Annotated in this window: 108 protein-coding genes and 2 tRNA genes (2 of these 110 running past the window's edge); 56 read left to right on the top strand and 54 right to left on the bottom strand. The window is 64.5% G+C overall.

What is annotated here, in order from left to right; all coding sequences use genetic code 11:
• Positions 1 to 506, bottom strand: the start of a protein-coding gene (locus DQG18_RS02150; RefSeq protein ID WP_116652564.1) for a primosomal protein N'. 1,666 nt of this gene lie to the left of the window's left edge; the window shows 506 of its 2,172 coding nt (coding positions 1-506); it begins with the start codon at positions 504 to 506; its stop codon lies off the left edge, out of view.
• 325 nt (positions 507 to 831) lie between these two features.
• On the opposite strand from DQG18_RS02150, the gene DQG18_RS02145 reads away from it, so the two are divergent.
• From DQG18_RS02145 to DQG18_RS02135, 3 genes are read left to right on the top strand one after another with little or no spacing between them, the layout of a single operon-like run.
• Positions 832 to 1,761, top strand: coding sequence for a tyrosine recombinase XerC (locus tag DQG18_RS02145; protein ID WP_116652563.1), 930 nt, complete (start codon positions 832 to 834; stop codon positions 1,759 to 1,761).
• A 48-nt stretch (positions 1,762 to 1,809) separates the two neighbouring features.
• Positions 1,810 to 2,784, top strand: a complete 975-nt coding sequence (locus DQG18_RS02140) for a DMT family transporter (RefSeq protein ID WP_116652562.1) — start codon at positions 1,810 to 1,812, stop codon at positions 2,782 to 2,784.
• A 10-nt stretch (positions 2,785 to 2,794) separates the two neighbouring features.
• On the top strand, positions 2,795 to 4,186 hold the full coding sequence (locus DQG18_RS02135; protein ID WP_116652561.1) for a hypothetical protein: 1,392 nt from the start codon (positions 2,795 to 2,797) through the stop codon (positions 4,184 to 4,186).
• Between the two features lie 485 nt (positions 4,187 to 4,671).
• Here the strand turns inward: DQG18_RS02135 and lpdA are convergent, their stop codons facing one another.
• From lpdA to sdhC, 14 genes are all read right to left on the bottom strand, one after another.
• Complete coding sequence (gene lpdA, locus DQG18_RS02130; RefSeq protein ID WP_116652560.1) at positions 4,672 to 6,078, bottom strand: dihydrolipoyl dehydrogenase; 1,407 nt, start codon at positions 6,076 to 6,078, stop codon at positions 4,672 to 4,674.
• A 15-nt stretch (positions 6,079 to 6,093) separates the two neighbouring features.
• Positions 6,094 to 6,486, bottom strand: a complete 393-nt coding sequence (locus DQG18_RS02125) for an MAPEG family protein (protein ID WP_116652559.1) — start codon at positions 6,484 to 6,486, stop codon at positions 6,094 to 6,096.
• 11 nt (positions 6,487 to 6,497) lie between these two features.
• Positions 6,498 to 7,730 (bottom strand): 2-oxoglutarate dehydrogenase complex dihydrolipoyllysine-residue succinyltransferase, encoded by a 1,233-nt coding sequence (odhB, locus tag DQG18_RS02120; RefSeq protein WP_116652558.1) that lies wholly within the window; start codon positions 7,728 to 7,730, stop codon positions 6,498 to 6,500.
• A 78-nt stretch (positions 7,731 to 7,808) separates the two neighbouring features.
• Positions 7,809 to 10,799 carry a 2-oxoglutarate dehydrogenase E1 component gene (locus DQG18_RS02115; protein WP_116652557.1) on the bottom strand — a complete coding sequence of 997 codons (2,991 nt, stop codon included), beginning with the start codon at positions 10,797 to 10,799 and terminating at the stop codon, positions 7,809 to 7,811.
• Between the two features lie 121 nt (positions 10,800 to 10,920).
• Positions 10,921 to 11,826, bottom strand: a complete 906-nt coding sequence (sucD, locus tag DQG18_RS02110) for a succinate--CoA ligase subunit alpha (RefSeq protein ID WP_116652556.1) — start codon at positions 11,824 to 11,826, stop codon at positions 10,921 to 10,923.
• Between the two features lie 46 nt (positions 11,827 to 11,872).
• The gene (sucC, locus tag DQG18_RS02105) at positions 11,873 to 13,069 is read right to left on the bottom strand and encodes an ADP-forming succinate--CoA ligase subunit beta (protein ID WP_116652555.1); all 1,197 of its coding nucleotides are present in this window, start codon (positions 13,067 to 13,069) and stop codon (positions 11,873 to 11,875) included.
• 96 nt (positions 13,070 to 13,165) lie between these two features.
• Complete coding sequence (gene mdh / locus DQG18_RS02100) at positions 13,166 to 14,128, bottom strand: malate dehydrogenase (protein ID WP_116652554.1); 963 nt, start codon at positions 14,126 to 14,128, stop codon at positions 13,166 to 13,168.
• Between the two features lie 46 nt (positions 14,129 to 14,174).
• Positions 14,175 to 15,380, bottom strand: coding sequence for a cell division protein ZapE (gene zapE, locus DQG18_RS02095; RefSeq protein WP_116652553.1), 1,206 nt, complete (start codon positions 15,378 to 15,380; stop codon positions 14,175 to 14,177).
• Positions 15,381 to 15,382: 2 nt separating this feature from the next.
• Positions 15,383 to 15,997, bottom strand: a complete 615-nt coding sequence (locus tag DQG18_RS02090) for an AprI/Inh family metalloprotease inhibitor (protein WP_116652552.1) — start codon at positions 15,995 to 15,997, stop codon at positions 15,383 to 15,385.
• 141 nt (positions 15,998 to 16,138) lie between these two features.
• On the bottom strand, positions 16,139 to 16,366 hold the full coding sequence (locus DQG18_RS02085) for a hypothetical protein (protein WP_157969964.1): 228 nt from the start codon (positions 16,364 to 16,366) through the stop codon (positions 16,139 to 16,141).
• 201 nt (positions 16,367 to 16,567) lie between these two features.
• Positions 16,568 to 17,353 (bottom strand): succinate dehydrogenase iron-sulfur subunit, encoded by a 786-nt coding sequence (locus DQG18_RS02080; RefSeq protein WP_116652550.1) that lies wholly within the window; start codon positions 17,351 to 17,353, stop codon positions 16,568 to 16,570.
• 14 nt (positions 17,354 to 17,367) lie between these two features.
• Entirely contained in the window at positions 17,368 to 19,167 is a 1,800-nt protein-coding gene (sdhA, locus tag DQG18_RS02075) for a succinate dehydrogenase flavoprotein subunit (protein ID WP_116652549.1), read from the bottom strand.
• Positions 19,168 to 19,173: 6 nt separating this feature from the next.
• Positions 19,174 to 19,521: a succinate dehydrogenase, hydrophobic membrane anchor protein gene (sdhD, locus tag DQG18_RS02070; RefSeq protein ID WP_116652548.1), complete on the bottom strand. Its 348-nt coding sequence runs from the start codon at positions 19,519 to 19,521 to the stop codon at positions 19,174 to 19,176.
• Positions 19,522 to 19,532: 11 nt separating this feature from the next.
• On the bottom strand, positions 19,533 to 19,916 hold the full coding sequence (gene sdhC / locus DQG18_RS02065) for a succinate dehydrogenase, cytochrome b556 subunit (RefSeq protein WP_116652547.1): 384 nt from the start codon (positions 19,914 to 19,916) through the stop codon (positions 19,533 to 19,535).
• A gap of 395 nt (positions 19,917 to 20,311) precedes the next feature.
• Here sdhC and DQG18_RS02060 point away from each other — a divergent pair, with 395 nt between their 5' ends.
• On the top strand, positions 20,312 to 20,725 hold the full coding sequence (locus DQG18_RS02060; RefSeq protein ID WP_116652546.1) for a VOC family protein: 414 nt from the start codon (positions 20,312 to 20,314) through the stop codon (positions 20,723 to 20,725).
• A 9-nt stretch (positions 20,726 to 20,734) separates the two neighbouring features.
• Here the strand turns inward: DQG18_RS02060 and DQG18_RS02055 are convergent, their stop codons facing one another.
• Positions 20,735 to 20,944 carry a DUF1737 domain-containing protein gene (locus DQG18_RS02055; RefSeq protein WP_116652794.1) on the bottom strand — a complete coding sequence of 70 codons (210 nt, stop codon included), beginning with the start codon at positions 20,942 to 20,944 and terminating at the stop codon, positions 20,735 to 20,737.
• 107 nt (positions 20,945 to 21,051) lie between these two features.
• Here DQG18_RS02055 and DQG18_RS02050 point away from each other — a divergent pair, with 107 nt between their 5' ends.
• Positions 21,052 to 21,693, top strand: coding sequence for a carbonic anhydrase (locus tag DQG18_RS02050; protein WP_116652545.1), 642 nt, complete (start codon positions 21,052 to 21,054; stop codon positions 21,691 to 21,693).
• Positions 21,694 to 21,699: 6 nt separating this feature from the next.
• Here DQG18_RS02050 and DQG18_RS02045 read toward each other — a convergent pair whose 3' ends face one another.
• The 4 genes from DQG18_RS02045 to DQG18_RS02030 form a co-directional block, all read right to left on the bottom strand.
• Positions 21,700 to 22,584: an EamA family transporter gene (locus tag DQG18_RS02045; RefSeq protein ID WP_116652544.1), complete on the bottom strand. Its 885-nt coding sequence runs from the start codon at positions 22,582 to 22,584 to the stop codon at positions 21,700 to 21,702.
• Positions 22,585 to 22,657: 73 nt separating this feature from the next.
• Entirely contained in the window at positions 22,658 to 22,966 is a 309-nt protein-coding gene (locus DQG18_RS02040; RefSeq protein WP_116652543.1) for a YciI family protein, read from the bottom strand.
• Entirely contained in the window at positions 22,966 to 24,009 is a 1,044-nt protein-coding gene (locus tag DQG18_RS02035; protein WP_116652542.1) for an aspartate-semialdehyde dehydrogenase, read from the bottom strand. The genes DQG18_RS02040 and DQG18_RS02035 overlap by 1 nt, the downstream gene beginning before the upstream one ends.
• A gap of 267 nt (positions 24,010 to 24,276) precedes the next feature.
• Positions 24,277 to 24,849, bottom strand: coding sequence for an acyloxyacyl hydrolase (locus DQG18_RS02030; RefSeq protein WP_157969962.1), 573 nt, complete (start codon positions 24,847 to 24,849; stop codon positions 24,277 to 24,279).
• A 164-nt stretch (positions 24,850 to 25,013) separates the two neighbouring features.
• Between DQG18_RS02030 and DQG18_RS02025 the strand changes: the two genes are divergently transcribed.
• Positions 25,014 to 26,006 (top strand): LLM class flavin-dependent oxidoreductase, encoded by a 993-nt coding sequence (locus DQG18_RS02025; RefSeq protein WP_116652540.1) that lies wholly within the window; start codon positions 25,014 to 25,016, stop codon positions 26,004 to 26,006.
• A gap of 439 nt (positions 26,007 to 26,445) precedes the next feature.
• Here the strand turns inward: DQG18_RS02025 and leuB are convergent, their stop codons facing one another.
• The 3 genes from leuB to leuD all read right to left on the bottom strand — a co-directional run bounded on the left by leuB (position 26,446) and on the right by leuD (position 29,740).
• Positions 26,446 to 27,543 (bottom strand): 3-isopropylmalate dehydrogenase, encoded by a 1,098-nt coding sequence (gene leuB, locus DQG18_RS02020; protein WP_116652539.1) that lies wholly within the window; start codon positions 27,541 to 27,543, stop codon positions 26,446 to 26,448.
• A gap of 48 nt (positions 27,544 to 27,591) precedes the next feature.
• A complete protein-coding gene (locus DQG18_RS02015) occupies positions 27,592 to 28,857 on the bottom strand; it encodes a Glu/Leu/Phe/Val family dehydrogenase (RefSeq protein ID WP_116652538.1) in 1,266 nt (421 codons plus the stop codon).
• Positions 28,858 to 29,134: 277 nt separating this feature from the next.
• Entirely contained in the window at positions 29,135 to 29,740 is a 606-nt protein-coding gene (leuD, locus tag DQG18_RS02010) for a 3-isopropylmalate dehydratase small subunit (protein WP_116652537.1), read from the bottom strand.
• Between the two features lie 166 nt (positions 29,741 to 29,906).
• Here leuD and deoD point away from each other — a divergent pair, with 166 nt between their 5' ends.
• Entirely contained in the window at positions 29,907 to 30,617 is a 711-nt protein-coding gene (deoD, locus tag DQG18_RS02005; protein ID WP_116652536.1) for a purine-nucleoside phosphorylase, read from the top strand.
• Between the two features lie 182 nt (positions 30,618 to 30,799).
• On the opposite strand, the gene purH is transcribed toward deoD, so the two are convergent.
• The 4 genes from purH to htpX all read right to left on the bottom strand — a co-directional run bounded on the left by purH (position 30,800) and on the right by htpX (position 36,581).
• Positions 30,800 to 32,392 carry a bifunctional phosphoribosylaminoimidazolecarboxamide formyltransferase/IMP cyclohydrolase gene (gene purH / locus DQG18_RS02000; protein WP_116652535.1) on the bottom strand — a complete coding sequence of 531 codons (1,593 nt, stop codon included), beginning with the start codon at positions 32,390 to 32,392 and terminating at the stop codon, positions 30,800 to 30,802.
• Positions 32,393 to 32,492: 100 nt separating this feature from the next.
• On the bottom strand, positions 32,493 to 34,064 hold the full coding sequence (locus DQG18_RS01995; RefSeq protein WP_198669628.1) for a heparinase II/III family protein: 1,572 nt from the start codon (positions 34,062 to 34,064) through the stop codon (positions 32,493 to 32,495).
• A 144-nt stretch (positions 34,065 to 34,208) separates the two neighbouring features.
• Entirely contained in the window at positions 34,209 to 35,603 is a 1,395-nt protein-coding gene (locus DQG18_RS01990; protein ID WP_116652533.1) for an RsmB/NOP family class I SAM-dependent RNA methyltransferase, read from the bottom strand.
• The gene (gene htpX, locus DQG18_RS01985; protein ID WP_116652793.1) at positions 35,604 to 36,581 is read right to left on the bottom strand and encodes a zinc metalloprotease HtpX; all 978 of its coding nucleotides are present in this window, start codon (positions 36,579 to 36,581) and stop codon (positions 35,604 to 35,606) included.
• Between the two features lie 115 nt (positions 36,582 to 36,696).
• Between htpX and DQG18_RS01980 the strand changes: the two genes are divergently transcribed.
• Positions 36,697 to 36,885, top strand: coding sequence for a DUF1674 domain-containing protein (locus tag DQG18_RS01980; protein ID WP_116652532.1), 189 nt, complete (start codon positions 36,697 to 36,699; stop codon positions 36,883 to 36,885).
• Positions 36,886 to 37,242: 357 nt separating this feature from the next.
• Here DQG18_RS01980 and DQG18_RS01975 read toward each other — a convergent pair whose 3' ends face one another.
• The 4 genes from DQG18_RS01975 to tsaD are packed head-to-tail and all read right to left on the bottom strand — an operon-like array spanning position 37,243 to position 40,157.
• The gene (locus tag DQG18_RS01975; protein WP_116652531.1) at positions 37,243 to 37,656 is read right to left on the bottom strand and encodes a DUF1761 domain-containing protein; all 414 of its coding nucleotides are present in this window, start codon (positions 37,654 to 37,656) and stop codon (positions 37,243 to 37,245) included.
• Positions 37,657 to 37,677: 21 nt separating this feature from the next.
• Positions 37,678 to 38,094, bottom strand: coding sequence for an EVE domain-containing protein (locus DQG18_RS01970; protein WP_116652792.1), 417 nt, complete (start codon positions 38,092 to 38,094; stop codon positions 37,678 to 37,680).
• A gap of 9 nt (positions 38,095 to 38,103) precedes the next feature.
• Positions 38,104 to 39,093, bottom strand: a complete 990-nt coding sequence (locus tag DQG18_RS01965; RefSeq protein ID WP_157969960.1) for an NAD(P)H-dependent glycerol-3-phosphate dehydrogenase — start codon at positions 39,091 to 39,093, stop codon at positions 38,104 to 38,106.
• Positions 39,093 to 40,157 (bottom strand): tRNA (adenosine(37)-N6)-threonylcarbamoyltransferase complex transferase subunit TsaD, encoded by a 1,065-nt coding sequence (gene tsaD / locus DQG18_RS15945; RefSeq protein WP_157969959.1) that lies wholly within the window; start codon positions 40,155 to 40,157, stop codon positions 39,093 to 39,095. The genes DQG18_RS01965 and tsaD overlap by 1 nt, the downstream gene beginning before the upstream one ends.
• Positions 40,158 to 40,280: 123 nt before the next feature.
• On the opposite strand from tsaD, the gene hemC reads away from it, so the two are divergent.
• The 5 genes from hemC (at position 40,281) to DQG18_RS01935 (ending at position 45,115) form a co-directional block, all read left to right on the top strand.
• On the top strand, positions 40,281 to 41,225 hold the full coding sequence (hemC, locus tag DQG18_RS01955) for a hydroxymethylbilane synthase (RefSeq protein ID WP_116652528.1): 945 nt from the start codon (positions 40,281 to 40,283) through the stop codon (positions 41,223 to 41,225).
• 218 nt (positions 41,226 to 41,443) lie between these two features.
• Complete coding sequence (locus DQG18_RS01950; protein WP_116652527.1) at positions 41,444 to 42,187, top strand: uroporphyrinogen-III synthase; 744 nt, start codon at positions 41,444 to 41,446, stop codon at positions 42,185 to 42,187.
• A gap of 36 nt (positions 42,188 to 42,223) precedes the next feature.
• Positions 42,224 to 43,465: a COG4223 family protein gene (locus tag DQG18_RS01945; protein ID WP_116652526.1), complete on the top strand. Its 1,242-nt coding sequence runs from the start codon at positions 42,224 to 42,226 to the stop codon at positions 43,463 to 43,465.
• A complete protein-coding gene (locus tag DQG18_RS01940) occupies positions 43,462 to 44,847 on the top strand; it encodes a heme biosynthesis protein HemY (RefSeq protein ID WP_116652525.1) in 1,386 nt (461 codons plus the stop codon). The genes DQG18_RS01945 and DQG18_RS01940 overlap by 4 nt, the downstream gene beginning before the upstream one ends.
• A gap of 192 nt (positions 44,848 to 45,039) precedes the next feature.
• Positions 45,040 to 45,115, top strand: a tRNA-Thr gene (locus DQG18_RS01935).
• 240 nt (positions 45,116 to 45,355) lie between these two features.
• Here the strand turns inward: DQG18_RS01935 and DQG18_RS01930 are convergent.
• Together DQG18_RS01930 and acnA are read right to left on the bottom strand one after the other, a co-directional pair.
• Complete coding sequence (locus DQG18_RS01930) at positions 45,356 to 45,697, bottom strand: hypothetical protein (RefSeq protein WP_116652524.1); 342 nt, start codon at positions 45,695 to 45,697, stop codon at positions 45,356 to 45,358.
• An 18-nt stretch (positions 45,698 to 45,715) separates the two neighbouring features.
• Complete coding sequence (gene acnA / locus DQG18_RS01925; RefSeq protein ID WP_116652523.1) at positions 45,716 to 48,490, bottom strand: aconitate hydratase AcnA; 2,775 nt, start codon at positions 48,488 to 48,490, stop codon at positions 45,716 to 45,718.
• Positions 48,491 to 48,745: 255 nt separating this feature from the next.
• Here acnA and ccmA point away from each other — a divergent pair, with 255 nt between their 5' ends.
• Genes ccmA through DQG18_RS01900 form a run of 5 tightly spaced genes read left to right on the top strand, consistent with a single transcriptional unit; the run spans position 48,746 to position 51,522 of the window.
• On the top strand, positions 48,746 to 49,369 hold the full coding sequence (ccmA, locus tag DQG18_RS01920; protein WP_116652522.1) for a heme ABC exporter ATP-binding protein CcmA: 624 nt from the start codon (positions 48,746 to 48,748) through the stop codon (positions 49,367 to 49,369).
• Entirely contained in the window at positions 49,366 to 50,028 is a 663-nt protein-coding gene (gene ccmB, locus DQG18_RS01915; protein ID WP_116652521.1) for a heme exporter protein CcmB, read from the top strand. Before ccmA ends, ccmB begins: the two co-directional genes overlap by 4 nt.
• Positions 50,025 to 50,810, top strand: a complete 786-nt coding sequence (locus DQG18_RS01910) for a heme ABC transporter permease (RefSeq protein WP_116652520.1) — start codon at positions 50,025 to 50,027, stop codon at positions 50,808 to 50,810. The genes ccmB and DQG18_RS01910 overlap by 4 nt, the downstream gene beginning before the upstream one ends.
• A complete protein-coding gene (ccmD, locus tag DQG18_RS01905) occupies positions 50,807 to 50,974 on the top strand; it encodes a heme exporter protein CcmD (RefSeq protein WP_116652519.1) in 168 nt (55 codons plus the stop codon). Before DQG18_RS01910 ends, ccmD begins: the two co-directional genes overlap by 4 nt.
• Positions 50,974 to 51,522, top strand: a complete 549-nt coding sequence (locus DQG18_RS01900) for a DsbE family thiol:disulfide interchange protein (RefSeq protein ID WP_116652518.1) — start codon at positions 50,974 to 50,976, stop codon at positions 51,520 to 51,522. Before ccmD ends, DQG18_RS01900 begins: the two co-directional genes overlap by 1 nt.
• 3 nt (positions 51,523 to 51,525) lie before the next feature.
• Here the strand turns inward: DQG18_RS01900 and DQG18_RS01895 are convergent, their stop codons facing one another.
• Genes DQG18_RS01895 through dapF form a run of 4 tightly spaced genes read right to left on the bottom strand, consistent with a single transcriptional unit; the run spans position 51,526 to position 55,504 of the window.
• On the bottom strand, positions 51,526 to 52,215 hold the full coding sequence (locus DQG18_RS01895; RefSeq protein ID WP_116652517.1) for a septation protein A: 690 nt from the start codon (positions 52,213 to 52,215) through the stop codon (positions 51,526 to 51,528).
• A gap of 3 nt (positions 52,216 to 52,218) precedes the next feature.
• Positions 52,219 to 53,379 carry a signal recognition particle-docking protein FtsY gene (gene ftsY, locus DQG18_RS01890; protein ID WP_116652516.1) on the bottom strand — a complete coding sequence of 387 codons (1,161 nt, stop codon included), beginning with the start codon at positions 53,377 to 53,379 and terminating at the stop codon, positions 52,219 to 52,221.
• Positions 53,376 to 54,638: a tRNA (N(6)-L-threonylcarbamoyladenosine(37)-C(2))-methylthiotransferase MtaB gene (mtaB, locus tag DQG18_RS01885; RefSeq protein WP_116652515.1), complete on the bottom strand. Its 1,263-nt coding sequence runs from the start codon at positions 54,636 to 54,638 to the stop codon at positions 53,376 to 53,378. Before mtaB ends, ftsY begins: the two co-directional genes overlap by 4 nt.
• On the bottom strand, positions 54,635 to 55,504 hold the full coding sequence (gene dapF / locus DQG18_RS01880; RefSeq protein WP_116652514.1) for a diaminopimelate epimerase: 870 nt from the start codon (positions 55,502 to 55,504) through the stop codon (positions 54,635 to 54,637). The genes mtaB and dapF overlap by 4 nt, the downstream gene beginning before the upstream one ends.
• Positions 55,505 to 55,689: 185 nt before the next feature.
• Between dapF and DQG18_RS01875 the strand changes: the two genes are divergently transcribed.
• The 10 genes from DQG18_RS01875 to DQG18_RS01830 all read left to right on the top strand — a co-directional run bounded on the left by DQG18_RS01875 (position 55,690) and on the right by DQG18_RS01830 (position 65,014).
• Positions 55,690 to 57,123, top strand: a complete 1,434-nt coding sequence (locus DQG18_RS01875; protein ID WP_198669627.1) for a methyl-accepting chemotaxis protein — start codon at positions 55,690 to 55,692, stop codon at positions 57,121 to 57,123.
• 257 nt (positions 57,124 to 57,380) lie between these two features.
• Positions 57,381 to 58,940: a signal recognition particle protein gene (ffh, locus tag DQG18_RS01870; protein ID WP_116652512.1), complete on the top strand. Its 1,560-nt coding sequence runs from the start codon at positions 57,381 to 57,383 to the stop codon at positions 58,938 to 58,940.
• 36 nt (positions 58,941 to 58,976) lie between these two features.
• Complete coding sequence (gene rpsP, locus DQG18_RS01865) at positions 58,977 to 59,396, top strand: 30S ribosomal protein S16 (protein ID WP_116652511.1); 420 nt, start codon at positions 58,977 to 58,979, stop codon at positions 59,394 to 59,396.
• 6 nt (positions 59,397 to 59,402) lie between these two features.
• The gene (gene rimM, locus DQG18_RS01860) at positions 59,403 to 59,963 is read left to right on the top strand and encodes a ribosome maturation factor RimM (protein ID WP_245958333.1); all 561 of its coding nucleotides are present in this window, start codon (positions 59,403 to 59,405) and stop codon (positions 59,961 to 59,963) included.
• 3 nt (positions 59,964 to 59,966) lie between these two features.
• Complete coding sequence (gene trmD, locus DQG18_RS01855; RefSeq protein ID WP_116652510.1) at positions 59,967 to 60,665, top strand: tRNA (guanosine(37)-N1)-methyltransferase TrmD; 699 nt, start codon at positions 59,967 to 59,969, stop codon at positions 60,663 to 60,665.
• A gap of 119 nt (positions 60,666 to 60,784) precedes the next feature.
• Positions 60,785 to 61,336 carry a 50S ribosomal protein L19 gene (gene rplS, locus DQG18_RS01850; protein WP_116652509.1) on the top strand — a complete coding sequence of 184 codons (552 nt, stop codon included), beginning with the start codon at positions 60,785 to 60,787 and terminating at the stop codon, positions 61,334 to 61,336.
• Between the two features lie 160 nt (positions 61,337 to 61,496).
• A complete protein-coding gene (locus DQG18_RS01845) occupies positions 61,497 to 61,883 on the top strand; it encodes a COG4315 family predicted lipoprotein (RefSeq protein WP_116652790.1) in 387 nt (128 codons plus the stop codon).
• Positions 61,884 to 62,040: 157 nt separating this feature from the next.
• Positions 62,041 to 63,465, top strand: coding sequence for a protein adenylyltransferase SelO family protein (locus DQG18_RS01840; protein WP_116652508.1), 1,425 nt, complete (start codon positions 62,041 to 62,043; stop codon positions 63,463 to 63,465).
• 57 nt (positions 63,466 to 63,522) lie between these two features.
• Positions 63,523 to 64,260, top strand: coding sequence for a DUF1223 domain-containing protein (locus tag DQG18_RS01835; protein WP_116652507.1), 738 nt, complete (start codon positions 63,523 to 63,525; stop codon positions 64,258 to 64,260).
• Positions 64,261 to 64,636: 376 nt separating this feature from the next.
• Positions 64,637 to 65,014, top strand: coding sequence for a DUF2794 domain-containing protein (locus DQG18_RS01830; RefSeq protein WP_425454204.1), 378 nt, complete (start codon positions 64,637 to 64,639; stop codon positions 65,012 to 65,014).
• 80 nt (positions 65,015 to 65,094) lie between these two features.
• Here DQG18_RS01830 and DQG18_RS01825 read toward each other — a convergent pair whose 3' ends face one another.
• Entirely contained in the window at positions 65,095 to 65,820 is a 726-nt protein-coding gene (locus DQG18_RS01825) for a Bax inhibitor-1/YccA family protein (protein WP_116652506.1), read from the bottom strand.
• Between the two features lie 221 nt (positions 65,821 to 66,041).
• Between DQG18_RS01825 and thpR the strand changes: the two genes are divergently transcribed.
• The 4 genes from thpR (at position 66,042) to rlmN (ending at position 69,288) form a co-directional block, all read left to right on the top strand.
• A complete protein-coding gene (gene thpR, locus DQG18_RS01820; RefSeq protein WP_116652505.1) occupies positions 66,042 to 66,581 on the top strand; it encodes an RNA 2',3'-cyclic phosphodiesterase in 540 nt (179 codons plus the stop codon).
• Positions 66,582 to 66,821: 240 nt separating this feature from the next.
• Positions 66,822 to 67,358: an invasion associated locus B family protein gene (locus tag DQG18_RS01815; RefSeq protein ID WP_157969958.1), complete on the top strand. Its 537-nt coding sequence runs from the start codon at positions 66,822 to 66,824 to the stop codon at positions 67,356 to 67,358.
• A 105-nt stretch (positions 67,359 to 67,463) separates the two neighbouring features.
• Positions 67,464 to 67,973 (top strand): invasion associated locus B family protein, encoded by a 510-nt coding sequence (locus DQG18_RS01810; RefSeq protein ID WP_116652503.1) that lies wholly within the window; start codon positions 67,464 to 67,466, stop codon positions 67,971 to 67,973.
• A gap of 115 nt (positions 67,974 to 68,088) precedes the next feature.
• Entirely contained in the window at positions 68,089 to 69,288 is a 1,200-nt protein-coding gene (gene rlmN / locus DQG18_RS01805) for a dual-specificity RNA methyltransferase RlmN (protein ID WP_116652502.1), read from the top strand.
• Here the strand turns inward: rlmN and DQG18_RS01800 are convergent.
• Both DQG18_RS01800 and DQG18_RS01795 read right to left on the bottom strand, forming a co-directional pair.
• Positions 69,285 to 69,479, bottom strand: coding sequence for a YqaE/Pmp3 family membrane protein (locus DQG18_RS01800; protein WP_116652501.1), 195 nt, complete (start codon positions 69,477 to 69,479; stop codon positions 69,285 to 69,287). The genes rlmN and DQG18_RS01800 overlap by 4 nt on opposite strands.
• Positions 69,480 to 69,568: 89 nt before the next feature.
• Positions 69,569 to 70,216: a LysE family translocator gene (locus tag DQG18_RS01795; RefSeq protein WP_198669626.1), complete on the bottom strand. Its 648-nt coding sequence runs from the start codon at positions 70,214 to 70,216 to the stop codon at positions 69,569 to 69,571.
• A 169-nt stretch (positions 70,217 to 70,385) separates the two neighbouring features.
• On the opposite strand from DQG18_RS01795, the gene DQG18_RS01790 reads away from it, so the two are divergent.
• The 7 genes from DQG18_RS01790 to DQG18_RS01760 all read left to right on the top strand — a co-directional run bounded on the left by DQG18_RS01790 (position 70,386) and on the right by DQG18_RS01760 (position 78,138).
• The gene (locus tag DQG18_RS01790; RefSeq protein WP_116652500.1) at positions 70,386 to 71,609 is read left to right on the top strand and encodes an argininosuccinate synthase; all 1,224 of its coding nucleotides are present in this window, start codon (positions 70,386 to 70,388) and stop codon (positions 71,607 to 71,609) included.
• A gap of 269 nt (positions 71,610 to 71,878) precedes the next feature.
• Positions 71,879 to 73,711 (top strand): translational GTPase TypA, encoded by a 1,833-nt coding sequence (typA, locus tag DQG18_RS01785; RefSeq protein ID WP_116652499.1) that lies wholly within the window; start codon positions 71,879 to 71,881, stop codon positions 73,709 to 73,711.
• A 60-nt stretch (positions 73,712 to 73,771) separates the two neighbouring features.
• Positions 73,772 to 74,077, top strand: coding sequence for an ATP-dependent Clp protease adaptor ClpS (locus DQG18_RS01780; protein WP_116652498.1), 306 nt, complete (start codon positions 73,772 to 73,774; stop codon positions 74,075 to 74,077).
• A 176-nt stretch (positions 74,078 to 74,253) separates the two neighbouring features.
• Positions 74,254 to 74,784, top strand: a complete 531-nt coding sequence (gene ppa / locus DQG18_RS01775; RefSeq protein WP_116652497.1) for an inorganic diphosphatase — start codon at positions 74,254 to 74,256, stop codon at positions 74,782 to 74,784.
• 113 nt (positions 74,785 to 74,897) lie between these two features.
• Complete coding sequence (leuC, locus tag DQG18_RS01770; protein WP_116652496.1) at positions 74,898 to 76,310, top strand: 3-isopropylmalate dehydratase large subunit; 1,413 nt, start codon at positions 74,898 to 74,900, stop codon at positions 76,308 to 76,310.
• Between the two features lie 3 nt (positions 76,311 to 76,313).
• Entirely contained in the window at positions 76,314 to 76,751 is a 438-nt protein-coding gene (locus DQG18_RS01765) for a metallopeptidase family protein (RefSeq protein WP_116652495.1), read from the top strand.
• Between the two features lie 229 nt (positions 76,752 to 76,980).
• Positions 76,981 to 78,138, top strand: a complete 1,158-nt coding sequence (locus tag DQG18_RS01760; protein WP_116652494.1) for a GGDEF domain-containing protein — start codon at positions 76,981 to 76,983, stop codon at positions 78,136 to 78,138.
• A 9-nt stretch (positions 78,139 to 78,147) separates the two neighbouring features.
• Here DQG18_RS01760 and DQG18_RS01755 read toward each other — a convergent pair whose 3' ends face one another.
• From DQG18_RS01755 to DQG18_RS01735, 5 genes are all read right to left on the bottom strand, one after another.
• Positions 78,148 to 82,911, bottom strand: coding sequence for an NAD-glutamate dehydrogenase (locus DQG18_RS01755; RefSeq protein WP_116652493.1), 4,764 nt, complete (start codon positions 82,909 to 82,911; stop codon positions 78,148 to 78,150).
• 183 nt (positions 82,912 to 83,094) lie between these two features.
• On the bottom strand, positions 83,095 to 85,230 hold the full coding sequence (locus DQG18_RS01750; protein WP_116652787.1) for a sodium-translocating pyrophosphatase: 2,136 nt from the start codon (positions 85,228 to 85,230) through the stop codon (positions 83,095 to 83,097).
• Positions 85,231 to 85,503: 273 nt separating this feature from the next.
• On the bottom strand, positions 85,504 to 85,848 hold the full coding sequence (locus DQG18_RS01745; RefSeq protein ID WP_116652492.1) for a DUF167 domain-containing protein: 345 nt from the start codon (positions 85,846 to 85,848) through the stop codon (positions 85,504 to 85,506).
• Positions 85,838 to 86,143, bottom strand: coding sequence for a YggT family protein (locus tag DQG18_RS01740; RefSeq protein WP_425454203.1), 306 nt, complete (start codon positions 86,141 to 86,143; stop codon positions 85,838 to 85,840). Before DQG18_RS01740 ends, DQG18_RS01745 begins: the two co-directional genes overlap by 11 nt.
• A gap of 469 nt (positions 86,144 to 86,612) precedes the next feature.
• Positions 86,613 to 87,083, bottom strand: coding sequence for a tellurite resistance TerB family protein (locus DQG18_RS01735; protein WP_116652491.1), 471 nt, complete (start codon positions 87,081 to 87,083; stop codon positions 86,613 to 86,615).
• 246 nt (positions 87,084 to 87,329) lie between these two features.
• Between DQG18_RS01735 and DQG18_RS01730 the strand changes: the two genes are divergently transcribed.
• Complete coding sequence (locus DQG18_RS01730; RefSeq protein ID WP_116652490.1) at positions 87,330 to 87,863, top strand: hypothetical protein; 534 nt, start codon at positions 87,330 to 87,332, stop codon at positions 87,861 to 87,863.
• Here DQG18_RS01730 and DQG18_RS01725 read toward each other — a convergent pair.
• A complete protein-coding gene (locus tag DQG18_RS01725; protein ID WP_116652489.1) occupies positions 87,860 to 88,159 on the bottom strand; it encodes a 4a-hydroxytetrahydrobiopterin dehydratase in 300 nt (99 codons plus the stop codon). The two genes, DQG18_RS01730 and DQG18_RS01725, sit on opposite strands and share 4 nt — an antisense overlap.
• A 321-nt stretch (positions 88,160 to 88,480) precedes the next feature.
• Between DQG18_RS01725 and DQG18_RS01720 the strand changes: the two genes are divergently transcribed.
• From DQG18_RS01720 to DQG18_RS01710, 3 genes are all read left to right on the top strand, one after another.
• Complete coding sequence (locus DQG18_RS01720; protein ID WP_198669625.1) at positions 88,481 to 90,763, top strand: putative bifunctional diguanylate cyclase/phosphodiesterase; 2,283 nt, start codon at positions 88,481 to 88,483, stop codon at positions 90,761 to 90,763.
• Positions 90,764 to 90,889: 126 nt separating this feature from the next.
• Positions 90,890 to 91,657, top strand: coding sequence for an N-acyl amino acid synthase FeeM domain-containing protein (locus tag DQG18_RS01715; protein WP_116652487.1), 768 nt, complete (start codon positions 90,890 to 90,892; stop codon positions 91,655 to 91,657).
• Positions 91,658 to 91,681: 24 nt separating this feature from the next.
• Complete coding sequence (locus DQG18_RS01710) at positions 91,682 to 93,043, top strand: cytochrome P450 (RefSeq protein WP_116652486.1); 1,362 nt, start codon at positions 91,682 to 91,684, stop codon at positions 93,041 to 93,043.
• On the opposite strand, the gene DQG18_RS01705 is transcribed toward DQG18_RS01710, so the two are convergent.
• Positions 93,040 to 93,906: an alpha/beta fold hydrolase gene (locus DQG18_RS01705; protein WP_157969957.1), complete on the bottom strand. Its 867-nt coding sequence runs from the start codon at positions 93,904 to 93,906 to the stop codon at positions 93,040 to 93,042. The genes DQG18_RS01710 and DQG18_RS01705 overlap by 4 nt on opposite strands.
• A 110-nt stretch (positions 93,907 to 94,016) precedes the next feature.
• On the opposite strand from DQG18_RS01705, the gene DQG18_RS01700 reads away from it, so the two are divergent.
• Positions 94,017 to 94,559, top strand: a complete 543-nt coding sequence (locus DQG18_RS01700; RefSeq protein ID WP_116652484.1) for a methyltransferase family protein — start codon at positions 94,017 to 94,019, stop codon at positions 94,557 to 94,559.
• A 16-nt stretch (positions 94,560 to 94,575) separates the two neighbouring features.
• Positions 94,576 to 94,725, top strand: a complete 150-nt coding sequence (locus tag DQG18_RS15940) for a hypothetical protein (protein WP_157969956.1) — start codon at positions 94,576 to 94,578, stop codon at positions 94,723 to 94,725.
• Between the two features lie 105 nt (positions 94,726 to 94,830).
• Here DQG18_RS15940 and DQG18_RS01695 read toward each other — a convergent pair.
• Positions 94,831 to 94,905 (bottom strand) — tRNA-Gly (locus tag DQG18_RS01695).
• Positions 94,906 to 95,106: 201 nt separating this feature from the next.
• Here DQG18_RS01695 and DQG18_RS01690 point away from each other — a divergent pair.
• From DQG18_RS01690 to DQG18_RS01680, 3 genes are read left to right on the top strand one after another with little or no spacing between them, the layout of a single operon-like run.
• Positions 95,107 to 96,039: a thioredoxin family protein gene (locus DQG18_RS01690; RefSeq protein ID WP_116652483.1), complete on the top strand. Its 933-nt coding sequence runs from the start codon at positions 95,107 to 95,109 to the stop codon at positions 96,037 to 96,039.
• A 14-nt stretch (positions 96,040 to 96,053) separates the two neighbouring features.
• The gene (locus DQG18_RS01685; RefSeq protein ID WP_198669624.1) at positions 96,054 to 96,713 is read left to right on the top strand and encodes an LON peptidase substrate-binding domain-containing protein; all 660 of its coding nucleotides are present in this window, start codon (positions 96,054 to 96,056) and stop codon (positions 96,711 to 96,713) included.
• Complete coding sequence (locus tag DQG18_RS01680) at positions 96,710 to 96,949, top strand: Trm112 family protein (RefSeq protein WP_116652482.1); 240 nt, start codon at positions 96,710 to 96,712, stop codon at positions 96,947 to 96,949. Before DQG18_RS01685 ends, DQG18_RS01680 begins: the two co-directional genes overlap by 4 nt.
• A 9-nt stretch (positions 96,950 to 96,958) precedes the next feature.
• On the opposite strand, the gene DQG18_RS01675 is transcribed toward DQG18_RS01680, so the two are convergent.
• Positions 96,959 to 98,167, bottom strand: a complete 1,209-nt coding sequence (locus DQG18_RS01675; protein WP_116652481.1) for an FAD-dependent monooxygenase — start codon at positions 98,165 to 98,167, stop codon at positions 96,959 to 96,961.
• 299 nt (positions 98,168 to 98,466) lie between these two features.
• Here DQG18_RS01675 and DQG18_RS01670 point away from each other — a divergent pair, with 299 nt between their 5' ends.
• The 5 genes from DQG18_RS01670 (at position 98,467) to DQG18_RS01650 (ending at position 104,764) form a co-directional block, all read left to right on the top strand.
• Positions 98,467 to 98,805, top strand: a complete 339-nt coding sequence (locus DQG18_RS01670; protein ID WP_116652784.1) for a P-II family nitrogen regulator — start codon at positions 98,467 to 98,469, stop codon at positions 98,803 to 98,805.
• Positions 98,806 to 98,832: 27 nt separating this feature from the next.
• Complete coding sequence (locus DQG18_RS01665; RefSeq protein ID WP_116652480.1) at positions 98,833 to 100,182, top strand: ammonium transporter family protein; 1,350 nt, start codon at positions 98,833 to 98,835, stop codon at positions 100,180 to 100,182.
• Between the two features lie 193 nt (positions 100,183 to 100,375).
• Positions 100,376 to 102,943, top strand: coding sequence for an FtsK/SpoIIIE family DNA translocase (locus DQG18_RS01660; protein WP_116652479.1), 2,568 nt, complete (start codon positions 100,376 to 100,378; stop codon positions 102,941 to 102,943).
• A 316-nt stretch (positions 102,944 to 103,259) separates the two neighbouring features.
• Positions 103,260 to 103,889 (top strand): LolA family protein, encoded by a 630-nt coding sequence (locus tag DQG18_RS01655; RefSeq protein ID WP_116652478.1) that lies wholly within the window; start codon positions 103,260 to 103,262, stop codon positions 103,887 to 103,889.
• Between the two features lie 74 nt (positions 103,890 to 103,963).
• Complete coding sequence (locus tag DQG18_RS01650) at positions 103,964 to 104,764, top strand: exodeoxyribonuclease III (RefSeq protein WP_116652477.1); 801 nt, start codon at positions 103,964 to 103,966, stop codon at positions 104,762 to 104,764.
• 139 nt (positions 104,765 to 104,903) lie between these two features.
• Here DQG18_RS01650 and DQG18_RS01645 read toward each other — a convergent pair whose 3' ends face one another.
• The 3 genes from DQG18_RS01645 to DQG18_RS01635 all read right to left on the bottom strand — a co-directional run bounded on the left by DQG18_RS01645 (position 104,904) and on the right by DQG18_RS01635 (position 107,092).
• A complete protein-coding gene (locus tag DQG18_RS01645) occupies positions 104,904 to 105,347 on the bottom strand; it encodes a cyclic nucleotide-binding domain-containing protein (protein WP_116652476.1) in 444 nt (147 codons plus the stop codon).
• A gap of 278 nt (positions 105,348 to 105,625) precedes the next feature.
• Positions 105,626 to 106,309, bottom strand: coding sequence for a response regulator transcription factor (locus DQG18_RS01640; RefSeq protein ID WP_116652475.1), 684 nt, complete (start codon positions 106,307 to 106,309; stop codon positions 105,626 to 105,628).
• A gap of 108 nt (positions 106,310 to 106,417) precedes the next feature.
• Positions 106,418 to 107,092 carry a YggS family pyridoxal phosphate-dependent enzyme gene (locus DQG18_RS01635; protein WP_116652474.1) on the bottom strand — a complete coding sequence of 225 codons (675 nt, stop codon included), beginning with the start codon at positions 107,090 to 107,092 and terminating at the stop codon, positions 106,418 to 106,420.
• Positions 107,093 to 107,181: 89 nt separating this feature from the next.
• Between DQG18_RS01635 and leuS the strand changes: the two genes are divergently transcribed.
• The 3 genes from leuS to holA are packed head-to-tail and all read left to right on the top strand — an operon-like array spanning position 107,182 to position 111,321.
• The gene (leuS, locus tag DQG18_RS01630; RefSeq protein ID WP_116652473.1) at positions 107,182 to 109,818 is read left to right on the top strand and encodes a leucine--tRNA ligase; all 2,637 of its coding nucleotides are present in this window, start codon (positions 107,182 to 107,184) and stop codon (positions 109,816 to 109,818) included.
• Positions 109,805 to 110,302: a hypothetical protein gene (locus DQG18_RS01625; protein WP_116652472.1), complete on the top strand. Its 498-nt coding sequence runs from the start codon at positions 109,805 to 109,807 to the stop codon at positions 110,300 to 110,302. Before leuS ends, DQG18_RS01625 begins: the two co-directional genes overlap by 14 nt.
• Entirely contained in the window at positions 110,299 to 111,321 is a 1,023-nt protein-coding gene (holA, locus tag DQG18_RS01620; RefSeq protein WP_116652471.1) for a DNA polymerase III subunit delta, read from the top strand. The genes DQG18_RS01625 and holA overlap by 4 nt, the downstream gene beginning before the upstream one ends.
• A 198-nt stretch (positions 111,322 to 111,519) precedes the next feature.
• On the opposite strand, the gene DQG18_RS01615 is transcribed toward holA, so the two are convergent.
• Together DQG18_RS01615 and DQG18_RS01610 are read right to left on the bottom strand one after the other, a co-directional pair.
• Entirely contained in the window at positions 111,520 to 112,392 is an 873-nt protein-coding gene (locus DQG18_RS01615; protein WP_116652783.1) for a ParB/RepB/Spo0J family partition protein, read from the bottom strand.
• Between the two features lie 11 nt (positions 112,393 to 112,403).
• On the bottom strand, positions 112,404 to 112,415 hold the final stretch of the coding sequence (locus DQG18_RS01610) for a ParA family protein (RefSeq protein ID WP_116652470.1). 789 nt of this gene lie beyond the right edge of the window; 12 of the gene's 801 nt are visible here — the last part of the coding sequence; its start codon lies beyond the right edge, outside the window; its stop codon occupies positions 112,404 to 112,406.

The raw sequence follows: 112,415 nt of genomic DNA, 5'->3' as shown, positions 1-112,415 counted from the left end.
AGGGCGCCAGCCTTGACCAGCCCGTCGACCACCGACGGCGAGACCCCCGAGGCGCCCACCAGCGCCGTCCTCGCCCATGGCCGGTCCTCGCCCTCGAACATGTCGAGCACCCGCGCCCGCGCAGCCGTCAGCCTTTCGGGCACGTGCCCGGTGCGCCGCAACGCAATTACCGGCCGCGGCGGATCGAGCGCCTCCCGGCTCCTCAGCGCCCCGCGCAAAACCATTCCCGGCTGGGCCAGCGTATAGCGCGCCACCCAGTCAACGGTCTTTAAAAGCTCCTCGGGGAGCGGGGGGAGATCGAAACGATGCGCGATATCCTTCAATCGGTTATGGGCAAAATTGTCCTTGGGCGCCCCCCAAACCACCCCCAGCGTGGGGCGCGGCCCGAGCGGTACGACGACGATCGATCCGCGCATCACCGCCATCCCCTCGGGCACCCGATAGGAATAGGGCGCATCCACCGCGACGGCGACCATGACGGCAACGATGGAACCGGGCTCGAACATCCAACATCCACTGAAGGACCAAAACAACAAAATAGACCGCAATCGCGATTCGGCCAGCCTTTCGTCACCCGGTGCCGTTCAAGCTTCCGGCTAGCACGGCATTACCCGTCACCCCCAACACCTCTTCCTCAAAGGGGGAGAAAGGGGAACTCAAGAGCCGATATATCCACGGAATCCCCTTCTCCCCTTGCGGGAGAAGGTGGCCCGGCGAAGCCGGGTCGGATGAGGGGTACAGCGATCTTTCCAAAAGCTCCGCGCTTTCTTACGCCCAAGGCCACAGGGCCGATTGTCGCTTTTTAAACCCCTCCGCGCTATCCTTCGCCCCATGACCGACACCGGCTTCGCCCTTTCCGATACGCTCAAACGCCTGCGCGCCGGCTGGCTTGCCGAGCTGTCCGCCATCCGCCGCCTCTCCCCCAAAACCGTCGAGGCCTATACCCGCGATCTCGACCAGTTGATGGCCTTCCTGTCCGGCCATATCGGCGGGACCGTCGATCTCTCCGATCTCAAGGATTTGCGCGCCGCCGATTTGCGCGCCTTTCTCGCCGCCCGCCGCCGGGACGGGATTGGGTCATCGTCTCTGGCGCGCGGGCTTTCGGGCATCAAGTCGTTCTTTGCCCATCTCGAACGCAACGGCGTCATGGCCCTCGAAGCGCTCTCGGTCATCCGCACCCCCAAACGCCCCGCGACGCTCCCCAAGGCATTGACCGTCACGGAAGCCAAATCAGCCATCGATACGGTCGATAATCTGGAAGAGCGCCCGTGGGTCGCCGCGCGCGACACGGCGGTCATCGCGCTCTGTTACGGCGCGGGCCTGCGCATTTCCGAAGCGCTCGCGCTCACCCGGCGCGATCTCGACGGGCAAAGCCTGCGGGTTGTCGGCAAGGGCGGCCGCGTCCGGCTCGTCCCGCTCATTGCGGCGGTACGGGATGCGATCACCCAATATCTGAAGCTCTGCCCCTTCGCACTCTCGGCCAGCGAACCCATGTTCCGGGGCGTCAAGGGCGGGCCTCTCTCGCCCCGTCTCGTCCAGATTCGGCTCCAAGCCCTGCGCAGCGCGCTCGGGCTTCCCGCCTCGGCCACCCCCCACGCCCTGCGCCACTCCTTTGCCACCCATCTGCTGGGCCGGGGCGGCGATCTCAGGGCCATCCAGGAGCTTTTGGGCCACGCCTCGCTCTCGACCACCCAGATCTACACCCATGTCGACACCGAACGGCTGCTCGAGGCTTACGCCAAGGCACACCCACGAAGCTGAAATTGACGATGGCGGCCCAACCCGCGCGGGTATAAGGTCCGCCGCACCATGACCGCCCCCATCGCTTCCCCCTTTGCCGCCACGTCCCGCAACGAAACCATCGGTCTCGTTCTTGCCGCGCTCGGCGCCGGCTTTTTCGCGACCAAGGGCATTTTCGTCAAACTGGTGCTCGCCGACGGGCTCGACGCCCTCACCATCCTCACCTGGCGCATGGTCCTTGCAACCCCCGCCTTCATGGTGCTGGGCTGGTCGGGCCTTGCCGCCCGGAGGCGGGGCCGGGGAAAACATGGCGGCACGCCGGTGCCGGTACGCGCCGTCCTGGTCGCCATCGGGGTCGGCATCGTCGGCTATTATGGCGCGAGCTATCTCGATTTCGCCGCCCTCTCTTTCATTTCCGCCCAGCTCAACCGCCTGGCGCTGCTCACCTACCCCTTCATGGTGTTGATTCTGGGCGCCGTGCTGTTCGGGCGCAGGCTCTCCGCTGGCGCTGTGGCCGCCGCGCTTCTGGCTTATGCGGGCATCGCCATTATCTTTGCCCATGATTTGACGATCGAAGGCGATAACGTCCTGACCGGCACGCTGCTGGTGCTTGGGGCGGCGCTCGCCTATGCGCTCTATCAGCTCTTTGCCAAATCGGCGATCGATGCGCTCGGCTCGGCGCTTTTCACCGGCATCGCCATGACGGCGGCGGGGGGCACGATCTTTGCCCATTTCCTTTTCACCCACCCCCTCACCGCGCTGGCCATCGAGCCGGCGACCCTTTTGATGCTGATCGGCCTTGCCGCCATCGCGACTGTGTTGCCCGTCCTGATGATCGCCGCCGCCATCGGCCGCATCGGGCCCGAGCGCACCGCCATTTTCGGCAATATCTCCCCCATCCTCACCATCGTTCTGGCGGTCGTCATTCTCAACGAGCCCTTCACCCCCTATCATGGCGTTGGAACGGTACTGGTAATCTGCGGAATTTTGCTGTTCACTCGTCTCACGCGGCACCGGGCGGTTGCCCAGAACCCCGCAGCGTGAGGGAACCACAATGAAAAAGACGGGTGCAATTCTTGGCAGCGCCACCATGGCGCTTTCGCTCCTTTTATCCTTCCCGGCACTGGCCCAGGATATCGATTTCGGCGATGATTCAGGCCGGTGGGCCAATGACGGGGAGTGCGACGATCCGCGCTTCGGCGGCACGGTCGACAGCCACCGCATGGCCGACGCTACCGACTGCCGCACCGCCTACGAGGCCGGCGAGGTCATCTTCGACGGCGCGATCACCATCAGCGGCGCCGTCCAGCCCAGTTCCGAGATCGATTTCGGCGACGATTCGGGCAATTGGGCCAATGACGGAGAATGCGACGACCCGCGTTTCGGCGGTTCGCTCGAAAGCCACGTTCTTGCCGACGCCACCGATTGCCGCGAGGCATATGAGGGCGGGCGCGTCGAATATCTCGGCTCCGCCCCCTCGGCCAGCATCGATTTTGGCGCGGATACCGGTTCCTGGGCCAATGACGGCGAATGCGACGATCCCCGCTTCGGGGGGGCGCTCACGAGCCATGAATATGCCGACGCCACCGACTGCCGCGCCGCTTACGAGGCCGATCCCTCGATCTATACGAGCGAGAGCGGCGATGATGGCGGTAGCGCTCTGTCCGGCGATATCGATTTCGGCGACGATTCGGGCCATTGGGCCAATGACGGCGAATGCGACGATCCGCGTTTTGGCGGCGCGCTCCAGAACCACGCCCATGCCGATGCCACCGACTGCCGCGAGGCGTATGAAGCCGACCCCTCGATCTATGCGGGCGAGAACGAAGCCACGGCCATGCGCGATGATTCCGCCTTTATCGGCAGCATCGATTTCGGCGACAACTCCAGCGACTACGCCAATAACGGGGAGTGCGACGATCCGCGTTTTACCGGCCCGGGCACCGATACCACGCTGCTGTTTGCCGACCGCATGGCCGACGCCGATGACTGCCGGGCGCTTTATGCCCAGGGGCAGATCCATTTTAACGGCGTCGATGGCGACCCGGCCCTTGCGGGCATAACCGGGATCGATTTTGGAGACGATGCATCGGACTACGCCAATGACGACAGGTGCGATGACCCGCGCTTTGCCGGGCCGGGCACCGATTCGATCCTCATCCATAGCGATCTCGGCCATGACGCCTCCGATTGCCGCGCGCTGTTTGAAAGCGGCGAGGTCTATCTCGCCGGGGTCGGCAGCACGGCGGACAGCGGGGCGTCCACGGATGGTTTCCGCATCAATTTCGGCGATGATTCGGGCAGCCACCCCCATGACGGCGAGTGCGACGACCCCCGGTTCCAGGGGCGAGGCGGAGCCTTCGAGCTGTTCGACGACAACCTTCTGGGCGACGCAACCGACTGCCGCGCGGCCTATGAAGCCGGCACCGTGACCTACGCCCCCTGAGCGCCAAACACGAACCCAACGAAAAAGGCCGCATCCACCGATGCGGCCTTTTTTTCTTGAGCTGCAGTCCGGACGAGCACAGCGAGGCCCCCGCGCTTGCGCGCCCCAGCGGAGGTGCAGCATTCAACATGGAAACGGCCTGCCGGGCGGTTGGGGTTGGACCGCACTGGATTGCCGGGAACAAGTCCCGGAATGACAATGGTGTTTCGCGCAGGATCATCCCATCTCCCATGTCACCCCGGGATTTATTCCCGGGGTCCAGACCAAACCCGCCGCAACCGCGGGAACCCCGACGATTCCGTCAAATACTGATCTGCTCAAGCGCCTCGCGCGTCATGCCCGCAGCAGTGCACGCCGTAAGATCAATATGGACGAGGCAAAGCCGAGGACCCCGCGCGACGTCTCGCGCGCGCCATCGCAGGTGCAGCGGAGGGCATAGGCGCGGCTTTAGCGCCGTCATGCCCGCAGCGGTGCGCGCCGTGAGATCAAATATGAATCGAGCCGTCCCCGAGCCCCATCGCGGCCTCGCGCACCGCCTCGCTCATTGTGGGGTGGGCGTGGCAGGTGCGCGCCAGATCCTCGGCGGACCCGCCGAATTCCATCAGCACGGCGGCCTCGTGGATCATCTCGCCCGCGCCCTTGCCCACGATATGGCAGCCCAGCACCCGGTCGGTCGCCTTGTCGGCAAGGATCTTGACGAAGCCGTCCGTCGCCAGCATCGCCTTGGCGCGGCCATTGGCGGTGAAGGGGAACTTGGCGGCCTTGTAGGCGATCCCTTCGGCCTTGAGCTCGTCTTCGGTCCTGCCGACCGAGGCGACCTCGGGCGAGGTATAGACCACGCCGGGAATGACGCCGTAATTGACGTGCCCGGCCTGCCCGGCCAGCAGTTCGGCAACCGCGATCCCCTCGTCCTCGGCCTTGTGCGCCAGCATCGGCCCGGCGATGACGTCGCCAATGGCGTAGATGCCCTCGACATTGGTGCTGTAGCGGTTGTCGGTGACGACGCGCCCGCGCTTGTCCAGTTCGACCCCCACGCTCTCGAGCCCCAGCCCTTGCGTATAGGGCAGGCGCCCGATCGCAACGAGCGCCACGTCGGCCTCGATCTGCGCGGCATCGCCGCCAGCAGCCGGCTCGATCGTTGCCACAATGCCTTCGCCGGACTTTTCGATGCCCGAAACCTTGGTGGCGAGCCTGAACGCGAAGCCCTGCTTGGTGAGCATGCGCTGGAACTGCTTGGCCACCTCCCCGTCCATGCCCGGCAGGATGCGATCGAGATATTCAACCACCGTCACCTTTGCGCCCAGCCGCGCCCAGACCGACCCGAGTTCGAGCCCGATCACCCCGGCCCCGATCACCAGCAGATGGCCGGGCACCTTTGAAAGCTCGAGCGCGCCGGTCGAGGTGACGATGCGTTCCTCGTCGATCTCGATGCCCGGCAGGTTGGCCGATACCGATCCCGTCGCAATGACGATGTTTTTGGTTGCGATCTCGGTCACCCCGCCATCCTCGGCGGTCACCGTGACCTTGCCGGGCGCGGAGATCGTGCCCGTGCCGCGAAACGCCGTGACCTTGTTCTTCTTGAAAAGATATTCGATCCCGGAGGTGTTGGACTTCACCACATCGTCCTTGTGGGCCATCATGCCCTCAAGATTGATCCTCGGCGTGCCCACATCGATGCCGAGCTGGGGGAAACTGTGTCCCGCTTCCTCGTAAAGCTCTGAAACGTGCAGCAGCGCCTTGGAGGGGATGCAGCCGATATTGAGGCACGTGCCCCCGAAATTGGGCCACTTCTCGACGATGGCGACCTTCATCCCGAGCTGGGCCGCGCGCACCGCGCACACATAGCCCCCCGGTCCGGAACCGATGATGGTGAGATCGAATGTGTCGGCCATTGGGCTGTATCCTTTTTAAAAGAGCAACAATCCCGCTGCCATCAGCGCCAGTCCAAGGCATGCGCCCACAAAGGCGAGCGAGCGGATGTTGGTGACCCCGAAAATGTAGAGCGGAAGATAAACGAGACGGAACCCCAGATAGAGCGCGGCGCCCGTCTGGGTAAGACCGTTGGACGTGCCGGTCACCCCGCACACGAGCGCCAGCGCGATAAAGGCGGGCCAGGTTTCAAGGAAGTTGCGCAGCGCCCGCTCGGCCCTGCCGCCAAACATGCCCGGCGCGCGCTCCTCGTCACGCGGGCCGGCATTGTACCGGCTGCCGTGCTCGCGGGTCAAAAGGACGCCCTGCGATCCGATATGGACGAACAGCAGGACCACCGACCAGACCAGCAGCGACAGCTCCAACGCCATTGCCCGGCTCCCTAAAGATCGAGCACCAGCCGCTGCGGATCTTCAAGACTCTCCTTGACGCGCACGAGGAACGTCACCGCTTCCTTGCCGTCGACGATCCGGTGGTCGTAGGAGAGCGCCAGATACATCATGGGACGGATAGCGATCTGCCCGTCGACGACCACGGGCCGCTCCTGGATCTTGTGCATCCCCAGAATGCCCGATTGCGGCGCGTTGAGGATCGGGGTCGACATCAGCGAGCCATAGACCCCGCCATTGGAGATGGTGAAGGTGCCGCCCGCCATGTCGGCCATCGAAAGCTGGCCGTCGCGCGCCGCGCGTCCGAGCCGGGCGACTTCCTTTTCGATCTCGGCGATGGTCATCTGGTCGGCATCGCGCACCACCGGCACGACGAGGCCCTTGTCGGTCCCCACCGCCACCCCGATATGGGCGAAATTCTTGTAGATGATGTCGGTGCCGTCGATCTCGGCGTTGACCGCCGGGATTTCCTTGAGCGCATGGACGATGGCTTTTGTGAAAAAGCCCATGAAGCCCAGCTTGACCCCGTGCTTTTTTTCGAACAGCTCCTTGTAGGAGGCCCGCAGGTCCATCACCGGCTTCATGTCCACCTCGTTGAAGGTGGTGAGCATGGCGGCGGTGTTCTGGGCGTCCTTCAGGCGCCTGGCGATCGTCTGGCGCAGCCGGGTCATCTTGACCCGCTCCTCGCGTCCCGCATCATCGCCCGGCGAGGGCGCGCGCGCCGCGGCAGGGGCCGGGGCGGCGGCGGGTGCCGATGGCGTCCTGTCGAGCGCCTTGAGCACATCTTCCTTGAGCACTTGCCCGCGCTTGCCCGAGCCCGCGACCTCGGCGGCATCGATGCTCTTTTCCGCGGCGAGCTTGGCGGCCGAGGGTGCGGGGGGCATTTCGGTCCTCGCGGGGGCCGGGGCGGCAGCGGCGGGCGCTGGTTTGGGGGCTTCTTCAGCCTTGGGCGCTTCGGCGGGCTTTTCCGCCGTCTTGGCGGGCGCGGCCCCCGCGGCGATCGCCGCGATCAGCGCGCCGACCTCAACGGTGTCGCCCTCATTGACCGAAATGGCCTCCAGCGTGCCCGAGACGGGTGCGGGAACCTCGATGGTCACCTTATCGGTCTCAAGCTCGACAATCGGCTCGTCGGCGGCGACCGCGTCGCCCACCTTCTTGAACCATTGCCCGATCGTGGCTTCGGTAACGCTTTCCCCCAGGGTCGGAACGCGGACTTCGGTGGACATCTCTAAGGTTCCTTTTGTCTCTCTTGTGGGCGGGGCGGCGCGATCGTGAGGGGCCGCGCCCTTTCTCCAGTTAGGGGGTCACTCGAACGCTTCGTCAAGAAAGGCCTGCAACTGCGCCACATGGGTGCGCATCAGGCCCGTGGCCGTGGACGCCGAAGCCGGGCGGCCCACATAGCGCGGCCGGTCGCCCGGACGGCCCATCTGTTCGAGCACCCATTCGATATAGGGCTGCACGAACGCCCAGGCGCCCATGTTCTTGGGCTCTTCCTGGCACCAGACGACATCGGCGTGCTGGAAGCGGGACAACTCGTCGATCAGCGCCTTGGCGGGGAACGGATAGAGCTGTTCGAGACGCATCAGATAGACATCGTTGATGCCGCGCTTCTCGCGGTCTTCGAGCAGGTCGTAATAGACCTTGCCGGTGCAGATCACCACCCGCCGGATCTTGTCGTCCGGCTGCAGGCTCACATCGGTCTTGGGCAGGCCCGGCGCTTCCGCGTCGTCCCACAACAGGCGATGGAAAAAGCTGCCCGCGCCCATTTCGTTGAGCCCCGACACCGCCCGCTTGTGGCGCAGCAGCGATTTGGGCGTGAAGATCACGAGGGGCTTGCGGAAATCGCGCTTCAATTGCCGGCGCAGCGCGTGGAAATAGTTGGCCGGGGTCGTGCAGTTGAGCACCTGCATGTTGTCCTCGGCGCACAATTGCAGGAACCGCTCGGGGCGGGCCGAGGAGTGCTCGGGGCCCTGCCCTTCATAGCCGTGCGGCAACAGCATCACGAGCCCGGACATGCGCAGCCATTTGCGCTCGCCCGAAGAGATGAACTGGTCGATCACCACCTGGGCGCCGTTGACGAAATCGCCGAACTGGGCTTCCCAGATGGTGAGCGCATTGGGCTCGGCCAGCGAATAGCCGTACTCAAACCCCAGCACCGCCTCTTCCGAAAGCATCGAGTTGATGACCTCGTAGCGCGCCTGCCCCTCATCGAGATGGTTGAAGGGCGTATAGGTCGCCTCGACCTCCTGGTCGTAGAGCACCGTATGGCGCTGAGAGAACGTGCCGCGCTCGACGTCCTGCCCCGAGAGCCGCACCGGATGGCCCTCGGCGAGCAGCGAGGAAAAGGCCAGCGCCTCGGCGGTCGCCCAGTCGATGCCCTCGCCCTCGGCGACCGCCTTCTTGCGGTTGTCGAGAAAGCGCTGCACCGTGCGGTGGACGCTGAAGTCTCCGGGCACCTCGGTCATCTTCTCGCCCAGCGCCTTGAGCTTTTCGACGGCAACCCCGGTGACCCCGCGGCGCGGTCCATCGGCTTCGGCGAGCTTGATGTTCTTCCAGGCGCCATCGAGCCAGTCGGCCTTGTTGGGGCGATAGTCCTGCCCCGCCTCGAATTCGGTTTCGAGATGGCTGCGCCAGGCGGCCTTGATCTCGGCGATTTCCTCGCCCGTCACGACGCCCTCGTCGGCGAGGCGCTGGCCGTAAAGCTCGAAGGTCGTCTCGTGGCCCCGGATCGCCTTGTACATCAGCGGCTGGGTGAAGCTCGGCTCGTCGCCCTCGTTATGGCCGAACCGGCGATAACAGAACATGTCGATAACCACCGGACGCCCGAACTTCTGGCGGTATTCGATGGCGATCTTGGCCGCATAGACCACCGCTTCGGGATCGTCGCCATTGACGTGGAACACCGGCGCCTCGATCATCTTGGCGACATCGGTGGGGTAGGGCGAGGACCGCGAGAAATGCGGAGAGGTCGTGAACCCGATCTGGTTGTTGATGACGAAATGGATCGACCCGCCCGTGCGGTGGCCCTTCAAACCCGAAAGCCCGAAACATTCGGCAACCACGCCCTGGCCCGCGAACGCCGCATCGCCATGCAGCAGCAGCGGCAGCACCTTGGAGCGGTCCGTCTCGCGCGTATCGAAGACGAACCGGCCCTCCTCGAGCGCGGAAAGCTGGTCCTGCTTGGCGCGCGCCTTGCCCAGCACCACCGGGTTGACGATCTCCAGATGCGAGGGGTTGGCGGTGAGCGAGAGGTGCACCTGATTGCCGTCGAACTCGCGGTCAGAGGAGGCGCCCAGATGGTATTTGACGTCGCCCGACCCTTCCACGTCGTCGGGATAGAACGCCCCGCCCTTGAATTCGTGGAACAGCGCCCGGTGCGGCTTGCCCATCACCTGGGTCAGAACGTTGAGCCGTCCGCGATGGGCCATGCCCAGGACGATATCCTCGACCCCCAGCGCCCCGCCGCGCTTGATGATCTGCTCGAGCGCCGGGATCAGCGATTCCCCGCCATCGAGCCCGAACCGCTTGGTGCCGGTGTATTTGACGTCGAGGAACTTCTCGAACCCTTCGGCCTCGGCCAGCTTTGAAAGGATGGCGCGCTTGCCTTCGCGCGTGAAGGTGATTTCCTTGTCCGGGCCCTCGATGCGTTCCTGGATCCAGGCCTTGGCCTCGGGGTCCGAGATGTGCATGAACTCGATGCCCATCGTCCCGCAATAGGTGCGCTTCAATATTTCGAGCATCTGGGGCACGGTCGCGAACTCGAGCCCCAGATAGTTGTCGATATAGATTTCGCGCGTGAAATCGGCCTCGGTAAAACCATAGGCGGCCGGATCGAGCTCGGGCGCCTCTTCCTGGACCTCGAGGCCCAGCGGATCGAGATTGGCGTGCAGATGCCCGCGCATACGGTAGGCGCGGATCATCATGATCGCATGGATGGAATCCCGCGTCGCCTGCATCACGTCGACGTCGGAAACCGGTTTTTCCTCAGCCTTGGCCTTCTCGGCCACCGCCTTTTGCACCTTGACGGCGACCTCGCCCCAGTCCCCGTCGAACGCGGAGACCAGGTCGCCATTGCGCGGGCGCGGCCAGTCCTTGCGCTGCCAGGACGGCCCCTCGGCGTTCTTTTTCACGTCCTCGATGGAATCGGAAAGTCCCGAGAAGAACTCGGCCCAGCTCGGCTCGACACTCTGGGGATCGGATTTGTAGCGCGCATAGAGCGCATCGATATAGTCGGCATTGCCGCCATAAAGGAATGAGGTGAGGAGGAACGCTTCGTTCTGATCCTGTCGTGTCATTTCACTCTCTATGGGGGTCCCGATCCCCCTTAAAAAAACCAACCTTTTCCCCTAAGGGAATGCCAATTGGGTTGGAACTATGACCGTCCGATATCTCGTTTCGGTTAACCGGTAAGGCCCCCTACCCCTTGAGGACCTCGACCAGCGTCCTGCCGATCTGGGCGGGGGATTTGGAGACCCTGATCCCCGCCGCTTCCATGGCCGCGATCTTGTCCTCGGCGCCGCCCTTGCCGCCCGAGATCACCGCCCCGGCGTGGCCCATGGTGCGGCCCGCGGGCGCGGTCAGCCCCGCAATGAACCCCGCCATGGGCTTCTTGCGGCCTTTCTTGGCCTCGTCGATCAGGAACTGGGCGGCCTCTTCCTCGGCCGAGCCGCCGATCTCCCCGATCATGATGATCGACTTGGTTTCATCATCCGCAAGGAACATCTCGAGCACGTCGATGAATTCGGTGCCCTTGACCGGGTCGCCCCCGATGCCGACGGCGGTCGTCTGCCCCAGCCCTTCATTGGTGGTCTGGAACACGGCCTCGTAGGTGAGGGTTCCCGAGCGCGACACGATGCCCACCGAGCCCTTGGAAAAGATGCTGCCGGGCATGATGCCGATCTTGCACTCTTCGGGGGTCAGGACGCCGGGGCAGTTCGGCCCGATCAGCCGCGAATTGGACTTTTCCAGCCTTGCCTTGACCTTGACCATATCGAGCACCGGCACGCCCTCGGTGATCGCGACGATCAGCTCGATCCCGGCATCGATCGCCTCGATGATGGCAGCGGCGGCCCCTGCGGGCGGCACATAGATGACCGAGGCGTTGGCCCCGGTCCGCTCCCGGCCCTCGGCAACGCTGGCGAAAACGGGAAGCGCGGTGCCATCGACCCCCGAGGTCCAGCTCTCGCCGCCCTTTTTGGGGTGGATGCCGCCCACCATCTTGGTGCCGTAATAGGCCAGTGCCTGCTCGGTGTGGAAGGTGCCGGTCTTGCCGGTGAGGCCCTGGACGAGGACCTTGGTGTCTTTGTTGACCAGAATGGACATTGTCTTGCGGATGCTCCGGAATGTTCTTGGGGCGGACGGGCTGGGCTTACTTGCCGCCCACGGCGGCGACGATCTTTTGCGCCGCGTCGTCGAGATCGTCGGCTGAAATGACGTTCAGCCCGCTCTCATCGATGATCTTCTTGCCCTCGGCAACGCGCGTGCCCTCGAGCCGCACGACGAGGGGCACGTTGAGCCCCACATCCCTGACCGCCGCGATCACGCCCTCGGCGATGACGTCGCACCGCATGATCCCGCCGAAGATGTTGACGAGGATGCCCTTGACGCTGGGGTCGGCGGTGATGATCTTGAAGGCCGCCGTCACCTTCTCCTTGGAGGCTCCGCCCCCGACGTCGAGGAAGTTGGCGGGCTCGGCGCCATAGAGCTTGATGATGTCCATGGTGGCCATCGCCAGCCCCGCGCCATTGACCATGCACCCGATATTGCCATCGAGCGCCACATAGGCAAGGTCCCACTTGGAGGCCTCGATCTCCTTTTCGTCCTCTTCGGAGAGGTCCCGCAGCTCGACGATGTCGGGATGGCGGAACAGCGCATTGCCGTCGAACGAGACCTTGGCATCGAGCACCCGCACATCGCCATTTTCCATGACGATGAAGGGGTTGATCTCCAGAAGGCTCATGTCCTTTTCGACAAAGGCCTTGTAAACCAGCTTGAAGACGTTTTTGGCCTGCTCGGCGGTCTTGCCTTCGAGGGCCAGCGCGGCGGCAAGCCTGTCGGCGTCCGCATCGGTCACCCCGGCATCCGGGTCGATGGGCAGCGTCAAAATCTTTTCAGGCGTTTCCTCGGCGACGGCCTCGATGTCCATGCCGCCCTCGGTCGAGGCAACGAACGCCACCTTGCCGCTCGATCTATCGACCAGCAGCGAGAGATAAAGCTCGCGCGCGATGTCCGCGCCATCCTCGATATAAAGGCGGTTGACCTGCTTGCCCGCATCCCCGGTCTGCGCGGTCACGAGCGTATTGCCCAGCATCTCGTTGACGTTGGCAACAACCTCGTCGACCGATCTGGCCAGCCGCACCCCGCCCTTGGCGTCGGGGCCGAGTTCCCTGAACTTGCCCTTGCCGCGCCCGCCGGCGTGGATCTGCGACTTGACCACATAAAGCGGTCCGGGCAGCGATTTCGCTGCGGCTTCCGCCTCGCTGGCCGAATGGATCGCAACGCCCTGCGCCACCGGCGCGCCATAGGATTTGAGCAGTTCCTTGGCCTGGTATTCGTGGATGTTCATTATGGATTTATCCCTTTAAAGGATGCCGCCGCCCCGCAAGACAGGGCCGATGATATACAAAAACCCCGGACGGCACACCATCCGGGGCAGCAAGGCTTACGCCAGCTTGGGTGCGATCTTCTTGCAGGCTTCGACGAGCCCCTGCACCGCGTCGACCGAGGCGTCGAACATCTTCTTTTCCGAAGCGTTCAACTCGATCTCGACGACCTTTTCCGCGCCGCCCGCGCCGATCACCACCGGCACGCCGACATACATCTGGCTGACCCCGAACTGACCTTCGAGATAGGCCGCCGAGGGCAGGATGCGCTTTTTGTCCTTGAGATAGCTTTCCGCCATCTCGATGGCCGAGGCGGCGGGGGCATAGAAAGCCGAACCGGTCTTCAACAACCCCACGATCTCCGCGCCGCCGTCGCGGGTGCGCTGGATGATCTGGTCGAGCCGGTCCTTGGAAAGCCAGCCCATCTTGACCAGATCGGGAAGCGGAATGCCCGCAACCGTGGAATAGCGCGCCAAGGGAACCATGGTGTCGCCATGCCCGCCCATGACGAACGCGGTAACGTCCTGCACCGAGACGCCAAGCTCATCGGCGATGAAGTGGCGGAACCGCGCCGAATCCAAGACGCCCGCCATGCCCACGACCTTGCCGGTCGGCAGGCCGGAAAATTTCTGCAGCGCCCAGACCATGGCGTCGAGCGGGTTGGTGATGCAGATGACGAACGCCTCGGGCGCGTATTTGGCGATGCCCGCGCCCACCTGCTCCATGACCTTCAGATTGATTTCCAGAAGATCGTCGCGGCTCATCCCCGGCTTGCGCGGCACCCCGGCGGTGACGATCACCACATCGGCGCCCTCGATGTCCTTGTATTCGGACGTGCCCTTGAGGGTGGAATTATAGCCCTCGACCGGACCGGACTGGGCCAGATCGAGCGCCTTGCCCTGCGGCACGCCGTCGACGATGTCGAACAGGACGACGTCGCCCAGCTCCTTGAGCGCGACCAGATGCGCCAGCGTCCCACCGATCTGACCGGCCCCAATCAGGGCGATTTTCTTCCGCGCCATCAGCAAGTTTCCCTATAGGTAAAGTTGATGTTTTCCCGGGCCCCTCTTACGCCTTGTGACAAACAGACGCAAGTGAACCGTTCGTCTTAGAAAGGCCTTGGGAAACGCCCTGCTCCCGCGCCTGCCGCAAGGGCTGGGCGATATAGTCCGCCGAGCGCATCTCCTCGAGCCGGGAAAGGCAGCGGGCGAACTCGAACCGGGTCTTCTCGTTATGGGCCAGTTGGTCGAGCGGGGCGGCAAAGCTCGCCACCAGCTTGACCCCCCGGTCGTAAAGCGTGTCGATCAGGAGGATGAACCGCTTGGCCGCGTCCGATTTCAGGTGCGAGAACACCGGCACGCCGTCGATGACGACGGTGTGAAAGGCGTTGGCGATTCTGAGATAGTCGCGCGCGCCCAGCGGCACCTCGCACAGATCGGCAAAGCCGAACCGCGCCACCCCCATCGCCTGCGCCGGCACGGCGATGGTCCGCCCCAGATTTTCGATCCGCCCCGGCCCCGCCGCCGCCCCACCGGTGAGATGGGCGAACAAGGCGTCCATCTGCGCGCGGACCTCGGGCCCCTCGCCGAACCGGTAGACATCCTGCGCGTTGAGCTTTTCGCGCCGGTAGTCGGTCTCGGAATCGAGGTTGAACACCTCTGTATGGGTCTTGAGCAGATCAATGAAGGGCAGGAAGAGCTGGCGATTGAGCCCATTCCAATACAGCTTTTCGGGCGGGATGTTGGAGGTTGCGACCACCACCACCCCGTCGCGGAACAGGATCTCGAACAGACGGCTCAACAGCATCGCATCGGTGATGTCGGAAACGAAGAACTCGTCGAAACACAACAGCCGCACCGCCCGGCTGATCGGCCGCGCCACCGCCGGGATCGGATCGCGCGCGCCCCTGGTCCCTGCGTTCTGCGCCCGGAACGCGGCGATCCCCTCATGGATCTCGTTCATGAATTCGTGGAAATGCACCCGCCGCTTGGCGGTCAGCGGGACCGAGGCGAAAAACAGGTCCATGAGCATGGTCTTGCCCCGCCCCACATCGCCCCAGATATAGAGCCCCTTTGGCGTGCCGCGCTTTTTTTTGAACAGCCGGGAAAGGACCGAACCCTCCCCCGCTTCGAGCACGGAAAGCTGTTCGGCCAGCGCGCCGAGCTTTTCAGCCGCCGCCTTTTGCGCCGCATCGGGCCGCACCTGTCCCGAGACGGTCAACTCGGCATAGCGGTCGAGGACCGAGGCGTCCGCCTGCCCGGCGTCGTGATCCAAGATCAGCCCGCCATGGAAACGGCCTGGCCTCCGGCCAGCGTGCCCACGAACCGGTCCCCGCTCTTTAACAGCGTGCCGACCAGTTCGTCGGCCTCGTTATAGAGCTGAATCTGGTTGCCCAGAAGCTGCCAGGAGGTGACGGTGGTGAGCACCGGCTGCGCGCAGGTCGGCGTCGAGGCGCGGTAGCGCCCGGTCGAACCCTTGGCGGTATAGGTGAGGTTGAGCCGGCATTGCTCGGCGCCCGAAATGATCGTCCATCCCCCGAGCAGCTTTTCCATGGTCAGCGGTCCGGAAAGATCGCGCCCGCCCGTGGTGTTGCCCGGCTGGCCCATGCCATCGAGCGAAACGAACCCTTCGGTGGAAGCCGTCTGGGTCAGGGGATCGTAAAGCCCGGTCGTATTGGCGGGAACCTGCCCGGTGCCGGTGGTTGCCGCCGGTTGCCCGCCGATCGGGGGCAGATCGCTGGTCTGCACCACCCCGGTCGACACCGGCGTCGAGGGCTGGGGGGTAACGAAGGGATTGGGACGGTTCCCCACCGATGGTGAACAGGCCGCCAGCGCCGCGGCGGCCATCAGCCCGGCGCCAAGGGTGAGGCTGCGCGCAATGGAAATGGTCATGATGTGCTCCAGTCCGGCTCGTGCTCGATCGGCTCGCCGATGGTTATGCAATCCTCGGGGGCCGCAAACAAGCCCCACGGCGCCTGTAGGGGAACCCTATGCGCCACAATGTGGCGATTATAGGCTGAACCGGGACCCCGTTCAGCCCTCCATGTCCCTTAAAAGCGCCTCGGCGAGCGGGCGCGCATCGCCGGCCTCGTTTTCGGGCACGGCGACCGGAACCCCGGTGCCCGACAACGCCCCGCCCACGCCGGGCAAGCCGCCATCGGCGATCTCGCGGGGCGAAAACCCGTGCGCCCGCAAGGCCGCGATCAGCACCCGCGCCCGCGCTTCGCTCCTCACATGGATGATGGTCTCGTAATCGGTCATCATGCGACCCTACACGGTTTCATGCTTTGAAGGAATCGGCTTGGCACGCCTGCGCTTTGCGCCGACATTGCCCGGACCCCGGGAATAATCCCGGGGTGACATCGGAGGCGAGGCACGATCCTGCTAAAAAACCGTTGTCATTCCGGGACTTGTTCCCGGAATCCAGCGCGATCTCACGTCCTGCGCCCGGCTATCCCCGCCTCACGCCACCTTGCGCTCGACCATCATCTTCTTGATCTCGGCGATCGCCTTGGCCGGGTTCAGTCCCTTGGGGCACACCTTGGTGCAGTTCATGATCGTGTGGCAGCGATAGAGCTTGAAGGTGTCTTCGAGATTGTCGAGCCGCTCCGAGGTCGCCTCGTCGCGGCTGTCGATCAGCCAGCGATAGGCCTGCAGCAGCACGGCGGGGCCGAGATATTTTTCCCCGTTCCACCAGTAGGACGGGCACGAGGTCGAACAGCACGCGCAAAGGATGCACTCATAGAGCCCGTCGAGCTTGGCTCGGTCCTCGCGGCTTTGCAGCCATTCGGTGTCCGGCGTCGGGGATTTGGTCTGCAGCCACGGCTCGATCGATTTGTGCTGCTCGTAAAAGGTCGAGAGATCGGGCACCAGATCCTTGACCACCGGCATGTGCGGCAGGGGATAGACCTTGACCGGACCGGCGCTGACCTCGTCCATCCCGCGCGTGCAGGCCAGCGTATTGGCGCCATCGATATTCATCGCGCACGACCCGCAAATGCCCTCGCGGCACGAGCGGCGGAGCGTCAGGGTTGGATCGACATTGTTCTTGATCCACAACAGCGCGTCCAGAATCATCGGCCCGCAATCGTCGAGATCGACGAAATAGGTGTCGATGCGCGGGTTTTCCTGCGTGTCCGGGTCGTAGCGGTAGACCTGGTATTCGCGCACATTGGTCGCGCCCTCGGGGCGGGGCCACACCTTGCCCTTTTTGGGGCGGGAGCGCTTATCGAGAATGAGTTCAGCCATCTGCTCCTGCCTCCTTAGTAAACGCGCGCCTTGGGCGCGATCTTGTCGAGATCGATCCCGTCGGTGAGCGGATCGACATGGACGGGCCGGTAATCGAGCGTCACCTTGCCCGCTTCGTCGAGGAACGAAAGCGTGTGCTTGCGCCAGTTGGCGTCGTCACGCTCGGTGAAATCCTCGCGCGCATGGGCGCCCCGGCTTTCCTTCCTCGCCTCGGCCGAATAGACCGTGGTGATGGCGTTGACCATGAGGTTTTCAAGCTCGAGCGTTTCCACGAGGTCCGAGTTCCAGATCATCGAGCGGTCGGTGACCTTGATGTCGGGCAGCTCGTCCCAGATCGCCGAAATCCGGCGGCACCCTTCCTCGAGCGTTTCCTGGGTGCGGAAGACGGCGGCGTCCTCCTGCATGGCACGCTGCATCTTTTCGCGGAACTGGGCGGTCGGGGTCGACCCGCTGGCGTGGCGCAGCCTGTCGAACCGCGCCAGGATCTTGTCTTCGGCGGCGCGGCTGGTTTCGGGGATCGCCGCGTTGCGGTCGACGATTTCACCCGCCCGGATCGCGGCGGCGCGTCCGAAGACCACGAGGTCGATCAGCGAGTTCGAGCCCAGCCGGTTGGCGCCGTGGACCGAGGCGCAGCCCGCCTCGCCCACCGCCATCAGGCCGGGAACCGTTGCGTCCGGCCCGCCATTGCGCGGGTCGATCGCCTCGCCCCAATAGGTCGTGGGCACCCCGCCCATATTGTAGTGGACGGTGGGGATGACCGGGATGGGGTCGCGGGTGAGATCGACCCCGGCAAAGATTTTCGCGCTCTCGGAAATCCCCGGCAGGCGTTCGTGCAGGACCGCCGGGTCAAGATGGTCGAGATGAAGGAAGATGTGATCCTTCTTGGGGCCGACGCCCCGCCCCTCGCGGATTTCGAGCGTCATGCAGCGCGAGACGACGTCGCGGCTGGCAAGGTCCTTGGCGTTGGGAGCATAGCGCTCCATGAAGCGCTCGCCCTCGGCGTTGACGAGATAGCCGCCCTCGCCGCGCGCGCCCTCGGTGATGAGGCACCCTGAACCATAAATGCCCGTGGGGTGGAACTGGACAAACTCCATGTCCTGCAAGGGCAGCCCGGCCCGCGCCGCCATGCCGTTGCCGTCGCCGGTGCAGGTGTGGGCGCTGGTCGCCGAGAAATAGGCCCGGCCATAGCCCCCGGTCGCCAGCACCACCATCTTGGCGCGGAACCGGTGCAGCGTGCCGTCGTCGAGCTTCCAGGCGATGACGCCCTGGCATTGCCCGTCATCGCTCATCAACAGGTCAATGGCGAAATATTCAACGAAGAACTCGGCATTGTTCTTGAGCGACTGGCCGTAAAGCGTGTGCAGGATCGCATGGCCCGTGCGGTCGGCCGCGGCGCAGGTGCGCTGCACCGGGGGGCCATCGCCATAGTTCTGCATGTGCCCGCCAAACGGGCGCTGGTAGATCTTGCCCTCTTCGGTGCGCGAAAAGGGCACCCCGTAATGTTCCAGCTCATAAACCGCCTGCGGGGCTTCGCGCGCCAGATATTCCATGGCGTCATTATCGCCCAGCCAGTCCGACCCCTTGACGGTGTCGTACATGTGCCACTGCCAGCTATCGGGCCCCATATTGGAGAGCGACGCGGCGATCCCGCCTTGGGCTGCCACCGTATGGCTGCGGGTCGGGAAAACCTTGGTGACGCAGGCAGTCGAAAAGCCCTGCTCGGCCATGCCCAGCGTTGCGCGCAAGCCCGCGCCACCCGCGCCGACCACAACCACGTCATAGGCATGGTCGATGATATTGTAAGCCGAAGCCATGATGTGTCAGCCTCCGAAGGCGAGAACGAGAACTGAAATGGCGGCGACGGCGCCGACCGCGACGGTAAAGATGGTGTTGGCGAGCCTTGCCAGATTGTGCAGCGCGGGGGTGTGGATATAGTCCTCGATGATCTCGTTCATCCCGATGCGCATGTGAACCAGCGCCGAGCCCAGCAAGGCAAGCATCAGCAGCCACACGACCGGGTTGGAGAACGTCGCCACCATCTGCGCGCGATCCGCGCCCTGCAGCGAAACGATCAGCCAGACGAAAAACCCGATGAGCGGGATATTGAGCGCGCCGGTCACGCGCTGGCGGATGAAGGTCGCAGTGCCCTTGTTGCTCGATTGTGCCATTTCCTGCCCCCTCAGAACCAGACGAAGACGGCCCAGAGGGCAAGCGTCAGACCGACCGAGAAAACGATGGTGGCGATACTGATCGCCTCGCGCGGCCCGGCCTCGAAGCCCAGGATGAAATCCCAGACGAAATGCTTGATGCCCCCCGCCATGTGGTGGAACAGCGTCAGCGTATAGAGAAACAGCACGATCTGGAGCAGGGGGTGGGCGAAGAACCCGTTGACCATGGCCAAGGGCTCGTCCCCGAGCGCCGCAGCGCCCAGCCACAAGATGACCAGCAGCGTGCCGATATAAAGTCCGACCCCGAGGATTCGGTGCAGGATCGAAAGCGTCATGGTAAGGGTGAAGCGCCAGATCGACAGATGCGGCGACGTCGGTCGGAAGATTTGGGCCATTGCTGCCTCTTTGCCGCCGCGCCCGAAAGCGGGCCGGGGATCGGTTTGCCTTGCCTTGTCTAATCCCGCTTTCCCCATTCGTCAAAGGGCACGCACTAGACATTTGGTCGGAATCGCACCCTCATCGCCCCCCGGCTAATATATTGACTTTAATAGTCATATTTAAATTCCCCACCTCTTGCGGCGCCCAAGCCGCCGTCAGCGCTGGAAAAGTCAGGATCGCTTACCCAATAGGTAAACTTCCGCGCCCGGCAAAAAAGCACCGGCAGCACGTTGGAAAAATTTATCCACCAGCCACAAATCCAGAGCTTTCAGCCCTGCAAACAGAGAGTTCATCCTCAAACCACCCTGCGCTATAATCGAAAAACCCCAGCCCGCAGAAAAGGAGCCCTGCAATGGAATTCCACCGCGGCCGCCTCATCGACCACATCCACCTGCGCGTCGCCGACCTTGCCAAAAGCCGCATCTTTTACGGGGCCGTGCTCGAGGCCGTCGGGCGCGAGATCACCCATCAGGGCGAAGGGTTCTTTGCCGCCGACGAACTCTTCGTCGATGCCGCGACCGATTACACCACCCGCTGCCACCTCGCCTTTCAGGCCCATGACCGCGAGACGGTCGCCCGTTTCCACGCCGCCGGGCTCGCCGCGGGCGGCACCGATAACGGCGCGCCCGGCGAACGGCCCTACCATCCGGGCTATTACGCCGCCTTCATCCTCGATCCCGACGGCAACAATATCGAAGCGGTCTGGCACGGCCCGGCAACCCGGAGCGCCTCCAGCATTGTCGTCACCCCTGCGGGGGAAACGTGAAAAACACACTCAGGCGTAATCGGTGAGCTTTTTATCCGGATCGTAGGTCTGGTCGGCGACCTCCTTGGTCACCGCCTGCCCGCAGCGCATTTTTCCTGCAGCCGCGTCGAACACGTAATGGGGCGCGCCATAGAGCAGCCAGCCCTCGGAAAGCGCCTTGGTGACCTTGTGGCAGAAGCTCGAATCGTCCTCGCCGCTCAAGAACCTGTAGATAACCATCGCAACGTCCTGTTTGCGCCGATCCGCAACTGCGGGTTGATCTTGCCGCCGGGGAAGCATAATCGCTAACCCACGACGATGCGAAACAGAGACGAAAGTGACCGCCGATGCAAGAGTTTCCCGGATTTCTCCTCTCGGGCTATCAAAACTTCATGTCGGGTCGCTATAGCGGGGAACGCTATCGCAGTCTTGCCAAGGACGGCCAGCACCCCACCACCATGGTGATCGCCTGCTGCGACAGCCGCTCGGCCCCCGAAACCATTTTCGACGCCGGTCCCGGCCAGCTCTTCGTCATGCGCAACGTCGCCAATCTCGTGCCCCCCTTCGGGCCCGACGCGGCCTTTCACGGCACCTCCTCGGCCATCGAGTTCGCGGTCGTCCATCTCAACGTCGCCCATATCGTCGTCATGGGCCATGGGCGGTGCGGGGGTATTTCGGGGGCGCTGGCCACCGCTGCGGGCCACGCCCCGGAGGGCGATTTCATCGGCAGATGGCTGACCATGGTCCAGGATCTGGCCGGCAAGGTGGAAGCCAACCACCTCATGACCCCCGCCGAACAGCAGACCGCGCTCGAGCGCATCGCCATCCGCCAGTCGCTCAACAATCTCCTGACCTTCCCGTTCGTCAAATCACGCGTCGAAGACGACCAGCTCTCCCTGCACGGAGCGTGGTTCGACATCTCGACGGGCGAGCTTTGGGTCATGAACGGGGAAAGCGGCGATTTCGCGCGGCCGGAATTCAGCGCCTGAAAGACCTTACGCGCCGGGCTGTACCGCGGCCTGCTTGGGCCCCATCCTGAACACCGTCAGCGCCAGCCCGATCAGCACCAGAACCCCGCCCGCCACATCGGCGGGATGGATCGGCTCGCCCAGCACCAGCACCCCCGAGGCAATGCCGGTGATCGGCACGAGCAGGGTGAACGGGGCGACCGTTGCCGCCGAATGGCGCGAAAGCAGTCCCGACCACATGGCAAAGCCCAGCAGCGTTGCCGGATAGGCCAGGAACCAGATCAGCCCCACGACCGACAGGCTGGGCGGCACGATGTACCCCAGAACCCCCGGCCCGCCCTCGAACAGCATCGACAAGGCAAAAAGCGGCACGGTGGCGACCGCGTGCCCCCAGACCGTAAAGGGGATCATCGGGATCGCCCCGGCCTTTTTCGAGAGATTGTTGGCGATCCCCCACGCGATCGCCGCCAGCATCAGGACCAGAAGCGCGGACAGCCCCCCGCCGCCGCCATGGGCGACGGCGATCACCCCGACCCCGGCAAAGGCGACGGCAGCGCCCGCCATTTGCAGCTTGCGCGGCACCTCGCCAAAAACGAAAAACGCCAGCCCGATGGTGAACATCGCCTGCACCTGCAAAACCAGCGAAGCGAGCGAGGCGGGCATGCCGAGATAGATCGAGGTGTTCAAGAGCGCATAGAGCGCGCAGCCCATCGAAAGCCCGTAGGCAATGACCAGCCACCAGGGCGCCTGGGGCCGGGGGATGAAGAAAATGACCGGCACGGCGGCAAAAAAGAAACGCAGCGCCGCCACCAGCAGGGGCGGCAGTTCGGCGACCGAAAGCTTGATGACCGTGAAATTGACGCCCCAGATCGAAACGACCACGAGGGCGATGAGCACGTCGCGAAGGGGCATCTTTTATCGGCGGGGCTGGGAAAGGGAAGGGTCCGCCCGCTTCAGGCGGACGGACCGGCAAGGCGGCATGGGTTCACCCCCTGGGGGCGATCTCCACATCCTCGAACCCCGGCGCGGGGGCCCAGGCGTAGATATCGGTGGTCGCGCGCAACCCGTGGACCTGGAACGGGTCCTCGGCGATGATCGTCTCGACCTCGGCCTTGGTGTCGGCTTCAAACAGCCACAGCCCGCCGGCGGGCGCGCCGCCCGGCTCGGGCCGCAAGGCGCCGCAGAGCGTGATCCGGCCCTTGTATTTGCGCAAGTAAGCCTGATGCGCCTCGATATGGGCGGTCCTGATGTCCCCGGAATCGGGACGGTCGGTGAATATCGCGGCCCAGCGCATCACGCGGCCTCCTTCTTGGTCACGAGCCCGCGCGCGATCAGCGCCTCGGCGATCTGGATGGTGTTCAGCGCCGCGCCTTTCCGCAGGTTGTCGGAAACGACCCACATGGCGAGCCCGTTCTCGACCGTTATATCCTCGCGGATGCGGCTGACATAGGTCGCGTCCTCCCCCTTGGCCTCGACCGGGGTGGCATAGCCGCCGTCCTCGCGCTTGTCGATGACGACGATGCCGGGCGCCTCGCGCAGCGCCTCGCGCGCCTCGTCGGGCGTGATGGGGTTGGCAAATTCAAGGTTCACCGCTTCCGAATGGCCCACGAACACCGGCACGCGCACCGCCGTGCACGAAATCTTGATCCTGGGGTCGAGCATCTTCTTGGTCTCGGCCAGCACCTTCCACTCTTCCTTGGTGTAGCCGTCCTCCATGAACACATCGATATGGGGGATGACGTTGAAGGCGATCTGCTTGGTGAACTTTCTCGCTTCAGGCTGGTCGTTGACGAAAATGCCCTTGGTCTGCCCCCAGAGCTCGTCCATCCCTTCCTTGCCCGCGCCCGAGACCGACTGGTAGGTGGAAACCACCGCGCGCGTGATGGTCGCCAGATCGTGCAGCGGCTTGAGCGCCATAACGAGCTGGGCCGTCGAGCAATTGGGGTTGGCGATGATGTTCTTGCGCTCGTTTTTCGCCATATAGGCATCGAGCGCGTCGCCATTGACCTCGGGCACGATCAGCGGCACGTCCTCATGGTAGCGCCAGGCCGAGGAGTTGTCGATGACCAGCGCGCCCATGGCGCCGATCCGGGGCGCCCACTCCTTGGAAATCGAACCGCCCGCGCTCATCAGCACGAAATCGGTGCCGGTGAAATCGAAATCCTCGAGGTTGCGGCACTTCAAAACCTTGTCCCCGAAGCTCACCTCGCGCCCGACCGAGCGCGAGGAGGCGAGCGGAACCAGTTCGGACACCGGGAAATTGCGCTCGGCGAGAATATCGAGCATCTCGCGCCCCACATTGCCCGTGGCGCCCACGATAGCGACCTTGAAACCCATATGAAAAAATCCTCTTTACCCACCCCCCGCGACCGGCGTTGCGCCAGCGGCCCGAATGCCTTTTGCCGCCCTCCCCGCCGGGAGGGTTGGCCCGGGGAGCGCGTCTAGGCGGTTTTGGTGGTGGTTTTCGTGCCAAGCGGCAAGGCCGGTGCAAGGGCACCGGAGGAAATACGCAGCGATGAAGGGGCCGAAATGACCATGATTGCGTTCCTGCCGTTTCAGCCTGTTCTCATACGCCGATGGCACAAAGAGTCAATCTTGGCGCGCTCAGAATTTCCAGCCCAGTTGCACCCCCACATGGGAAATCCCCTCATTGGGCGTGCAGATGCCCAGATTGGACATGTGCTCGTAAACCAGCGTCGCGGTCATGGTTTCGGTGATATGGGCGCCGATACCCGCCGATTCGTAGAAATTGAGCGGGCAGCCGAAATTGCGCGCCGGGGCGACGGCCCCCGAAAGGGCCCCGTCGGTCAGCCCCGCGCCCAGCCCCAGCTCGAGATAGAGCGGGGTCTCGAACAGCCCGAACTGCCAGCTAAGATTGGCGTGGACAAGGTTTTCCCGCCGTCCGGCGAGGTTGAACGTGCCGCCAAGCTCGAGGCGCGGCGAGAGGAGCCACCAGGCGTCGTCGAGCGCGGGCGCGGTGAAAAGGGCCGAGAACTTGACGTTCTCGATGCGCGAGAAATCGTAGGCGAGCGAGGTCGGGATGAACCCGTGATAGGCATTGTGGGCGAACACCCCGCCGCGCACCTCGTCGAGGACCAGCGCCTGCCCCATGGCGGGCGCCGCTGCGAGCGCAAGCGCAAAAAGCGCCCCGGCGATGCTTTTGGTTCCTGCTGCCATGCCCTTCAACATGCTCCCGGTTCACGAGGGAAACGCCGTTCTATCATCATGCCGGTCTCGCCGCCAGAAGCGCTGGCGGTTCTTTTTTTCAAGGCTATTGCCCATCGCGGTCTCCCGAACGGCGCCGGCTTGACCAACCCCGCCCCCACACCCATCTGTTGGCGATGACAACGCCCCTTTCGATTCTCGACCTCGCCCCCATCTCCAAGGGCGCTTCCGCCCAGGAGGCGCTTTTGAAAACGCTCGATCTCGCCCGGCTGGGCGACGAGATGGGCTTTTTGCGCCTCTGGTATGCCGAGCATCACGGCATGCCCTCCATCGCATCGGCCGCCCCCGACATCCTGATCGCCAGCGCCGCCGCCCACACACGCCGCATCCGCGTCGGCTCGGGAGGCGTGATGCTGCCCAATCACGTGCCCCTGCGTGTCGTCGAGACCTACCGGACCCTTCATGGCCTTTACCCTGGTCGGATCGATCTGGGCATCGGGCGGGCCGGGGGCTCGGACGGGCTGACCCTGCGCGCCCTGCGCGCCACCAATGGCGAGGATTTTCCCCACGAATTTGCCGAGATGCTGGCCTTCGAGCAGAACGGCTTTCCTCCCGACCACCCGCTTTCCCGGGTCCGGGTCGTCCCCGACGGTATCGCGCTGCCCCCCGTTTTCCTGCTCGGTTCGTCCGGCGCGTCCGCGCAGATGGCGGGACAATATGGCCTTGGCTACGGCTTTGCCGCCCATTTCTCGGCGACCCCGGCGCGCCCGGCCTTCGATGCCTACCGCCGCAGCTTCCGCCCCTCGGATGCGTTTGCCGCGCCGCGGGCGGTCCTGTGCCTCTCGGTCATCTGCGCGCCGACTGACGAGGAGGCAAGGCACCTTGCCAAATCGATGGAGCTCACCTGGCTGCGCCTGCGCCACAACGACCCCCAACCCATTCCCAGCCCCGAGGACGCCGATACCTACCCCTGGACGGAAAGCGAACGCCGCTTCGTTGAAAGCCAGTCGAACCTCTGGATCACCGGCAGCCCCGAAACCGTAAAGGCCGCCATTGCCGAAAAGGTCGATGAAACCGGCGCCGACGAGGTCATGGTGGCCACCACCATCCACGACTACGAAAAACGCCTCGAAAGCTACCGCCTGCTCGGCAAGGCGTGGGGGCTTTAGAGCAGATCAGTGTTTGACGGAATCGTCGGGGTTCCCGCGACTGCGGCGGGTTCGGTCTGGACCCCGGGAATAAATCCCGGGGTGACAGGCGGGAATAGGGCAGGTATCGGCCAAAGCCACCAATGTCATTCCGGGACCCGTTCCCGGCAATCCAGCGCGATCCAACCCCAACCGCCATGGCAGGCCGTTTCCATCAAAACCTGAAACGATCTAGGCTGAACCGGCATTCAGAGCGGTCAGCGGGCATCGCAGCCCCCTCGTCCGTCCCGCCCTTCGGCGATCCACCTTATCCCACGAAGGAAAAAGGGGGGCCGCGAGACTACCGCACGAGCCCCCCTCTCCCCTTGCGGGAGAGGGGCCGGGGGTGGGGGGCTGCGGTGCCGACCAAAAACGCCAATGCCGGTTGGCGTGACGTTTTGCAGGCTCGGCTGGCCGAAGCCTACCCCAGCTTTGCAATAATCGCATCGCCCATTTCGGCGGTTCCGACCCGCCTTGCGCCATCCTGCATGATGTCGCCGGTCCGCAAGCCGTCCTCGAGCACGTCCGAAATCGCCGTTTCGAGCTTTGTGGCGAGATCGATCATCGAGAACGAATAGCGCAGGCACATGGCGAACGAGGCAATCATCGCGATCGGGTTGGCGATGCCCTGACCGGCGATATCGGGAGCCGAGCCATGGACGGGTTCGTAAAGCGCCTTGCGCTTGCCGGTGGCGGGATCGGGCGCGCCCAGCGAAGCGGAGGGCAGCATGCCCAGCGAGCCGGTGAGCATGGCGGCGGCATCCGACAGGATGTCGCCGAAAAGATTGTCGGTCACCATCACGTCGAACTGCTTTGGATTGCGCACGAGCTGCATGGCGGCGTTGTCGGCAAGGATGTGCTGGAGCTCGATTTCGGGATAATCGCGAGCCGCCTGCTTCACCACCTCGTCCCAAAGAACGCCCGATTTCATGACGTTCTTCTTGTCGGCCGAATGGACCTTCTTGCCGCGCGTCATGGCAAGGTCGAACGCCACCCGCGCGATGCGGTCGATCTCGTAGCTTTCATAGACCTGGGTGTCGACCGCCCGCTTCTGCCCGTTGCCGGTCTCGGTGATTTCCTTGGGCTCGCCGAAATAGACCCCGCCGGTCAATTCGCGCACGATGAGAATATCGAGCCCCTCGACCAGTTCCCTTTTGAGCGAGGAGGCATCGGCCAGCGCGGAATAGCAGATCGCGGGGCGCAGGTTGGCGAACAGCCCCAGATCCTTGCGCAGCCGCAGCAGGCCCGCCTCGGGGCGCACGTCATAGGGCACATCGTCCCATTTGGGCCCCCCGACCGCCCCGAAGACCACCGCGTCGGCGCCAAGCGCCTTTTCCATGTCCCCGTCCGAGATCGCAACGCCATGCGCGTCGTAGGCGCAGCCCCCGACCAGCCCCTTGTCATGGGCGAAATCGGTCCAGCCCCGGGCATTGGTAAAGGCGATGAGCTTTTCGACCTCGGCCATGATCTCGGTGCCGATCCCGTCGCCGGGGAGGAGAAAGAGGGTGTGCTGGGCCATTGACCTGTCCTTGCCGTCTAAAAGGTTGCGCTCGCCGCCCGAGCCTTGTCAGCTTGAAAAAAACGACTGGGTGCCGTGCGCCTCGATGGCCGTCGCCAGTCGCCCCAGCGCGTGGATATAAGCGGCGGACCGCACCGAAACCCCACGCTCGCAGGCCACGTCCCAGATGGCCCGGCCCTCGCACTCGACGATCTTTAAAAGGCGGGCGTGGATTTCCTCGAGGTCCCAGTAAAAGCCCTGCCGGTTCTGCACCCATTCAAAATAGGAGACCGTCACCCCGCCCGCATTGGCAAGGATATCGGGCAGGACCGTCACGCCATTGGCGTTGAGGATGGTGTCGGCATCCGGGGTCAGCGGCCCGTTGGCCAGTTCGAGAATGACCTTGGCCTTGATCGAGCCGGCATTGGTTTTGTCGATCATGTCCTCGAGCGCGGCGGGAACCAGAAGATCGGCCTCGACCGCCAGCAATTCGTCGGCGGGGATGACGTGGGCGCCCTGTTCGGCCGCCATGTCGGGCACCGCTCGTCCCGCTTCCTTGCCCGCGATCAGCCGCGCGACGTCGAGCCCAGCCGGGCGGTGGATGGCCCCGCTCGAATCGGAAACGGCAACGATGGTGTTGTTGTCGGCCGCCGAAAGCCGCGCGTAGAACTGCCCGGCATTGCCGAACCCCTGGATGGCGACCGTATGGTCGCGCGCCAGCCCCAGTTCCCTTGCCAGATGGCGCACGAGGTAGAACCCGCCCCGCGCCGTGGCATCGTTGCGCCCGAGCGATCCGCCCAGCGCGATCGGCTTGCCGGTGATCACGGCGGGCGAGACATCCCCCACGATCTGACTGTATTCGTCGGCCATCCAACCCATCACCATGGCGTTGGTGTAGACATCGGGAGCCGGGATATCCCGGTCGGGCCCGACGGTACGGGCAAAGGCCTGCACATAGGCGCGGCTCAGCCGCTCGAGCTCGGACTTGGACAACTGGCGCGGGTCGACCCGCACCGCGCCCTTGCCCCCGCCGAACGGCAGGTTCATCACCGCGCATTTGAACGTCATCCAGAAGGCGAGGGTCTCGACCTCCTCGATGGTGGAATCGGGATGGAAGCGGATGCCGCCCTTGGTGGGTCCGCGCGTGTCGTCATACCGGCAGCGCCAGGCAAGGAACGACTTGCGCGAGCCGTCATCCATGCGGATGAGCAGCCGGGTCTTGGTCGTCTCGCGCGGGTATTTGAGTTTTTCGATGACGTCCTGATCGATATTGAGATGACTTGCAGCCTCTTCCAGGCGGATCAACGCGCGATCAAGCAAGGTATCGTCGGACATGGCATGACTTTCTGATTGGACAGGGCGCAAAAAGTGCGATTTGGCGGCGAATATCTGTCACACCTCCGATCTTAGGTCAATAATCCTGTCTCAATACCGCGCATAAATCACGCAAACCCTTCTGTCCACGTTGGCGGCCCCGCTCTCTTTCGCTGTCCCGCCCTTTCCCCCGCTGTCCCGGCGAAAGCCGGGACCCATGCCGGAACAAGAAACGGCGGGCGGGAACACCCCGGCCCTCGCCCAAACGGCAAACAGGCGCAAACAGCCGGCCGCGCCCTCAGACCCAGGGGCGGCTTTCGGCCATCTTCGTCTCGAACCCGGCAATGCTCGCGTCCTTCTGGAGCGTCATGGCGATGTCGTCGAGCCCTTCGAGCAGCACCTGCTTGCGGGCCGGATCGATGTCGAAATGGATCGTCCCACCATCGGGGCCGGAGATCGTCTGGTTTTCAAGATCGACGGTCAGCGTGGCGTTCGACCCGCGCGAGGCGTCGTCGAGCAGCATGTCGAGCTGCTCGGGGGTCACCACCACCGGCAGGATGCCGTTCTTGAAGCAGTTGTTATAGAAGATATCGGCAAAGCTCGTGGAGATGACGCATTTGATGCCGAAATCGAGCAGCGCCCAGGGGGCGTGCTCGCGGGAGGACCCGCAGCCGAAATTGTCCCCGGCAATGACGATCTGCGCCTTGCGGTAGCCGGACTGGTTGAGCACGAAATCGGGCTTTTCGTTGCCCTCTTCGTCATAACGCATCTCGGCAAAGAGCGCCGAGCCGAGCCCGGTGCGCTTGATGGTCTTGAGGTACTGCTTGGGGATAATCATGTCGGTGTCGACATTGATGATCGGCAGCGGCGCTGCGACACCGGTGAGGGTCGTGAATTTTTCCATTTTTCCCAAAGTCTCCCCGGAAGCGGGCGGATACAAAACATGTGCTGGCCAGACCTCTAATCCATGCGCCCCCGCTTGCCAAGCGCAAGGGCGCATCTGCCCCCCTTGCCTCGCCCGGCGGGCTGCCCCTAAAGTGCCGGACAGTTTTTGACCAAGAGATAAAAAAATGACGCCGCACAACAACGCAAAACCCGGCGATTACGCCGAGGCCGTCCTGCTCCCCGGTGACCCCTTGCGCGCCAAATGGATCGCCGAAACCTTTCTCGAGGACGCCAGAGAGGTCAATTCGGTCCGCAACTGCCTGGGCTTTACCGGTACCTGGAAAGGCAAGCCGGTGTCCGTGCAGGCGACGGGCATGGGCCAGCCCTCGACCGCCATCTATGTGCACGAACTGATCGAAATCTATGGCGTCAGGACCCTGATCCGCGTGGGCACCTGCGGGGGGCTCAACAAGACTGTCAAGGTCCGCGACGTGGTGATCGGCGCTTCGGCGTCCACCGATTCCACAATCGTCAAGGACGCCTTCGGCGCCTACAATTACGCCCCCGCCGCCGATTTCTCGCTTCTGCGCGCCGCCGACGACGCGGCCCGCGCCCACGGCAAGACCGTCCATGTGGGCGGCATCCTCTCCTCGGATATCTTCTACCACCCCTCCGGGCTCGAGGCTTACGCAAGGCTCATCGCCCATGGCGTGCTCGGGGTCGAGATGGAAGCGGCGACGCTCTATATGCTGGCCGCACGCTTCGGGGCGCGGGCGCTGGCCATCTGCACCATGACCGACTGCCTTGTGACGGGTAAGGAAATCGACGCCTCGGCCCGCCAGTCCTCGCTCACCGACATGGTCGAGATCGCCCTCGAGGTCGCGACCGGCGCCTGACCGGCACGCTCACGCCCGCACCATGAACCTGGATAAACTAGGTGAAGACGAAAAGGAAAACGGACCGGACGAGCGCAGCGAGGACCCCGCGCGACGTTTCGCGCGCTCCGCCGGAGGGCCAGCGAAAGCCATAGGGCGCTCTTAGCCCGTCATGGCTTTCGCGGTGCGGCCCGTGAGGCAAATCAATGCCTGAAATGCCGCGTCCCCGTGAACACCATCGCCAGCCCCGCCGCGTCCGCCGCCGCGATCACCTCGTCGTCGCGCATCGAGCCGCCCGGCTGGATCACCGCCGTCGCCCCCGCCGCGACCAGCGCCTCGAGCCCGTCGGCAAAGGGGAAGAACGCATCGGACGCCACGACCGAGCCTTCTGTCAGCGCGCCCTCGCGCCCGGCGGCCTTTGCCGCGTCCTCCGATTTGCGGTGCGCGATGCGGGCCGAATCGACCCGGCTCATTTGCCCCGCCCCGATCCCCACCGTCGCCCCGCCCCGCACATAGACGATGGCGTTGGATTTGACGTGCTTGGCGACCTTTGCCGCAACCAGCAGATCGGCCATTTCCCTTTCCGTGGGCGCGCGTCTCGTCACGACCTTGAGATCGTAGTCGTCGGCACCGGCGTTGTCGCGCGTCTGGACCAGCAGGCCGCCCGCCACCGAGCGCACCGTCATCCCTCCCGCCCCGGCGTCGGGCAACCCCTCGGTCAAAAGCAGCCGCAGGTTCTTTTTGGCTTCGACGATAGCGATCGCCTCGTCCGATGCGCCGGGCGCGATGATCACCTCGGTAAAGAGCTTGACGATCTCGGTCGCGGCCTCCGCATCGAGCGGCCGGTTGAGCGCCACGATACCCCCGAACGCTGAAACCGGGTCGCACAGCAGCGCCGATTTATAGGCCTCGGCGATGGTGTTCCCCAGCCCCACCCCGCACGGATTGGCGTGCTTGATGATCGCCACCGCCGCCGCTTGTCCGGGATCGAACTCCGCCACCAGCTCGAACGCGGCGTCGGTGTCGTTGATGTTGTTGTAGGACAGCGCCTTGCCCTGCACCTGTTTTGCCGTCGCCACCCCCGGGCGCTCCGAGCCGTCGGCATAGAACGCCGCCCATTGGTGCGGGTTTTCGCCATAGCGCATCACCTCGCGCAATGCCCCCGCAAAGCTGCGATGGCCCAGATCCGGCTGGCCGAGCGTTTGGGAGAACCAGTTCGAGATCGCCGCGTCATAGGCCGCCGTCTTCGCATAGGCCTTGCCCGCCAGCCGCTTGCGCTCCTCGAGCGGCACCGCGCCCGCTCTGGCGATTGCGCCGATGACCGCCTCATAGTCCGCCGGGTCGACCAGCACCGTCACATCGCCGTGGTTCTTGGCCGCCGCCCGGATCATCGCCGGCCCGCCGATATCGATGTTTTCGATCACCGTGTCGTAATCGGCCCCCGCCCTCACCGTCGCCTCGAAGGGATAGAGATTGACCGCCAGAAGATCGATCCCCGTGATCGCATGCGCCTCCATGGCCGCCCGGTGCTCCCCATTGTCCCTGATCGCCAGCAGCCCCCCATGCACCTTGGGATGGAGCGTCTTGACGCGCCCGTCCATGATCTCGGGAAACCCCGTCACCTCGGAAATGTCGATCACCTCGACCCCGGCTTCGGCCAGCGCCTTGCGCGTGCCCCCGGTCGAGACGATCTCGACCCCCAGCCCCGCGAGCTTTTGCGCGAATTCGACGATTCCCGTCTTGTCCGAGACCGACAGGAGCGCGCGTTTGACCTTGGAAGAACCCGATTGCGGCATGGCCCGATATTCCTTGAGCGGTGGAAAAAGATGTGGCCGCGCCCTATCACGGATCGGCGGGCCGGCAAATCGAAACCGAAAAGAAAAACGCGGTGCCGCCCTATTGCCGGGTGAACACCCAGGCGATTTCCCGGCCCGCCCGCGCCCGGCCGGTCAGAACGATCTGGCGCGTGCGCAAGAGCCCGAAATGGGCCGAATGGCGCACGCTTTCCTCGATCTCGGCCTCGGCCCCTTCCCAGAGGAACGCCCAGGTCTCGCCGTTCCTGTAAACGATGCGCACCATGTCCTCGGACCTGGCCCGCCCGGGCGCGGCGCCCGGCGCAAGATGAAAGCGGATGTTGAACGTCTCCTCGCGCACCCTGCCCCCTCCCGCCGCAACGAACCGGTCCTGTCCCACCAGCGTATGGCCCGCCCCCATCAGGGTCAGACGCCGGACAATGTCGAGCCCGAACCGGCCCCGATAGGCGGGCGAATGCAGTTCGAGCGCGTTTTCCGCCTCGACATGGGTGATGTGCGGCGCCGGGCCGGTCGGGCGCAGCCGGTCGGCCAGAAACAGCCGACCCCCCACATGGGCGCTCGATACGTCATCGAGGGTCGGCGCCGAATGGCCCGAGGAATGCCGGAACAGATTGCGGCTTTCGGGCAACTGGCCCGGCGCGGGCCCGCAATTGCCCACGACCAGCGTCGCCCCGGAGGAAAACTCGAACCCCAGCGCCCCGGCATGGGCCTGGGCGGAAAATTCGAGCGGGGGCACCAGCCCCCCGTCGGCGACCAGCTTGCCCGTCCCGTCGGCAAGAATGCCATAGCCGCCCAGAACGCCCGACCCCGGGGCCCGCGTTCCCGATTGCGCGCCGATGGCAAGGATCAGGTCCACCGGCATCTGCCCGCACCCGTTCATATAGGCGGGCTCGCGCGTCCCCAGCACCAGCGCATCGAGCATGCGGTGCATCGCCTCGATCCTGGGGCCCAGCGATGCCGCCAGCCCGGCATGGCGGAGCTTTAGGAGTTGGTTGACCGGCACCAGCTCGTTCAAAAGCTGTATCTGGACCAGCGGCGAGCGCGACAGGTGCATGCCATCGCCGTCGAACTGGCTGGCGATCATCGCCTCGAGCCGGCGCACCAGCGCTGCAAGGTCCCTTGGGTCCTCGAGCGCGCAAAGCGCCGCGCCGACCATCGCCACCGCCGCCATCAGGCGGGCCGCGGGATCAGGCTCGTAGCGCGCCCTCACCTTGAGCGATTGCACCTGCTTGTCGATGGCCCCGTTGATGCGCCTTATGTCCTCGGGCCCGGCGTCCTCGGTCAGAAGCGCATAGGATTTGAGCCAGTTGAGCACGCGCCGCGCGGTGATGAACACCGCCCAGCTTTCGCGCTCGAAGCTGCCATTGCGCCCGATCCAGTCGAGCACCAGCGTGCGCGCGAAACGCCGCTGGCCGGTATCGGAAAGGTCGCGGAAATGCCTGAGCCACCCAAAGGCGGAAAGATCGGCGAACCAGGCTTCGCTGCCCACATCGACGGCAAAGGGCGAAATCCCGCCCGTATCGACCAGTTCACCGGCTAAAAGATACTTGCCCTCCATCATTTCGACGATGGACTGGCTGTCGGCGGGGCGGAATTCGCTGAGGCGGGGCGCAAAGCCGGACCCCGACGCTTCCGCCCAGGTCCATGAGAACAACGGATTTGTGACAAACCTGTCCGCGACCGACAAGGCAGCCCGCCGCAGAACGAAACGCAATACTTTCAGCACACTGCTGCCTCAACACCACTCGCGTTTGTAACAATAGCATCAACCGCGCGTTTACCACAAACCCCCGGGGTGTCAGGCCAGCCGCAGGCGCATGGCGAAAAATCCGTCCATCGATCCCTCGACGCCACCGGGAAGCTTAAGCGCGGGATGGGTGCGCAATGTCCCCTGGGGGGTGACGGCCTCCCCCCAGCCTCCGCACAGGGCTGGCGTTACCGGTTCGAGCGCAAGTCCGGGCAGCGCCTCCTTTATCCAGCCGATTTGGTCCTCGCCTTCTTCGGCCTCGAGCGAACACACCGCATAGACCAGCCGCCCGCCCGGTTTTAGAAGCGTTGCCGCCTTTTCAATGAGCGACCGCTGCAATCTGACCCGCCCCGCGATGTCCTTTTCACCGCGCGAAAAGACCACCTCGGGGTGCCGCCGGAAGGTGCCGGTCGCCGAGCACGGCGCATCAAGGAGGATCGCGTCGAACGTTTCCGGGGGCGCATAGTCGAGCGCATCGGCAACGACGATTTCGGCGCCAAGCCCCAGCCGCTGAAGGTTTTCGCTAACCCGCGCCATGCGCTCGGGCGCTATGTCGAGCGCGGTGACCTCGGCGCCCATGGCGGCAAGCTGGGCAGTCTTGCCCCCCGGCGCGGCGCAGAGATCGAGCACCCTTTCGCCGGGCCGCACGTCGAGCAGCCGCGCGGGGAGCGAGGCGGCGAAATCCTGCACCCACCATTTCCCCTCCGCAAAGCCCGGCAGGTCGGCAACCGCCGCATCGCGGGCCAAAAGGCGCGCCGATTGCCCCGCAAGGGCGATAGCGCCCAATTGACCGGCAAGGTCGGGATCGTCTTTCCTGAACGTCAGGTCGAGCGGCGCCCCGGCCAGGAGCGCCTCGGCAAACCGGGTGACAGCCGCCGCGCCATACTGCGCCCGCCAGCGCGAGCCGAGCCAATCGGGAAACAGCAATTGGGGATCGAGCGCGCTCCAGCGGTCCGCCTCGCGCTGGACGGTGCGCAACGCGCCATTGACCAGCCTGTCGAACCGCCCGGCCCGCCGGTCGCGCCGCGCCGCCTCGACCGAAAGATGCAGCGCCGGATGATCGGCGATATCGTCGGCAAACAGCAATTGCGCGATCCCCAGATGCAGCACCGCCTCCAATATCCCCGAGCGCTGCGGAACGCCCCTCGCCAGCACCTTGTTAAGGATGATCGCGATATGCCCGTGGCGCCGCAGCGCCAGCGTCACCAGCCGGTTGGCCAGCGCCCGGTCGCGGCTGTCGGCGAACCGGTCGGCCCCGAACGGGACAAAGGGCGCGCCCGCCAGCACGTCCCTTAAACGGTAGGCGGCCTCGAGCCGGGGCCTGAGGCCGGGAATTGATTCGATATCGCGCAAAGACGGCGTCCTTTTCAGCGGGGCTTTGGAGTCCATCAGGCTTTCGCCGGAGAACAGGATCGTGGCAAGGCCGAACCCGCCATCCCCGATCACTTATCCCCAAGGCCCGCTTGAAGACCCGCCCGGTCCACCGTCGCGCGATCGCGTGCCGGGGGTGCGCCAGCTCTGCCCCTGCGGAGCGGGCCGGGCGGCACCGGTACGGGGATGGGGACGGGGCGGCCGGCCGCCGCCCGTCCGCGCCATCTGGGCAAGCGCGGCGATGCGGTTTTCCACATTGGGGTGGGTGGCGAAAAGATTGTCCATCCGCGCGCCCGAAAGGGGGTTGGCGATATACATATGCGCCATGGCCGGGGCGCGCTCGGCCGCCATGTTGACCGTCCGGCTGCCGATCGCCGAGATCTTTTCAAGCGCCGAGGCCAGCGCCATCGGGTCGCCGCAGATCGCCGCCCCGTCCTTGTCGGCCTCGTATTCCCGCGTCCGGCTCACCGCCATCTGCACCAGCATTGCCGCGATCGGGGCAAGGATGACCATGGCGATGGTGCCGATGGCGCCCATCGGATTGTTGTTGTCGCGCCCGCCGCCGAAAAACAGACCGAACTGCGCCAGCATCGAAATGGCCCCGGCAAGCGTTGCGGTGACCGTCATGGTGAGCGTGTCGCGGTTCCTGATATGGGCCAGCTCGTGCGCGATCACCGCGCCCACCTCGTCGGGCGTCAGGTGCCGCAGCAGCCCGGTCGTCACCGCCACCGCGCTGTTTTGCGGGTTGCGTCCCGTTGCAAAGGCGTTGGGCTGCTCGGTCTCGATCACATAGAGCTTTGGCATGGGCAGCCCCGCATTGGCGGCCAGATCGCGGGTGATCGTATAGAGCTGGGGAGCGCGGGTTTCGGAAATTTCGGTCGCGCCCTGCATCGAGAGCACCATCTTGTCCGAATTCCAATAGGCAAAGACGTTCATGCCGGCCGCGACGACGAGCGCGATCAGCATGCCGCCTTCCCCGCCGATCAGGTAGCCCACGCCCATGAAGAGCGCGGTCATCCCCGCAAGCAGAATGGTGGTCCGCAAGGCATTCATCATCTTTGTGGCTCGGCTTTCCTTGAAGGCTCGGTTGTTCTATTAGGATGGGAAGGCGTCGGGCTTTCGACAAGAGGCCCGATTCTAAACTCGCTGTCATGAAACCGGTTGCGAAATGACCCAGCCCCCCCCCAAGCGCCCCGACCCCAAGATCGCCCGCCGCGCGCTGGCCGAAGCCGAGGCGCGCCGGGCCGAGATCGACAGGAAAACCAGCGAGGCGCCCAGGGAAATCGACGGCCGGGGCGGGCTCGACCCCGCCCGCTACGGCGACTGGGAAATCAAGGGCATCGCCCCCGATTTCTAGATCGTTTCAGGTTTTGATGGAAACCGCCTGCCACGAGGGTTGGGGCTGGATCGCGCTGGATGCCGGGAACGCGTCCCGGAATGACATTGGTGGCTTTGGCCGATACCTGCCCCATTCCCGCCTGTCACCCCGGGATTCATTCCCGGGGTCCAGACCGAACCCGCCGCAATCGCGGGAACCCGGACGATTCCGTCAAATACTGATCTACTCTAGATTGATTTGTCCCCGCCGCGCCAGGGTGCGTGATACTGCACGGTTGCCCGCCCACGCCGCTTCCCGCCGAACCGGCCACGCGCCGGAATTTTAACTGAACGAATTGAACGCGATCCGTACAATTCGTTCAGTTATGAGCGTTGATCAGCCGAAAAGGCCGATCACCACGCCCTGAACGATCATGATCCCGAGCATGTAGCCGCCATTGATCAGCGCCAGCGACCATTTCTGGCCTTCATAGCGCTGGTTCATGACCATCGAGGTGACCATGAACCCGGCCCAAAGGTGTATCCCCACGATCACCGTATTGGCGATGGTGACGTCCCCGAGGATGCGCGGCGTCAGAAGCGCAAGGAAATAGGCCATCACGAGCTGCATCAGCGCGCTCCAGATGAACGGGGTTGCGTCCGCGCCCGACCGGGCCTTGATCTCTTCGGCCGTCTTGCCGGTCGCGGCCAGCCATTGCCTTGAAAGTCCCATATACCAGGCCGCGCCCAGCGCCATCGAGGCGATGGTCGCCAGCAGCACGGCCAGCCAGTTGACATCGAGATAGTTCATCGTGTCCTCCTCTTGGGTGTCTTACGGCTCCGTGCCGCCCATCTCGCAGACGATCTTCCATTCGGCCTCGGTCACCGGCTGCACGGAAAGCCGCGAATTGTTGACCAGCACCATGTCCTTGAGCCTTGGGTTTGCCTTGATCTCCTCGAGCGTCACCGGGCGCTCGAACGGGCGGACCGCCTCGACGTCGACGCACTCCCAGCGCGGGTCGTCGGTCGTCGAATCGGGGTGGGCAAGCGCTGCGACCCGGACGATCCCCACCACCGCCTTTTCCTTGACCGAATGATAAAAGAACCCCAGCTCGCCGAGCTTCATCTCGCGCATATTGTTGCGCGCCTGATAGTTGCGCACCCCGTTCCATTCCTCGGGGGCCCCTTTTTTTGCCTGTTGCTCCCAGCCCCAGGTCTCTGGTTCGGTCTTGAACAGCCAGTAGGCCATCGTCATCTCCTAGTTCTCGCGTTTGAGCGGGCGCTGCATCAGCATCGTCACCAGCATATCGATTTTCGCCTTGCCCGAGATCAGGAGGTTGACCGCGCCGACCAGCGGAGCCTCGACCCCATGGGCCTGCGCCAGCGCCTGTGCCACCGGCGCCGTCAGCACCCCCTCGGCCAGCCCGATCCCCGTTTCGCGGATCGATTCGACGCTCTCCCCCTCGCCCAGCGCCACCCCGAAGGCGTAGTTGCGCGATTGCGGAGAAGTGCAGCTCAGCGCCAGGTCCCCGATCCCCGAAAGCCCGCCAAGCGTTGCCTCGTGGCCACCCGCCGCCATCACCAGCCGCCCCGTCTCGGCAAAAGCGCGGGCAAGGAACGCCGAGCGGGCCGACAGCCCCAGCCCCGCCCCCTCGATCGCGCCCGCCCCCAGCGCATAGACATTCTTGAGCCCCCCGCACATCTCGACCCCGGTAATATCCCCCGAGGCATAGGGGCGAAAGGCCGGGCCCGCCAGCATGGCGGCGATATCCTCGGCCCGCTCGATCCTCCGCCCGGCCAGCGTCACCGCTGTCGGCTTGCCCGCCGCAACGTCATGGGCAAAGGAGGGGCCCGAAAGAACGAAGGGGTCGGCATCCGGCGCCAGCGCCGCCAAAATCTCGCTCTGGCGCTGATTGGTGCCGCGCTCGAACCCCTTGGCGCACAGGATCACCGGCTTTCCCGCCAGCGCATTGCCCCCAACCATGGCGAGCGTCTCGCGCGTCGCCTGCGCGGGCACCACCAGCAAAACCGCATCCGCCGTCTCGATGCCGGCAAACCCCACCTGCGCCACGATTCCCCCGTCGAGCACCAGATCGCCCAGATAGGAGGGCAGCCGGTGGGTTGCGTTGATCGCATCGATGGTTTCCCGGTTGCGCCCGCACAGCGTCACCTTATGGCCCGCCGCCCGCGCCGCCTGCCCCAGCGCTGCGCCCCACGAGCCTGCCCCGATGACGAAAACCCTGCCCATCACGACGCCCTTTCCAGCGGGGTGTCCGCGAGCGGCCAGCGCGGGCGCGCCGCGACATCGAACCCGTCGGTCGCCCCCAGCGCAAACCGCTCCGCCCCCGCCCAGGCGACCATCGCGCCATTGTCGGTGCAAAGCGCGGGCGGCGGCACGATCAGTTCGGCGCCAGCCTGTTCCGCAACCGCCCTGAGCGCCGCCCCGATCGCCTCGTTGGCCGCCACCCCGCCAGCAACGACGAATCGCGGCGTCACGTCGGGGAACGCGTTGCCGAACCGCTCCAGCGCCGCGGCGGACCGCGCCGCAACGATATCGGTCACCGCCTTTTGAAAGCTGGCGCATAGATCGGCAATGTCGGTATCGGATACCGGCGCCACCGATTCGGCGGCCAGCCGCAGCGCGGTCTTGAGGCCCGAAAAGGAAAAATCGAGCCTTTTTTCGCGCAGCAGCGGCCGGGGCAGCGCGAACCGGGTTTCATCGCCCTTCGCTGCCCATCGCTCCACCTCCGGCCCGCCCGGATAGCCCAGCCCCAAAAGCTTGGCCGCCTTGTCGAACGCTTCCCCGAGCGCGTCGTCGATCGTCGTGCCCCAAAGGGTGTGGCGCCCGACGCCCTCGACGAGGACGAACTGGCTGTGCCCGCCCGAAACCAGGAGCATCAGATAGGGAAATTGGACCCCATCAGTGAGCCGGGCCGTCAGCGCGTGGGCTTCGAGATGGTTGACCGCGATGAGCGGCTTGCCCGTCGCCGCCGCGATCGCCTTGGCCGTGGTGAGCCCCACAAGAACGCCCCCGATCAGCCCCGGCCCGGCGGTGGCGGCAATGGCGGAAAGATCGGAAAATTCCACTCCCGCCTCGTCGAGCGCCGCCCTTATGATGCGGTCGAGATGGGCCACATGCGCCCGCGCCGCCAATTCGGGCACCACCCCCCCGAAAACCGCGTGCTCGGCCAGTTGCGAGCGCACCACGTTGGAGACGATCTCCCCCCGCCCGTCCGGCCAGCGCCGCACGACGGCCGCCGCCGTTTCGTCGCAGCTCGTTTCGATCCCGAGAATAAGGCTGGTTCCATCCATTGCGGCGATCTGGTCTCTGGCCCCGTGATATGTTCTGATGGCAGGTAGAGCGCGTGAGGGAGCAAATCCCGGCGCGGCCCATTATATCCTTCGCGCCAATCTCTTGACATTGACGAGGCCACATTGCAATCGCAACCGACCCCCGTTCTGACCATCGGCACCCGCGGCTCCCCGCTTGCGCTCGCGCAGGCCCACGAAGTGCGCGAGCGGCTTTGCACCGCCCATGGCCTTGACCCCCGGGCCATCACCATCCGCGTCATAAAGACCAGCGGCGACGCCATCCAGGACAAGCCCCTCTCGCTGGTCGGCGGCAAGGGGCTGTTCACCAGGGAGATCGAGGAGCAGCTTTTGTCCGGCGCGCTCGACCTTGCCGTCCATTCCGCCAAGGACATGCCCACACGGCTGCCCGACGGCCTTATGCTATCGGCCTTTCTCGAACGCGAGGACGTGCGCGATGCGTTCCTTTCGCTCATCGCCAAAAGTCCCGATCACCTGCCCGAAAGGGCGGTCATCGGCACCTCCTCGCTGCGCCGCGCCGCGCAGATGAAGCGCTTCCGCCCCGATTTTTCCATCGTCCCCTTCCGGGGCAATGTGCAGACGCGCCTCCAAAAGCTGGCCGACAACGTCGCCGATGCCACCCTTTTGGCGCTGGCCGGGCTCAACCGGCTGGGGGAAAGCCACCGGGCAACGCAGATCCTCGATACCAAAAAATTCCCGCCTGCCCCCGCCCAGGGCGCCATCTGCATCGAAACCCGGTCCGACGACGAGGCGACCAACCGGCTCGTTGCCGCCCTCGATCATCGTGAAACGCGGCAAAAGGTCGAGGCTGAACGCGGCTTTCTCGAAAGCCTCGACGGCTCCTGCCGCACCCCCATCGCCGCCCTTTCCCGGCTCGATGAGGGCAAACTGACCCTTTTCGGGCAGCTGCTTTCCCCCGACGGGAAACAGGCTTTCGAGGACGAAATCTCGGGCGACGCCGACGCCGGCCTCGCTCTGGGGCGACAATTGGGCGAAAGCCTCAAGACCGAGGCGGGCGAGGACTTTCTCGCGGATCTGAAGAGGGGCTGAACCTATAGCCAATCGTATCGTGGCTCACACCGCAGCCCCCTCATCCGACCTTTCGCTTCGCGAAAGCCCACCTTCTCCCACGAGGGGAGAAGGGGACACTGTGGATGTTTCGGCTCTTGAGCCCCCCTCTCCCCGTGTGGGAGAGGGGTTGGGGGTAAGGGGGTAGCGATGCCAACCACAAACGCCGCACTCCGGTGGAATTCGGAATTGGGAGCACAATGACCAGGAAAACCAAACTGCTGGTGACCCGGCCGGAGCCCGACGCAAGCCGCACCGCCGCCCATCTGAAGGCGCTGGGGCTCGATCCGGTCGTTGCGCCGCTCCTTGACCCCGTTGCGCAGGACGTCTCGCTCCCCGACCCCCACGCCTATGCGGCCATCGCCTTCACCTCACCCAACGCGGTGCGTTTTTTCGCCCGCCGTCGCCCCGATGGCGCGGTGACGCAAAAGCCGGTTTTTGCGGTGGGGGAAGGCACCGCGGAGGCCGCCCGCGCGGTCGGGTTCTTGTCGATCCGGGCCGCCGAGGGCACGCTGGCCGATCTCGTTCCCCTCATCGTTGCAACCCATGAGGGCGGCGCCATATTGCACCCCGCCGGGCGCGATCTCAGCGGCGACATGGCCGGCGCGCTCGCCGCCCACGGCATCGAGGTGCTGGGCGCAACCCTTTACGCCATGGAACAGGCCCAGGCCCTTCCCCCCGCCATCCGTGCGCAACTGGTTGCAGGCGGGATCGAGGGGGCGCTGTTCTTCTCGCGCCGCACCGCCGAGGCGTTCGCAAGGCTCGCCGCCGGTCCCGATTTTGCCGCGACAAGAGCCCGGCTCGGGTGCCTGTGCATATCGGCAAACTGCGCCGAACCGCTGGTTGAAAGCCATTTCCCGCGCATCGCGCTCGCCGACCAGCCCTCCCACGAAGCGATGTTGGCGCTTGCGCTCGCTTTCGTCCGCGACCAAAAGAGGGCATGATCGTTACCGAACCCGTGATCAAGAGGCGACACCGCCATGGCCGATAAACCGACCGGACCCGTCAAGCCGCCCACCCTCGACCTCAAGGCCCGCGCCTCCGGGCCCGAAAAGGCCGGGGAAAAACCGGCATCGGCCACCGCCGCCGATAAACCCGCGCCCGGGACCGCAGCGCCCGGCAAGCCCGACGCGCCTGCATCCCCGCCGCCGCCCTCCGGCGGTGCCGCCAAGGACGCGCCCGAGCCGCAGCCCAGAAAACCCGAACCCGCCCCGTCCGTGCCCCCTGCATTGCTGGCCGCAACCGGGATAGGCGGCGCAATCCTCGGCGTTGCCGCCGCCTATGGGCTGGCGGCTACCGGCTTCTGGCCGCAACCGAACCCGCAGTCCCAAGATGCACTCGCCGCACTCGAAACCCGCATCGCCCGCGCCGAAAACACCCTTGAAGCCGCAACCAACGATCTCTCGGGCCTTGGCGCCCGGATGGGCACCGTCGAAAACGCCCCGGCGCCCGAAATCCCCGCCCTGCCCGACGATCTCGTGACCCAAGCCCGTCTCGATACGCGTCTTGAGGCGCTTGGCCGCCAGATCGAGGCCGTCGCCGCCGGCATCCCCGCCGACCAGTCGGGAGAACTGGCCGGGGAGATCGCGCGGCTGGGACAAGGGCTCGAAACGTTCGGTGCCGAACTCGAAGCCCTTTCAGCCCGCGCCGATACGCTCGAAGCGCAGGCCGCCAATCAGGCGAGCCTCGACGCCTTGCGCGCCGAGCGCGACCGTTTCGCGCAACTGCCCGGCGCCACCGCCACGCTCGAGGCCGCCATTCTTTCGGGGCAGCCCTTCGGGGCCGAGCTTGCCGCCATCGAAGCGCTGGTGCCCGAGCTTGGCCTTTCCAATCCCGTCCGCGCCATCGCCGCCAATGGGGTAACGCCCATGCGCGAGACCGCCCGCGCCTTCCGCGCGCTCATCCCCGATCTTCTGGCCGCAAGGCCGCAGGACCCGCAGGCGGGCTGGCTCGATACCCTCATGGGGCAGGCCGAATCGGTCCTCGCCCTGCGCCCGGTCGATGGCGACGGCAGCGCACCCGAGGCCGTCATCGGGCAGATCGAAACCACGCTCGATGACGGCGATGCCCCCGCCGCGCGCGCCCTTTTGCTCGATCTGCCCGCCCCGATGCAGGCCATCGCCGCCCCGGTGCGCGCCCAGCTCGACGCAACGATTGCAGCCGATGCCCTTGTCGCCGACATCCGCGCGCTCGGCCCCCGGTCCGGGGAGGACACACAATGACACGCCTTGTCGTCTGGCTGGTCCTCAGTCTTGTTCTCGCGCTGGGCGCGGCATGGCTCGTTGCCCTGCCCGGCACCGTCGCCATCGATCTTGGCCGCTACCGGCTCGAGCCGGGGCTGGGCACCGCGATCTTTGCCGTACTGGTATTGATCCTTGTTTCCATCCTTTTATGGGCCATCATCCGGCGCGTGCTCGAAACCCCGGCCCGTCTCGCGCGTCATAACGAAGAGCGCAGGAAAAAGGCCGGGGTCGAGGCGCTTTCCGATGGCTATATCGCGCTCGAAGCCGGCGAATTTTCCCGCGCGCGTACCCTCGCCCGCGACGCACAGGCCAGGCTGGCCGACGGAACCGCGGCCCAACTGCTCGAAGCGCGCGCCGATCTGGCGCTGGGCGATTTCACCGCCGCCCGCGAGCATTACCGCGCGCTTGTCTCCAACCCGAAAACCGCCATCGCCGCGCTCGCCGGGCTTTACGAGCAGGCAAGGGCGCAGGACCGCTCCCGCGCCGCGCTGACCTTTGCACGCAAGGCGCTGACCCTTGCCCCGACGCTCGACTGGGCCGGGCAGGCGGTGTTCGAGGACCTCGCCCAGCGCGGCGCATGGGCCGAAGCGCTCGAAATGACCGCGGCGCTCCCCGCCCATACCAGAAGCCAGAAGGCGGCCAAAAAGCGCCGGCAGGGGGTGCTTGAAACCGCCCTTGCCCTTGCGCTCGAACCGACCGACCCGACAGGCGCGCTCGACCACGCCGGCAAGGCGCTCAGGGCCATCCCCGATTTCGTGCCCGCCGCACTGGTCGCCGCGCGCATCCATATCGACCGCGACGAGACCCGTAAGGCATCATCGCTCCTGAAGCGCGTCTGGGCCGCAACCGGCCACCCGGACGCGGCGATCCTTTACGCCCACGCAAGGCCCGGCAGCTCGGCGCTCGAACGGCTCAAGCGCCTCGAGACCCTCATCTCCGATCCCGGCGCCAGCCCCGAGGCGGCGATCGTCCTCGCCCGCGCCGCCATCGATGCCTATGAGTGGGACCTGGCGCGCGGGACGCTGGCGCCCTTTATCGAGGACGACCCGACCCGCAAGGTGTGCCTGCTGATGGCCGAGATCGAGGAAGGCCAGACCGGCGATCAGGGCAAGGCCCGCGTCTGGCTCTCCCGCGCCGCCGCCGCCCCCGCCGACCCCATCTGGGTCGCCGACGGCGTCACCTCCGAGGACTGGGCCCCGGTTTCCCCGGCAACCGGCCGGCTCGACGCCTTTGCCTGGAAGGTCCCGGTGACCGCGAGCGCGCCAATATTGATCGAAACCGAAGGCCCTGCCGCACCCCCCGCCACCATCGAGGCGCAACCGGCGGCAAAATCCCCCGATGCACCGGCCAGCGTCCCGTGATCATCAATCACTCTTGCACTTCTTCAAACCCGCCAGTAAAGAAAGGCGCATCAGGCCGCTTTAGCTCAGTTGGTAGAGTACATCATTTCGTAAATTAGCGGGTCCGCTAGAGAATGAGGTTCGAAGCCAGTGGGTTGGGGCTGGTGAGTGAAAGTTAGTAGGGCCATAGTAGGGCAAACCTGCGAAGGGTAAGCCGCCTTAGCTCAGTTGGTAGAGCATCGCATTCGTAATGCGAGGGTCGCGTGTTCGAGTCACGCAGGCGGCACCATTCCCTTTAAGATCGAAGATTTAATTCGCTTCAGGTTCTGACGGAATCGTCGAGGTTCCCGCGATTGCGGCAGGTTCGGTCTGGACCCCGGGAATAAATCCCCGGGGTGACAAGCGGGAACAGGGCGGCTATCGGCCAAAGCCGCCAATGTCATTCCGGGATCATTCCCGGAATCCAGCGCAATGCAACTCCAACCACCGCGGCAGGCCCATTCTAAAGCGTCTACACTCAACGCAAAAGTCAACGACTCTCGTGCTTTCCTCGCGTACTCGCAACCCACAAGAAGTATTGCGCCTCGTCCACCATCCACGCCATGCACTTCTCGCGCGGTGTCCATGTGTTCGCGCTCGCCGCCATGCAGGTGTCATCGCTGTGGGTCCCGGGTGCCTTGCGGCCTGCATGGACGGTTGAGAGCGTATTGCCGCTCGATCCCGCTCTTGTCGTCATGCCGGTCGGCCAGTGGCTGGGGAGCAGGCTGCCGCCTTCGGCCGGCTGATCCTTGCCTTTCTCCGGGTCATCGGTATCAAGCTGGTTTTCGGCCTCTGAAACAAAAAAGGCGGCCCCGGGGGACCGCCTTTTCATAAATCATATGCCTGCCCGTTACGCCGCGACGAGGTTGCGCAGCACGTAGTGCAGGATGCCGCCGTGGCGGTAATATTCGAGCTCGTCGAGCGTATCGATGCGCAAAAGCACCGGCACGGTCTGTTTCCTGCCATCGCCATGGGTGATGTCGAGTTCGAGCGTCTGGCGCGGCTCGATGTTGGCGAGCCCGCGGATCGAGACGGTTTCATCGCCCGTGATCCCGAGGCTCTGCCAGCTTGCGCCATCCTGGAACATCAGCGGCAATACGCCCATGCCGACGAGGTTGGAGCGGTGGATGCGCTCGAAGCTCTGGGCGATGACGGCGCGCACGCCGAGCAGCGTCGTGCCCTTGGCCGCCCAGTCGCGCGAGGAGCCGGTGCCGTATTCCTTGCCCGCGAAAACCACCAGCGGGGTGCCCTTGGCCTTGTACTCCATGGCCGCGTCGTAGATCGGCACGACCTCGCCCGAGGGCGATCTGGTAAAGCCGCCCTCGACGTTGTCGAGCATCTGGTTCTTGATGCGGATATTGGCGAAGGTGCCGCGCATCATCACTTCATGGTTGCCGCGGCGGGCGCCGTATGAGTTGAAGTCGATGGGCTTGACCTGACGCTCGACCAGATATTGTCCGGCCGGGGTTCCGGCCCGGAACGAGCCGGCCGGCGAGATGTGGTCGGTGGTGATCGAATCAAGGAACAGCGAGAGCACGCGGGCATCCTCGATGTCGGTGATGGGCGCGGGGGTCAGGCTCATGTCCTCGAAATAGGGCGGGTTCTGCACGTAGGTGGAAGACGAATTCCACTTGTAGGTCTCCCCGCCATCGACCTTGATGGCCTGCCAGCGCTGGTCGCCCTTGAACACATCGCCGTAGCGGCGCTTGAACATGTCCACCGAAATGGCGGTACGCAGCACCTCGGCGATCTCGCCCGAGGAAGGCCAGATATCCTTGAGATAGACCGGATTGCCCTCCTTGTCCTTGCCCAGCGGCTCGGTGGTGATGTCGCGCGTCATGCGTCCGAGAATCGAATAGGCAACGACCAGCGGGGGCGAGGCGAGATAGTTGGCGCGCACGTCCGGGTTGACGCGGCCCTCGAAATTGCGGTTGCCCGACAGCACCGAGACGGCGACGAGGTCGTTGTCATTGATACATTTGGAGATGTTTTCATCGAGCGGGCCGGAGTTGCCGATACAGGTCGTGCAGCCATAGCCCACCGTGTTGAAGCCCATGGCATCGAGCTCGTCCTGAAGGCCCGACTTGGTGAGATATTCGGTCACCACCTGCGAGCCGGGGGCAAGCGAGGTCTTGACCCAGGGCTTTGGCGAAAGACCCTTTTCGCGGGCCTTGCGCGCAACCAGCCCGGCCGCGATCAGCACCGAGGGATTGGAGGTGTTGGTGCATGAGGTGATGGCGGCGATCACCACATCGCCGTCGCCGATGCAGTAATCGGTGCCGGCCACGGGATGGCCCCTGGTGTTGTCGTCATCATATTGAGGCGTGGCGCTGGCTCCGGTCGCGCCTTCATCGATGAAACGCGATTCCACCTTGTCGCCGGGCAGCTCCTTGGTGTCCTTGCGCCCGCCGGTGATCTCGTCGAGCGCTGAAACAAAGGCAGTGGCGGCGTCGGCGAGGGCAACGCGGTCCTGCGGGCGCTTGGGCCCGGCCAGCGACGGCACGACCGTTGAAAGATCGAGCTCGAGCGTATCGGTAAAGACCGGGTCGGCATCCGCATCGGTGCGGAACATGCCCTGTGCCCTGGCATAGGCTTCGACCAGCGCGACGCGGTCGGGCTCACGCCCGGTATCGTTGAGATATTTGATGGTTTCGGCGTCGATGGGGAAAAAGCCGCAGGTCGCACCATATTCGGGCGCCATATTGGCGATGGTCGCCTTGTCCTCGAGCGAGAGGCTGGACAGCCCCGCTCCGTAGAACTCGACGAACTTGCCCACCACGCCCTTCTTGCGCAGCATTTCGGTGACGTGCAGCACGAGGTCGGTGGCGGTGATGCCCTCGGGCAGCTTGCCGGTGAACTTGAACCCGATCACCTCCGGGATGAGCATGGAAATGGGCTGGCCGAGCATGGCGGCCTCGGCCTCGATGCCGCCCACGCCCCAGCCGAGCACGGCAAGCCCGTTGACCATGGTGGTGTGGCTGTCGGTGCCCACCAGCGTATCGGGATAGGCGATCTCCTCGCCATTCTCGGATCGGGTCCAGACGGTCTGGGCGAGATATTCGAGGTTCACCTGATGGCAGATGCCGGTTCCGGGGGGCACGACGCGGAAGTTTTCAAACGCCGACTGGCCCCAGCGCAGGAACTCGTAGCGCTCGCCATTGCGCTCGTATTCGCGCGCGACGTTCTGCTCGAAGGCCTGGGGGGTGCCGAAATAATCGACCATCACCGAGTGGTCGATGACCAGATCGACGGGAACGAGCGGGTTGATCTTCTGGGGATTGGCGCCCAGCTTTTGGGTCGCATCGCGCATGGCGGCAAGATCGACGACGGCGGGAACGCCGGTGAAATCCTGCATCAGAACGCGCGCCGGACGGTAGGAAATCTCGTGGCCCGCCCTGCCCTTGTCATCGAGCCATGCCTTGACGGCCTTGATGTCGTCGGCCTTTACCGTGCGGTCGTCCTCGAAGCGCAAAAGGTTCTCAAGCACGACCTTGAGCGAATGTGGCAACCGGGAAATGCCGTTCAGCCCGTTGTTTTCCGCCTCGGGGAGCGAAAAGATCGTATAGGCCTTGTTTCCAACGGTGAGGGACTTTTTAGCATTGAAGCTATTGGATTTATCGGTCACGCGATCCGCCTTGTGCTAGGATTTCGGGGCACCCCCGAATATGACCGGGCCAAACGGCCGATCGCCACCGGGCTCGCCCCACGAGCCCCGTCCTTGCGATGCTGGCCACCGGCATAAGGCGGAGGCGTCTGGCGGCAACGGGGCAAGTCCCCGGCTGCGCCAATCTGTCTTCTCTATAATGGTTCCAATTTACACTTGCCAGCCCGGACTTTGGTTCAATAGAGCTAAACGCCCAGAAACGGGGTCATTTTTCGTATGCCGGAAGCCGGTCTCAAGGTTGACGATCTTTGTGTTGCGCGGGGCGGGCGCCCGGTGCTCTCGGGGCTGGGCTTCGCGCTGGGCCCCGGCGAAGCGCTCGAGGTGCGCGGCCCCAACGGGGCGGGCAAGTCGAGCCTTTTGATGGCGCTGGCCGGGCTCATCGCCCCGGAAAAGGGCACGATCGGCTGGAGCGGAGGGGGCGAAGCGGGGGAAAGCCGCGCGCTTTTGCACTATCTGGGGCACAGGGCGGCGGTAAAGCCGGGGCTGACCTTAAGGGAAAATCTCACATTCTGGGCCGACGCGCTCCGGGGCGCGCGCGACGGGGTGATGCCGGCGCTTGCGGCAGCCGGGCTTGCCGCCATCGCCGATCTCGATGCAGGGGTGCTTTCGGCGGGGCAGGCAAGGCGGCTGGCGCTGGCCCGGCTGCTGGCCATTCGCCGCCCGGTCTGGCTGCTCGACGAGCCCACGGCTGCACTCGACAAGGACGGGGCCGGTTGGGCCGGCACGCTCGTCGCCGCGCATCTGGCGGGGGGAGGGATGGCGGTGATTGCGACCCATCTCGACATCGCATACGGATCCGGCGTCTCGCCCCGGCGTCTCGATCTGGAGGGCGGAGCATGAGGGCGTTCCTTGCGATCGTTGCTCGGGATCTGAGGCTCGGCTTGCGGCAGGGCGGCGATATCCTGACCCTCGTCCTGTTTTTCGTCATCGTTGGCACGGTGCTGCCCTTTGCGATCGGGCCCGATCGGCCCCAGCTTGCGCGCCTCGCCCCGGCGATCGTCTGGGTGGCGGCGCTTCTGGCCCAGCTCCTGTCCAACGAGCGCCTGTTCGGGAGCGATTTCGAGGACGGTTCGCTCGCCATATTGCGCCACGCGCCCCTGCCGCTCGAAATGGTGGTGGGGGCCAAGATGCTCGCGCACTGGGTGCTGACAGCCCTGCCCATCATTGCCGCGACCCCGGTGCTCGCGCTGATGCTGGGGATGGAGGGGGAGACGCTGCTGCGCGCCATCGGTTCGCTGGTTCTGGGCACCCCGGCGCTGGTTGCGTTCGGTACGGTCGGGGCGGCTGTGACAGTTGGCCTCAAGCGCGGCGGGCTAGTGGCGCCGGTTCTCGTCTTGCCCCTGAGCCTGCCAGTGCTTATTTTCGGCACCGGCGCGATGGCCCCCATGGTGCCGGGGGCCTCGGGCCAGGCGCTGCTGCTGCTTGCCGCGCTCGGCCTCGTGAGCGTTGCGCTGGTGCCCTTTGCCGCCGCGATGGCATTGAGATTTGCCGGGGAATGAAAGATTTGGCTTTGCTCGAGGACAACGCGCCCAAACCGGGCCTGTGGACGCAGATCGCCCATCCGGGGCTGTTCCTGGGCTGGTCGCGCCATCTGATCGTGCCGCTTGCCGTCATCACCGCGGCGCTTGCCGCCTGGGGGCTTTATCTTTCGTTCTGGGGGTCGCCGCCCGACTATCAGATGGGCGACACGGTGCGCATCATGTATGTGCACGTGCCCGCCGCCTGGCTTTCCCAGTTCTGTTACGCGGTGATGTTTGCTTCCGCCATCGGCACGCTGGTCTGGCGGCACCCGATGGCCGATGTGAGCCAGAAGGCCGCTGCCCCCCTCGGGGCGGCCTTTACGCTTCTGGCCCTTTTTACCGGTTCGCTCTGGGGGCGCCCCACCTGGGGCACGTTCTGGGAGTGGGACGGGCGGATGACCTCGACCCTTGTCCTTTTGTTCATCTATCTGGGAATCATCGCGCTCTGGCGGGCGTTCGACGACCAGCTCAAGGCGGCGCGGTTCGTGTCGGTGGTAACGCTGGTGGGGGCGATCAACATCCCGGTCATCAAATTCTCGGTCGACTGGTGGCAGACGCTCCACCAGCCCGCCTCGGTCATCCGGCTCGACGGGCCGACCATCGCGCCGGAAATCCTCATCCCGCTTCTGGTGATGACGGCGGCGTTCTCGATGCTGTTTCTGACGCTGCATCTGGTGCGCATGCGCACCGAGGTGATCAAGCGTCGGATACGGTCCCTAGAACTTGCGGCGGCGCGGGCCGCGGCGGGAGGCGCCCTATGATCGAGCTTGGCCAGCATTGGGTGTTCATCGATGCGGCGTATGCGGGCTGCTTCGTTCTTGTTGCAGTGCTCATCTTCTGGGTTGCGGCCGATGCCTATCGGGCGAGGGCGCGCGTCAAGGCGCTCGAAGCAGCGCGGGAACGCCAGCGGGCGGCGAGGGACTGATGGCGGCAAACCGCGCGCGGGTCGTTCTGGCGATCCTTCCGCTCCTGGCGCTGGTTGCGCTGGTTGCGGTCTTTGCGACCCAGATGGGGCGCGATACCGATTTCGTCCCCTCGGCGTTGATCGACAGGCCGGTGCCCGATTTCACGCTCGCCCCGGTCGAGGCGCACGGCCAGCCGGGCTTTTCGAGCGCCGATCTTGCGGGAAACGGGGTTTCGGTGGTCAACGTCTTTGCAAGCTGGTGCATACCGTGCCGGGACGAGCATCCCTTCCTCATGGACCTCGCCCAAAGGGGCGGCACGACGCTTTACGGCATCAATTACGATGACCCGGCCCCCAATGCGCGCGCGTTTCTCGCCGAGCTGGGCAACCCCTATGACGCGATCGGGGCGGACCGCGACCGGCGCGTGGGGATCGAATGGGGGGTTTATGGGGTGCCCGAGACCTTCGTGGTCGACAATGAGGGCATCATCACCTTCAAGCATGTGGGCCCGCTGAGCGCCGAGAGCTACGAAACGCGCCTTCTGCCCGCCATCGCCGCCGCCCGATAGGGCTCACATTTCCGTTTCCGCGCCCTTTACGGCGGCCTTGACCGGATCGTCCGCCCCCTCGGCGTCGGACGCGTATTTGTTGAGCAGCGACAACTGGCTCATGGCAAAGATCATGGTGATGGGCATGATGCCCCAGACCTTGAAGGCCACCCAGAAATCGGTGCTTTGCGTGCGCCAGACGATTTCATTGAGCGCGGCAAGGACGAAAAAGAAAAGGCCCCAGCGCAGGGTGAGCAGATACCAGCCGCGCGGCTCGAGACGATAGACCTCGCCGAACACGTAACGCAGCAGCGACTGGCCGAACACCAGCCCGCCCAGAAGCGTCGAGCCGAACAGGGCGTTGGTGATGGTGGGCTTGAGTTTGATGAAGGTGTCGTCATTGAGCCAGAGCGTCAGGGCACCGAAAACCAGCACCACGGCGCCGGTCACCAGCGGCATGACGGGAACGCGCTTCATGATGAGCTGTGACAGCGCGAGCGATATGGCCATCGCGACCATGAAGACGGCGGTCGCAAAAAAGATCGGCTCGGCGGGAAACCAGTTCCCGAGCACCGGAAAGGTCTCCAAAAACCACGCGCCCCGGAAATTGACGATGAAAAAGACGACCAGCGGCCCCAGTTCGAGCGCCAGCTTGGTCATTTGCGCCTTGAGTTCGTCCCGGTTGAGGTCGTCCTTGGTCGGTGCGTCGGTCATTTTTTAGTCTTTCCCGCCGGTTCCGGCGATGGCGCGGGCGAAATCGTCCGCATTGAAGCTTTCAAGGTCGCCAATGGCCTCGCCCACCCCGATATAATGGATGGGCAGGCCGAATTTCTTCGCGATGGCGACCAGGATGCCGCCGCGCGCCGTGCCGTCGAGCTTGGTCATCACCAGCCCGGTGACCCCTGCCTTTTGCGAAAAGATTTCGACCTGATTAAGGGCGTTCTGGCCGGTGGTGGCATCGAGCGTCAGAAGTGTTGCGTGCGGGGCGGTCTCGTCGCGCTTCCTGATGACGCGGATGATCTTTTCAAGCTCGTCCATCAGTTCGGTGCGGTTCTGGAGCCGGCCGGCGGTATCGATGATGACGATGTCGGTGCCCTCCTCCTGCGCCCGTGCGACAGCATCGAAGGCCAGCCCCGAGGCATCGGCGCCGGTGGGGCGGGTGACCACCTCCACCTCGTTGCGCTGGCCCCAGACCTGCAACTGCTCGACAGCGGCGGCCCGGAAGGTGTCGCCCGCCGCGAGCAGCACAGATTTGCCCGCCGCTTTGAACTTGGCGGTCAGTTTGCCGATGGTCGTCGTCTTGCCCGAGCCGTTGACCCCCACCATCAGGATGACGAAGGGCTTTTTGCCCGCATCGATCTCGAGCGGGGTGGCAACGGGGGCGAGAACCGATGCAACCTCCTCGGCGAGCGCCAGGCGCACGTCCTCGGCGGAAACGTCCTTGTCGAATTTTTCGGCGCGCAGCCTTTCGGTGATCGCCAGCGCCGTGTCGATGCCCAGATCGGCGGCAATGAGGGTGTCCTCGAGGTCGGCGAGCGTCGTCTCGTCGAGCCTTTTTTTGATAAAGACCGCGCCGATCGAACTCGTGAGATTATCCGAAGAGCGCTTGAGGCCCGCGCCCAGCCGCTCGATCCAGCTTTTTGGGGCAGCTTCGGGTTCCACCTCGACATCGACGGGGACGGGTGGCTCGGCCTCGGGCGGATTGGGATGACCGGCCCGCACCCATTCGGCCTGCATTTCGGGCGGAGCGGCGTCGGGGCCCACATTGTGCGCGTCCGGTTCGGTGTCGGGTTTTCGATCTTGAGGTTCGGGCTTTGCCTCGCCGCCGAACAGCCGCCCCCACAGACCTGGTTTTCTGGTTGGTTTGTCCGTGCTCATGCCGCCTGCCTTTCGGTGCGGGCGGTGAGCCCGTTCGGGGTGGTCGCAACGATCCGTGCCTTAACGATCTCGCCGGGGGTTCCGGTTTCGAGCGCAACGGGGATGAACTGCTCGGTCCGGCCCAGCCCGTTGTGTTCAACGAGCACGGATTCGGTCAGCCCGACCCGGCTTTCGCATAGTTTCTGGAACCGGGCGTTCCCCGCCGCCCGCAAGAGCGCGGCGCGGTCGCGGGCGGTTTTTCTTACCACTTGCGGCATCCGTGCGGCGGGCGTGCCCTCGCGCGGGGAGAAGGGGAAGACATGGAGATAGGTCAGGTCGGCCTCGGTGACGAAATTGAGGGTGTTTTCAAACATCGCATCGGTTTCGGTCGGAAATCCGGCGATGATGTCGGCGCCGAACACCATGTCGGGCCTGAGCGCGCGCAGCTTTTCGACGATCCCGAGCGCGTCGGCGCGCAAGTGCCGGCGCTTCATGCGTTTGAGGATCATGTCGTCGCCCGATTGCAGCGATAGGTGCAGGTGCGGCATCAGGCGCGTATCGGTGACGGCCTCATAAAGCGCGGGGTCGGCCTCGATGGAATCGATCGAGGAAATACGCAGGCGCGGCAGGTCGGGGACGTGTTTCAGGATCGCTTGCGTGAGCTTGCCCAGTGTCGGCGCGCCGGGCAGATCGCCGCCATAGGAGGTGATGTCGACCCCGGTCAGCACGATCTCGCGATAGCCATTGCCGGTGAGGCGCCTGATCTGCTCGACCACCACGCCCATCGGCACCGAACGCGACGGACCGCGCCCGAAGGGAATGATGCAGAACGTGCAACGGTGGTCGCACCCGTTCTGGACCTGCACAAAGGCCCGCGCCCGCCCGTCGAGCCCGTCGATCAGGTGCCCGGCGGTTTCGGTCACGCTCATGATGTCGTTGACCTGCACCTTGTCGTTGAGTGATACGCCAAAGGCGATGGGCCGGTAGCTTTCGGCCTTGAGCTTGTCGTTGTTGCCCAGGACCAGGTCGACCTCTTCCATGTCGCCGAAATCGCGCGCCTGCGTCTGGGCGGCGCAGCCGGTGACGATGATCTTTGCGCCCGGATGGTCGCGGCGCGCCTTGCGCACCGCCTGCTTGGCCTGCCGCACCGCTTCGGCGGTCACCGCGCAGGTGTTGACGATGATGGCGTCGGTCAGCCCCGACTTTGCCGCCTCGGATTTGACGACCTCGGATTCATAGGCATTGAGACGGCAGCCAAAGGTGATGGTTTGGATGCTCACGCGGCGTCTCCACCGAGCATGTGGGCGGGGATCTCGCCCACCCCGTCATTCGCCCATGGCCCGGTCATGAGGATATGATCGTTGTCCTCGCGCCAGTCGATCTCGAGCGGGCCGCCGGGCAATTCGATCGTCACCTTGCGTCCGGTCAGTCCCTTGCGGGCGGCGGCGGCGGCGGTCGCACAGGCGGCGGTGCCGCAGGCAAGCGTCAGGCCCGCCCCGCGCTCCCAGACCTTTATACGGATGCGGTCGGGCCCGAGCACATGGGCGAGGGTGATATTGGCGCGCTGGGGAAAGATGGGGTGGTTTTCAAGCAGCGGCCCGAAGCGCTCAAGATCATGGGCCGCAAGGTCATCGACCCAGAAGACGGCGTGCGGGTTGCCCACATTGACCACCGAAGGGGTATGGAGCACGGGGGCATCGATGGGACCGATCTGCAATTCGATGCCCGTCGTATCGGCAAAGGGTTCGGCAAGCGGAATCTCGTCCCACGCAAAGCGGGGTACGCCCATGTCGACGGTGACGAGATCGTCTTTCAGCGTGCCGCTCAAAATACCGGCATTGGTGCGGATGGTGGCGCCTTGAGCACCCTTTTCCGCAGCGATGGTTGCAACGATGCAGCGGGTGGCGTTGCCGCAGGCGTCGACTTCTCCGCCCTCGGCGTTGAAGATGCGCATGAAGGCATCGACGCCCTCGATCGCATCGGGCTCGATGACGATGAGCTGGTCGCAGCCGATACCGCTCCGGCGGTCGGCGATAGCGCGCACCGCTCCGGCGGTCAGCGCGATGGGCGCGCGCCGCGCATCGAGCACGACGAAATCGTTCCCCAACCCGTTCATCTTGACGAAAGGCAGCGCCGTTGCGGCCATGGCTGATCGTTCCCTGTCCATAAGGGCCCTTGTTTGCCGGTAGGGCCTATATGGAGGAAAAGCGTTGCGATTTCCAGCCTTCCGCCGCGCCCGGCGCCCGTCTTGCGCGTCCATTGTGGTTAAGCACTTGTTACGGGATTGCCCATATATTGGGCAGATCAAGTGCCTTGGAGGAGGAAATGTCCTTGACGCAGACTATGGAGGTGCGCGGTGGGGAGCGTGCGCCGGAACATGTTCTGGCGCCAATCGGAGAACGGGTCGGGCGGCTCGGCGTGGCGATCGCCGATATTGTCGGGCTCATTGCGGACCTGAGCGATGACGGTCAGCGCCAGAGCGCGGCCACAAACGAAGTGATCGCGGCGGCAGGCGAGATGAGCGCGGCCACGACCACGCTCGACAAGGTCATGAACGAAACGCTTTTGACGGCGAACGAGACGCGCGACGTGATCGGCAAGAGCGCCAGGGTGCTGGGCGATGTCGTGCAATCGAGCACGAAGGCCATGACGGCGCTGGGCGATGGCGCGCTCAAGGTCCGCGATACGCTGGTGACCGTTGAAGCGACCACCGCGCGGGTCAACGCGGCGAGCGCCTCGATCGGACAGATCGCGCGCGAAACAAAGCTTTTGGCGCTCAATGCGAGCGTCGAGGCGGCGCGGGCCGGGGAGGCGGGCGCGGGGTTCGCGGTCATCGCCCAGGCGGTCAAGACGCTGGCCGACCAGATCCACGGGTTTTCGGGCGAGATCAGCACCCAGCTTTCCTCGATGAAGGAGGCGTTGGCCCAGCTTCAGGCTCAGGCGCAGTGCAATGCCGATGCGGCAAACGAAGCGGCGGGGCACAACGCGGCGGCGACCGAGGCCACCGAAAGCCTTGCGCGGGTCGTGGGATCGGCCGATGCGCTGGTCAGCGGCATCGAGACGATGCGCGGGCCGGTGCAGTCCAATGTCGAGGGCTTTGCCGCGGTCCAGAGCGGGCTCGACGGGCTCGCGGCCTCGATCGCGCGCTCCCAGTCCCATCTCGATACGGCGGAAAACCGCGCCGAGGCGATCCTCACGATTTCCGAGGAGTTCATCCTGTTCGTCGCCGATAGCGGGGTCGAGACCGCCGATACGCCCTTCATCAACGAGGTGAAGGCACAGGCCGACCGCATCGGCGCGCTGTTCGAGAGCGCGGTGGCGGCGGGCGAGATCGCGATGGCGGATCTGTTCGATACCGGCTATCGCGAGATCGCCGGGTCCAACCCCAGGCAGATGCTGACGCGGTTCACAGCCTTTACCGACCGGGTCCTCCCGGCCATTCTCGAGCCGGTGCTCGAGATGGACCCGCGCGTCACCTTCTGCGCGGCGGTCGACCGCAACGGATATCTGCCCACCCACAACCGCATCTATTCGCACCCCCAGGGGCCCGATCCGGTCTGGAACGTCTCGAACTGCCGCAACCGGCGCATTTTCGATGACCGCACGGGGCTCTCGGCGGGGCGCAACACCAAGCCGTTCCTCGTCCAGACCTACCGCCGCGACATGGGCGGCGGCCAGTTCGCGCTGATGAAGGACTGCTCGGCCCCCATCATCGTCAACGGCAAGCACTGGGGCGGACTGCGGCTGGCCTACAAGGTCGAGTAACGGACGTTTGACTCGCGGGCGGCTTTGCCCTTATAAGCCGCCTCGACCTTCTGTCAGGCATTGATGGAATTCGAGTCACTGGGCATTTCCCGAGGGATTGCCGGTCAACACCCGCCAGCGCGTTGCGCCCGCGGGTGTCTTTTGCCTTTGACCGGTTTTATCTCTGGTGGCCGCGCCGCCGGACCTTTTTCTGGCAACGCTTCAGGCCCATATTCGGAATTCCTGAACTTCGGGCAGAAACAAAGTGAGCGATTTTGATGTTTGAAAGCCTTTCAGATCGTCTGGGCAAGATCTTTTCCGGCCTTACGGGCCGGGGCGCGCTGAGCCAGGCCGATGTCGAGGCGGCGTTGCGCGAAGTGCGCCGAGCGCTGATCGAGGCCGACGTGTCGCTCGAGGTGGTGCGCGCCTTTACCGAACAGGTGGGCGCGCGGGCGGTGGGGGCGGAAGTCACCCGCTCGGTGACGCCGGGCCAGCAGGTCGTCAAGATCGTCCATGACGAACTGGTCGCGGTGCTCGGCGAGGAGGCGGTGCCCATCTCGCTCAACGCGCCCGCGCCCGTGCCCATCCTGATGGTGGGCCTGCAAGGTTCGGGCAAGACGACGACCACGGGCAAGATCGCCAAGCGTTTCAAGGACAGGCAGAACAAAAGGGTCCTTCTCGCGTCGCTCGATACGCGCCGTCCGGCGGCAATGGAACAGCTCAGGACCCTTGGTGAGCAGATCGGGGTCGATACCCTCGAGATCGTGCCCGGCCAGTCGGCGGTCGAGATCGCCAAACGGGCGATCGCCTCGGCCCGCACCGGCGGCTATGACGTGGTGATGCTCGATACCGCCGGGCGCACCCATATCGATGAAGAGCTGATGGCGGAAACCGCCGAGATCAAGGCCGTTTCCAACCCGCACGAAATCCTGCTGGTTGCCGACAGCCTCACCGGCCAGGACGCGGTGAACCTGGCGCGCAGTTTCGACCAGAGAGTCGATATCACCGGTATCGTTCTGACCCGGGTGGATGGCGACGGGCGCGGCGGCGCCGCGCTTTCGATGCGGGCCGCCACCGGCAAGCCGATCAAGCTGATCGGTGTGGGCGAAAAGATGGATGCGCTCGAGGATTTTCATCCCAAGCGCATCGCCGACCGCATTCTGGGCATGGGCGACATCGTTTCGCTCGTTGAAAAGGCGGCGGAAACCGTCTCGGCGCAAGACGCCCAGAAGATGGCCAAAAAGCTCAAGAAGGGTCAGTTCGACCTCGATGACCTGATGGGCCAGCTTTTGCAGATGAAGAAGATGGGCGGCATGGCGTCCCTGATGAAGATGATGCCGGGCATGGGCCAGATGGCCAAGAACGTGCCCAGCGACAAGCTGGACGGCAAGATGTTCGACCGCCAGGTGGCGATCATCCAGTCGATGACCAAAAAGGAACGCGAAAAGCCCGACCTCCTGAACGCCTCGCGCAGAAAACGCATCGCGGCGGGGGCCGGGGTCGAGGTCTCCGAGATCAACAAGCTCATCAAGATGCACCGCCAGATGGCGGACATGATGAAAAAGGTATCGCGCGGGGGTGCGGGCGGGCTGGCCGGCATGTTCGGCGGCATGGGCCAGAAGATGCTGGGCGGCGGGGGCATGCCCGATATGGACCCCGCAGAGCTTGAAAAGATGGCCAGACAGATGGGGGCCGACCCCGCAAAGCTGCCCGATGATTTTTCAAAACTCGCCAAAAAGACCGGAACGGGCGGGCTGCCCGGCTTGCCCGGGCTTGGCGGCAACCAGAAATTCCCCGGATTGCCGGGCCTTCCGGGCCTGCCGGGAAAGAAGAAATAACCCTTTAGACCCAGACCAGAAACGGAAAGACCAAAGATGGCAATCAAGATTCGCCTTGCACGCGGTGGCTCGAAAAAGCGCCCCTATTACCACATCGTCATCGCCGATGCGCGCTCGCCGCGCGACGGGCGCGTGATCGAGCGCCTCGGCTCGTACAACCCCATGCTGCCCAAGGACGACGAAAAGCGTGTCGTGCTCGACACCGAGCGCGCCGCCCACTGGCTCAAGACCGGCGCCCAGCCGACCGACCGCGTCGAGCGGCTGCTCGATGCGGCAGGGCTCTTGAAGCGCGCGGCCAAGAACAATCCCAACAAGGGCAAGCCCGGCGCCAAGGCGCTCGAACGCCTCGAGGAAAAGAAGGCCGCCGAGGACGCCGCGCGCGAAGCTGCCGCGGCCCCTGCCCAAGAGGCTCCCGCCGAGGAAGCTCCCGCTGCCGAAGATACGGCTGCCGAGTAATTTTTCTTGGCCGGACCGGGCAAAAGCGCCGACAACCGCATTCTCATGGGCCGTATCGGTGCGGCCCATGGGATCGGGGGGGAGGTGCGCATCACCTCCTATACCGAGGACCCGCTCGCCATTGCCGGTTACGATCCGCTCCAGACCGACCGGGCGGGTCTCGTCGTCTCGATCACCAGGGCGCGGCTGTCCAAAAATGTGGTCATCGCAGCCATCAAGGGCGTTGCGGACCGCAATGGGGCCGAACGGCTCAACGGGGTCTCGCTGTACGTGCCGCGCGAACAGCTTGGCAAGGCCGATGAGGACGAGTTCTATCACGCCGATCTCATCGGGCTTGAGGTGCAGCTTGTCGACGGAACCCCGCTGGGCACGGTGACGGCGGTCACCAATTTCGGGTCGGACGACCTTCTCGATGTAAGGCTCGCGGCGGGGGGAAAATCGGTCTATCTGCCCTTTACCCGCGCGGTGGTGCCCGAACTTCATATCGAAAAGGGCTATCTCGTTGCCGTGCCCCCCGCGGGGTGGCTCGATGAGACCCCGCGCGATCCTCAAGACACGGACGATTGAGCCATGGGTTTCAGGGCGTCGGTCATCACGCTTTTTCCCGGCCTTTTCCCCGGCCCGTTGGGCGCTTCGGTGATCGGGCGTGGGCTCGAGAACGGGGCGTGGTCGCTCGAGACCCTTTTCCTGCGCGATTACGCGCCAGACAAGCACCGCACGGTCGACGACACGCCTTCGGGCGGGGGAGCGGGCATGGTGCTGCGGCCCGATATCCTGGCCGCCGCGCTCGATGATGTCGCTCCCGCCACCGATCCGCGCCCCAAACTATTGATGAGCCCGCGCGGCGTCCCGCTGACGCAGGCCCGCGTGCGGGACCTTGCGGGAGGCCCGGGGGCGGTGATCGTGTGCGGGCGGTTCGAGGGGGTGGACCAGCGGGTGATAGAGGCGCGCGGGCTCGAGGAGATCTCGATCGGCGATTATGTCCTTGCTGGCGGCGAGGTGGCCGCCATGGTGCTGCTCGAAGCGGTGGTGCGGCTGTTGCCCGGCGTGCTGGGGGCGGCGGAAAGCCATGCCGAGGAGAGCTTTGAGGGGGGGCTGCTCGAATACCCGCACTATACCCGCCCGCAGGTTTTCGAGGGCCGCGAAATCCCCGGCGTCCTGACCTCGGGGGATCATGGCCGGGTGGAAAAATGGCGGCGGGAACAGGCCGAGGCGCTGACCCGGGCGCGGCGCCCGGACCTCTGGGCGGCCTACAAGCAAAAATCCTAGACTCGCAGGGATTTTGGCGGTATAGCCGCGCTCGACCTATGGAGCCTTGCTCCGTCCGTCCAAACAAGACCGGGCACCCAAAGGGGCCCCATTGAAAAGATCAGAACGGATTTTTTGACATGAACATCATTCAGCAGCTCGAAAAAGAGCAGGCCGAGGCGCTTGTCGCCAAGCGCGCGGTTCCCGAATTTTCCCCCGGCGACACCGTCAAGGTATGGGTGCGCATCCGCGAAGGCGAAAAAGAGCGCCTTCAGGCCTATGAGGGCGTCGTGATCTCGCGCTCGGGCGCCGGGCTGATGGAAAGCTTTACCGTGCGCAAGATCTCCTATGGCGAGGGCGTGGAGCGCGTGTTCCCGGTCCTTTCGCCCATGGTCGACCGCATCGAGGTCTTAAAGCGCGGCAAGGTGCGGCGCGCCAAGCTCTATTACCTGCGCGACCGCCGCGGCAAGTCGGCCCGCATCTTTGAATCGACCAGCGCCCGCACCAAGCGCATCGAGGCCGACGAGCGCCAGGCCGTCGCCGATGCCAAGGCCGCGCGCGAGGCTGAAAAAATCGCCGCCGCCGAGGCGCTGGCCGCCGAACTCGCCGCGCAGGAAGCCGCCGAGGCTGCCGCCGCCGCCGCCGAAGCTCAGGCCGACGCGCCTGCGGCTGACGAGGCCAAGAGCGAATAACACATCGCTTATAAAGCCGATTCCGAATGCCCGGCCCCTGTGGCCGGGTTTTCTTTTTGGGAGAAGGGAACAAAACTGGCCGGTTGCGTGTCTTATGTCCTGTCACGTAAAAGCCGGCCATTCCGGCCGCCTTGCCGTGACGGCAAAGGGAGATCCGATCATGTCCGGAATAAAATTTTTGCCTCCGGCGCTGGCCATAGGGTTTGCGCTTGTCATCAGCCCGGCCTTCGCACAGGCGCCGGTGTCGACGGTTTCGACCGATCTCGGGGATGTACTGGCCGATGCGGACGGTATGGTACTCTATACGTTCCGCAACGATGAAGCCGGCGTTTCCAATTGCTATGACCAGTGCGCCGAGAACTGGCCGCCGTTTTTTGCCCAGGACGACGCTGCCGAAGAGGGCGGCTATACGCTCGTCACCCGCACCGATGGCACGGTGCAATGGGCCAAGGACGGCATGCCGCTTTATTACTGGGTCGGCGATACCGAACCCGGCCAGACGACCGGGGACGGGGTTGGCGGCAACTGGGACGTGGCGCGGCCCTGAGGACCCTGACCGCGCGGGCGGCATCGTCCACCTGTTTTAAAAACGCTTCCGGGTGTGAAGTCCCAGGGGACAGGCAGGCGCGCGGCCGATTCCATCAAAACAGAAAAAACTCCAGGCTCGGGTTTGCCTTTCGAGTCAAACCCGGGTAACCCGCCTCATGCTCCAGACAACCGCCCTTTCCGACTGGCGCCCCGCGCGCGTCCATGAGGCGCTGGGACGGGATTTTTTCGATCCCGTCGAAGGGGCCGATTTTTCGCAACTTGTCCTGCGCTACCGCAACCGACGCTGGGCGGAGCGCATGGGGCTGGGCGGGCTGACCGATGCGCAATGGCTCGACCATTTCGGGCGCTTTGTGCCGCTTCCGGGAAGCTTTGAGACGCCGCTGGCGCTGCGCTATCACGGGCATCAGTTCCACAGCTACAACCCCCAGCTTGGCGACGGGCGCGGATTCCTGTTCGCGCAAGGGTTTGATCGTGAAGGCATGATCTTGCGCGATTTCGGCACCAAGGGGTCGGGGGTAACTCCGTGGTCGCGAGGCGGGGACGGGCGGCTGACCCTCAAGGGCGGGGTGCGCGAGGTTCTGGCCGCCGAAATGCTCGAGGCGCTGGGGGTTGAAACCTCCAAGGGGTTTTCGCTGATCGAGACGGGGGAAAGTCTTTACCGCAACGACGAACCCTCGCCCACGCGCGCGGCGGTGCTGGTGCGGTTGTCCCATTCCCATATCCGCATCGGCACCTTCCAGCGGCTGGCCTTTTTCAAGGACGAAGCGAACCTGCAAAGGCTCGTCGAGCACGTGATCGCCCATTACTATCCCCATCTCAACGCTCTGCCCCAGGAGGACCGGGTGCCGGCCCTGCTCGGCGCGGTGGCCGGAAACGTCGCGCGGGTCGGGGCGCAATGGATCGCCGCCGGGTTCGTCCATGGTGTTCTCAACTCCGACAATATCAACATCACCGGGGAGAGCTTTGATTACGGCCCCTGGCGCTTTCTGCTGCGCTACGATCCGGGGTTTGTCGCCGCCTATTTCGACGAGACGGGTCTATACGCCTTCGGGCGGCAGCCCGATGCGCTGGCCTGGAACCTCACGCGGCTGGCCGAAACGCTGGTGCCGCTGGCAAGCGTTGAAACGCTCGAACCCGAACTCAACCGCTTCTGGCCCGCCTTTCAGAACAGTCTTGCACAGGCGGTGCTGCGGCGTCTGGGATTGAAGGCGCAAGGAGAGGAAAAGGACCGGCAACTGGTGTCGGCTCTTTATAGTTTCATGGCGGCGGCCGCGCCCGATTACGAGCGGGTGTTCTTTGACTGGCGCGGCGGGGGTCTGGCGCACGACAAGGCGATGGCGGGGCCTCTGGGTGCGCTTTATCGTGGCGATGATTTTGCGCCGGTGCTGTCGCTTCTTAAGACGTTCGAGCCTTGCGAAAATGCCCGGGCGCATCCCTATTTCGGGGGCCCCGCCCCGCGCACCCTGCTCATCGATGAGGTCGAGGCGATCTGGGCGCCGATCGCGGCTAACGACGACTGGTCGCAATTCTTGAGCGCGCTCGACGATATCGCGGCGATGCGGGCCGCCTACGCGGTCTGAACCTTTCACCGTTTATTGACTGGCTGTCCCTGTGGCGAGCGCCTAAAAGACATTCCCATGAACCGCCTTCGCGCCCCATTGCTGACCCTTGCGCTTGTGGCCGGGCCCTTGATGGCCGGGCCGGCGCAAGGCTACGACATAAGGACCGGCGCCGAGACGGTGGTCGAGCTGTTCACCAGCCAGGGCTGTTCGCGCTGCCCGGAGGCGGATGCCCTGCTGGCCCGGCTGGGCAGGCGCGACCAGGTGGTGGCGCTGGCCTATCATATCGATTACTGGGACTATATCGGCTGGCAGGACACCTTCGCGCTGTCGGCCAACACCGAATTGCAGAAGGCTTACGCGGCAAGCTGGGGCAAGGGACGGGTCTTCACCCCGCAAATGGTCGTCAACGGCGCGCTGGGGATGGTGGGCAGCCAGCGCAGCGATGTGGAGGCGGCGCTGGCCGATACCGAGCTCGCGCTCGATCTCGACATTGCGATCGAGGATGGGGACGCCGCCCACCTCGTGGCGCCCGGCCTGCCGGGGGCCGGTCCGTCGATTGTCTGGCTCGTGACCTTTCGCGCCGAGGCCGAGGTGCCAGTGACGCGGGGCGAAAATTCGGGCCGCACCCTGCGCTACAGCAACATCGTCACCGGACGGCAGGCCATCGGCATGTGGAACCCCCAAACGGGCACCGATATCGCCATCCCGCTCGAAGCCGCGCTTGGCCCCAATGACGGGGCGGCAATCCTCATACAGGAAAAGAACGGCGAACTGCCCGGCCCGATCGTGGGCGCGGCCATGATCATGCGCTGAGCCTTAAAAAAGAACCCTCGACCGGGATCGATCGAGGGTGGGGGATTTTGGAGATCGTAGGCAAACCTTTGGCGGACCGGCACCTTGCAGGGGCGGTCCGCCATGCCCCCATATCCGCCAAACGGATTTGGGGAAGGGCGGCCGGCCAGCCGGGTTCAAGGTTTGGGGGCTCGGTGAACCCGGCGGCCGGCCACTGGAGGCAATGAATGGACCCTAGCGGTCCATTGCGGCGCCAAAGGGAAGGGATTGTGTCTGAAATCGGTTATTTTGAGGGAATGTTCGCGTTTTTCCGGAGCCCCGAAATAGGGCTTGCCAGCACCGGCGAACGGGGCAATCATCGTCTCGATGACAATTGAGCGACAATGGGTGCCCGTGCGTGAGCGATAGTCTGGATTACTCCTCCGGTCCTATCCGCCTCCGTGTTCCAGGGCCCGCGCCATCCCGGCAACGGGATGTCTCCGTCGTTAGCTTCGACCGGCGCGAGCTGGGGCTGATCCTCAACGTCTATGGCAAGAAGGTCGCGAGCGGGGAGTGGCGCGATTACGCGCTCGACATGCTCGGCGACCGTGCGCTGTTTTCCATCTACAAGCGCAGCTCGGAACGCCCGCTGTTCGTCGTTGAAAAAAATCCGCGCCTCGCGCGGCGGCAGGGCCAGTATATGATCCATTCCATCGAAGGGCGGGTCTTGAAGCGCGGGCACGATCTGGCCAATGTGCTGCGCGTGCTCGATCCCGATCTTTATATCGTGCGCTGACTCTCGCGCACGGAGCCCTGAAAAAGAAAAGGCCGCGGAAATCTCCGCGGCCTCTTTTTGGCTTGGGATGCAGCGGGTCCTTATTCGCGGTTGCCGAACAGGCGCAGCAGCATCAGGAACAGGTTGATGAAGTCGAGATAAAGGGTCAGCGCGCCCATGATGGCGAGCTTGCCCAGGCCCTCATGGCCGATGTTCTCGGCATAGGCTTCCTTGATCTTCTGGGTGTCGTAGGCGGTCAGGCCCACAAAGATCAGCACGCCGATCGCCGAGATGGCGAACTCGAGCGCTGTGCTCTGGAGGAACATGTTGACCACCATGGCGATGATGAGCCCGATCAGCCCCATGAAGAGGAACGAGCCCATACCGGTCAGATCGCGGCGGGTGGTGTAGCCGTAAAGGCTCATCGAGCCGAACATGGCGGCGGTGATGAAGAACACCTTGGCGATCGACGCGCCGGTATAGACCAGAAAGATCGAAGAGAGCGAAAGCCCCATGACGGCGGCAAAGCCCCAGAAGACAAGCTGGGCCGTCGAAAAGGAAAGCTTGTTGATCCCGAAGCTCAGCACCAGCACGAAGGCGAGCGGGGAGAGCATGATCACCCAGCTCAGCGGGCTACCATAAAGCAGTTGCTGCGCCTCGACGCTCGAGACGGCCCATTGTGCGGTGAAGTAGGCGACAAGCCCGGTCACGGCCAGGCCGATACCCATATAGTTGTAGACGCGCAGCATGTGGCTGCGCAGACCCTCGTCAATGGCGGCGGCCGTAGCTGCACGACCCGTAAGGGTCTGACGGTCGTATTGTGCCATGTTTCGTTCCATCCTCGTTTTGCAATCGTGTGGCGGGGAGCCGCGCGACATCCCGATGATGCCGCCCGATTTGGCTCACAATATGGAGACGGATGATTGAAATTACAAGAATAACCCGGTGCGGCAATCGGGTCTCAAAACTTTTGCCTTGTCGTGCCATAGAACCGGAAAAACCTGATAGTGTCCGTAAAGACGGGCTTCCTTTTTCCCTGGAGTGTGCGATGCCCAGAGTGTTCACCGGACTGGAGATCCCGCCCGATGTCGGCCTTGCTCTTTCGCTCAAGCGCGGTGGGCTGATGGGCGCGCGCTGGATCGATCCGGACAACTATCACATCACCCTGCGCTATATCGGGGATATCGACCTGCGCGTGGCCGACGAGGTGGTCGAGGCGCTCGAGCGGTTCGGGACGTCCGGGGCCATCGAGATAACGATCGACCATCTGGGGGTGTTCGGCGGCAACAAGCCGCGCGCCCTTTATGCCGGGGTGGCGCCCAACGCGGCGCTCGACCGGCTCGAGGCGGCCCATGGGCGGGCGCTGCAGCGGGCGGGACTTGAGCCGGACGGCCGCAAGTTCGTGCCCCACGTGACCCTTGCGCGGCTTGGCGGCACCCCGGCGCAGGATCTGGCCACCCACATCGCCCAGGCGGGGCATTTCGTGCCGCTGAAATTTACCGCGACCCGGTCGGTGCTTTATTCGAGCCGCAACCAGATCGGGGGCGGCCCCTATGTGGTCGAGCACGATTTCCCTTTTGATGTCTGAGCGCGAAGGCGAGGGAAGCTTTTCGCGTTCAGTCCCGGTTAAGCAAGGGTTTGCCATAAGGGGCAAAGACGCTCACGGTCCGGGTGGGGCCAAAATACGGCCAAATTTCCATCTAGATTGCCACGAGATTTTAAATGAATCCGACGCAATTTTTGCTCCTTGGTAACCATAGGGGCGCAAAATCGCCGCAGACTGAAAAGCGTTGAGTTTTTGCGTTGTGACGATAGGAAGGGTATGGCGATGACGTCAGGACAATCGGGCCGGATGCGCCGCGCAGCTATTGGGGTTCTTGCCGGTCTTGTGATCATGGTTTCGGCAACGGGCGCGTCCGCGGCTACCAATCTGGGTACCTTTACGCACTGGACGGCCTGGACCGACACCGATGGCGGATCAAAAATCTGTTATGTCGCGGCCAACCCCCAGACGCGCGAGCCCTCCAATCTCAATCACGGCGATATTGCCAAGACCTTCCTTCTGGTGACGATCCGGCCCGCCAACCGCAACGAGGTCGCGGTGCTGGTCGATTTTCCGGTTTCCTCGTCCAGCCCCAACGCCTCGGCGACGGTCGACGGCCGGTCCTATCCCATGGTGACCGAGGGGCAAGCGGGCTGGCTCGCCTCGGTCGAGGACGAGGCCGGTTTTGTCGCGGCGATGCGCGCGGGCGCAACGCTCCAGGTGCGGATCACCTCGGGAGCGGGCAACAACACCGTCCACACCTATTCGCTGAGCGGGGTCACCGCCGCGCTCAACCGCGCCGCCCAGGAATGCCCACAATAAGAGCATGCCCGCAATAGGAGCGGGCACCGCTTGCAAGCGCGCGGCGATTTTGGCAAAGGTCGGGGATCGCCCCGGCCTTTTCAGCTTCCATATCGGGATTAAACGATGGCTCTGACGTTCAAAAGACTTGCCGGACTTGTGATCCTGTGCGGACTTTCGCTGCCGGCCTTCGGGCAATCGGTGCGCATCCTTGGCGACCACAACCAGTGGTCGGCCTATGCAACGACCGAGAGCGCCGGGCGCATCTGTTTTGCGATGACCACCCCCACGACCGTCGAGCCACGCCCCGAGGGCTATGGCGAAGGCCATTTCTATATCACGCACCGCCCAGCCGAGGGGGTGCGCACCGAGATCAACATTGTTGCCGGATACACTTTCGCCCCCGATACACAGGCAACGCTCAGCGTGGGGGGGCAGGCGTTCCCCCTCTTTACGCGTGGGGATGCGGCCTGGCTTGCCGATCCGGGCCAGTCGGCTGCCGCCGCACAAGCCATCCGCGCCGGCTCGACCATGACGGTCGAGGGCACGTCCGAGCGCGGGGTCCGGGTGCGGCAGGTCTTTTCGCTGTCGGGGGCAACGGCGGCCTCGCGCGCGATCGACAGCGGCTGCCCCTGACCTCCCGCTTTGCGCCGGGGCCGGGGATGTGCTAAAGGCGCCTCGCCATTGACGGCGCGGGGTGCGCCGCCCATGTTTGCCCCCTCACACTCTCGTTTTTTGGAAACCGCACGTCATGAGTCTGGCGCTCAACATCGATCACACCACAGCGCCGCGCCCGCAAAGTGCCGGCCCGGCCGATCTCGTCGGGCTGTCGCGCCGCGAGATGGCGGCGGCGCTCGAGGGGATCGGGCTTGCCGGGCGCGACGCGAAAATGCGCGCCAGCCAGCTCTGGAACTGGATCTACGTCAATGGCGTCACCGATTTTTCCGCCATGACCAATATCGCCAAGGGACTGCGTGCCGAGCTTGCGGACGCCTTTGCCATCGGGCGGCCGGAGATCGTTTCCGAGCAGGTTTCAGTCGATGGCACGCGCAAATGGCTGTTCCGCTTTCGCGACCCCCTGCACGCCAACATGCCGCCGGTCGAGGTCGAAACGGTCTATATCCCGGAAAGCGACCGGGGGACGCTGTGCGTTTCATCGCAGGTCGGATGCACGCTCACCTGCTCGTTCTGCCACACGGGCACGCAAAAGCTGGTGCGGAACCTGACGGCTGGGGAAATTCTCGCCCAAGTGATGATGGCGCGCGAGCGGCTGGGCGATTTCCCCGGGGGGCAGCGCCCCACCGATGGGCTCGTCCCTTCGGGTGAAACCCGCGCCATCACCAATATCGTGATGATGGGGATGGGCGAGCCGCTCTATAATTACGAGAACGTCAAGAAGGCCTTGCTGATCGCCTCGGACGGCGATGGGTTGAGCCTTTCCAAGCGCCGCATCACGCTCTCGACCTCGGGTGTGGTGCCCCAGATCGAGCCGACGGGTCGCGAGATCGGCGTGATGCTGGCCATATCGCTCCATGCGGTGCGCAACGATCTGCGCGACGTGCTGGTGCCGATCAACAAGAAGTGGCCGATCGAGGAGCTTCTGGAAGCCTGCCGCACCTATCCGGGGGTCTCCAACGCCCGCCGCATCACCTTTGAATATGTGATGCTCAAAGACATCAACGATTCGGACGCCGATGCGCGCGAACTGGTACGGCTTCTGGCCAGGATCCCCGCCAAGATCAACCTCATCCCCTTCAACCCCTGGCCGGGCAGCAATTACGTATGCTCGGACTGGGACCGGATCGAGGCCTTTGCCGATATCGTCAACCGGGCGGGCTACGCCTCACCGGTGCGCACCCCGCGCGGCCGCGACATCTTTGCGGCCTGCGGGCAGTTGAAATCGGAAACCGAGCGGCTGAAGAAGAAAGACCGCGACGCGTTCATGCTCTAACGATAGGCTTGGTTCTCGCGAGTTCTGTAGGACGCGATGATCCAGATGGCGTGGATCAGGCCGGGGATGTAGCCGAGCAGCGTCAAGAGGATATTGAGCCAGAAGTGCAGGCCGAACCCCACGCGCAGGAACACCCCGAGCGGGGGAATGAGGATCGAAAAGACGATCCGGATGAAGTCACCAAAGGTCATGTCGAAGCGGTCCCGTAACTGAGCGATTTGCCCTGGATATGGGAATAAGCCCGAAGGCGCGCAAGACGTTCCCTTTTCGGCCCGATGCTCTATTTCCGCGCCTCGGCGAAAAGGATGGTGGCGGCAAACCCGGCAAAGACCGCCGCAAAGCTCCAGTTGAGGATTTTCTGGACCCTTGGGGATTTCATCAGCGTGCCGGTCAGCCAGTGCGCCCCCAGGACGATGGCGATGACGATGGGCACCGAGATGACGAGGAACTCGATCCCGAGAAAGACCAGCTTGGCGCTGGCCGCCGGGTCGTCCGCCGAAATGAACTGGGGCAGGAAGGTGACGAAAAACAGCGCCACCTTGGGGTTGGCGAGATTGATGCCGAGCCCGGTGAGATAGCTGTTGCCAAGGCTGGGCGTACGGCCGGCGGCTTTCTTGACCGAAAGCCCGGTGCCCGAGCGGATAGCGGCGATGGCGAGCCAGACGAGATAGAGGGCGCCGGCGATCTTGAGCGCCATGAAGGCGGCGGGCGCCGCCAGGATCAGCATCGAAATCCCGAACGCGGCCAGCATGGTGTGGACGGCAACGCCCGTCATGGCGCCGAAAACGGTCATGAATCCGTGGGTCTTGCCGAAATTGACGGTGCGCGAGATGAACAGCGCCATGTCCGGGCCCGGGGTTACGGCGAGCACGATGGAGCCGAGCGCAAAGGCAAGGACGACGCTCAGCGAGGGAATCATCTCGATCATTTCAAAGAAAGCTCCAAAAGGGACTCGTCATGGTGTTATGCCCGCTTGGAGCGCCGGGGCAAGCGCGAAATCCTTGCGCCTGTTGCCATCCCTTCGCCGATCTGGTTAGTGTCGCGCCGGTTTTCCCGATCGTTCCGCCGCGTGGGCGCGGCCAGCAAAGACAAGATCCATGAGCAAAGACATCAAGAAGGTCGTTCTTGCCTATTCGGGCGGCCTTGATACCTCGATCATCCTCAAATGGCTCCGGCAGGCCTATGATTGCGAGGTGGTGACCTTCACCGCCGATCTGGGGCAGGGCGAGGAGCTCGAACCGGCCCGCCAGCGCGCAGAACTGCTGGGCATAAGGGAAATCTATATCGAGGACCTGCGCGAGGAATTCGTCGCCGATTATGTCTTTCCCATGTTCCGCGCCAACGCGGTCTATGAAGGGGTCTATCTTCTGGGCACCTCGATCGCCCGCCCGCTGATCGCCAAGCGTCTCGTCGAGATCGCCGAGGAGACCGGGGCCGACGCCATCGCCCACGGGGCGACCGGCAAGGGCAACGACCAGGTGCGGTTCGAGCTTTCCGCCTATGCGCTCAACCCCTCGATCAAGGTGATTGCGCCCTGGCGTGAATGGGACCTCCAGAGCCGCACCAAACTCATCGAGTTCGCCGAAAAAAACCAGATCCCCGTGCCCAAGGACAAGCGCGGCGAAGCGCCCTTTTCGGTCGACGCCAATCTCCTGCACACCTCGTCCGAAGGCAAGGTGCTCGAGGATCCCGCGGTCGAGGCGCCCGAATACGTCTATCAGCGCACAGTCGATCCGGTGGACGCGCCCGATACGCCGCAGACCATCACCATCGGGTTCGAGAAGGGCGATCCGGTTTCGGTCGATGGCGAAAAGCTGTCCCCGGCGTCCCTGCTCACAAAGCTTAACGAACTGGGCGGCAAGCACGGCATCGGCCGGCTCGATCTGGTCGAGAACCGGTTTGTCGGCATGAAGAGCCGGGGCATCTACGAGACGCCGGGCGGCACGATTCTTTTGGCCGCGCATCGCGGCATCGAGAGCATCACCCTCGATAGAGGCGCGGCGCATCTCAAGGACGAGATCATGCCGCGCTATGCCGAACTCATCTATAACGGGTTCTGGTTCGCGCCCGAACGCGAAATGCTCCAGGCGCTGATCGACAAGAGCCAGGAACATGTGAGCGGGGAGGTGAGCGTGAAGCTCTACAAGGGTTCGGCAAACGTTGTCGGGCGCTCCTCGCCCTATTCGCTCTATTCGGAAGACCTCGTCACCTTCGAGGAAGGCACGGGCACCTACGATCACCACGACGCCGAGGGCTTTATCCGGCTCAACGGCTTGCGGCTCAGGACCTATGGCGCACGCGAACTGCGGCTGAGGCGGTAGGTTCGGCGTTTCTGGCCGGCATCGCAGCCCCCTCACCCCCACCCCCTCTCCCATAAGAGGAGAGGGGGGCTCAAGAGCCGAAATATCCACGGAGTTCCCTTCTCCCCTCGTGGGAGAAGGTGGCCGGAGCAAAGCGGTGGTCGGATGAGGGGGCCAACGATGCCAGCCGCCGCCCATCCGGCCCCTGCGCCGCTTTTTCCTTGTTCGCGCCCCATTGGCAGGCTATTGCAGCCTCACCTAACCAAAACCCCGAAAATGGCTGCCCCCTTATGAGCTTGCGCAATATTGCGATCATTGCCCACGTCGACCATGGCAAGACGACCCTCGTCGATGTCCTCCTGCGCCAGTCCGGCACCTTCCGCGACAACCAGAAGGTCGACGACAGGGTGATGGATTCCAACGATCTGGAAAAGGAGCGCGGCATCACCATTCTGGCGAAGGTCACTTCGCTCAACTGGCACGATACGCGCATCAACATCCTCGATACCCCCGGCCACGCCGATTTCGGCGGTGAGGTCGAGCGGTTCCTCTCGATGGTCGACGGGGCGGTCATCCTTGTCGATGCCGCCGAAGGGCCGATGCCGCAGACCAAGTTCGTGCTCTCCAAGGCATTGAAGATCGGGCTGCGCCCCATCGTTGCCATCAACAAGATCGACAAGCCCGAGGAGCGCCACGGCGAGGTGCTCGACGAGATATTCGATCTGTTCGTTGCGCTCGATGCCACCCCCGAACAGCTCGATTTTCCTGTGCTTTACGGATCGGCAAAGCAGGGCTGGATGGCGGCGGACCCCGAGGGGCCCAAAAAATCCATGGCGCCGCTGTTCGACAAGATCATCGAGCATTTCCCCGAACCCACCGTCGAGGACGGCCCGTTCCGCATGCTGGTCACCAGCATCGAGCGCAACCCGTTTCTGGGTCGCATCCTGACCGGGCGCATCCATTCGGGCACTGCCAAGCCCGGCGACGCGGTCCATGCGCTTTCGCGCGACGGGCAGGTGGTCGAAAAGGGGCGCATCTCGAAGGTTCTGGGGTTCCGCGGGCTCGAACGCGAGCCGATCGAGGAAGGCCGGGCGGGCGATATCGTCGCCATTGCCGGACTGGAGACCGCAACGGTCGCCAATACCATCACCGTGCTGCAGGTCGCCGAACCGCTCGAGGCCAAGCCGATCGACCCGCCCACGCTTTCGGTTACCTTCCGGGTCAATGACGGGCCCTTTGCGGGCCGCGAGGGCGACAAGGTGCAGTCCCGCGTCATCCGTGAAAGACTGTTGCGCGAGGCCGAAGGCAATATCGCCATCCGCGTGACGCCCGGGACGGACGGGGATTCGTTCGAGGTCGCGGGACGCGGCGAGCTTCAGCTCGGGGTATTGATCGAGACCATGCGCCGCGAGGGGTTCGAGCTGTGCCTGGGGCGCCCGCGCGTCCTGTTGCGCGAGGAAAACGGCCAGCGGCTCGAGCCGGTCGAAGAGGTCACCATCGATGTCGATGACGATTACGCCTCGGTCGTCGTCCAGAAACTCAGCGAGCGGCGGGGGGAACTGGCCGAAATGCGCCCTTCGGGCCATGGGCGCACGCGGGTGCGGCTTTACGTGCCGACGCGCGGGCTGATCGGCTATCAGGCGGAGCTGTTGTCCGACACGCGCGGCACGGCGATCTTCAACCGCGTGTTCCACCAATACGCGCCCTATAAAGGCCCGCTGCCCATGCGCCGCACGGGGGTTTTGATCTCCAACGGCACAGGGACGGCGGTGGCCTATGCGCTCTTTAACCTCGAGGATCGCGGACCGATGCTGATCGATCCGGGCGTCGATGTCTATGAGGGCATGATCATCGGGGAGCACAACCGCGACAACGATCTCGAGGTCAATCCCTTGAAGGGCAAGCAGTTGACCAATATCCGCACGACCTCCAAGGACGAGGCCATCCGGCTCACCCCGCCCAAGAAGCTCAGCCTCGAACAGGCGCTCTCCTATATTGCCGATGACGAATATGTCGAGGTGACCCCGCAATCGGTGCGGCTGCGCAAGGTCCATCTCGACCCCCACGAGCGCAAGCGCGCCGCGCGCGCGGCGGCAGCGGCGGAGGCGGGCACCTCGCTTTGATGGCCCGGCCCTGATGGGATAGACTGGAGACGATTTTCAGCAAGCGTGGGGTGCGGAGCCATGAGCGACAGCATCACCAAGGGCAGGACCCGGACCAGGCAGAAAACCGCGCGGCCGCGGCTTTACCGCGTCGTCCTGCTCAACGACGACTATACGCCGCGCGAATTTGTCGTGCTCGTCCTCAAGGCTGTGTTCCGGCTCACCGAGGACGAGGCCAACGCACGCATGATGACCGCGCATCAAAAGGGCGTGAGCGTCATTGCGGTCTATACCAGCGAGATCGCCGAGGCCAAGGCCACCGAGGCGGTGGATCTGGCGCGCGATGCGGGCTTTCCGCTGATGTTCGTCGTCGAGCCGGAAGAATAGGCGGACCCAGCGCTCTCTTGCCGTCTTTGCCCGGTTTATCGGGGTAAACGGGGGGGAAGGGCGTCGCCGGGCGTGCCGCCATCGTTTCCTTTTCGTCTTGCAATTGTCGCAATGGGTGGGCCATAGGTCCCCCGGACCCTTCCTCCCCCATTTCCAACCCAGGACAGCCCGTCACCATGAATATCGATGCCATCCCCGTCGGCGCCAACCCTCCCGAGGATCTCAACGTCATCATCGAGGTGCCGCTGGGCGGAGAGCCGATCAAATATGAGATCGACAAGGCCTCGGGGGCGCTGTTCGTCGACCGTTTTCTTTATACGCCGATGCGCTATCCGGGAAATTACGGCTTTGTGCCCCATACCCTTTGCGGGGACGGCGATCCGCTCGACGTCATCGTCATGAACTCCCGCCCGCTGGTGCCCGGCGCCATCGTGCGCGCGCGGCCCGTTGGGGTGCTGTTCATGGAAGATGATGGCGGGCAGGACGAAAAAATCCTCGCGGTGCCCGTCTCCAAGCTCACCCGCATGTATGACGCGATCGCCGATGTGGACGATCTGCCCGCGATCCAGGTCGAGCGGGTCAAGCACTTCTTTACCCATTACAAGGACCTCGAGCCGGAAAAATGGGCGCGGATCGACCGGATCGGCAATGCCGACGATGCCAGGAACGTGATCCTGCAATCCATTGCCATGGCCCGGAAGGGTTGAGACAATCGGCGCGCCGGGCCGGCCTTGACCGGCTCGGGCCCCAGGGGGTAGAGATACCGGACCGTAACCTCCGGTACGGCCCTTCAACCCTTTTGCGAAAAGCGTAACGCCTCATGACCGCCCGCACACTCTATGACAAGATCTGGGATGACCACGTCGTTGCCTACAATGAGGACGGCACCGCCATCCTCTATATCGACCGTCACCTCGTTCACGAAGTCACGAGCCCGCAGGCCTTCGAGGGGCTAAGGCTGTCCGGGCGCGGGGTGCGTGCGCCCGAGCGCACGCTGGCGGTCGTCGACCATAACGTGCCGACCTCGGACCGCAGCCTGCCCAACCCGGACCCCGAAAGCGTCATCCAGATCGAGGCGCTGGCCGAGAACACGCGCGATTTCGGCATCGAATATTACGACGAGTTCGACAAGCGCCAGGGGATCGTGCACATCGTGGGGCCCGAGCAGGGGTTCACGCTGCCCGGCATGACGATCGTTTGCGGGGACAGCCACACCTCGACCCACGGCGCGTTCGGCGCCTTGGCCCACGGCATCGGCACCTCCGAGGTCGAGCACGTGCTCGCGACCCAGACGCTGATCCAGCAAAAGGCCAGGAACATGCGGGTGACCGTCGACGGCGCGTTGCCCCAGGGGGTCACCGCCAAGGACATTATCCTGGCCATCATCGGGGAAATCGGCACGGCCGGCGGCACGGGGCATGTGCTCGAATATGCCGGTGAGGCCATCGAGAGCCTTTCCATGGAAGGCCGGATGACGGTGTGCAACATGAGTATCGAGGGCGGCGCGCGCGCCGGACTGATCGCGCCGGACCAAAAGACCTTCGATTATGTGATGAGCCGCCCGCGCGCGCCCAAGGGCAAGGCGTTCGAGATGGCGCTCGAATACTGGAAGACGCTCTATACCGACGAGGGCGCCCATTTCGACAAGGACGTGCGGCTCGATGCGGCCAATCTGCCCCCGATCGTTTCCTGGGGGTCCTCACCCGAGGACGTCATTTCGGTCACAGGCGCGGTGCCCAATCCCGACGACATCGCCGATGCCAACCGCCGGGCCTCGAAATGGCGGGCGCTCGAATATATGGGCCTGACGCCGGGCACCAGGATCACCGATATCGGCATCGACCGGGTGTTCCTCGGGTCGTGCACCAATGGCCGGATCGAGGATTTGCGCGCCGCCGCCGCGGTGGTCGCCGGCCACAAGGTCAGCGAGCGGGTCAACGCCATGGTCGTTCCGGGTTCCGGACTGGTCAAGGCCCAGGCCGAAGCCGAGGGACTGGACAAGATCTTCAAGGCGGCCGGGTTCGACTGGCGCGAGCCGGGCTGCTCGATGTGCCTTGCCATGAACCCCGACAAGCTGGCGCCCGGCGAGCGCTGCGCCTCGACCTCGAACCGCAATTTCGAGGGCCGGCAGGGGTTCAAGGGCCGCACGCATCTGGTCTCCCCCGCCATGGCCGCCGCCGCCGCCATTGCCGGTCATTTCGTCGATATTCGCGAGTGGCCGCACAAGGCCTGACCGATGGCCGGGAAGAACGAGGGTAGAGCAGATTTGTGGGGGCCGCTTGCGGCCCCTTCGCTTGACGATTTCGAGGCGCTGGCCCTTGCGGCGCTCGAAGCCCTGCCCCAGCCTTTCCGCGCGCTGGCGTCCGAGGTCGAATGCCGGGTGGCGGACTTTCCCGATGACGATGTCGTCAAGGACATGGAGCTTGAAAGCCCGTTCGACCTTCTGGGTCTTTTTGAAGGCTTCGGAATGACCGAGGACGGCGCAACCCCCTTTACCGGCCAGATGCCCAACCGGGTCTGGCTCTATCGCCGCCCCATCCTCGATTACTGGGCCGAGCACACCGATACGCTGGGCGAAATCGTCAATCACGTGCTGGTGCACGAGATCGGCCACCATTTCGGCCTGTCGGACGACGACATGGAGCGGATCGAGCGCAACGATCGGATGGGCTGAGGCCCGTATTCAAAGGCTATGGCGTAGCGTTCCCTTTTTTCCTGAAATATCCAGAAACATCAACGGCCTGTGATTTTTTCTGTGTCGCTGCGCCGGCCTGGTGCGGACACGCTCTAACATGTTTCTTATGCGCTGGTTAACCATTATTGTGGCATGGCTCCGGGAGTTTTCAGCGCGGACCGGGCGGGACGCGGGGGGAGCCTTTGAGGCGGGAGGCCGTTAACCCGGTATGACAGGCGCAGTATTTGTCATCGCGATCAACATGGTGATCGCAACGACAATGGCCGCCGCTTTTTTCGCGGTCGGCCATTTCGATGCCAATAACCGGGCGGCCAAGTGGCTGGGCGTGGCGTTCGTGCTGGCCATGCTGAGCTTTGCCGGGGAGTATGTGCTCCATACAGGGCTGTCCGACGCGGGCGCGCGCCTCTTTATCGCGCTTGCCATGCTCGGGTGCTTTCTAGCCATCGCCCACGCGCTGGCGCGGCGGTACGAGGCTCCGCTTTCCCCTCTGGGGCTGGGCATGATCTTTCTGGCCTCGAGCATTCTTTATCTGCTGATCCTCGAGCTTCCGCGCGAAGACATGTGGCGCCAGGTGCTTTACCAGACACCCTACGGGCTGGTGAGCCTGATGGGGGCGATCATGGTGTCGCGCTCGCAGCGCCGGGAGCCGATCGACAGGGTGCTGTTCGTGATGCTGGTGCTGGTGGCGCTAAGCTTTGCCGCAAAGCCGGTGGTGGCCCATTTTTCCGGCGGGGTCGGCGCGGTCGGCCGCGACTACGCGACAACGCTTTATGCGCTGATCTCCCAGTCGAGCGGCGCGGTGGTCACGCTCCTTCTGGCCATGGTGTGCCTTGCCATGGTGGTATCGGATGCCGCCCGGTCCCTCGTGAGGAAATCGGAACGCGATCCCCTGACCGGCCTTTTGAACCAGAACGGGTTCGAGCAGCACGGCTCCCGGCTCGTTGCGGTGAACCCTGGGGCCCAGAACGATCTGGCGCTGGTGCTTTTTTCCTTTGACGGCCCGCACGCCCGCGACGACCAGTCAAGCCCGGCGCTGAGCGCAGCGCTGTCCGACATATTCGGCCCCGGCGCGCTGGTAGCCCGCATGTCGGGGCCTTATTTTGCTGCACTGCTCCCCGGCACCAATCTTTTTGCGGCACGGCGGCACGCCGAGATCCTGCGCTCGCGGCTCGCGGAAGGTGTCCTGCCCATTGCCGCGCCGGTCATGGCGGCCATCGGTATCGCCGAGCGCGAGCCGGGGGACAGCCTCTTGGATCTGCTGGTCCGCGGCCAGTGGGCGCACCGGGAAGCGCTCGATGCGGGCGGGGACTGCGTGCGTCTGGCGGCCCGCGCCGCCTTTGTGCCGGCGCGCGGCACCACGCGATAGCCCAGCCTCTCAGCTCGACGCGAGATCGGACAGCAGCCCGGCGGCAACCGAGAGCCGGGCGATGGTCAATTCGCCGGCGATGAGATCGGCAACGCTCGATATGACGCGGGCGATCGCGGTTTCGTGCTGCGCTTCCCAGGCCGCAAAGCGCTCGGGGATGGTCCCCGTGCCCATATCCAGGACGTCGCCGGAAAGGTCGCGCAGCGCGCGGGCCACATTGGCGAGCGCCCGGTCGAGTGCCATGCGCTCGAACCGGTCGGCGGCGAGAACCGCTCCCCCCTGCTCGGTGATACGCCCAAGCCCGAACTTTTCGATCATGGCGAAATAGACCGCGGCGGCATCGCCAATCGATACGCCGCGCTTTTCAGCGACCAGAACCACATCGGTTGAAAGCGAGAGGATCGAAAGCTGGGCGATGCGGCGGGCGAGCTCGGGCGGGGTGCCCCCTTGCGTGAACGCCTCCTGCTGGCCGGCGACGGCCTGCGCCAGATAGGGCGAGGACAGTTCGGACAGATGCGTTCGGATTTCGGCAACGCCCTCGCCATAGCGGGCGATGACCGCCGAAAGCCCCGACGCGAACGTTTCGTTGCGCAGGAACCAGAGCGTGGCCGCAACCAGAAGCTTTTGGACCTGGGCATAAAGGGCAAGCTGGGTCTGGCCCGATATGGTTGCGTCGAGTGCGTCGATCCGGGCGTTGAGCGCCTGGAGGTCAAAGGCATCGCGCGCCGCCGCATAGGCAAGGGCCACCGCACCCGGATCGGCGGCGGTGATCGCCACGAGCTTTGAGAAAAAGGCGGGCCCGCCCCGGTTGATCATGGCGTTGGCAAGGGTGGTTGCGATCACCTCGCGGCGCAGCCGGTGGGTCTTGATGGCCTCGGGATACTGCTCGTTGAGCGCCGAGGGGAAATAGCGGTAGAGCTCCTTGGCGAAATAGGGGTCGTCGGGGACCGGAGAGGCGATCAACCGGTCGAAGGCGGCGATCTTGGCATAGGCCAGAAGCACAGCCAGTTCGGGCCGGGTGAGGCTCTTGCCGGCGCTTGCGCGGGCGGCAAGCTCCTCTTCGCCGGGCAGCTCTTCGAGCGCGCGGTCGAGCGCGCCGCTCTCTTCGAGCCCGGCCATCAGGTCGGCAAGATCGGGCAGCCCCACGACGCCCTCGCGTTCGGCCAGCGAGAGCGCCAGCGATTGCAGATAGTTGTTGCGCAGGCACAGCGCGGCCACCTCATCGGTCATGCCGGCGAGAAAATCGTTGCGGGTCTTAAAATCGAGCGTGCCGTCGCGCATCAGCCCCGAAAGGGCGATCTTGATGTTGACCTCGAGGTCGGAGGAATTGACCCCGGCGGAATTGTCGATGGCGTCGGTGTTGATGCGCCCGCCATGCAGCGCGAACTCGATGCGCCCGCGCTGGGTGACGCCCAGATTGGCGCCCTCGCCCACCACCCTGGCGCGCAAGTCCCTGCCCGCAACGCGGATCGCGTCGTTGGCCTTGTCGCCCGCCTCGGCGTCCGTTTCATCAAAAGCCCGGATATAGGTGCCGATGCCGCCGAACCACAACAGGTCCACCTGGGCCTTCAAAATGGCGGAAAGGACTTCGGCGGGCGCGGCGCTCGGGCCCGACAGTCCCAGCAACTCCTGCATCTGGGGGGAAAGCGGGATCGATTTGAGCTTTCGCGAGAAAACCCCGCCGCCTTCCGAGATCACCGCCGTGTCATAATCCTGCCAGCTCGAACGGGGCAGGGCAAAGAGGCGCTGGCGCTCGGCAAAAGCGGCCTTTTCGTCGGGGTCGGGATCGATGAAGATGTCGCGATGATCGAATGCCGCCACGAGCCGGATATGGGGCGAGCGCAGCATGCCGTTGCCGAAGACGTCGCCCGACATGTCCCCGACCCCGGCAACGGTAAAGCCGGTTTTCTGGATGTCGATGTCCATCTCCCGGAAATGGCGCTTGACCGTCTCCCAGGCGCCGCGCGCCGTGATGCCCATTTTCTTGTGGTCGTAGCCCGCCGAGCCGCCCGATGCGAAGGCATCGCCAAGCCAGAAGTCGCGGGCCGTCGAAATGGCGTTGGCGGTATCGGAAAAGCTCGCCGTGCCCTTGTCGGCGGCGACCACCAGATAGGGGTCGTCCCCGTCGCGCCGGAAGACCATTTCAGGCGGCAGCACGGTGTCGCCGACCAGATTGTCGGTGACGTCCAGAAGCGCGGAGATGAAGATCTTGTAGCAGGCCGTCCCCTCGGCCATGAACGCCTCTCGGTCGGGGTTGGGCGGCATTTTCTTGGGCACGAACCCGCCCTTGGCCCCCACCGGCACGATCACCGCGTTCTTGACCATCTGGGCTTTTACCAGCCCCAGGATCTCGGTGCGGAAATCCTCGGGGCGGTCGGACCAGCGCAGGCCGCCGCGCGCGATGGGACCGCCGCGCATATGGGCGCCCTCGACACGCGGGGAATAAACGAAGATCTCGCGATAGGGCCGGGGTTCGGGCAGGCCCTCGATGGCCTGGGCATCGAACTTGATGGCGAGCGCGTCGCGCGGGGCGCCGTTCTCGCGCTGGTAGAGATTGGTGCGCAGCGCGGCTTGGACGAGGTTGAGCAGGCGCCGCAATATCCGGTCCTCGTCGAGCGATTCGATGGTTTCGAGCGATTCGGCGAACCGGGCGTGCAGGGCCGTGGCCCTTTCGGCGCCATCCCCGGCCCGGGTGGGGTCGTTAAGGGTATGGAACAGCTCGACAAGGGTTGCGGCAAGGGCCGGGTGGCTGGCGAGCGTCGTTGCGATATAGGACTGGGACCAGGTGATCCCGGCCTGCTTGAGATAGTGGCCCAGGGCCCGCAGCAGGGCCGTGTCCTCATGGCTGAGCCCGGCGTGAAGGGTAAGCCGGTTATAGCCGTCGTTTTCCACCGCGCCGGTGGCGGCGGCAACGATCGCCGCCTCGATGCGGGGCGCAGCTTCCCGCACGGCCGACGCTTCGAGCCCACGCGGGGAAAGGGTCATGTCGTGGACGAACCGCTCGACCCCGTCGGCGGGTGAAATCTCCCAGGTGCGCTCGTCGATGACCGAAAAGCCGAAATTTTCGAGCACCGGCACGCGGTCGGAAAGCGGGATGGGTTTTTGGCGGCTATAGACTTTTAGGGTCAGCGTCAGGGGATCGTCGCGCCCCGGCCCAAGATCAACCGCGACGGGTTTTCCCGTGTCGAGTTCGCGGAAAATGGCGATGTCGGCCAGCGCGTCGAGATGGGAAAGCGCGGCCTGATAATCGCGCGGAAAGGCGTTGGCGTAACCGGCGATCGCCGCTGGATCGGGGGCGGCGGAGACGAGCCGGTCGGCAAAACTGCGGCTGATCTCGTTGATCTCATCCTCGAGCGCCTCGCGGCCGGGGCGCGGGGTCGGCCCGCCATTGCGCCCGATGATGAAGTGGATGCGCGCCAGCTCGCCCTCGGGGAAATCGGGTGCGAAGGCGGACACGCGCCCCTCATAGCGCCGGGCCAGATGCAGGCCGATTTTTTCGCGCACCTGGGTATCGAACCGGTCGCGGGGCAGATAGACGAGGATGGAGACGAAATTGTCGAACCGGTCGATGCGCGGCAGGACGCGCACGCGCGGACGGTCGGGAAGCGTCGAGATGACGGTGGCAAATTCGAGCAGTTCGCCGGCCGAAATCTGGAACATCTCCTCGCGCGGGTAATTGTCGAGCGCGTTCATCAGCGCCTTGCCCGCGTGCGAGCGCGGGTCGAGCCCCGAACTCTTCATGGCATCGACAAGCTTGCGCCGGATGATGGGCACGTCCGCGTGGGGGGTGGCGAACGAAAGGGAGGTAAAGAGCCCCAGAATACGCAACTCGCCCCGCACCTTGCCGCCCGGCCCGAACAGCTTGATGCCGATATAGTCCATGTGGACGCGGCGGTGGACCGAGGCGCGCCGGTTGGCCTTGGTGACCATCAGGGGTTCGTCGCTGTCGAGAAAGGCAAGGTGCTGGCTGGTCGTGTGGACGTAATCGGCGCCCTGGCGCAGATAGAAATAATCGGGGTCGGCGAGGATGCCCAGCCCGCTGCCCTCGACCGGGACGAGCTTGCGCGCCTCGCCCTCCCCTTCGAGCCTATATTCGCGCAGGCCCAGAAAGGTGAAATTGTGGTCGGCGAGCCAGGCGAGAAAATGCATGGCCTCGGCAAGATCGGCCTCGCGCAAGGGCGGCGGGTTCTCGCGATAGCTTACCACCACGGTGCGCAGGCGCTCGAGCATGTCGCGCCAGTCCACCACCGCCTGGCGCACCGCGATCATCGTGCGGGTCAGTTCCTCTGCGATCAATTCGCTCGTGGCGGGGTCGGCGGGGGTGTCGATATGGACGTGGAGAACGCTTTCGTGGCGGGCGTCCGGGCCGGGCCGCTCGATCACCGTCCAGGGCGTGGTGCCGGTATCGACCGCGGCGACCGGATGGGCCATGAAGCGGATCGTGCCGCCCGCCGCGCGGATGGCAGCCAGCGCGGAATCGACGATGAAAGGGGTATCGGCCGAATAGATGTCGATGATGGTGAGGCCATCAAGGCCCGGCTCATCCGACGTCCAGAGCCTTATATCGGGCCGGCCGGGGGTGCGCTCGCCGATATGGGAAAAGGTTTCCCGCAGCACGGTTTCGAGCGTTTGGGGCGGATAGAGCAGCAGGTCCTGCTCGTCGGCCGAGCCGATCGCGCGGTTCAGGAAACTGGCAAAACCGGGTTCGGCCCCTGAAAGGGCCGCGATGCGGTCTTTCCACTGGCGCGCCGGCGCCCCCGTCGTTTCGAGCATGGAACTGGCCTTCTTGCCGGAAGTTTCAGGACGAGCTTAGCCCGGCTGGCGGCAAAGTCCAGTATCACTTTAGATTTCAATGACATAGACATTGGTATCCGTCAGGGGGGCTGACCTTTATGCAAAAAGAAAGGGCCGGACGCAGCGGTCCGGCCCTCATGTTCATCGATTGGCGCGCACGCCTTAGTGCAGGACCGCCAGCAGCAAAAGCGCGATGATGTTGGTGATCTTGATCATCGGGTTGACCGCGGGACCGGCGGTGTCCTTGTAGGGATCGCCGACCGTATCGCCGGTGACCGAGGCCTTGTGGGCTTCGGACCCCTTCAGGTGCACCTGACCGGTGGAATCGGTGAACCCGTCCTCAAAGCTCTTCTTGGCGTTGTCCCAGGCACCGCCCCCCGCCGTCATCGAGATGGCGACGTAAAGCCCGGTGACGATGACGCCGAGCAGCATGGCGCCCAGCGCGGCGAACGCCGCGGCCTTGCCCGCGATCAGAAGGATGACGACGAAGGCGACGATGGGCGAGAGCACCGGGAGCAGCGAAGGCACGATCATTTCCTTGATCGCGGCCTTGGTCAGCATGTCGACCGCGCGGCCATAGTCGGGCTTTTCGGTCCCTTCCATGATGCCGGGCTTTTCCTTGAACTGACGCCGCACCTCGACCACCACGGACTGGGCGGCGCGGCCCACCGCGGTCATCGACATGCCCCCGAATAGGAACGGCAACAGCCCGCCGAACAGCAGCCCCACGACGACATAGGGATCGGCGAGCGAGAAGCTCACCTGGCCCACGCCGAAGAAGAAACTGCCCTCGGCGGCGGTGGAGATGAAGTAGGACAGATCCTGGGTATAGGCGGCAAACAGCACCAGCGCGCCCAGACCCGCCGAGCCGATGGCGTAGCCCTTGGTCACCGCCTTGGTGGTGTTGCCCACCGCATCGAGCGCGTCGGTGTTCTTGCGCACCTCGTCGGGGAGCCCGGCCATTTCGGCGATGCCGCCGGCATTGTCGGTGACCGGTCCGAAGGCATCGAGCGCGACGATCATGCCGGCCAGCGCCAGCATGGTCACCACCGCCACCCCGATGCCGAACAGGCCGGCAAGGTTGTAGGTGAGGATGATGCCCGCGATGATGACCAGCGCGGGCAGCGCGGTCGATTCGAGCGAAACGGCGAGCCCCTGGATGACGTTGGTGCCGTGGCCGGTGATCGAGGCCTCGGCGATCGATTTGACCGGGCGGTAGTCGGTGCCGGTGTAATATTCGGTGATCCAGATGATCAGCCCGGTGATGACCAGACCCGCAACGCCGCAGAAATAGAGCGAGAGCGGGGTGAAGGTCGCGCCGCCGACGGCGATCTGGGTGTCGAGCCCGCCGAACACCCACCAGATGACCGGCAGGAGCACGACCAGCGAGAACACGCCCGTGGCGATGACGCCCTTATAGAGCGCGCCCATGATGTTGCCCGAGGCGCCGAGCTTGACGAAATAGGTGCCAACGATCGAGGTCAGCACGCACGCGCCGCCGATGGCGAGCGGGAGCACCATGCCGGCCCATTTGAGTTCGGGGGTCGGCAGGATGATCGCGGCCAGCACCATGGTGGCAACGATGGTCACCACATAGGTCTCGAAAAGGTCGGCGGCCATACCGGCGCAGTCGCCGACATTGTCGCCCACATTGTCGGCGATGGTTGCCGGGTTGCGCGGGTCGTCCTCGGGGATGCCCGCCTCGACCTTGCCCACCATGTCGCCGCCAACGTCGGCGCCCTTGGTGAAGATGCCGCCGCCCAGCCGGGCGAAGATCGAAATCAGCGAAGCCCCGAAGCCGAGCGCCACGAGCGCGTCGATGACCACGCGGTCGGTGGCCGCAAAGCCGATGGACATGAGAAAGCCGAAATAAAGAACGACGCCCAAAAGCCCCAGCCCGGCGACAAGAAGTCCGGTGACGGCGCCCGATTTGAAGGCGAGATCGAGCCCCCCCGCCAGCGAGGTCGTCGCGGCTTGCGCGACGCGGACGTTGGCGCGGACCGAAACGTGCATGCCGATGAACCCGGCGGCGCCCGAAAGCACCGCGCCGATCAGAAAGCCGATGGCTGCGTAAATGCCCAGCAACCACCAGGCAACGACGAGGATCACGAGACCCACGATGGCAATAGTGGTGTATTGGCGTCTGAGATAGGCGATGGCGCCTTCGCGCACCGCGCCCGAGATTTCCTGCATCCGCGTCGTGCCGGCATCGGCGGCAAGAAGCGCGCGTGTCGTCACGATGCCGTAAACGATCGACAGCACGCCGCAGACTACGATCAGCCATAAGGCCAAAGTCATGTTCATTCCCCTCAACTGTGGCCCGGACGGCGGGACGCAGTCCCCTTGTCCGCCCGATCAGCCCGTTCCCTTGTCGCCCCGGCGGGCATTGGCGCTTTTATCTCCTTTAAAAGCGCCGACCCTGATCGCCGGACGGTGACGGGGGTGAGGATAGGCGGAACAAAGTATTGAAAGCAATGGGGTTTCTTGAGAAGGGCATTTGGACAGCATTGCTGCCGCGTGCCCGGCTAATACGTTGATTTCGCGCACGTAATAAAGGTCGTAATTATTGACCTATTTATCCCCGAAACTGCTTTCGATGCGGCGACGCGCCAGATCGGCTTCCCGGAGAGACGCGGTGAGAAGAATCGTCTTGGTGCGCGCGGTGGCGCCCGCCTTGACCGAAAAGGCCGAGCGGGGGTGTCCGGCTGCTTTGGCCAGCAGGGCGATCACCGCGTCATTGGCGCGGCCGTCCCGGGGCGGGGCGGCGATGCGGATCTTGAGCGCCTGGGTGCCGTCGGCCAGCGCGGCCAGGCCCTCGATCCGGTTACGCCCCGCATTGGGGGTGACGCGCAGGACGATCAGCGCGCCGTCGCGGGCCGGGCGGAACCAGCCGGGATTTTGGGGATCAGAGGCCACCCATCACGACCTGGCGCATCAGCGGATAGAGCACGACCAGACGAATGAAATAGATGGCGAGGAACAGGATGATCGGCGAGATGTCGAGCCCGCCGAAATTGGGCACCACCGAGCGGATCGGGCGCAGCAGCGGCTCGGTGATCTGGTAGAGCGCGTTGGCGATGGTGGCCACGAACTGGTTGGACATGTTGAGGATGTTGAACGCCAGCAGCCAGCTCATGATCACCTGGCCGATGATGATGAAAATGACCACGTTGAGCACCAGGTCGATAAACTGCAAAAGCCCCAACACCATTCGGCAGATCCTTTTTTCTCGCCAGAAGCGGGGCCGGTGGCCGCGCCGGTTTTCATCCTGAGCGGCCTGCGCTCTATCGAACACAATGTGCCGGTCCAGACTTTTGTTTGCGCATCGGATTTTCCGAAAACCGCGTATACGCTTTTCGGTCCGATGCTCTAATTACGGTTTCCCCATCCCAAGGGCAAGACTGCGCGTGGTGCACAAGAAAAAAGGGCCCGCCTCCGGTTAGGGAAAGAGCGGGCCCTTGAACAAGTGATCCGGTACGCAACACACAAAGACCCGGACGCCCCCTGCATTGCACAAAGCGTGCCACATCGATCCATCCGTACATATGCCCCTTTGCCGGGCGTGAGCCCCAAGATGTTGAATCGGTGGGCGTGCAAAATGCGCAAAGCCTTGCAATTTGCGAGTCGCGCTTTTGCAAATTGCGAAAAAACCCAGGCCGCCTTGCTCAGCCTTGCGCTGGTCATTTCTCCGTTTCGCCGGTGTCGCTTTCCGCATGGATGCCGCGGCGCATCTGGTTGCGCAACACGGTGCGCTCGCGGGCGGACACGCCGATCAGTTCGGCCACGCGCCAGACCATGTTGTCCTCGAGCTCGTGATTGGTGTCGTCGGCAAAGACCACCTGCCACATCATGCGGATGATGTCGATTTTCTCGTCCCGCTCGAGCCGGGAAAGCCGCGAGGTGAACTGGTAGAAATCGACCGCCTCGCGGTCCTTGCGCCTTGCTTCTTCGATCAGCCGCGCCACCGCCCCGTCGTCGAGCCCGTAATGGTCCTTGAGCGCATGGGAGATGACCCGCACCTCCTCTGGCTTGGCGCGCCCGTCGACCGTTGCCAGATGAACCAGAAGCGCTGCCACCGCGACGCGCGGGGCGAGTGGGGCGTTGGCGGGGGCGCTTTCGGCGCCGAACAGGCGGGCAATCGCTTCAAACATGGGCTTTGCAACTCGACTTTCAAAACGCGGGCGATCCGTCTCGGGGGGCCGATCTAACCGGGCAGGCCTTTGAGGGGCAAGCGGCAGACGTTGCGGGAGACGGAGTGCGCGACGGATTTGGCCATCCTGTTGAGAACGGGCCACAGAAATTGACCCGCGATGGCCATCGCGGCTTTGCAAAAGGGCCCTGAAGGGCGTATCGGGAAGCCGCTTTCACCCACCCAACCGGGGAGCCGGGAAAAACCCATGGTGCTCTTGCTGATGTTCATTGCCGGGTCGGCCGGCTGGATGACCGCCGAAGCCGTGGCGCTCGTTGCCGGGGGCATCGGGGTTGCCGACGGCACGCTGGGCGCGATCGCGCTTTTCGTGCTGGCGGCGGGGATTTTCGGGCTGCAGACCGAGCCGGGCATGGGGCGGCAGGGCCGGGTGGGGATCGTCCTTGTCGCGTTCGGCGCCATGTCCTTTTCCATGGTGCTGATCATCACGCTGACCTCGGGGGTGCTCGGCGCCATCGCCAGCGGCGAGATCACCTATGGGGCGATGGTGTGGACCCCGTTCTACCTTCTGGCGCTGGCCTTTACGGCAGGGGGGCTGGTGGCGCTGGGGCTCCATTACCGCCAGCAGGGCGCGACGGCGCTCGCCGCCGTGCTCGGCGGTCTCGCCGCGCTCCATCTGGCCCGCGCGCTCGCCATCGACGCCTTTGCCCTGCACCGGAGCGCGGGCATCGCCACCGCGCTGGTTTTCGCCCTTATCGGTATCAGAAAACTCTCTGGACGTTAGATCAGGGCATCGATGGCCTTGGCCAGATCGATGTCCCTTTGCGTCACCCCGCCCGCATCGTGGCTCGAAAGCGCGATCTCGACGCGGTTGTAGCTGTTGGACCAGTCGGGGTGGTGGTTGGCCTTTTCAGCGGCCAGCGCCACCCGCACCATGAAGCCGAACGCCTCGGAAAACGTTTTGAACTCGAAGGTCCGGGCAATCGCCCTGCCGTCCCTTGCCGTCCAGCCGGAAAGCCCCTGAAGCGCGGTCCTGATGGCGTTCGCGTCAAGCGGCGTATTGTGTGATCGGTCGTTCATCGGTCCTCTCCCTTGCCGCGTCAATGCCATGGGCGATGGCCGTGTTCCCCGCCCGCGGGAGCAAAATTGCGGCGTCCTGATAAACCGCTCCTTTACCACGTCGCCCGAAACCCCCGCAAACTTAACCAAATTGCACAAATCGAGCGTTCAGTGTGTGTAGGTTCAGGGCCCGTGTATCGACCCGGGCTGCGCCCTCCTGCCGGGCCGGACACATCCGGCGACGGCGTGAACGTGAATTGATTTGAACACGGACCCTGGGGTCCTGCCTCCGGTCTGGTGCTTGCGGGACAATCGGTGAAAATGCCTTATACGACCAGCAAAATGTTGCCGACCCTCGACTATGTGTCGATCGTGACATCGCTCTACAAGGACCGGCGCGCGCTGGTATGGGGCACGATGTCCTCGCTTTTCGGCATGCTCGCCGCCGGGGTCAAGACCGGCTCGATGCTGCTGTTCGCGCATGCGGTCGTATTCGCGCTCATTGCGCTCTGGCGCTACATGGTGGTGAGCAGGTTCGCGCGCAATCCGGTGGCGCCCGACGACAGGCAGGGCGCCGAGGAATGGGAGCGCCGGGCGACCGTATTCGGCACGCTGGTCGCCCTTGGCTATGGCGCGTGGTGCTTTATCGCGCTGGTCTTCGTGCGCGATCCCTTTGCCGAGCTGATGTCGATTTCGGTGACCGTTGCCGCTATGATCGGCATCGTGGCGCGCAATTTCGGCATCGACCGCCTCATCACGCTGCAATCGATCGCGCTGGGGGCGCCGCTCGCGCTCGGGCTCGTCATCGATGGCAATGTCTACTACGTCATCCTGGCCTTCATGCTGATCCCGATGATGGTTTCCTACCGGTATCTGGCCGCCGATGTGCGCACCATGCTGCTCAATGCGGTGCACGGGCGGATCAACGCCTCGCGGCTGGCCGACCAGCTCGATACCGCGCTCGATACCATGAACCACGGGCTGTGCATGCTCGACGAGAACGGGGTGATCGCGCTGGTCAACAATCAGGCGCGCCAGACGCTGGCCGAGATTTCCGACGGAGCCTGGGTCGGGCGCACCATCATCGACCTGCTCGACGAGGCCATCGCGCGTCGCGCCCTGCCCCGGGCGACCGCCGAGCGCCTGCTGGCCATGGTGGGACAGAGAACCGGCGGCAAGGTCGTCCTCAAGCTCTCGGGCGATTATCATTGCGAGGTGACGGTCTCCTCACGGGCCGACCGCACCGTGCTGTTGCTCGAAAACGTCACCGCCCGCATCCAGGCCCAGGAGCGCATCAATTTCATGGCGCGCTACGATGCGCTGACCAATCTGCCCAACCGGGTCTATTTCACCGAACAGTCCGAGGCCGACCTTGGCGCGCGCCGCCGGGCCGGTTCGCGCGAGCCGGTCCTGCTCGCCATTGTCGATCTCGACGATTTCAAGCACGTCAACGATACGCTGGGGCATCTGGCGGGCGACAAGGTGCTGGTCGAAACCGCCAGCCGCATCCGCTCGGTCATGCACAAGGATAGCCAGCTCGCCCGGTTCGGAGGCGACGAGTTCATCATCTACCGTTCGACCGAGACCGATGAGGGCTCGGCCGCCGCTGAAGCATCGGCGATCCTCAAATCGCTTGGCCGCCCGTTCGAGATCGACGGCGAACGCATTGATTTGAGGGCCTCCATCGGTTTCGTGTGCGAGCCCGACGAAGGCACGAGCCTTGACGACCTCATCATGCGCGCCGACCTGGCACTTTATCGCGCCAAGGCGCGCGGCAAGGGGCAATGGCTCGCCTTCGTGCCCGAAATGGATGGCGAATTCCGCTACCGCCAGCGGCTCAAGGCCGATCTGGCCGATGCGTTGGCGGCGGGCAGGCTCACGCTCGCCTATCAGCCCATCGTCGATCTGAGGACGCGCGAGGTTGCCGGGTGCGAGGCGCTGGCACGCTGGACCCATCCCGAACTGGGCCCCATTTCCCCTGCGGTCTTTATCGGGCTGGCCGAGGAAATGGGACTGGTCTCCGACATCACCCGCTGGGTGCTGGAAACCGCGACCCTCCAATGCACCGCCTGGCCGGAGAGCGTCACCGTTTCGGTCAACGTCTCGGCGCGCGACCTGCGTTCGGACCTGCTCAACACCCAGATCGCCGGGGCGCTGGCCAGAAGCGGGCTCGCCCCCGAAAGGCTCGGGATCGAGGTGACCGAAACCGCCCTCATCGAGGAACGCGAGGACGCGGCGCGCTGCCTTGCGGCGCTGGCCGCGCACGGCATCGGCATCGCGCTCGACGATTTCGGCACGGGCTATTCCTCGCTCTCCTATCTGCACGAGATGCCGTTCACCAAGCTCAAGATCGACCGCTCGTTCATCGCCGATATCGCCACCAGCCCGCGCTCGCTGCAGTTGATGGCCAATGTGGCGCGGCTGGGCAAGGATCTCGATCTGGTCATCACCGCCGAGGGTGTCGAGACCGCCGAGCAGCTCAGGATGATCGAAAACCATACCCAGGTCGACGAGATCCAGGGCTATTACTTCGGAAAGCCCATGTCGGCGGAGGACGCCGGGGCGCTGATCGCCTCCATGGCGTCCCGCGCCACCGTTGCGCGCCTGCCCGGCAGCAGCGCCTGACCGGCCTTTTCCGTTAACCATGCTTGCCGAAAATGGCGCCCGGGGCGCCGGCCCGTGCGCGTGCGCCCTTCTCGATTGGTTAAAAATTGGTTAATGTTCCCTCCGCGCTGACAAGGGGGGCCAGTAATGCGTGATACCTCGCCCGCCCGCAGCCGCGAGGCATCCACCTCACGGTTCGCGGCTACGCTCATGGATCTGCTCGACCAGGTGGAATACCGCCGCGTGCGGCTCGAGGAGATCACCGATCCGGTGTTCCGGCTCCGCTATCAATCCTATCTGCGCGAGGGGTTCATCGATTCCAACCCGCAGGAAATCGCCGGCGACGGGTTCGACAATGCCCCCAACGCCATGGGGTTCGGGGTCTATGTCGATGGCAGGCTGGTCGCTTCCATCCGGCTTCATCACGTCACGCCCCAACAGCGGATTTCACCGAGCCGTCTCATCTATCCTGACGAACTTGACGGCTTTCTCGATGCGGGGCTGAGCTATATCGACCCCTCACGGTTCGTCACCGATCACGAAACGACCCTGAGCCTGCCCGCGCTGCCGTTCCTTACATTGAGGATCGCGGCGATGGCCTCGGAATATTTTGCCGCCGATTACTGCCTGTCCTCGGTCCGGCCCGAGCACGCCGCGTTCTACAAGCGCGTTTTCGGCTCGGTCCAGTTTGCCGGCGAGCGCTATTATCCGGGGCTGAAATTTCCCGTATGCCTTTACGCGGCAGAGGTCGCCGAGATCCGCAACCGGGTGGCCGACCGCTTCCCCTTTTTCATGTCCACCCCTGAGGAACGTGAAGCAATGTTCGGGCCGGAGGGGAATGTCGCGGACGCTTTGATCCGGCCGACCGCGCGCGCCGCGGCCATCGAGGAAAGGCGTTTTGCACCCGCCGGGTAGCATGAGGACAGACAGGACAGTGCCATGGGACCTGCACACGCCGACATCGCCCGACCGGCCATAGCGCCGGGCCCGCGCGGCTTGCCCGTTCTGGGCAACATGCTCGACATTTCCCGGGACCCGGTGGGCTATCTCGAATCCTGCGCGGCGCGATATGGCGGGGTGACGGCGCTCAAGCTCGGGGTCTATCCGGCCGTGCTGCTCAACGACCCCGATCTCATCGAGCAGGTTCTGGTCAAGGAGCACGAGAAGTTCATCAAGCATCGGGTGTTCTGGCGCCAGCTTCGGGCCCTGCTGGGCAAGGGCCTGTTCATGACCGAGCAGGAGGAATGGCAGCGCGCGCGACGTTTTGCGGCGCCCGCCTTTTCCACCCGCGCCCTGCAGGAATACGCGCCCACCCTCGTTGGGGAAGCCGAGCGATGGATAGCGGGCTGGCAGGACGGGCAGGAAATCGACATCCATCGCGAGATGCTCTCGATGGGGGTCGTGCTGGCCACACGCACGCTGCTCAATGCCGATGTCACCGACGATCTGCCCTGGGTCACCCGGAGCGTTGGCTGGGTGATGGACGAGATCACCGCCCGCTATTCGCGGCCCGTGCTGATCCCCGACCGGGTCCCCCTGCCGGGGCACGTCCGGTATTTAAGGGGCATCAAGGCGCTGGACGAACTGATCAACAGGATCATCGCCGAGCAGCGCGATGGCCGTGCCGAGCCCCGGGGGCTGATCGCGCAACTGATGAGCGCGCGGGACGAGGACGGCAAGCTCATGACCGATATCGAACTTCGCGACGCGATCTGCAATTTCCTGCTTGCCGGCTATGAGAGCACGGCGATCACCATGACCTGGGGGCTTGACCTGCTGGGCCGCAACCGCGACATCCAGGACCGGCTCGCCCGGGAAGCGCGAACGGTTCTGGGGGACCGCTCGCCCGTTCATGAGGACATGGCCAACCTTGGGCAGATGGAACGCGCGGTGATCGAGATCCTGCGTCTAAGGCCGGTTGCCTGGCTGCTGGGCCGCGAGGCGATCGTCGATACGCGGGTTGGCGATTATGACGTGCCCAAGGGCACGACGCTGCTCATCTCGCCCTGGATCACCCAGCGCGATTCCCGATATTTCGATGACCCGCTGGCCTTCCGGCCCGAGCGGTGGGCGGGCGATCTGCGGCGCACCCTGCCGCGCTTTGCCTATTTCCCGTTCGGCGGCGGTCCCAGAATCTGTATCGGCAATCGCTTTGCGATGATGGAGTTGATGCAGCTCTTGTCGGTGGTGTTGCGGCGCTTCGATGTCGAGCGGATGACCGAGCGCGAGGCGATCCCCATTCCCTCGATCGCCATGCGGCCAAAGGGCGGATTGTGGCTGCGGCTGCATGCCCGGCGCTAGGCGTGGCGGGTGAGAAAAGGTTCAGGCATGGCAGACCGGGCGATGGCGGCGCTCGATGCAAACCGGTGCAGCAATGCGTCGAAGCTGTGGGGCGCGCCAAGGAAGGGGGCGTGACCGGAATGGGGAACGATATGGATACGGCCTTCCCAGAGATTGGCGTAGTGAAGGCCCTCAAGATAGCCGAGCCGGATCGCCGGGTCGTGCGCGCCATGGAAGATGGCGAGCGGAACGGGGCTAGTCCGAACGGTCTTTCTGGGGTCGGCGCCCTCGCCCCGCACGATCGAGCGCATCAGGCGCGGGCGGGCCTCAGGGTCGGTGGCAAGGATCATGGCGATATGGTGCTGTCCGGCATCCTCGCCATAAAACATGCGGGCCAGCCGCGCTGCCTCGTTATAGGAGAGCTTTTGCTTGCCGGCGAGAAGGCTCGTGGGGTTGAGGTGGAAGGCGCGCAGCGTCCCAAGCGTGCCCGGGGCGAAGGGCGGGGCTCCCGAAATGGCGGCGCCCGCGAAAAGCGCGGGGAAGCGCGCCATCATCTCAAGAACGATATGCCCGCCCAGCGACCAGCCGTAAACAACGGCGCGTTCGATCCCCAGATGGGGGAACAGTCCGGCCAGCATCTGGGCCGTATTGGGGAGGGTATAGGCCATATCGGGCCGGGTGGAACGGTCCGAGCGTCCATGGCCGGGCAGGTCGATGGCGATGATGCGGAAATGGTCGGCGAGCGGGCCTTCGAACTGGCTCGAAAACACCGCGCCCGAGGCGCCCGCCCCGTGCAGCATCACCAGCGGGCGGCCCGGGCCACCCGTATCGGTCACGGCGATGGCGCCATCCCTTGTCAAAATGGAAAAACGGGAAACCGGCAAGCGCGCCATCCTTTTTATTGGAGCGGCGCGAGCGTATCGGTCCGGCGTATATAGGGGGTTTCGGGAAATGGTTAAAATGTCCGTAAACCTGGTTACGAGGAACCATCGGGATGGATAGCGTCATCGTCGTGACGGCCCTTGCGACCCTTGCGGCCTATGTCTGGTCGCTCAAGCGCCATTTTGTTGCCGGGGACATGTCGGGCGGGGCGCGGGTGGTCTCGGCGGGGGTTGCGATCACCGCCGTCCTCTATCTTTTCCTGACGCTTTGGGGCGAGCAGCCGCTATGGGCGCAGGCTGTCGGCCTTGCCTTGCAGCTTGCGGCGGGGGCGCTGTTTTTCTGGGCGATCGCCGCCTCGCGCGAGGCACGGCTCGATTTCGCCTTTACGCCCGAAAAGCCGCACGGGCTGGTCGAGACCGGACCCTACCGCCACATCCGCCACCCCTTTTATACGTCCTATATCGTCTTCTGGACGGGCTGGGCGCTGGCCACCTGGTCGGCCTATGCGCTTTTGGCGCTGATCGTCCTTATTGCGCTCTACGTCGTTGCGGCGCGGGCGGAAGAGGAAAAATTCAGCCAGACCCCGCTGGCTCCTGCCTACGCCGCCTACAAGCGCCGCACGGGCTTCTTCTGGCCCAGGCTGGGCCGGGAATGATCGGGGGGAAGGACAAATGGTGCCGGTCGGTTTGTCCTACGGCATTTTTGAGAACGGCGGTATGGAGCGGAAAGCCCGTGTCTTCGCGCTCGACCTGCCACACAGTTACGCCTGCTATGTGCGGGCCTATCCGGCAGCGGTGTCGCAGGCTTTGGCGTGCGGATGATGCCATAGGGTTCGCTTGACCGGTTCCACCGTGGTTCCGGGAAACCGCGCAAAGAGAAAGCGCCCTGCGGCGCTTCTTTTATCCCATTAATTTAATTGGGATTTTTGGAGCGGGCGATGAGATTCGAACTCACGACCCTAACCTTGGCAAGGTTATGCTCTACCCCTGAGCTACGCCCGCGCTCCAGTTCGTCCACCCCTTGGCAGCATGGCGAACGGCGCCTATATGCCCAACCACATCGATAAATGCAACCGATAAATTCGCTATGCTTAACCTTGGGCCGGTGACCGCCTTTGCACCCTTGCACCCCTTGGTGTAAGGCTCACCGGCACGACAACGCAAGCAAACAGCCTTTCCTTGAGAACAGGACAGACCGAGCAAATGGACCTGCGAGCCGCACAGACCGCCACGCCCGCCAATGATCTCATCCGGGATTCCGATACCGCACGCTTTCAGGCCGACGTGCTCGAAGCCTCGATGCAGCGTCCGGTGCTGGTCGATTTCTGGGCCCCCTGGTGCGGACCGTGCCGTCAACTCACCCCCACCCTTGAAAAAATCGTCGCCGCCAATGGCGGCAAGATCGCGCTGGTCAAGATCAACGTCGATGAGAACCAGGCGCTGGCCGGGCAGATGGGTGTGCAGTCGATCCCGGCGGTGTTCGCCTTTCTGGGCGGGCGGCCCGTCGATGCCTTCATGGGCGCCCAGCCCGAATCGGAGGTTGCCCGTTTCGCCGCCAAGCTGATCGAGGCCGCCGCCCAGGCCGGCATCGGGGGGCCGAGCGACAACGAGTCACAGATCGCCCAGGCCATCCAAGCCGCCGACAACGCGCTGGCCGAACAAGATTTCGAGCGCGCCTACCAGATTTACTCCGCCATCTTGCGTCAGGCACCCGACAATATCGAAGCGATCGCCGGCGTCGCCGGCGTCCAGTTCGAGACCGGCGACATCGACGACGCCGAACAAACGCTCGGCATGCTCCCCGAGGACGCCGCCAGCCCCGCGATCGATGGGCTGAGAAAATCGATCGCGCTGGCCCGCGAGGCGGCCAGCCTTGGCGATCCGGCCGCGCTTTCGGCCCGGCTCCAGACCGCACCCGACGATCATCAGGCCCGGTTCGACCTCGCCATGATCCTCAACGCCCGGGGCGAAAAGCTCGAAGCCGCCCAGGCCCTGATCGAAATCATGGGCCGGGACCGCGAATGGTCCGAGGACGGGGCGCGCAGAAAACTGCTCGAGCTGTTCGAGGCCTGGGGCCCCAAGGACCCCGCGACCCTCAAGGGGCGACGGCTTTTGTCGTCGCTCCTGTTTCGATAGGAAAGGAGCTGGCCATGCGCCGCCCGGCCTCCATCACCGATCTGCCGGACATGCTGGCCCTCTTCCCGCTCTCGCGGGCGCTTTTGCTGCCCCAGACCCATCGCCCGCTCAATATCTTCGAGCCGCGTTTTGTCGAGCTGGTGGACGACGCGCTGGCCGGCAATCGCCTCATCGGGCTGATCCAGCCGCGCGATACCGACGAGGAAGCCCCGCGCGGCGCAGTGCCGCTCGCGCCCGTGGGCTGCATCGGGCGGCTGGTCCATTTCGAGGAGCAGGAGGAAAACCGCTACCTGATCATCCTCGAGGGGGTATGCCGCTTCGAGCCGGTCGAGGAACTGGCCGTTGCCACCCCTTACCGGCAGGCCCGGATTTCAACGCAAAAATACGCCGCCGATTTCACCCCCGATCTGGGGGCGGAAACGGTCGATCGCGCGCGGCTGGTGAACGTCTTGCGCGACTACGCCGATTTCGCCCAGATCGAGGTCGATTGGGAGGAGGTCGAGGAGACCGGCACCGGCGATCTCGTCAATCTGGCCGCCATGCTCAGCCCTTATGGCGCGCGCGAAAAGCAGGCGTTGCTGGAAGCGGCGACCCTCAATGAGCGCGCCGAGACCCTCATCGCGCTGGCCGAAATGGAAATGGCCCGCGCCCGGACCGGCGCCGTCCTGCAATGACCACGAGCAACCCGCGCTACCGGCTCGACCCAAAAACCCTCGAAATGCTGGTTTGTCCGGTTTCCAAGACGCGCCTGTCGCTCTCGTCCGACGGAACCGAGCTCATCTCGCTCGTCGCGCGCTACGCCTTCCCCATCAGAAAGGGCGTACCGCTGCTCGTCATCGATGCCGCGCGCAAGATCGATGAGGACGAAGCCGAACGCCTGCGCCATCGTCCCGAAACACCCTTGGGCTGAACGCACCCCTCAGAGCGGAATACCCCTCAAGAGCCGGGCGCCGCCACGCCCCGCAGCGTGATCGATGATCGCCGATTTCAACGGCCCGGCCCGCTCGACCAGCGACAGCCCGAAATCGCGCAGGGCGCGGATCGGCGCCTGATCGTTGGAAAAAAGCCGGTTGAGCCCGTCGGTCGCCGCCGCCATCAGCCCGGTATCGAACGCGCGCGCACGCTCGTAGCGCGCCAGAACGTCGGGCGCGCCGTGGTCGAGCCCGAGCCGCATCGCATCGAGAACGGCTTCGGCCAGGACCGCCACGTCCTTCAATCCCAGATTGAGCCCCTGCCCGGCCAGCGGATGCACCACATGGGCGGCGTCCCCCACCAGCGCCAGCCTTGGAGCGATGAACCGGCGCGCGATCGAAAGCCGCAAGGGGAAGGACTGGACGATATCGACAATCTCCACCCGTCCAAGGCTTGCCCCCATCACCGCCTCGATGACCGGGGCGAGATCGGCGGGCGCCATCTTTACGTAGGCCGCCGCCTTTTCGGCCTCTTCGGCCCAGACCAGCGAGGAAAAATTGCCCTTGAGCGGCAGCGAGGCGAAAGGTCCGGCGGGGCGGAAATGCTCGAAGGCCGTGTCTTCATGGGGTTCGGAATGGGCGATATTGGTGACGATCCCCGCCTGCCGGTAATCATGGGCAAACACGCCGATACCGGTAAGCTTGCGCAGCCCCGATTGCCCGCCATCGGCGGCAACGACGAGCGGGGCGGCATAGGCGCGCCCGTCCTCAAGCGTTATCTCGGCCAGACGTCCCGCACCTGAAAACCCCGTGACAACCCCGGGCTCGACGATATCGATGTCCCCGGCGGCGGCGATCAGCACGGGGGCGCTTGCAGCATTGGGCACCATATGGGCGATCGGGGCCCCCGCTTCACTCTCCTCCCCGAAGGTCAGAAACACCGGCCGGGCGATATCGCCGCCCCCCGAATCGGTAATCTTCATAGCCATGACCGGATTGGCCTTATCCGCCATGCCGTCCCAGACCCCCATTGTCGCAAACATGCGCTGAACGCCGCTGGCAATCGCCGAAGCGCGGGCGTCCCTGGGCACGCTCATCGGGCGCCGGTCGACCAGCGCAACCCTGATCCCCGGCGCGAACCGGGTGAGCGCGACCCCGAGCGAAAGCCCCACCGGTCCCCCCCCGACAACGATCACATCATGGGTATGCGCCGCCATTTTCCGTCTCCGTCACGCGTCTGGTCGTCAACCTTCCCACCCCGATGGCGCTGGAACAAGCCCCCGCTTTGCCGCATCACCTCCGAACGCAGCCGCATGCGAATTTATTGAGCATTTCCGCGCCAAACCTGCATTCGTTGCCCTCTTTTTAGGCATCAATGACCATGCTTGCCACCGGCCAAGCGCGGTATCGGCAGAATTATCCTTTCGGTTTCAGGCATTTAAAGGGCGGGTTTCCGTTTGGCACGGCGCTTGAGTCGGTAAACCGGCATCAGGTGTGCAATCGGAAAGGAGCACCCATGAAACTGCTTGTCGCAATCATCAAGCCATCCCGGCTCGAAGAGGTCCGCCAGGCGCTCAACTCGCTCGACGTGCACGGCATGACCGTCACGGAAGTCAAGGGATACGGGCGCCAGAAGGGCCACGCCGAAATCTATCGGGGAACCGAATACGCCGTCCATTTCCTGCCCAAGCTCAAAATCGAGATCGCCCTCGACGCCGCCCGGGCCGATGCGGTCGCCGGCGCCGTCGTGGAGGCGGCCCGCACGGGCCGCATCGGGGACGGCAAGATTTTTCTCCTCGATCTCGAACACGCCATCCGCATCCGCACCGGCGAGACCGGGACCGAGGCCCTCTAGGCGCGGCGCATAAACAGGAGAAAACCAATGACTGCGTTCCCAATTTTCAAACCCCTCGTCTTCGCGGCGCTGGCGAGCCTGTCCGCCGCGCTCCCCGCGCTGGGTCAGGACGGGGCAATAGCGGGAGAGACCGCCATCCCCGAGGTGCCCATTGCCGTCAAATACATCCTCGACAGTTTTATCATGGTGCTGGGCGGCATTCTGGTCATGTGGATGGCGGCCGGTTTCGCCATGCTCGAATCGGGGCTGGTGCGCTCCAAGAACGTCTCGATGCAACTCTTGAAGAACGTCGCCATGTATGGGCTGGTCTCGATCGTCTATTACCTCATCGGCTACAAGATGATGTATCCGGGCGATCAGTGGCTGGTGCCGGGGCTGCTCGGCGGCTTTGGCATTGCCGTACTCGAGCCCGTGGGGCTGGCCGCCAGTGAGGCCGATCTTTCCTATGCAACGGTTTCCTCGGACTTTTTCTTCCAGGTGATGTTCTGCGCGACCGCCGCCTCGATCGTTTCGGGGACCGTGGCCGAGCGCATAAGACTGTCTCCCTTCCTTGTCTTTGTCTTTATCCTTACCGGACTCATCTACCCCATCCAGGCCGCCTGGCACTGGGGTGGGGGATTTTTGTCCTCGGCATGGGGTTTTTCCGACTTTGCCGGCTCGACCACCGTCCATTCCGTGGGCGGCTGGGCGGCGCTGGCCGGGGCACTGGTGCTTGGCGCGCGCAATGGAAAGTACAACCCCGATGGCACCGTCAACGCCATACCCGGTTCGAACATGCCGCTGGCGACCCTGGGCATGTTCATCCTGTGGATGGGCTGGTTCGGGTTCAACGGCGCCTCCCAGCTCGCCATCGGCTCGGTGGGCGACATCGCCGATGTGGGACGGGTGATGGCCAACACCAACGCCGCCGCCGCCGGAGGGGCGATCACGGCGCTGATCCTTACCATGCTCGTTTATGGCAAGACCGATCTGACCTTCGTCCTCAACGGGGCGCTGGCGGGGCTGGTTTCGATCACCGCCGAACCCCTTTACCCCGGCCTTGGCACCGCATCGCTCATCGGCGCGGTGGGGGGCGTCATCGTCGTCTTTACCGTGCCGCTTCTCGACAGGCTCAGGATCGATGACGTGGTGGGCGCGATCCCCGTCCACCTTTTTGCCGGCATCTGGGGCACGATCGTCGTGGTATTGACCAATCCGGACGCTACGATCGGCGCCCAGATCGGCGGGATCGCCATCGTGGGGCTCTTTACCTTCAGCGTCAGCGCCGCCATCTGGTTCGCGCTCAAGCTCACGATGGGCCTCAGGCCCTCGGCGGACGACGAGGCGCTCGGGCTCGACAAGGCCGAGATCGGCGTCGAGGCCTATCCCGAATTCTAAGCCGGGAGGGCCCAAGGGCTGAATTGCCGGTTTGTCGTTCAGCCCGGGTGACGACGAGGGAAGAAGGGGGTGCGATGGCGACCGTACCCCCTTTTTCCATTATCGCGATTTTCCCTTTCGGCGCTAAGCGGGGGTTAACCATAGGCCGCTAGGCTCGGGCCCAAAGTATTGCGTTCAAGGCTCGGCTTTCTTCATGACCCTCAATCCGTCTTCGCACCTTGACGAGCGGCACGGCGCGGCCCCGGTGCTCTCGATTGCCATTCCGCTGCGTCTCGCCGGCACCGTCATCGCCGTCCTGTGCCTTCTGGCGCTCGTGGCCCTGGCAAGCTGGTCGGTCGACGATCCGAGCCTGTCCTACGCCACCGACAAGACCCCCGGAAACTGGCTCGGCTTTCCCGGCGCGGTCTTTGCCGATCTCGCCTTCCAGTTCCTGGGGCTTGCCGCCCTCGCGATGCTCGTGCCCCCGCTGGTCTGGGCGCTCTCGCTGATTCGCCGCCAGCCGCCCGCCTATATGGGCCTGCGCACGATGGGCTGGCTGGCCGGAACCGCGATCGCCACCGGCTTTTTCGCCTGTTTCCCCACCCCGCAGAGCTGGCCCCTGCCCCTTGGGCTGGGCGGGTTTGCCGGAACCGGGTTCACCGGGCTTTTCACGCTCCTGCTCGGCCACCCCCCGCAAGGGTTCGGCGCGGTGCTGCTGGGCGGTTTTCTGGCCCTGCCATCCCTGGGGCTGATCTGGCTTTCGGCCCGCACCCGGCCCCCACTCGAGGCCGAACCGCCCGCTCCCGCCAAACGCGCCGCCCGGCCCGCGGCCCGCGCTATCCCCGAACCCGAGCGCGCCGCCGGGGACGATGAGGACCGCGCCGGGTTCGGCGCCCTCGTTCTGGGCTATCTCGCCCACACCGGCTATGCGCTCAAGGGCTTTTTGAAGCGCGTCCTGACGGCGCGCCGCGCCGCGCCCGATCCGCGCGAAAGCTGGAAGAACGCCGATTTCGAGCCCCAGCTCGACCGCGCCATCGCCCCCCCGGAAAAAACCCGCCGCGAGCCCGGCTTTGCCCATATCCCCAAAGACCGGTTCGAGGACGACGAGGATTACGCCGACTACGAGGAGCCCGATGACGACGACATCGCGCGCCTCATCGTCGAGGAGCACCGGCCCGCGAGCCCGCGCGTCGCGGCCCCCGCCCCCCGCCCCGCGCCCTCGCGGCGCGGCGCCCGCGAGGCGCAAGGGTCGCTCCTGCCCGCCGACGGCTTTGCCCTGCCGCCCCTCGATCTGCTGGCCGCGCCCTGCGCCAGCCAGCTCCCTGCCGAACATCATCCCCATGCGCTCGAGGACAACGCCAAGCAGCTCGAAGGCGTGCTCGAGGATTTCGGCGTCAAGGGCGACATCATCAACGTCCGGCCCGGCCCGGTCGTCACCCTTTACGAGCTCGAACCCGCCCCGGGCATCAAATCGAGCCGCGTCATTTCGCTTGCCGACGACATCGCGCGCTCGATGAGCGCCATTTCCGCGCGCGTCGCCGTCGTGCCGGGCCGCAACGCCATCGGCATCGAATTGCCCAACAAGACGCGCGAAACGGTCTTTCTGCGCGAGCTTCTGGCCTCGGCGGACTATGAAAAGGCCAAGGCCAAGCTGCCCATCTGCCTTGGCAAGACCATCGGCGGGGAGCCGATCATCGTCGATCTGGCGCGCATGCCGCACCTGCTCATCGCCGGCACCACCGGCTCGGGCAAGTCGGTGGGGATCAACACCATGATCCTTTCGCTGCTCTACAAGATGCCCCCCGAGCAGTGCCGCCTGATCATGATCGATCCCAAGATGCTCGAGCTTTCGGTCTATGACGGCATCCCCCACCTTCTGACCCCGGTCGTCACCGATCCCTCCAAGGCCGTCGTCGCGCTCAAATGGGCCGTGCGCGAGATGGAAGACCGCTACAAGAAGATGAGCAAGGTCGGGGTGCGCAATATCGACGGGTTCAACGCCCGCGTCGCCGAGGCCGCCGCCAAGGGTGAGGCCATCACGCGCACGGTGCAGACCGGGTTCGACCGCGAGACGGGCGAGGCGATCTTTGAAAGCGAGGAGTTCGATCTCGAACCGCTCCCCTATATCGTCGTCATCGTCGACGAGATGGCCGATCTCATGATGGTGGCGGGCAAGGACATCGAAGGCGCCATCCAGCGGCTCGCCCAGATGGCCCGCGCCGCCGGCATCCATCTCATCATGGCCACCCAGCGCCCCTCGGTCGACGTCATCACCGGGACGGTCAAGGCCAATTTCCCCACCCGCGTCTCCTTCCAGGTGACCTCCAAGATCGACAGCCGCACCATTCTGGGCGAACAGGGCGCCGAACAGCTCCTTGGCAATGGCGACATGCTCTATATGGCGGGCGGCGGGCGCATCAAGCGCCTGCACGGCGCGTTTGTGGCCGACAACGAGGTCGAGGACATCGTGGGCCATCTCAAGTCGCAGGGCACGCCCGAATATCTCGATTCGATCACCGACGAGGACGAAGACGGCCAGGTGGGCGGCTTTGACGAGGACGGCGATTTTTCCGGCTCGGGGGACGAACTTTACGACCGCGCCGTCAATATCGTCCTCAACGACAAGAAGGCCTCGACCTCCTATATCCAGCGCCGCCTCTCGGTCGGCTACAACAAGGCGGCAACCCTCATCGAGCGCATGGAGCAGGAGGGCATCATCTCGCCCGCCAACCACGCCGGCAAGCGCGAGGTGCTGGTGGGGGATAATGCGGACGGCTATTGAGCGTTTCCAGAATAAGTGGGCACCACTTATTCGGTTCGGAAACGCGATAAATCAAAAACTTGGAGCTTCTGTTTTGACGGAATCAGCCTCAAGCTCCCTTTGCTGCCCCGGCCAAAGCCCGGGCCCATGCTGCAAACTCCGCCGTGTTGGATGGTTCGCTGTGGATCCCGGGTCGAGCCCGGGATAGCGGCAGAGACAAGCCGATCGTTTCCGTCAAAACCTGAAACGATCTAAAGGCTAAACTCTTGCCGCAATCGGGTTTTATCGGGTGCCGTTAAGGGGCAGAGTGCCTTTGGACCGTTTTGGAGACGCCTTGATGATTCGGCTCGCAGCTTTTCTTGTCGCGCTCGTTGCAGCGCTCGCGCCCGCCCTGCCCGCGGCGGCGCAGACCCGCGCGCTGACCGTGGAAGAAGAATTTCTCCTCCAGGAAATTTCCGACCACAACACCGCCATCCGCTCGATGGCCGGGCGGTTCGTCCAGATCGACAGCCAGGGCGGGCAGGTCGAGGGCACGTTCTTTTTGAAGCGCCCCAATTTCGTGCGCTTCCGCTACGCTCCGCCCTCCCGCGAGGAGATCATCTCGCAAGGCCGCGGCTTTTACGTCATCGACCGGCAGGAGCGCACCCAATACGCCTACGCCCAGGACCACGTGCCCCTGCGCCAGTTTCTGGGCGACGAAGTTTCGCTCATCAATTCCAACCTTTCGGACGTGGTGACGAGCGAAACCCACGTGGCGGTGATGATCACCGACGACAGCCCGATCGGCACCGTTCAGGTCTCGCTGATCTTTGACCGGGAAACGCTCGACCTCGTGCAGTGGAGCCTGATCGAGCCCTCGGGGATCGAAACCACCTTTTCGATCCAGGAGACCGAAAAGAACGTCGAAATCCCCGACAATTATTTCTATATCGACCCCACCTACCGCTCGGTCGACGCCCCGCAATAGCCAGGGGGGTTTACGCGCGGGGACCGCTCGGGGATAAGGGGAGCCGTTGTTCTTCCAGTCCTTTTGAGTTCCCCATGCCCTCTCTTGCCACCTGGAACATCAATTCCGTCCGGCTCCGTCTGCCCCTCGTCCTCGATTTCCTCGAAAACCACGCACCCGATGTCCTGTGCCTGCAGGAGATCAAGTGCACCAACGACCAGTTCCCCGCAAAGGCGCTGGCGGAGGCGGGCTATCCCCATCAGGCGGTGCACGGCCAGAAAGGCTATCACGGGGTGGCGATCGTCTCGAGGCACCCCCTCGACGAGATCGGCGTGCGCGGCTTTTGCGACATTCCCGAAAGCCGCCACGTCTCGGCCCGGCTCGATCTGGGGCACGGCCCGATGACGGTGCACAATTTCTATATCCCGGCCGGCGGGGATGAGCCCGACCCCGAAATCAACCCCAAATTCCGCCACAAGCTCTCGTTCCTTGCCGAAATGCAGGACTGGTTCGACGATCTAATCTTTGATTCCGGCCAGCTCATCTGCGGCGATTTCAACGTCGCCCCGCACGCCAACGACGTCTGGAGCCACGCCCAGCTCCTGAAGGTCGTCTCCCACACGCCCGTCGAGACCGAGGCGCTCGACCGGCTGCTGGCGCGGCGCAACTGGGTGGATCTGGTGCGCCAGCACATCCCCATAGAGGAAAAGGTCTATTCCTGGTGGAGCTACCGCGCCCGCGACTGGAACGCCTCGGACCGCGGCCGCCGGCTCGATCACATCTGGGCGACCCGCGACATCGCCGCCCACGCCCGCGCCGCCCATATCCTGAGATCCGCACGCGGCTGGTCGGAAAAACCCTCCGACCACGTGCCGGTCATCGTCGAATTTGCCTGATTTCGGTTCATTACTGGACGAATTATACGAATGGCGTTCAATTCGTTCAGTTATTTTTTTCGCGCGCAGTCTTTTTCGGCTTCATGCCCGCCGCTTGCCAGCCGGAAATTGTCGCACGGATGGCCTGCGCGGTGACAAATCAGCCCGAAAAGCGCGGGGCCAGCTTTGTGACGCGGTCGAGATAATCGGCCAGTTGCCCGCGCAACGTGTTGGCGACCGATTCAGCAAGCGCGGCGTCCGAGCGCAGAATCTTGAGGAACGGCTCGCGCGGCACCAGCAGCAATTCCGACGCGCGCCGCGCCACCACGGTTTGCGCGCGCGGCCGGGCCAGCATCAGCCCCATTTCGCCCACCACCGCCGGCGGTTCGATGACGAACCCCTCCGCCGCGCCTTCGCCTGAAACCTCGAGCTGGCCCTCGACCAGCACATAAGCGCCATTGGCGGGCGCGCCGGCGGAAAACAGCTCTTCCCCCATCCGAAGCGAAACCGCCTCGGACGCAAAGGACAAGAGCCGCATCTGCTCGTCGTTGAAATCGGCAAAGAGCTCGAGCGCCCTGAACGCACCGGACTCGTCAAATGCCATTATGCTGCCCCCGCAGGCGATTGAGCGAGGGCTATATTTGGCATAATTTGTGTTGGGGGCAAAGGCTTGGAGGTTTCCGGCGATAAAAGCGCATCAGCACTCTTTCGCAAGCATCGCAGCACCCCTCATCCGACCTTTCGCTTTGCGAAAGCCCACCTTCTCCCGCAAGGGGAGAAGGGTAAACCCTGAGAATGTCTCGACTTTTGAGCCCCCCTCTCCCCTTGAGGGAGAGGGGCTGGGGGTGAGGGGTGCGCGATGACACCCCTTTGCTTCGGGCTTTACGGCACCAGCCGATAACCGCCCTCCTCGGTGACCAGAAGCCGCGCGTTGGAGGGATCGCGTTCGATCTTCTGGCGCAGGCGGTAGATGTGGGTTTCGAGCGTGTGGGTGGTGACGCGGTTGTTGTAGCCCCACACCTCGGACAAAAGGATATCGCGCGAAATGGTCCTGGGCCCCTGCCGGTAGAGGAATTTGAGGATCGAGGTTTCCTTGTCGGTCAGCCGGATCTTGGCACCATCCTGGCTCTCGAGGGTTTTTGCGGCGGGCTGGAAGACATAGGGGCCGATGGAAAAGACCACGTCCTCGCTCTGGTCGTGCTGGCGCAACGCGGCGCGGATTCGGGCCAGAAGGATGGGCAGGCGGAACGGCTTGGTGACATAGTCATTGGCCCCGCTTTGGAGCCCGATCACCTCGTCGGCCTCGCTGTCGTGCCCGGTGAGCATGATGACGGGGGCGCGAAACCCTTCGTTGCGCATGATCTTCAGGCCCTCGCGCCCATCCATGTCGGGCAGGCCCACATCGAGCACCATCAGATCGAGCGGGCCGGCGGCGACCCGTTCCTGCGCCTCGGCGATGCTGCCCGCCTCGATCACCTCAAACGCGCCTTCGGCCATGAGCTGGTCGCGCAGCACGCCGCGCAGTTCGGTATCATCATCGACAATCAGCAGGCGGCGTTTGTTCATGGGGCCCTCATACGAAATCTAGTTTGTGCCGACAGGGATTTATGCCGCCGTATCTTCCTTCTAAGTACAATTGTGGCGGCCCGGCGGGGGGATGCGATCAAATCCTTGTTATCGCGCGCCAAACAGCGCCGAGCCCACCCGCACCTGGGTCGCACCCATGAGGATGGCGGTCTCGAAATCGGCGCTCATGCCCATGGAAAGCTTTTGGAGCCCGGAGCGTTCCGCAAGCCCCGCCAGTTGTGCGAAATAGGGTCCCGGGGGCTGGTCGATCGGGGGAATGCACATCAGTCCCACGACATCGAGCCCATAGGTGTTCTGGCACAGCGCGACGAAATCGGGGGTTTGGTCGATCGCGACCCCGGCCTTTTGCGGCTCGGCCCCGATATTGACCTGGACAAAACACGGCAGGCGCCGGTCCTGCTTTTCCATTTCGGCGGCCAGCACCCGGGCGAGCCGTTCCCGGTCGAGGCTTTCGATGACATCGAACAGCGCCACCGCCTCGCGCGCCTTGTTGGTCTGGAGCGGGCCGATGAGATGGAGGACGAGATCGGGGTATTTTTGCCTCAGCGCGGGCCATTTGCCCTGCGCCTCCTGCACCCGGTTCTCCCCGAACCGGCGCTGGCCCGCTACGATCACCTCCTCGATCGCCTCGGGCGAAAAGGTCTTGGAGACCGCGACGAGTTCGGCCTTGCCCCCGCCCGCGATCCGGCCAGCGGCGCGCGCCATGCGCTCCCTTATCGCTTCGAGGCGCTCAAGGGCGGTTTCCGGGGCGGTCTGGGACATCTGGACGGTTGACCTCGCTGGGCTTTTCTGGTGATGGTCGCCTACCCAAAGCCCCGATAAATCCTCAAGTCAAGGCCCGGCTATAATCCATGGCAAACGCCCAAGATCAGGAGGCGGGATCCCGCCCGTCCGAGCGCTACAACCCGCGCGAGAGCGAACCGTTCTGGCAAAACGTGTGGAGCGAGCGCGAAAGCTTCGTTTCGCACAATGACGACCCGCGCGAACCCTATTACGTGCTCGAGATGTTCCCCTACCCCTCGGGGCGCATCCATATGGGCCATGTGCGCAATTATACGATGGGCGACGTGGTGGCGCGCTTCCAGCGCGCCAAGGGCAAAAACGTGCTCCACCCCATGGGCTGGGACGCCTTCGGCATGCCGGCGGAAAACGCGGCGATGGCCAACAAGGTCCACCCGCGCGAATGGACCTACGCCAATATCGCCGCCATGCGCACGCAGTTGCAATCCATGGGCTTTTCGCTCGACTGGTCGCGCGAGTTCGCCACCTGCGACGAGGACTATTACCACCGCCAGCAAATGCTGTTCCTCGATTTCCTCGAGGCCGGCCTCGTCACGCGAAAAACCTCCAAGGTCAACTGGGACCCGGTCGACCGGACCGTGCTCGCCAATGAGCAGGTGATCGACGGGCGCGGCTGGCGCTCGGGGGCGCCGGTCGAGCAGCGCGAGCTGACCCAGTGGTTCTTCAAGATCTCCGATTTCGCCGAGGACCTTCTGGCCGGGCTCGATACGCTCGAGGACTGGCCCGAAAAGGTGCGGCTGATGCAGCGCAACTGGATCGGGCGCTCCGAGGGGCTGCGCATCCTGTTCGAGGTGACGAGCGGGGGAGCGATCGAGGTGTTCACCACCCGTCCCGATACGCTGTTCGGCGCCTCCTTTATCGCGCTTTCGCCCGACCATCCGCTGGCAACGGGGCTTGCGGCGACCGATCCGGCGCTCGCCGGTTTCATCGCCGAGTGCCACCGCATGGGCACGGCCCTTGAGACCATCGAGACCGCCGAGAAAAAGGGCTACAGGACCCCGCTCGAAGTCGCCCATCCGATGATCGAGGGCCGGACGCTTCCCGTCTATGTCGCCAATTTCGTTTTGATGGAGTACGGCACCGGCGCCATTTTCGGCTGCCCGGCCCACGACCAGCGCGACCTCGATTTTGCCAATGCCTATGGCCTGCCGGTGATCCCGGTGGTGCTGCCCGAGGGGGAAGACCCTAAAAATTTCTCTGTTTCGACAGAGGCTTATACGGGGCCCGGTACCGCGTTCAACTCGGACTTTCTCGACGGGCTCGATATCGAGGCGGCCAAGGAAAAGATCGCGGCAACGCTTGAAACGCGCGAGGTCGGCAACCGCAAACAGGCCACCCGCCAGATCAATTACCGCCTGCGCGACTGGGGCATTTCGCGTCAGCGTTATTGGGGCTGCCCGATCCCGGTGATCCATTGCGAGGTGTGCGGCACCGTGCCCGTGCCCAAAAAGGATCTGCCCGTGCGGCTGCCCGAAGACGTCGAGTTCGACACCCCTGGCAACCCGCTCGACCGCCACGAAACGTTCAAGCACGTCCCCTGCCCCAAATGCGGCGCACCGGCGCGGCGCGAAACCGACACCATGGACACGTTCGTGGATTCCTCGTGGTATTTCGCGCGCTTCACCGCCCCGCGCGCCGACGAGCCGACCATCCCCGCCATGGCCGACAAATGGCTGCCGGTCGACCAGTATATCGGGGGGATCGAGCACGCCATCCTGCACCTGCTCTATTCGCGCTTTTTCTCCCGCGCCATGCAAAAGACCGGGCATATGCAGGCGACCGAACCCTTCAAGGGCCTGTTCACGCAAGGCATGGTGACCCACGAGACCTATAAGGACGCACAAGGCCAATGGGTGCCGCCCGCCGAAGTGGTGATCGAGAGCGCCGATGGAAACCGGATTGCCAAACACGCCGACACCGGCGCGCCCCTTTCGATCGGCTCGGTCGAAAAGATGTCGAAATCCAAAAAGAACGTGGTCGATCCCGACGACATGATCGCCACCTACGGCGCAGACACGGCGCGCTGGTTCGTGCTGTCCGATTCGCCGCCCGAGCGCGACGTGCAGTGGACCGAGGCGGGGATCGAGGGGGCCTGGCGGTTCGTGCAGCGCATCTATAAGCTCGTCAACGACGCCAATCTAAAGCTTGCCGCAACCCCATCCGGATCGGAAGGCAACGGCACGGCATCGACTGGCATGCTCAAGGCCGCCCACCGCGCCACCGCCCAGGTCGGCGAGGATATCGCCGCGCTGCGCTTCAACCGCGCCGTGGCCCATATTTACGAACTGGCCAACGCCATTTCGCGCTTTGTGAGTGAGATCGGCGACTCACCGGCGGCAACCGAGCTCGACGCGCTGCGGCAGGCCAGCGAACGCCTCGTCCAGCTCATCGCCCCCATGATGCCGCATCTGGCCGAAAGCTGCTGGCAGGCGCTGGGGCATGAAACGCTGGTCGCCGACACGCCCTGGCCCGATGTGAACCCTGCCTATCTCGTTGACGACACGGTGGTTCTTGCCGTTCAGGTCAATGGCAAGCGGCGCGGGGAGATCGAGATCGCCAAGGACGCGTCCCAGGACACCATCGAAACGAAAGCCTTGTCTCTCGAAGCGGTTGCGCGCATCCTTGAGGGCAAGGCGCCCAGAAAGGTGATCGTCGTGCCCAACAGGATCGTCAATGTCGTGGTCTAGTGCGCGCAGGGGCGCGCTTCTCGCCCTTGCCGCCGCAACGCTCGTGCTGGCCGGCTGTACCATCGCGCCGGTGCACGGGGACCGCGGCGCGATGACGAGCGATCCCCTGCCGCTTGCCTATGCCAGCCCCGATACGCGGCTCGAACAGGTCTTTTACCAGACGCTCGCCGCGCGGCTGGGCAGGTCGGGCGCGCCCGATGCCCCGATCGTTACGGCCCGGGTTTCATCTTCGGCTTCCGATATCGGCCTTTCGGACCGCCCCGAGCCGGTAACCGACCGGCAGGTGGTCGCAACCATCACCTATCAGGTTGAAAAATCTGGCGAAATCCTCGCTTCCGGCCGCCGGACCGCGACCGCCCACTATCGCAGTACCGGCCAGGTGCTGGCCGACGATATCGCCCGCCAGAAGGCCGACGAGGACGCGGTGCGCGCCGCCACCCAATCGGTGATTGCCGCGCTTCTGACCGACCCCGCGCTGCAATGACCGCGCTCAAGGGGCGCGATATCGCAAAATTCCTGGCCGCGCCCGACCTCACGCACGGGTTCGTTCTGGTCTACGGCCCCGATGGCGGACTGGTGAGCGAAAATGGGGGGCTGATCGTCAAACGCCATATGGGCGAAACGCCCGACCCCGAGGCGCTGATCAACCTCCAGATGAGCGAGATCGACGCCGACGCCCAGCGGCTGGGCATCGAGGCGCGTACGCCGTCCCTTTTCGGCGGCGACAAGCTGATCCGCATCCGCAACGCCAGCAACAAGCTGGCCCCGACCCTTGCTGAATTGCTCGATGAGGGCTTTCCGGTGCTCATTGTCGTCGAGAGCGGCGATCTCAAGCCCGGCGATGCACTGCGAAAACTCGCCGAAGCGCGCAAGGACGCCCGCGCGCTGCCCTGTTACGCCGACAACGGACAGGCGGTCGACCTCCTCATCCGCCAGACTTTTACCGAACACAACATCCGGACAGAACCGGACGTTGTCCCCATGCTGCGCGACATGCTGGGCAATGATCGGCAGATAACACGGCGAGAACTTGATAAGCTCGTGCTTTTCGCGGGCGAGGGCGGCAACCTCACGCGCGAGGACGTGACCGCGCTTTGCGGCGACAACGCGGCGCTGGCCATCGATGCGGTGGTCGACGCCATCGGCACCGGGCACGCCGGACGGTTCGACGAGGCGATGACCCGTGCCAGCGCCGCCGGCACCGACACCCAGCGCCTGCTGGCTGTCGCGCTCAACCATTTTTCCCGCCTGCGTACCATGCGCGCCGACATCGATGCCGGCGCCAGCGCCAATCAGGTCCTCTCTCGCGCCACGCCCCGCATCCATTTCTCGCGCAAGCCCGCAATGGAGCAGCAATTGCGCCTGTGGACCGATACCGGCCTTGCGGCCGCCTGCGCGCGCCTTGCCGAAGCCGTCGCGCAAAGCCGCAAGACCACGGCCCTCGCCCCGGCCATCGCCCGCCAGGCGATGCTCGCCATCTGCATGGCCGCCGCCCGCCGATGATTTTTCATTAAGTTACAGGGAGATAGCGGAAGAGGCGAGGTAGCGTTTCATGTGAAACACTCGGTTCCTCTCTTCTCCGCTCCCATGTGGTCGTTTCAGGTTTTGATGGAAACGGCCTGCCGGGCGGTTGGGGTTGGACCGCACTGGACCCGCCGCAAACGCGGAACCTCGACGATTCCATCAAATGAAGAAAAATCCCTACCCGATCAGCCGCGAACAAACGTGATCGAGCTGGTCGAGCGTCTTGTAGCGGATCTCGAGCTTGCCGCCCTTGTCCTTGTGGTCGAGGCTCACCGAAAGCCCCAGCGCGTCGGAAAGCTGCTTTTCGAGCGCCAGCGTATCGGCGTCCTTGGGCGCCGCGCCGCGCGGAGCCGAAGCCACAGCCTTTCTGGCGTCGCTGTCCTTCTGGTGTAACGCCTCGGCCTCGCGCACGGAAAGTCCAGCAGAAACAATGCGCTGCGCCAGACCAAGCGGGTCGTCGGAGGTGATGAGCGTTCTTGCGTGCCCGGCGGTCAGCTCGCCGCGTTCGAGCATGGACTGCACCTCCCCCGGCAGTTTCAACAGCCGCAGCGTATTGGCGACGTGAGAGCGCGATTTGCCGATGACCTGGGCCAGATCGTTCTGGGTATAGGCGAACTGCTCGATGAGCTGGCCATAGCCTTGCGCCTCTTCGAGCGGATTGAGGTCGGCGCGCTGCACGTTCTCGATAATGGCAAGCTCGAGCGCTTCCTTGTCATCGACCTCGCGGACGATGACGGGAACCTCGTGCAACCCCGCCCGTTGGGCGGCCCGCCAACGGCGCTCGCCGGCAATGATCTCGAAAACATCGGGACCCGTATCGCTTGGGCGCACCAGAAGCGGCTGCATCACGCCCTTTTCGCGGATCGAATTGGTGAGGTCTTCCAGAAGCTCGGGATCGAAATCCTTGCGCGGATTGGCGCGGCTGGCGATGATGAATTCGACGGGCAGGCGCCGCACGCCGGCCTCCCCCAGCCGGGGCGCATCGACCGGCCCCATATCGCCGATAAGCGCAGCAAGGCCGCGACCGAGACGGGAGGGTTTATCGTTCATGGGATTCTCCATCATGCGGCCCG

Origin of the sequence: Pelagibacterium sediminicola (assembly GCF_003390885.1) — a bacterium.
Classification (GTDB): domain Bacteria; phylum Pseudomonadota; class Alphaproteobacteria; order Rhizobiales; family Devosiaceae; genus Pelagibacterium; species Pelagibacterium sediminicola.
The sequence above is the reverse complement of the archived record's forward strand: the minus strand, read 5'-3'. Positions and strand labels throughout refer to the sequence as shown.

Bases quoted from the DNA above. Each gene is read 5' to 3' on its own strand.
- DQG18_RS01790 (WP_116652500.1), top strand. From the start codon at position 70,386: ATGAGCAAAGACATCAAGAAGGTCGTTCTTGCCTATTCGGGCGGCCTT.
- DQG18_RS02025 (WP_116652540.1), top strand. From the start codon at position 25,014: ATGACAACGCCCCTTTCGATTCTCGACCTCGCCCCCATCTCCAAGGGC.
- DQG18_RS01835 (WP_116652507.1), top strand. From the start codon at position 63,523: ATGAACCGCCTTCGCGCCCCATTGCTGACCCTTGCGCTTGTGGCCGGG.
- DQG18_RS01645 (WP_116652476.1), bottom strand. From the start codon at position 105,347: ATGGCATTTGACGAGTCCGGTGCGTTCAGGGCGCTCGAGCTCTTTGCC.
- DQG18_RS01720 (WP_198669625.1), top strand. From the start codon at position 88,481: ATGTTGCCGACCCTCGACTATGTGTCGATCGTGACATCGCTCTACAAG.
- DQG18_RS15940 (WP_157969956.1), top strand. From the start codon at position 94,576: ATGGTGCCGGTCGGTTTGTCCTACGGCATTTTTGAGAACGGCGGTATG.
- DQG18_RS01670 (WP_116652784.1), top strand. From the start codon at position 98,467: ATGAAACTGCTTGTCGCAATCATCAAGCCATCCCGGCTCGAAGAGGTC.
- DQG18_RS02115 (WP_116652557.1), bottom strand. From the start codon at position 10,799: ATGACACGACAGGATCAGAACGAAGCGTTCCTCCTCACCTCATTCCTT.
- ppa (WP_116652497.1), top strand. From the start codon at position 74,254: ATGAATATCGATGCCATCCCCGTCGGCGCCAACCCTCCCGAGGATCTC.
- ffh (WP_116652512.1), top strand. From the start codon at position 57,381: ATGTTTGAAAGCCTTTCAGATCGTCTGGGCAAGATCTTTTCCGGCCTT.
- DQG18_RS01710 (WP_116652486.1), top strand. From the start codon at position 91,682: ATGGGACCTGCACACGCCGACATCGCCCGACCGGCCATAGCGCCGGGC.
- rplS (WP_116652509.1), top strand. From the start codon at position 60,785: ATGAACATCATTCAGCAGCTCGAAAAAGAGCAGGCCGAGGCGCTTGTC.
- typA (WP_116652499.1), top strand. From the start codon at position 71,879: ATGAGCTTGCGCAATATTGCGATCATTGCCCACGTCGACCATGGCAAG.
- DQG18_RS02060 (WP_116652546.1), top strand. From the start codon at position 20,312: ATGGAATTCCACCGCGGCCGCCTCATCGACCACATCCACCTGCGCGTC.
- DQG18_RS01625 (WP_116652472.1), top strand. From the start codon at position 109,805: ATGTCGTGGTCTAGTGCGCGCAGGGGCGCGCTTCTCGCCCTTGCCGCC.
- DQG18_RS01685 (WP_198669624.1), top strand. From the start codon at position 96,054: ATGCGCCGCCCGGCCTCCATCACCGATCTGCCGGACATGCTGGCCCTC.
- DQG18_RS01635 (WP_116652474.1), bottom strand. From the start codon at position 107,092: ATGTCCCAGACCGCCCCGGAAACCGCCCTTGAGCGCCTCGAAGCGATA.
- DQG18_RS01980 (WP_116652532.1), top strand. From the start codon at position 36,697: ATGACCCAGCCCCCCCCCAAGCGCCCCGACCCCAAGATCGCCCGCCGC.
- DQG18_RS01660 (WP_116652479.1), top strand. From the start codon at position 100,376: ATGACCCTCAATCCGTCTTCGCACCTTGACGAGCGGCACGGCGCGGCC.
- DQG18_RS01970 (WP_116652792.1), bottom strand. From the start codon at position 38,094: ATGGCCTACTGGCTGTTCAAGACCGAACCAGAGACCTGGGGCTGGGAG.
- mdh (WP_116652554.1), bottom strand. From the start codon at position 14,128: ATGGCGCGGAAGAAAATCGCCCTGATTGGGGCCGGTCAGATCGGTGGG.
- DQG18_RS02050 (WP_116652545.1), top strand. From the start codon at position 21,052: ATGCAAGAGTTTCCCGGATTTCTCCTCTCGGGCTATCAAAACTTCATG.
- rlmN (WP_116652502.1), top strand. From the start codon at position 68,089: ATGAGTCTGGCGCTCAACATCGATCACACCACAGCGCCGCGCCCGCAA.
- DQG18_RS01930 (WP_116652524.1), bottom strand. From the start codon at position 45,697: ATGAAAAGGCGGTCCCCCGGGGCCGCCTTTTTTGTTTCAGAGGCCGAA.
- DQG18_RS01730 (WP_116652490.1), top strand. From the start codon at position 87,330: ATGGTGCTCTTGCTGATGTTCATTGCCGGGTCGGCCGGCTGGATGACC.
- holA (WP_116652471.1), top strand. From the start codon at position 110,299: ATGACCGCGCTCAAGGGGCGCGATATCGCAAAATTCCTGGCCGCGCCC.
- DQG18_RS01795 (WP_198669626.1), bottom strand. From the start codon at position 70,216: ATGATCGAGATGATTCCCTCGCTGAGCGTCGTCCTTGCCTTTGCGCTC.
- DQG18_RS01810 (WP_116652503.1), top strand. From the start codon at position 67,464: ATGGCTCTGACGTTCAAAAGACTTGCCGGACTTGTGATCCTGTGCGGA.
- htpX (WP_116652793.1), bottom strand. From the start codon at position 36,581: ATGAATGCCTTGCGGACCACCATTCTGCTTGCGGGGATGACCGCGCTC.
- DQG18_RS01895 (WP_116652517.1), bottom strand. From the start codon at position 52,215: ATGACCGACGCACCGACCAAGGACGACCTCAACCGGGACGAACTCAAG.
- trmD (WP_116652510.1), top strand. From the start codon at position 59,967: ATGGGTTTCAGGGCGTCGGTCATCACGCTTTTTCCCGGCCTTTTCCCC.
- ftsY (WP_116652516.1), bottom strand. From the start codon at position 53,379: ATGAGCACGGACAAACCAACCAGAAAACCAGGTCTGTGGGGGCGGCTG.
- DQG18_RS02015 (WP_116652538.1), bottom strand. From the start codon at position 28,857: ATGTCCGACGATACCTTGCTTGATCGCGCGTTGATCCGCCTGGAAGAG.
- DQG18_RS01725 (WP_116652489.1), bottom strand. From the start codon at position 88,159: ATGAACGACCGATCACACAATACGCCGCTTGACGCGAACGCCATCAGG.
- DQG18_RS02090 (WP_116652552.1), bottom strand. From the start codon at position 15,997: ATGACCATTTCCATTGCGCGCAGCCTCACCCTTGGCGCCGGGCTGATG.
- thpR (WP_116652505.1), top strand. From the start codon at position 66,042: ATGCCCAGAGTGTTCACCGGACTGGAGATCCCGCCCGATGTCGGCCTT.
- DQG18_RS01950 (WP_116652527.1), top strand. From the start codon at position 41,444: ATGACCAGGAAAACCAAACTGCTGGTGACCCGGCCGGAGCCCGACGCA.
- DQG18_RS02140 (WP_116652562.1), top strand. From the start codon at position 1,810: ATGACCGCCCCCATCGCTTCCCCCTTTGCCGCCACGTCCCGCAACGAA.
- DQG18_RS01910 (WP_116652520.1), top strand. From the start codon at position 50,025: ATGAAAGATTTGGCTTTGCTCGAGGACAACGCGCCCAAACCGGGCCTG.
- dapF (WP_116652514.1), bottom strand. From the start codon at position 55,504: ATGGCCGCAACGGCGCTGCCTTTCGTCAAGATGAACGGGTTGGGGAAC.
- DQG18_RS01680 (WP_116652482.1), top strand. From the start codon at position 96,710: ATGACCACGAGCAACCCGCGCTACCGGCTCGACCCAAAAACCCTCGAA.
- DQG18_RS02035 (WP_116652542.1), bottom strand. From the start codon at position 24,009: ATGGGTTTCAAGGTCGCTATCGTGGGCGCCACGGGCAATGTGGGGCGC.
- DQG18_RS02125 (WP_116652559.1), bottom strand. From the start codon at position 6,486: ATGGCGTTGGAGCTGTCGCTGCTGGTCTGGTCGGTGGTCCTGCTGTTC.
- DQG18_RS01655 (WP_116652478.1), top strand. From the start codon at position 103,260: ATGATTCGGCTCGCAGCTTTTCTTGTCGCGCTCGTTGCAGCGCTCGCG.
- DQG18_RS01715 (WP_116652487.1), top strand. From the start codon at position 90,890: ATGCGTGATACCTCGCCCGCCCGCAGCCGCGAGGCATCCACCTCACGG.
- ccmD (WP_116652519.1), top strand. From the start codon at position 50,807: ATGATCGAGCTTGGCCAGCATTGGGTGTTCATCGATGCGGCGTATGCG.
- DQG18_RS02045 (WP_116652544.1), bottom strand. From the start codon at position 22,584: ATGCCCCTTCGCGACGTGCTCATCGCCCTCGTGGTCGTTTCGATCTGG.
- tsaD (WP_157969959.1), bottom strand. From the start codon at position 40,157: ATGGATGGAACCAGCCTTATTCTCGGGATCGAAACGAGCTGCGACGAA.
- leuB (WP_116652539.1), bottom strand. From the start codon at position 27,543: ATGGCCCAGCACACCCTCTTTCTCCTCCCCGGCGACGGGATCGGCACC.
- DQG18_RS01840 (WP_116652508.1), top strand. From the start codon at position 62,041: ATGCTCCAGACAACCGCCCTTTCCGACTGGCGCCCCGCGCGCGTCCAT.
- odhB (WP_116652558.1), bottom strand. From the start codon at position 7,730: ATGTCCACCGAAGTCCGCGTTCCGACCCTGGGGGAAAGCGTTACCGAA.
- DQG18_RS01815 (WP_157969958.1), top strand. From the start codon at position 66,822: ATGACGTCAGGACAATCGGGCCGGATGCGCCGCGCAGCTATTGGGGTT.
- DQG18_RS01945 (WP_116652526.1), top strand. From the start codon at position 42,224: ATGGCCGATAAACCGACCGGACCCGTCAAGCCGCCCACCCTCGACCTC.
- DQG18_RS01690 (WP_116652483.1), top strand. From the start codon at position 95,107: ATGGACCTGCGAGCCGCACAGACCGCCACGCCCGCCAATGATCTCATC.
- DQG18_RS01640 (WP_116652475.1), bottom strand. From the start codon at position 106,309: ATGAACAAACGCCGCCTGCTGATTGTCGATGATGATACCGAACTGCGC.
- sdhA (WP_116652549.1), bottom strand. From the start codon at position 19,167: ATGGCTTCGGCTTACAATATCATCGACCATGCCTATGACGTGGTTGTG.
- DQG18_RS01750 (WP_116652787.1), bottom strand. From the start codon at position 85,230: ATGACTTTGGCCTTATGGCTGATCGTAGTCTGCGGCGTGCTGTCGATC.
- DQG18_RS01765 (WP_116652495.1), top strand. From the start codon at position 76,314: ATGGCCGGGAAGAACGAGGGTAGAGCAGATTTGTGGGGGCCGCTTGCG.
- DQG18_RS02085 (WP_157969964.1), bottom strand. From the start codon at position 16,366: ATGACCGATTACGAGACCATCATCCATGTGAGGAGCGAAGCGCGGGCG.
- DQG18_RS01760 (WP_116652494.1), top strand. From the start codon at position 76,981: ATGACAGGCGCAGTATTTGTCATCGCGATCAACATGGTGATCGCAACG.
- purH (WP_116652535.1), bottom strand. From the start codon at position 32,392: ATGCCGCAATCGGGTTCTTCCAAGGTCAAACGCGCGCTCCTGTCGGTC.
- DQG18_RS01845 (WP_116652790.1), top strand. From the start codon at position 61,497: ATGTCCGGAATAAAATTTTTGCCTCCGGCGCTGGCCATAGGGTTTGCG.
- DQG18_RS01800 (WP_116652501.1), bottom strand. From the start codon at position 69,479: ATGACCTTTGGTGACTTCATCCGGATCGTCTTTTCGATCCTCATTCCC.
- sucD (WP_116652556.1), bottom strand. From the start codon at position 11,826: ATGTCCATTCTGGTCAACAAAGACACCAAGGTCCTCGTCCAGGGCCTC.
- sucC (WP_116652555.1), bottom strand. From the start codon at position 13,069: ATGAACATCCACGAATACCAGGCCAAGGAACTGCTCAAATCCTATGGC.
- DQG18_RS01975 (WP_116652531.1), bottom strand. From the start codon at position 37,656: ATGAACTATCTCGATGTCAACTGGCTGGCCGTGCTGCTGGCGACCATC.
- DQG18_RS01650 (WP_116652477.1), top strand. From the start codon at position 103,964: ATGCCCTCTCTTGCCACCTGGAACATCAATTCCGTCCGGCTCCGTCTG.
- DQG18_RS02030 (WP_157969962.1), bottom strand. From the start codon at position 24,849: ATGGCAGCAGGAACCAAAAGCATCGCCGGGGCGCTTTTTGCGCTTGCG.
- DQG18_RS01740 (WP_425454203.1), bottom strand. From the start codon at position 86,143: ATGGTGTTGGGGCTTTTGCAGTTTATCGACCTGGTGCTCAACGTGGTC.
- DQG18_RS02080 (WP_116652550.1), bottom strand. From the start codon at position 17,353: ATGGCTGAACTCATTCTCGATAAGCGCTCCCGCCCCAAAAAGGGCAAG.
- DQG18_RS01900 (WP_116652518.1), top strand. From the start codon at position 50,974: ATGGCGGCAAACCGCGCGCGGGTCGTTCTGGCGATCCTTCCGCTCCTG.
- DQG18_RS02145 (WP_116652563.1), top strand. From the start codon at position 832: ATGACCGACACCGGCTTCGCCCTTTCCGATACGCTCAAACGCCTGCGC.
- DQG18_RS01940 (WP_116652525.1), top strand. From the start codon at position 43,462: ATGACACGCCTTGTCGTCTGGCTGGTCCTCAGTCTTGTTCTCGCGCTG.
- DQG18_RS02135 (WP_116652561.1), top strand. From the start codon at position 2,795: ATGAAAAAGACGGGTGCAATTCTTGGCAGCGCCACCATGGCGCTTTCG.
- DQG18_RS01700 (WP_116652484.1), top strand. From the start codon at position 94,017: ATGGATAGCGTCATCGTCGTGACGGCCCTTGCGACCCTTGCGGCCTAT.
- DQG18_RS02055 (WP_116652794.1), bottom strand. From the start codon at position 20,944: ATGGTTATCTACAGGTTCTTGAGCGGCGAGGACGATTCGAGCTTCTGC.
- rpsP (WP_116652511.1), top strand. From the start codon at position 58,977: ATGGCAATCAAGATTCGCCTTGCACGCGGTGGCTCGAAAAAGCGCCCC.
- DQG18_RS02040 (WP_116652543.1), bottom strand. From the start codon at position 22,966: ATGCGCTGGGCCGCGATATTCACCGACCGTCCCGATTCCGGGGACATC.
- ccmB (WP_116652521.1), top strand. From the start codon at position 49,366: ATGAGGGCGTTCCTTGCGATCGTTGCTCGGGATCTGAGGCTCGGCTTG.
- DQG18_RS01735 (WP_116652491.1), bottom strand. From the start codon at position 87,083: ATGTTTGAAGCGATTGCCCGCCTGTTCGGCGCCGAAAGCGCCCCCGCC.
- leuS (WP_116652473.1), top strand. From the start codon at position 107,182: ATGGCAAACGCCCAAGATCAGGAGGCGGGATCCCGCCCGTCCGAGCGC.
- sdhC (WP_116652547.1), bottom strand. From the start codon at position 19,916: ATGGCCCAAATCTTCCGACCGACGTCGCCGCATCTGTCGATCTGGCGC.
- DQG18_RS01675 (WP_116652481.1), bottom strand. From the start codon at position 98,167: ATGGCGGCGCATACCCATGATGTGATCGTTGTCGGGGGGGGACCGGTG.
- ccmA (WP_116652522.1), top strand. From the start codon at position 48,746: ATGCCGGAAGCCGGTCTCAAGGTTGACGATCTTTGTGTTGCGCGGGGC.
- DQG18_RS01665 (WP_116652480.1), top strand. From the start codon at position 98,833: ATGACTGCGTTCCCAATTTTCAAACCCCTCGTCTTCGCGGCGCTGGCG.
- DQG18_RS01780 (WP_116652498.1), top strand. From the start codon at position 73,772: ATGAGCGACAGCATCACCAAGGGCAGGACCCGGACCAGGCAGAAAACC.
- DQG18_RS01615 (WP_116652783.1), bottom strand. From the start codon at position 112,392: ATGAACGATAAACCCTCCCGTCTCGGTCGCGGCCTTGCTGCGCTTATC.
- deoD (WP_116652536.1), top strand. From the start codon at position 29,907: ATGACGCCGCACAACAACGCAAAACCCGGCGATTACGCCGAGGCCGTC.
- lpdA (WP_116652560.1), bottom strand. From the start codon at position 6,078: ATGGCCGACACATTCGATCTCACCATCATCGGTTCCGGACCGGGGGGC.
- leuC (WP_116652496.1), top strand. From the start codon at position 74,898: ATGACCGCCCGCACACTCTATGACAAGATCTGGGATGACCACGTCGTT.
- leuD (WP_116652537.1), bottom strand. From the start codon at position 29,740: ATGGAAAAATTCACGACCCTCACCGGTGTCGCAGCGCCGCTGCCGATC.
- sdhD (WP_116652548.1), bottom strand. From the start codon at position 19,521: ATGGCACAATCGAGCAACAAGGGCACTGCGACCTTCATCCGCCAGCGC.
- DQG18_RS01825 (WP_116652506.1), bottom strand. From the start codon at position 65,820: ATGGCACAATACGACCGTCAGACCCTTACGGGTCGTGCAGCTACGGCC.
- DQG18_RS01755 (WP_116652493.1), bottom strand. From the start codon at position 82,911: ATGCTCGAAACGACGGGGGCGCCGGCGCGCCAGTGGAAAGACCGCATC.
- DQG18_RS01965 (WP_157969960.1), bottom strand. From the start codon at position 39,093: ATGGGCAGGGTTTTCGTCATCGGGGCAGGCTCGTGGGGCGCAGCGCTG.